The organism is Streptosporangium sp. NPDC020145 (assembly GCF_040631275.1).
Classification (GTDB): domain Bacteria; phylum Actinomycetota; class Actinomycetes; order Streptosporangiales; family Streptosporangiaceae; genus Streptosporangium.
In genome coordinates this window covers 227938-341891 of the sequence record NZ_JBEXZT010000001.1, presented here as the reverse complement: position 1 = coordinate 341891, position 113954 = coordinate 227938, and the positions used below count along the sequence as shown (strand labels likewise).

General features: G+C 71.1%; 102 protein-coding genes and 1 riboswitch (1 of these 103 running past the window's edge). Of the genes, 62 read left to right on the top strand and 40 right to left on the bottom strand.

The window, feature by feature from the left end:
- Positions 1-238, bottom strand: the 5' portion of a protein-coding gene (locus ABZ463_RS01475) for a hypothetical protein (protein ID WP_362771882.1). Its footprint begins 113 nt before the window's first position; 238 of the gene's 351 nt are visible here — the first part of the coding sequence; its start codon is at positions 236-238; the stop codon falls past the left edge of the window.
- A 697-nt stretch (positions 239-935) separates the two neighbouring features.
- On the opposite strand from ABZ463_RS01475, the gene ABZ463_RS01470 reads away from it, so the two are divergent.
- Both ABZ463_RS01470 and ABZ463_RS01465 read left to right on the top strand, forming a co-directional pair.
- The gene (locus tag ABZ463_RS01470) at positions 936-3392 is read left to right on the top strand and encodes a M14 family zinc carboxypeptidase (RefSeq protein WP_362771880.1); all 2457 of its coding nucleotides are present in this window, start codon (positions 936-938) and stop codon (positions 3390-3392) included.
- 145 nt (positions 3393-3537) lie between these two features.
- Complete coding sequence (locus ABZ463_RS01465; RefSeq protein WP_352009399.1) at positions 3538-4461, top strand: glycerophosphodiester phosphodiesterase family protein; 924 nt, start codon at positions 3538-3540, stop codon at positions 4459-4461.
- Here ABZ463_RS01465 and ABZ463_RS01460 read toward each other — a convergent pair.
- Positions 4371-5546 (bottom strand): methyltransferase, encoded by a 1176-nt coding sequence (locus ABZ463_RS01460; protein WP_362771877.1) that lies wholly within the window; start codon positions 5544-5546, stop codon positions 4371-4373. The two genes, ABZ463_RS01465 and ABZ463_RS01460, sit on opposite strands and share 91 nt — an antisense overlap.
- A 74-nt stretch (positions 5547-5620) precedes the next feature.
- Here ABZ463_RS01460 and ABZ463_RS01455 point away from each other — a divergent pair, with 74 nt between their 5' ends.
- The 3 genes from ABZ463_RS01455 to ABZ463_RS01445 all read left to right on the top strand — a co-directional run bounded on the left by ABZ463_RS01455 (position 5621) and on the right by ABZ463_RS01445 (position 7565).
- Positions 5621-6172 (top strand): hypothetical protein, encoded by a 552-nt coding sequence (locus ABZ463_RS01455; protein ID WP_362771875.1) that lies wholly within the window; start codon positions 5621-5623, stop codon positions 6170-6172.
- Between the two features lie 120 nt (positions 6173-6292).
- The gene (locus ABZ463_RS01450) at positions 6293-6874 is read left to right on the top strand and encodes a copper resistance CopC family protein (RefSeq protein WP_362771873.1); all 582 of its coding nucleotides are present in this window, start codon (positions 6293-6295) and stop codon (positions 6872-6874) included.
- A 43-nt stretch (positions 6875-6917) separates the two neighbouring features.
- Positions 6918-7565 (top strand): hypothetical protein, encoded by a 648-nt coding sequence (locus tag ABZ463_RS01445; RefSeq protein ID WP_362771871.1) that lies wholly within the window; start codon positions 6918-6920, stop codon positions 7563-7565.
- 22 nt (positions 7566-7587) lie between these two features.
- On the opposite strand, the gene ABZ463_RS01440 is transcribed toward ABZ463_RS01445, so the two are convergent.
- A complete protein-coding gene (locus ABZ463_RS01440; protein WP_352009394.1) occupies positions 7588-8538 on the bottom strand; it encodes a glucosyl-3-phosphoglycerate synthase in 951 nt (316 codons plus the stop codon).
- A gap of 130 nt (positions 8539-8668) precedes the next feature.
- Between ABZ463_RS01440 and ABZ463_RS01435 the strand changes: the two genes are divergently transcribed.
- Positions 8669-10321: a hypothetical protein gene (locus ABZ463_RS01435; RefSeq protein WP_362771869.1), complete on the top strand. Its 1653-nt coding sequence runs from the start codon at positions 8669-8671 to the stop codon at positions 10319-10321.
- On the opposite strand, the gene ABZ463_RS01430 is transcribed toward ABZ463_RS01435, so the two are convergent.
- A complete protein-coding gene (locus ABZ463_RS01430; protein ID WP_352009392.1) occupies positions 10306-11775 on the bottom strand; it encodes a helix-turn-helix domain-containing protein in 1470 nt (489 codons plus the stop codon). The two genes, ABZ463_RS01435 and ABZ463_RS01430, sit on opposite strands and share 16 nt — an antisense overlap.
- Before the next feature lie 226 nt (positions 11776-12001).
- Here ABZ463_RS01430 and aceA point away from each other — a divergent pair, with 226 nt between their 5' ends.
- A complete protein-coding gene (aceA, locus tag ABZ463_RS01425; protein ID WP_352009391.1) occupies positions 12002-13294 on the top strand; it encodes an isocitrate lyase in 1293 nt (430 codons plus the stop codon).
- Between the two features lie 152 nt (positions 13295-13446).
- Here aceA and mihF read toward each other — a convergent pair whose 3' ends face one another.
- Complete coding sequence (gene mihF / locus ABZ463_RS01420) at positions 13447-13767, bottom strand: integration host factor, actinobacterial type (RefSeq protein WP_352009390.1); 321 nt, start codon at positions 13765-13767, stop codon at positions 13447-13449.
- A 160-nt stretch (positions 13768-13927) separates the two neighbouring features.
- Between mihF and ABZ463_RS01415 the strand changes: the two genes are divergently transcribed.
- The gene (locus ABZ463_RS01415; RefSeq protein ID WP_352009389.1) at positions 13928-14101 is read left to right on the top strand and encodes a hypothetical protein; all 174 of its coding nucleotides are present in this window, start codon (positions 13928-13930) and stop codon (positions 14099-14101) included.
- Positions 14102-14414: 313 nt separating this feature from the next.
- Positions 14415-14702, top strand: coding sequence for an HU family DNA-binding protein (locus tag ABZ463_RS01410; protein ID WP_184714124.1), 288 nt, complete (start codon positions 14415-14417; stop codon positions 14700-14702).
- Between the two features lie 32 nt (positions 14703-14734).
- Here ABZ463_RS01410 and ABZ463_RS01405 read toward each other — a convergent pair whose 3' ends face one another.
- Entirely contained in the window at positions 14735-15550 is an 816-nt protein-coding gene (locus tag ABZ463_RS01405; RefSeq protein ID WP_352009388.1) for an ATP-binding cassette domain-containing protein, read from the bottom strand.
- Between the two features lie 57 nt (positions 15551-15607).
- A complete protein-coding gene (locus tag ABZ463_RS01400; protein WP_352009387.1) occupies positions 15608-17242 on the bottom strand; it encodes a protein kinase in 1635 nt (544 codons plus the stop codon).
- Positions 17243-17424: 182 nt separating this feature from the next.
- On the opposite strand from ABZ463_RS01400, the gene ABZ463_RS01395 reads away from it, so the two are divergent.
- From ABZ463_RS01395 to ABZ463_RS01385, 3 genes are read left to right on the top strand one after another with little or no spacing between them, the layout of a single operon-like run.
- A complete protein-coding gene (locus ABZ463_RS01395) occupies positions 17425-18300 on the top strand; it encodes an ABC-2 family transporter protein (protein WP_362771865.1) in 876 nt (291 codons plus the stop codon).
- A 1-nt stretch (position 18301) separates the two neighbouring features.
- On the top strand, positions 18302-19090 hold the full coding sequence (locus ABZ463_RS01390) for an ABC-2 family transporter protein (protein ID WP_362771863.1): 789 nt from the start codon (positions 18302-18304) through the stop codon (positions 19088-19090).
- Between the two features lie 6 nt (positions 19091-19096).
- Positions 19097-19876, top strand: a complete 780-nt coding sequence (locus ABZ463_RS01385; RefSeq protein ID WP_362771861.1) for an ATP-binding cassette domain-containing protein — start codon at positions 19097-19099, stop codon at positions 19874-19876.
- Between the two features lie 206 nt (positions 19877-20082).
- On the opposite strand, the gene ABZ463_RS01380 is transcribed toward ABZ463_RS01385, so the two are convergent.
- Together ABZ463_RS01380 and ABZ463_RS01375 are read right to left on the bottom strand one after the other, a co-directional pair.
- On the bottom strand, positions 20083-20427 hold the full coding sequence (locus ABZ463_RS01380; protein WP_352009383.1) for a DUF1036 domain-containing protein: 345 nt from the start codon (positions 20425-20427) through the stop codon (positions 20083-20085).
- Positions 20428-20430: 3 nt separating this feature from the next.
- Positions 20431-20640, bottom strand: a complete 210-nt coding sequence (locus ABZ463_RS01375) for a hypothetical protein (RefSeq protein ID WP_352009382.1) — start codon at positions 20638-20640, stop codon at positions 20431-20433.
- A gap of 218 nt (positions 20641-20858) precedes the next feature.
- Between ABZ463_RS01375 and ABZ463_RS01370 the strand changes: the two genes are divergently transcribed.
- Both ABZ463_RS01370 and ABZ463_RS01365 read left to right on the top strand, forming a co-directional pair.
- Entirely contained in the window at positions 20859-21419 is a 561-nt protein-coding gene (locus tag ABZ463_RS01370) for an MFS transporter (RefSeq protein WP_362771858.1), read from the top strand.
- A 71-nt stretch (positions 21420-21490) separates the two neighbouring features.
- Entirely contained in the window at positions 21491-22237 is a 747-nt protein-coding gene (locus ABZ463_RS01365; RefSeq protein WP_362771856.1) for a YcnI family protein, read from the top strand.
- Positions 22238-22370: 133 nt separating this feature from the next.
- Here ABZ463_RS01365 and ABZ463_RS01360 read toward each other — a convergent pair whose 3' ends face one another.
- The 3 genes from ABZ463_RS01360 to ABZ463_RS01350 all read right to left on the bottom strand — a co-directional run bounded on the left by ABZ463_RS01360 (position 22371) and on the right by ABZ463_RS01350 (position 25778).
- Complete coding sequence (locus ABZ463_RS01360) at positions 22371-23180, bottom strand: ABC transporter permease (protein WP_352009379.1); 810 nt, start codon at positions 23178-23180, stop codon at positions 22371-22373.
- A gap of 262 nt (positions 23181-23442) precedes the next feature.
- Positions 23443-24450, bottom strand: a complete 1008-nt coding sequence (locus ABZ463_RS01355; RefSeq protein ID WP_362771854.1) for an ABC transporter ATP-binding protein — start codon at positions 24448-24450, stop codon at positions 23443-23445.
- A 209-nt stretch (positions 24451-24659) separates the two neighbouring features.
- Positions 24660-25778 carry a DUF2092 domain-containing protein gene (locus ABZ463_RS01350; protein ID WP_352009377.1) on the bottom strand — a complete coding sequence of 373 codons (1119 nt, stop codon included), beginning with the start codon at positions 25776-25778 and terminating at the stop codon, positions 24660-24662.
- A gap of 183 nt (positions 25779-25961) precedes the next feature.
- Between ABZ463_RS01350 and ABZ463_RS01345 the strand changes: the two genes are divergently transcribed.
- Genes ABZ463_RS01345 through ABZ463_RS01335 form a run of 3 tightly spaced genes read left to right on the top strand, consistent with a single transcriptional unit; the run spans position 25962 to position 28727 of the window.
- On the top strand, positions 25962-26636 hold the full coding sequence (locus tag ABZ463_RS01345; RefSeq protein WP_352009376.1) for a response regulator transcription factor: 675 nt from the start codon (positions 25962-25964) through the stop codon (positions 26634-26636).
- Positions 26626-28026, top strand: a complete 1401-nt coding sequence (locus ABZ463_RS01340; protein WP_362771852.1) for an ATP-binding protein — start codon at positions 26626-26628, stop codon at positions 28024-28026. The genes ABZ463_RS01345 and ABZ463_RS01340 overlap by 11 nt, the downstream gene beginning before the upstream one ends.
- A gap of 59 nt (positions 28027-28085) precedes the next feature.
- On the top strand, positions 28086-28727 hold the full coding sequence (locus tag ABZ463_RS01335; RefSeq protein ID WP_362771850.1) for a TetR/AcrR family transcriptional regulator: 642 nt from the start codon (positions 28086-28088) through the stop codon (positions 28725-28727).
- 332 nt (positions 28728-29059) lie between these two features.
- On the opposite strand, the gene folP is transcribed toward ABZ463_RS01335, so the two are convergent.
- Entirely contained in the window at positions 29060-29902 is an 843-nt protein-coding gene (gene folP, locus ABZ463_RS01330) for a dihydropteroate synthase (protein ID WP_362771848.1), read from the bottom strand.
- Positions 29903-29994: 92 nt separating this feature from the next.
- Positions 29995-30864 (bottom strand): LysR family transcriptional regulator, encoded by an 870-nt coding sequence (locus ABZ463_RS01325; protein WP_352009372.1) that lies wholly within the window; start codon positions 30862-30864, stop codon positions 29995-29997.
- 358 nt (positions 30865-31222) lie between these two features.
- Here ABZ463_RS01325 and ABZ463_RS01320 point away from each other — a divergent pair, with 358 nt between their 5' ends.
- The 7 genes from ABZ463_RS01320 (at position 31223) to ABZ463_RS01290 (ending at position 38996) form a co-directional block, all read left to right on the top strand.
- The gene (locus ABZ463_RS01320; RefSeq protein ID WP_362771845.1) at positions 31223-32575 is read left to right on the top strand and encodes a neutral zinc metallopeptidase; all 1353 of its coding nucleotides are present in this window, start codon (positions 31223-31225) and stop codon (positions 32573-32575) included.
- A 145-nt stretch (positions 32576-32720) separates the two neighbouring features.
- The gene (locus ABZ463_RS01315; RefSeq protein ID WP_362772211.1) at positions 32721-34523 is read left to right on the top strand and encodes an LCP family protein; all 1803 of its coding nucleotides are present in this window, start codon (positions 32721-32723) and stop codon (positions 34521-34523) included.
- 258 nt (positions 34524-34781) lie between these two features.
- On the top strand, positions 34782-36140 hold the full coding sequence (locus ABZ463_RS01310; RefSeq protein WP_352009369.1) for a S8 family serine peptidase: 1359 nt from the start codon (positions 34782-34784) through the stop codon (positions 36138-36140).
- A complete protein-coding gene (locus ABZ463_RS01305) occupies positions 36130-36393 on the top strand; it encodes a hypothetical protein (protein WP_362771843.1) in 264 nt (87 codons plus the stop codon). The genes ABZ463_RS01310 and ABZ463_RS01305 overlap by 11 nt, the downstream gene beginning before the upstream one ends.
- 234 nt (positions 36394-36627) lie before the next feature.
- Positions 36628-37803 (top strand): right-handed parallel beta-helix repeat-containing protein, encoded by a 1176-nt coding sequence (locus ABZ463_RS01300; RefSeq protein WP_362771841.1) that lies wholly within the window; start codon positions 36628-36630, stop codon positions 37801-37803.
- Between the two features lie 108 nt (positions 37804-37911).
- Positions 37912-38085, top strand: coding sequence for a hypothetical protein (locus tag ABZ463_RS01295; RefSeq protein ID WP_362771839.1), 174 nt, complete (start codon positions 37912-37914; stop codon positions 38083-38085).
- A gap of 89 nt (positions 38086-38174) precedes the next feature.
- A complete protein-coding gene (locus ABZ463_RS01290) occupies positions 38175-38996 on the top strand; it encodes an ion transporter (protein WP_352009365.1) in 822 nt (273 codons plus the stop codon).
- A 28-nt stretch (positions 38997-39024) separates the two neighbouring features.
- Here ABZ463_RS01290 and rpsD read toward each other — a convergent pair whose 3' ends face one another.
- Entirely contained in the window at positions 39025-39639 is a 615-nt protein-coding gene (rpsD, locus tag ABZ463_RS01285) for a 30S ribosomal protein S4 (RefSeq protein WP_352009364.1), read from the bottom strand.
- Positions 39640-39725: 86 nt separating this feature from the next.
- On the opposite strand from rpsD, the gene ABZ463_RS01280 reads away from it, so the two are divergent.
- Positions 39726-40448: a DUF2470 domain-containing protein gene (locus ABZ463_RS01280; RefSeq protein ID WP_352009363.1), complete on the top strand. Its 723-nt coding sequence runs from the start codon at positions 39726-39728 to the stop codon at positions 40446-40448.
- Between the two features lie 74 nt (positions 40449-40522).
- Here ABZ463_RS01280 and ABZ463_RS01275 read toward each other — a convergent pair whose 3' ends face one another.
- Positions 40523-41101, bottom strand: a complete 579-nt coding sequence (locus ABZ463_RS01275; protein WP_352009362.1) for an ATP-dependent Clp protease proteolytic subunit — start codon at positions 41099-41101, stop codon at positions 40523-40525.
- A 263-nt stretch (positions 41102-41364) separates the two neighbouring features.
- Here ABZ463_RS01275 and ABZ463_RS01270 point away from each other — a divergent pair, with 263 nt between their 5' ends.
- The 4 genes from ABZ463_RS01270 to ABZ463_RS01255 all read left to right on the top strand — a co-directional run bounded on the left by ABZ463_RS01270 (position 41365) and on the right by ABZ463_RS01255 (position 42911).
- A complete protein-coding gene (locus tag ABZ463_RS01270) occupies positions 41365-41871 on the top strand; it encodes a GNAT family N-acetyltransferase (protein WP_362771836.1) in 507 nt (168 codons plus the stop codon).
- Positions 41872-41972: 101 nt separating this feature from the next.
- Positions 41973-42167, top strand: coding sequence for a CsbD family protein (locus tag ABZ463_RS01265; protein WP_352009360.1), 195 nt, complete (start codon positions 41973-41975; stop codon positions 42165-42167).
- Positions 42168-42235: 68 nt separating this feature from the next.
- Complete coding sequence (locus ABZ463_RS01260) at positions 42236-42601, top strand: hypothetical protein (RefSeq protein ID WP_352009359.1); 366 nt, start codon at positions 42236-42238, stop codon at positions 42599-42601.
- Positions 42602-42647: 46 nt separating this feature from the next.
- Positions 42648-42911, top strand: a complete 264-nt coding sequence (locus ABZ463_RS01255) for a hypothetical protein (RefSeq protein ID WP_352009358.1) — start codon at positions 42648-42650, stop codon at positions 42909-42911.
- An 83-nt stretch (positions 42912-42994) separates the two neighbouring features.
- Here the strand turns inward: ABZ463_RS01255 and ABZ463_RS01250 are convergent, their stop codons facing one another.
- Positions 42995-44164: an ROK family transcriptional regulator gene (locus ABZ463_RS01250; RefSeq protein WP_352009357.1), complete on the bottom strand. Its 1170-nt coding sequence runs from the start codon at positions 44162-44164 to the stop codon at positions 42995-42997.
- Between the two features lie 145 nt (positions 44165-44309).
- Between ABZ463_RS01250 and zwf the strand changes: the two genes are divergently transcribed.
- From zwf to ABZ463_RS01225, 5 genes are all read left to right on the top strand, one after another.
- On the top strand, positions 44310-45785 hold the full coding sequence (gene zwf / locus ABZ463_RS01245; RefSeq protein WP_352009356.1) for a glucose-6-phosphate dehydrogenase: 1476 nt from the start codon (positions 44310-44312) through the stop codon (positions 45783-45785).
- 38 nt (positions 45786-45823) lie between these two features.
- Entirely contained in the window at positions 45824-47692 is a 1869-nt protein-coding gene (gene edd, locus ABZ463_RS01240; RefSeq protein WP_352009355.1) for a phosphogluconate dehydratase, read from the top strand.
- 10 nt (positions 47693-47702) lie between these two features.
- Positions 47703-48671: a glucokinase gene (locus ABZ463_RS01235; protein ID WP_352009354.1), complete on the top strand. Its 969-nt coding sequence runs from the start codon at positions 47703-47705 to the stop codon at positions 48669-48671.
- Complete coding sequence (gene eda, locus ABZ463_RS01230) at positions 48668-49279, top strand: bifunctional 4-hydroxy-2-oxoglutarate aldolase/2-dehydro-3-deoxy-phosphogluconate aldolase (RefSeq protein WP_352009353.1); 612 nt, start codon at positions 48668-48670, stop codon at positions 49277-49279. Before ABZ463_RS01235 ends, eda begins: the two co-directional genes overlap by 4 nt.
- Positions 49280-49453: 174 nt before the next feature.
- Positions 49454-50140: an AAA family ATPase gene (locus ABZ463_RS01225; protein WP_352009352.1), complete on the top strand. Its 687-nt coding sequence runs from the start codon at positions 49454-49456 to the stop codon at positions 50138-50140.
- Here ABZ463_RS01225 and ABZ463_RS01220 read toward each other — a convergent pair.
- Entirely contained in the window at positions 50070-51035 is a 966-nt protein-coding gene (locus tag ABZ463_RS01220; protein ID WP_362771831.1) for an endonuclease/exonuclease/phosphatase family protein, read from the bottom strand. The genes ABZ463_RS01225 and ABZ463_RS01220 overlap by 71 nt on opposite strands.
- Positions 51036-51222: 187 nt before the next feature.
- Entirely contained in the window at positions 51223-51807 is a 585-nt protein-coding gene (locus tag ABZ463_RS01215; RefSeq protein WP_362771829.1) for a hypothetical protein, read from the bottom strand.
- A 176-nt stretch (positions 51808-51983) separates the two neighbouring features.
- On the opposite strand from ABZ463_RS01215, the gene ABZ463_RS01210 reads away from it, so the two are divergent.
- The 3 genes from ABZ463_RS01210 to ABZ463_RS01200 all read left to right on the top strand — a co-directional run bounded on the left by ABZ463_RS01210 (position 51984) and on the right by ABZ463_RS01200 (position 54718).
- Positions 51984-52808: a helix-turn-helix transcriptional regulator gene (locus ABZ463_RS01210; RefSeq protein WP_352009349.1), complete on the top strand. Its 825-nt coding sequence runs from the start codon at positions 51984-51986 to the stop codon at positions 52806-52808.
- Positions 52799-52993 carry a DUF397 domain-containing protein gene (locus ABZ463_RS01205; protein ID WP_352009348.1) on the top strand — a complete coding sequence of 65 codons (195 nt, stop codon included), beginning with the start codon at positions 52799-52801 and terminating at the stop codon, positions 52991-52993. The genes ABZ463_RS01210 and ABZ463_RS01205 overlap by 10 nt, the downstream gene beginning before the upstream one ends.
- 327 nt (positions 52994-53320) lie before the next feature.
- A complete protein-coding gene (locus tag ABZ463_RS01200; RefSeq protein ID WP_362771827.1) occupies positions 53321-54718 on the top strand; it encodes a tetratricopeptide repeat protein in 1398 nt (465 codons plus the stop codon).
- Here the strand turns inward: ABZ463_RS01200 and ABZ463_RS01195 are convergent.
- On the bottom strand, positions 54707-55159 hold the full coding sequence (locus tag ABZ463_RS01195; protein ID WP_352009346.1) for an Lrp/AsnC family transcriptional regulator: 453 nt from the start codon (positions 55157-55159) through the stop codon (positions 54707-54709). The two genes, ABZ463_RS01200 and ABZ463_RS01195, sit on opposite strands and share 12 nt — an antisense overlap.
- A 116-nt stretch (positions 55160-55275) precedes the next feature.
- On the opposite strand from ABZ463_RS01195, the gene ABZ463_RS01190 reads away from it, so the two are divergent.
- On the top strand, positions 55276-58797 hold the full coding sequence (locus tag ABZ463_RS01190; RefSeq protein WP_362771825.1) for an indolepyruvate ferredoxin oxidoreductase family protein: 3522 nt from the start codon (positions 55276-55278) through the stop codon (positions 58795-58797).
- A gap of 71 nt (positions 58798-58868) precedes the next feature.
- On the opposite strand, the gene ABZ463_RS01185 is transcribed toward ABZ463_RS01190, so the two are convergent.
- Complete coding sequence (locus ABZ463_RS01185) at positions 58869-59933, bottom strand: LacI family DNA-binding transcriptional regulator (protein ID WP_352009344.1); 1065 nt, start codon at positions 59931-59933, stop codon at positions 58869-58871.
- Positions 59934-60225: 292 nt separating this feature from the next.
- Between ABZ463_RS01185 and ABZ463_RS01180 the strand changes: the two genes are divergently transcribed.
- Positions 60226-61503 carry an ATP-binding cassette domain-containing protein gene (locus ABZ463_RS01180; RefSeq protein WP_352009343.1) on the top strand — a complete coding sequence of 426 codons (1278 nt, stop codon included), beginning with the start codon at positions 60226-60228 and terminating at the stop codon, positions 61501-61503.
- Positions 61504-61569: 66 nt separating this feature from the next.
- Here ABZ463_RS01180 and ABZ463_RS01175 read toward each other — a convergent pair whose 3' ends face one another.
- The 3 genes from ABZ463_RS01175 to ABZ463_RS01165 form a co-directional block, all read right to left on the bottom strand.
- On the bottom strand, positions 61570-62232 hold the full coding sequence (locus ABZ463_RS01175; RefSeq protein WP_352009342.1) for an amino acid-binding protein: 663 nt from the start codon (positions 62230-62232) through the stop codon (positions 61570-61572).
- Positions 62233-62335: 103 nt separating this feature from the next.
- Positions 62336-63625, bottom strand: coding sequence for a hypothetical protein (locus ABZ463_RS01170; RefSeq protein WP_362771822.1), 1290 nt, complete (start codon positions 63623-63625; stop codon positions 62336-62338).
- 132 nt (positions 63626-63757) lie between these two features.
- Positions 63758-65383, bottom strand: a complete 1626-nt coding sequence (locus ABZ463_RS01165) for a glycoside hydrolase family 13 protein (RefSeq protein WP_352009340.1) — start codon at positions 65381-65383, stop codon at positions 63758-63760.
- 361 nt (positions 65384-65744) lie between these two features.
- Between ABZ463_RS01165 and pulA the strand changes: the two genes are divergently transcribed.
- Positions 65745-68411: a pullulanase-type alpha-1,6-glucosidase gene (gene pulA / locus ABZ463_RS01160; RefSeq protein ID WP_362771819.1), complete on the top strand. Its 2667-nt coding sequence runs from the start codon at positions 65745-65747 to the stop codon at positions 68409-68411.
- A 6-nt stretch (positions 68412-68417) separates the two neighbouring features.
- Here pulA and ABZ463_RS01155 read toward each other — a convergent pair whose 3' ends face one another.
- Entirely contained in the window at positions 68418-69008 is a 591-nt protein-coding gene (locus ABZ463_RS01155) for a putative glycolipid-binding domain-containing protein (RefSeq protein WP_352009338.1), read from the bottom strand.
- Between the two features lie 138 nt (positions 69009-69146).
- On the opposite strand from ABZ463_RS01155, the gene ABZ463_RS01150 reads away from it, so the two are divergent.
- From ABZ463_RS01150 to ABZ463_RS01135, 4 genes are all read left to right on the top strand, one after another.
- Positions 69147-70127, top strand: a complete 981-nt coding sequence (locus tag ABZ463_RS01150) for an alpha/beta hydrolase family protein (RefSeq protein ID WP_352009337.1) — start codon at positions 69147-69149, stop codon at positions 70125-70127.
- 187 nt (positions 70128-70314) lie between these two features.
- Positions 70315-72372 carry an N-acetylneuraminate synthase family protein gene (locus ABZ463_RS01145; RefSeq protein WP_352009336.1) on the top strand — a complete coding sequence of 686 codons (2058 nt, stop codon included), beginning with the start codon at positions 70315-70317 and terminating at the stop codon, positions 72370-72372.
- Between the two features lie 270 nt (positions 72373-72642).
- A complete protein-coding gene (locus tag ABZ463_RS01140) occupies positions 72643-73572 on the top strand; it encodes a glycosyltransferase family 2 protein (RefSeq protein ID WP_352009335.1) in 930 nt (309 codons plus the stop codon).
- Positions 73569-74858, top strand: a complete 1290-nt coding sequence (locus ABZ463_RS01135) for a polysialyltransferase family glycosyltransferase (protein ID WP_362771816.1) — start codon at positions 73569-73571, stop codon at positions 74856-74858. Before ABZ463_RS01140 ends, ABZ463_RS01135 begins: the two co-directional genes overlap by 4 nt.
- 254 nt (positions 74859-75112) lie before the next feature.
- Here ABZ463_RS01135 and ABZ463_RS01130 read toward each other — a convergent pair whose 3' ends face one another.
- Entirely contained in the window at positions 75113-76294 is a 1182-nt protein-coding gene (locus ABZ463_RS01130; RefSeq protein WP_352009333.1) for a DUF6716 putative glycosyltransferase, read from the bottom strand.
- An 11-nt stretch (positions 76295-76305) separates the two neighbouring features.
- Positions 76306-77343 (bottom strand): hypothetical protein, encoded by a 1038-nt coding sequence (locus ABZ463_RS01125; protein WP_352009332.1) that lies wholly within the window; start codon positions 77341-77343, stop codon positions 76306-76308.
- A gap of 144 nt (positions 77344-77487) precedes the next feature.
- On the opposite strand from ABZ463_RS01125, the gene ABZ463_RS01120 reads away from it, so the two are divergent.
- From ABZ463_RS01120 to ABZ463_RS01075, 10 genes are all read left to right on the top strand, one after another.
- Entirely contained in the window at positions 77488-78360 is an 873-nt protein-coding gene (locus ABZ463_RS01120) for an oxidoreductase (protein ID WP_362771813.1), read from the top strand.
- A 384-nt stretch (positions 78361-78744) separates the two neighbouring features.
- Positions 78745-78882, top strand: a riboswitch (cyclic di-AMP (ydaO/yuaA leader).
- Between the two features lie 15 nt (positions 78883-78897).
- Positions 78898-79596 (top strand): CHAP domain-containing protein, encoded by a 699-nt coding sequence (locus ABZ463_RS01115; protein WP_352009330.1) that lies wholly within the window; start codon positions 78898-78900, stop codon positions 79594-79596.
- A 396-nt stretch (positions 79597-79992) separates the two neighbouring features.
- Positions 79993-81327 (top strand): ABC transporter substrate-binding protein, encoded by a 1335-nt coding sequence (locus ABZ463_RS01110; protein ID WP_362771811.1) that lies wholly within the window; start codon positions 79993-79995, stop codon positions 81325-81327.
- Between the two features lie 86 nt (positions 81328-81413).
- Positions 81414-82382 (top strand): sugar ABC transporter permease, encoded by a 969-nt coding sequence (locus ABZ463_RS01105; RefSeq protein WP_362771809.1) that lies wholly within the window; start codon positions 81414-81416, stop codon positions 82380-82382.
- Positions 82379-83212: a carbohydrate ABC transporter permease gene (locus ABZ463_RS01100; RefSeq protein WP_362771807.1), complete on the top strand. Its 834-nt coding sequence runs from the start codon at positions 82379-82381 to the stop codon at positions 83210-83212. The genes ABZ463_RS01105 and ABZ463_RS01100 overlap by 4 nt, the downstream gene beginning before the upstream one ends.
- Positions 83209-84642, top strand: a complete 1434-nt coding sequence (locus ABZ463_RS01095) for a GH1 family beta-glucosidase (protein WP_362771805.1) — start codon at positions 83209-83211, stop codon at positions 84640-84642. Before ABZ463_RS01100 ends, ABZ463_RS01095 begins: the two co-directional genes overlap by 4 nt.
- A 32-nt stretch (positions 84643-84674) precedes the next feature.
- A complete protein-coding gene (locus ABZ463_RS01090; protein WP_352009468.1) occupies positions 84675-85682 on the top strand; it encodes a LacI family DNA-binding transcriptional regulator in 1008 nt (335 codons plus the stop codon).
- A gap of 10 nt (positions 85683-85692) precedes the next feature.
- Complete coding sequence (locus tag ABZ463_RS01085; protein ID WP_352009325.1) at positions 85693-86574, top strand: aldose 1-epimerase family protein; 882 nt, start codon at positions 85693-85695, stop codon at positions 86572-86574.
- A gap of 101 nt (positions 86575-86675) precedes the next feature.
- Entirely contained in the window at positions 86676-87878 is a 1203-nt protein-coding gene (locus ABZ463_RS01080; RefSeq protein ID WP_362771802.1) for an FAD-dependent oxidoreductase, read from the top strand.
- A gap of 136 nt (positions 87879-88014) precedes the next feature.
- The gene (locus ABZ463_RS01075; RefSeq protein WP_352009323.1) at positions 88015-89346 is read left to right on the top strand and encodes a class II 3-deoxy-7-phosphoheptulonate synthase; all 1332 of its coding nucleotides are present in this window, start codon (positions 88015-88017) and stop codon (positions 89344-89346) included.
- A gap of 75 nt (positions 89347-89421) precedes the next feature.
- Here ABZ463_RS01075 and ABZ463_RS01070 read toward each other — a convergent pair whose 3' ends face one another.
- Both ABZ463_RS01070 and ABZ463_RS01065 read right to left on the bottom strand, forming a co-directional pair.
- Entirely contained in the window at positions 89422-89793 is a 372-nt protein-coding gene (locus ABZ463_RS01070; RefSeq protein WP_352009322.1) for a thioredoxin domain-containing protein, read from the bottom strand.
- Between the two features lie 377 nt (positions 89794-90170).
- Positions 90171-92537, bottom strand: a complete 2367-nt coding sequence (locus ABZ463_RS01065) for an ExeM/NucH family extracellular endonuclease (RefSeq protein WP_362771799.1) — start codon at positions 92535-92537, stop codon at positions 90171-90173.
- Positions 92538-92698: 161 nt separating this feature from the next.
- On the opposite strand from ABZ463_RS01065, the gene ABZ463_RS01060 reads away from it, so the two are divergent.
- Positions 92699-94123, top strand: a complete 1425-nt coding sequence (locus tag ABZ463_RS01060; RefSeq protein ID WP_362771797.1) for a pentapeptide repeat-containing protein — start codon at positions 92699-92701, stop codon at positions 94121-94123.
- Positions 94124-94285: 162 nt separating this feature from the next.
- Positions 94286-94990 (top strand): permease prefix domain 1-containing protein, encoded by a 705-nt coding sequence (locus ABZ463_RS01055; protein WP_352009319.1) that lies wholly within the window; start codon positions 94286-94288, stop codon positions 94988-94990.
- Here the strand turns inward: ABZ463_RS01055 and ABZ463_RS01050 are convergent.
- Complete coding sequence (locus ABZ463_RS01050) at positions 94987-95331, bottom strand: helix-turn-helix transcriptional regulator (protein WP_352009318.1); 345 nt, start codon at positions 95329-95331, stop codon at positions 94987-94989. The genes ABZ463_RS01055 and ABZ463_RS01050 overlap by 4 nt on opposite strands.
- Positions 95332-95465: 134 nt before the next feature.
- Here ABZ463_RS01050 and ABZ463_RS01045 point away from each other — a divergent pair, with 134 nt between their 5' ends.
- The 4 genes from ABZ463_RS01045 to cydC are packed head-to-tail and all read left to right on the top strand — an operon-like array spanning position 95466 to position 100803.
- Positions 95466-96644 carry a cytochrome ubiquinol oxidase subunit I gene (locus tag ABZ463_RS01045; RefSeq protein ID WP_352009317.1) on the top strand — a complete coding sequence of 393 codons (1179 nt, stop codon included), beginning with the start codon at positions 95466-95468 and terminating at the stop codon, positions 96642-96644.
- Positions 96645-96672: 28 nt separating this feature from the next.
- Complete coding sequence (locus tag ABZ463_RS01040) at positions 96673-97440, top strand: cytochrome d ubiquinol oxidase subunit II (protein ID WP_362771794.1); 768 nt, start codon at positions 96673-96675, stop codon at positions 97438-97440.
- Between the two features lie 7 nt (positions 97441-97447).
- Entirely contained in the window at positions 97448-99118 is a 1671-nt protein-coding gene (cydD, locus tag ABZ463_RS01035; RefSeq protein ID WP_362771792.1) for a thiol reductant ABC exporter subunit CydD, read from the top strand.
- Positions 99115-100803 carry a thiol reductant ABC exporter subunit CydC gene (gene cydC / locus ABZ463_RS01030; RefSeq protein WP_362771790.1) on the top strand — a complete coding sequence of 563 codons (1689 nt, stop codon included), beginning with the start codon at positions 99115-99117 and terminating at the stop codon, positions 100801-100803. The genes cydD and cydC overlap by 4 nt, the downstream gene beginning before the upstream one ends.
- A 173-nt stretch (positions 100804-100976) precedes the next feature.
- On the opposite strand, the gene ABZ463_RS01025 is transcribed toward cydC, so the two are convergent.
- The 10 genes from ABZ463_RS01025 to lon form a co-directional block, all read right to left on the bottom strand.
- Positions 100977-102299, bottom strand: coding sequence for a trypsin-like peptidase domain-containing protein (locus tag ABZ463_RS01025; RefSeq protein WP_352009313.1), 1323 nt, complete (start codon positions 102297-102299; stop codon positions 100977-100979).
- A gap of 456 nt (positions 102300-102755) precedes the next feature.
- Positions 102756-103523, bottom strand: a complete 768-nt coding sequence (locus ABZ463_RS01020; protein ID WP_362771788.1) for a DUF6585 family protein — start codon at positions 103521-103523, stop codon at positions 102756-102758.
- 515 nt (positions 103524-104038) lie between these two features.
- A complete protein-coding gene (locus tag ABZ463_RS01015) occupies positions 104039-104371 on the bottom strand; it encodes a hypothetical protein (protein WP_362771786.1) in 333 nt (110 codons plus the stop codon).
- Between the two features lie 346 nt (positions 104372-104717).
- Positions 104718-105494: a DUF732 domain-containing protein gene (locus ABZ463_RS01010; protein ID WP_362771784.1), complete on the bottom strand. Its 777-nt coding sequence runs from the start codon at positions 105492-105494 to the stop codon at positions 104718-104720.
- A gap of 93 nt (positions 105495-105587) precedes the next feature.
- Positions 105588-105755: a hypothetical protein gene (locus ABZ463_RS01005; RefSeq protein WP_352009247.1), complete on the bottom strand. Its 168-nt coding sequence runs from the start codon at positions 105753-105755 to the stop codon at positions 105588-105590.
- A gap of 158 nt (positions 105756-105913) precedes the next feature.
- Complete coding sequence (locus ABZ463_RS01000) at positions 105914-106132, bottom strand: hypothetical protein (RefSeq protein ID WP_352009246.1); 219 nt, start codon at positions 106130-106132, stop codon at positions 105914-105916.
- Positions 106133-106210: 78 nt separating this feature from the next.
- Entirely contained in the window at positions 106211-107062 is an 852-nt protein-coding gene (locus ABZ463_RS00995) for a MetQ/NlpA family ABC transporter substrate-binding protein (RefSeq protein WP_352009245.1), read from the bottom strand.
- 71 nt (positions 107063-107133) lie between these two features.
- Positions 107134-107790 carry a methionine ABC transporter permease gene (locus tag ABZ463_RS00990; RefSeq protein ID WP_352009244.1) on the bottom strand — a complete coding sequence of 219 codons (657 nt, stop codon included), beginning with the start codon at positions 107788-107790 and terminating at the stop codon, positions 107134-107136.
- A complete protein-coding gene (locus ABZ463_RS00985; protein ID WP_352009243.1) occupies positions 107787-108782 on the bottom strand; it encodes an ATP-binding cassette domain-containing protein in 996 nt (331 codons plus the stop codon). The genes ABZ463_RS00990 and ABZ463_RS00985 overlap by 4 nt, the downstream gene beginning before the upstream one ends.
- A 435-nt stretch (positions 108783-109217) precedes the next feature.
- Positions 109218-111587 (bottom strand): endopeptidase La, encoded by a 2370-nt coding sequence (gene lon, locus ABZ463_RS00980; protein WP_352009242.1) that lies wholly within the window; start codon positions 111585-111587, stop codon positions 109218-109220.
- Positions 111588-111868: 281 nt separating this feature from the next.
- Between lon and ABZ463_RS00975 the strand changes: the two genes are divergently transcribed.
- Positions 111869-113185, top strand: a complete 1317-nt coding sequence (locus tag ABZ463_RS00975; protein WP_362771780.1) for a histidine kinase — start codon at positions 111869-111871, stop codon at positions 113183-113185.
- Positions 113182-113835 carry a response regulator transcription factor gene (locus ABZ463_RS00970; RefSeq protein WP_352009240.1) on the top strand — a complete coding sequence of 218 codons (654 nt, stop codon included), beginning with the start codon at positions 113182-113184 and terminating at the stop codon, positions 113833-113835. Before ABZ463_RS00975 ends, ABZ463_RS00970 begins: the two co-directional genes overlap by 4 nt.
- The last annotated feature ends 119 nt before the right edge of the window (positions 113836-113954 follow it).

Here is a 113954-nt window from a genome sequence, read left to right as displayed (position 1 = left end):
CACCGCTGTCGTCGCCGATGAGGACGAAACCCGGTGCGCACCGCGTGACGTCGTAGGTGGCGTTGCGTTCACCGATGCACCCAGCCGGGTACACGGTCACACCGGCATCGGTCGCCAGGCCGTCCTTCACCTTCCACAGGGCCACCAGCGGAGCCGGAAGGCCCGGCCCGATTTCGGCCCGGGCGCGCGCCACATCGGCCGGCGTGGCCGCCGCCTGCCCGGGAACCGGCTCCGCCATGTCGACCTCGTCCCTCCGTCCTGCCGGGTTCGCGGCTCCGGGAATCCGAAGCGACCCCGGCGCCACGACAAGCATGGGAACGAACACTGTCACCAGGCCCGTCCGCGGGCAAACCACCGCCCTGCCCGATCACGCTCCACGGCTGGAGTACCGGACCTTCACCTCCACCCCGCTGAACATCCTGGAGAACGGACTCTGTGTCGACCGGCGACGGGTTCACCGGGCTTCCGGCCTGCCGCATGGCCGTCCGGATCGCCGCGATCTCACCAAGGAAATGACAGAGCACGTTTTCCCGGTGTTTCACACCCGGCGGCCATGAGGCGGCACGGCCTTTCTGGGCATCCGGAACACGCGTTCTCCGGCGAAGGAGCTCATCCGTAAAGCGAAGACCCATATCCCGGGAAATCCAGCGAAGACCGGCCACGCCCCGAGAGAAAACACCGGGCGGCCTGGCAACATCCCCGAGCACACACCTCGGGGGCCCACGACCACAGGCGTCCAGACCGTCCCGAATAACACAACCCAAACGACACATAGTGAAATTTCACTTCAATCGAATGGGAATCGTATAACCCTACGCCGCCCAAACCGGGGGACTTGACGAAGATGATCTTATCGATCAAGATTTCCCTCCGATTGTGTGCTCATTCCGTGACACCCCCTACTCGGCCGAGCGCACCAACTGGAGGAATCTCGCATGAGAAGTTCTCTCAACGGCAGAGGGAGCGGCCGCGTCGTGGCCGCGTTCGTCCTGCCCGTCGTCCTGGCGCTCGGCGCCACCCCGGTGCTCGCCAGCCCCCCTCCCCCGGCCCTGTCCGGCGGTGAAGTGGTCCCCGACCGGCAGCCGAGCACCACGCAGGACGGGGTCGCCCTGCTGCGGGTCGTCGTCCCCGACCAGGCGGCCGTCGACCGCCTCAACGCCCTGGGCGTCGACCTCGCGGAGTACCGCAAGGCCGTCGACGACGGGATCGAGGTGCACGCCGTACTCAGCCCCCAAGAGGCGCGGGAGCTGCGCGGGCAGGGCTTCGACGTCCGTGACGCCGTGCCCGGCCAGGCCGCTTTCGCGGCGAACCAGGCGGAACGGCGGACCGCGATGTCGGCCGCGGTCACCGCCGCGCAGCAGAACGACACCCTGACCCCGCTGCGCGCGGAGTGGTTCACCAGCACCGACGACCGGCGGTTCCTCTCGGTCGAGGTCAAGTCGAGCGCGACCGACGCCGAGACCGTGCTCACGGCCACCTGGGACTCGGGGCGGGGCACTCCCCCCGACTCGGGCGGAACGGCCACGCTGTCACGCCTCACCGACGCCGGACAGTACATGTACCACCGCTTCGACTACCCGCTGCCGGTGACGCAGGCCCCCTCGCGGGTGACGATCAAGAGCAGCCGCGGTGGCTCGGTCACGGTCCCGGTCACCAAGTGGCTCGGCGAACGGCGCACACCGCCCGGCGGGCACTACGTCTCCGACTTCGTCGACCACTACATGGACCCGACCGAGGTCACCGGCCGGATCACCGCCCTGGCCGCCGAGTTCCCCAGGATCACCCAGATCATCGACCTGCCGTACAAGACGAACGGCTACCGCAGGGCCGCGCAGGCGCAGTTCGGCACGGGCGCGGCGAGCACGCTCTACGTGACCTCGACCGCGTACGGCTCGCAGGGCGGCAACGACGTCAGCCTCGCCCTGACCCGCCCCGAGGCCGCCTCCTCCCCGCTGAGCGTCACGGTCACCGGCAAGGACGTCGTGGTCGGCCTGGCCACCGACGCCTCCGGCGCGATCTCCAGCACCGCCCGTCAGGTGGTCGACACGCTCAACGCGAACACCGCGGCCTCGGCGCTGCTGACCGCCGCCACCTACCGGGGCGACCAGGGCGGCGGTCTGGTCGCCGCGGCCCCCGCGACCCGGCTGACCGACGGCCTGAAGGCGCCGCAGAGCGTCTCACGTGAGCCGTTCCAGATGAAGGCGCTGCGCGTCGGCACCAAACGGGGCGGTCCGAAGGTCGGCGTCTTCCTCTACTGCCAGGAGCACGCCCGTGAGTGGGTGACCCCGCTGGTCTGCGTGGAGACGGCGGAACGGCTGCTGCGCAACTACGCGCACGACCCGCGGACCAGGAGGATCGTCGACGACCTCGACATCTTCATCCTGCCGACGTCCAACCCGGACGGCGGGCACTACAGCTTCTACGACTACAACATGCAGCGCAAGAACATGACCAACCACTGCCCGGCCAAGGCCGCCGATCCGGCCTCGCGCAACTCGTGGGGCGTCGACCTGAACCGCAACTTCTCCGTCGGCTCCATGTTCGACGGCTACCTCGGGGCCTCCTCCGACTGCACCAGCGGCGTGTTCGCGGGCCCGTCCGAGCTGTCGGAGCCCGAGGACCGCAACCAGGTCTGGCTCACCAGGAAGTACCCCAACATCAAGTTCGCGATGAACACCCACTCCTACGGCGGCTACTTCATGTGGCCCCCCGGCGCCTACAAGGAGGCCGGTCGCGAGACGCTGCCGCGGACCGATCTGGGCACGGAGAACTACTTCTGGGAGTCCTCCCGGCACATCCTGTCCGCGGTGCAGGAGAGGCGTGGCACCGCGATCTGGCCCGGCCGTACCGGGCCGGTGCCCGACGTGCTGTACTCGGCGGCGGGCAACAGCGCCGACGAGCACTGGTACAACCGCGGCATCATCGGCTGGGACTTCGAGGTCGGCGCCGACCTCTACGACCCGGCGACCAAGCGCTTCCAGCCGGTGGGCTTCCAGCCTCCGTTCGCCGAGGGGCACGAGGAGGCGATGGAGTTCTCCAGCGGCCAGATCGCCATCCTGGAGGTCGCCAGGGCCTACTCGGGCGACCGGCGGCGTCCCGGCTCCGAGCTGAAGGTGACCGGCAGGACCGGCGCCTCGGCCACGTTCACCTTCACCACCGACGAGCCCGCGAACGTCTACTACACGCTGGACGGCAGCAGGCCGACGCTGAACTCTCCCAAGCTCGTCGCCGCCGGGACGCGTGAGGGGGCGCAGCGGATCACGGTCGACCGTACGACCGAGGTGCACTGGTTCTCCGTGGACATCGCGGGCAACGTGGAGCGCGGCTACCGCCCGGGCGGGCCGGGCGCGAACTACCGCAGGCAGCGGGTCGAGGTACGCGGCGACCGATGACCGTTGACCCGGTACGGCCACCGGCCCAGGCCGGCGGCCGTACCGGGCATGACCGGCCCTTTGCGGATTGATGACACACAGTTACAGTCAATAACTGTGTGTACCATTCCCCGGCTTCCTGTTCCCCGGTCCGACATCCACCCTCGTGTCCTCCGGTAACCCGGCCGCCGTCAGGCTCGCGCGCGGGACGCTGGTGCTCGCCGCGCTGGCCGTCGTGACGCTCGGCCGGGGCGGTGAGCGGACCGCCTCCCTCCCCCCGGTGCCGGCCGGGTGCCCGGCGCCCGCCGTCGTCTCCCACCGCGGGTACGGCCCGCCGGGCACGGAGAACACCCTCAGGGCCTTCCGCGACGCCCTGGCGGCGGGGTCCGGACAGGTCGAGCTGGACGTCCACTTCACCAGGGACCACCAGCCGGTGCTGATGCACGACGCCACGGTCGACCGGACGACCACGGGCACGGGACGGGTCTCCGGCATGACCCTGTCCCGTTTCCGCGCGCTGCGCACCCTGGGCGGCGAGCGGCCCGCGACGCTGGACGAGGCGCTGCGGCTCCTGCGCGCGGCAGGCGGCCGGACGCTGCTCGACCTCAAGGAGGTCCCGGACGCGGCGGACCTGCGTTCCCTCTCCGGCGAGTACCACCGGCTGAACGCCTACCGGTGGGCGAGCCTGATGTCGTTCTCCCCGGACACGCTGCGGGCGGTGCGCTCCATCCACGCGCGCCGGGGCCTGCTGGCCAGGACGGCCCCTCCGGTCTCGCTGGCCAGGAGGTTCGCCTTCGTCGGAATCCGTCACGACAGGCTCACCGGAAAGCTGGCCCGCGCGTACGCGCGGGCCGGGGTCGCCGTCTACGCCTGGACCCCCAACGACCCCGCCGCGTGGCGGCGCCTGGCGGGCTACGGCGTCGAACACGTCGTCACCGACGAGACACCCGCCTACCTGGCGTGGGCCGTGCGGCGGTGCGGGACCGGCCCGGTACGGCGTCAGCGCTTGGCGGCCCGCAGGACGACGAACTTCGGGTCGCTCGCGACGACCTCGCAGTTGCCGAAGAGCCTGCGCAGCTTCACGTGGTAGCCGAGGTGCCGGTTTCCCACGACCCACAGCTCACCTCCGCGGCGCAGTGCGGCGCGGGCGCCGGTGAACATCCGCCAGGCGGTCTCGTCGGTCGTCGCCCGGTGGCTGTGGAAGGGCGGGTTGTTCAGCACCAGGTCGACCGATCCGGCGGGCGTCCCGGACAGGCAGTCGCCGACGAGGAACTCCGCCCTGTCCGGGGCGGAGACGTCGTTGGCCAGGAACGTGGCCCGCGCCGAGGCGACCGCCTGGTAGGACTCGTCGACGAAGGTCACCCGCGCCTCCTCGTCGGCCAGCGCCACGGCCAGGCCGACGACCCCGTTGCCGCAACCCAGGTCGACCACGTGCTCCGGCCCCTTGCGGCCGGGAAGGTTCCTCAGGAAGAACCTGGTGCCGATGTCGAGGCGGTCGGCGCAGAAGACGCCCGCGTGGTTGACGACGGTCAGGCCGGAGACCGCTCCGACGTCGCCGGGCAGCGTGTAGCTCAGCGGCCAGGGGTTGACGGCCGGGGCCGGGCGCGGCTCCGGCGTGCAGAAGATCAGCCGTGCCTTCCTGACCGCCAGCGACGTCCTGGTCGGCCCGAAGACGCGTTCGAACAGCCGCAGCGTCGAGGTGTGGATCTCGGTGACCATCCCGGCGCCGACGACGACGGTGCCCGGGTGCACGGCCGGGGCCAGACGGCACAGCTGGTCCTCCAGGAGTGCCAGGCTCTTGGGCACCCTGACCAGCAGCACGTCGATCCGCTCCGGGGGCGTGTCCCCGGTCGACAGGAGCCGGACGGCGTCCTGATCGATCCCGTTGCGGGCGAGGTTCGCCCGGGTCGCCTCCTGGGTGAGGAAGGAGTCGGTGATCTGCACGGGCGCGGGCCAGTGGGCGGCCGGCACAGTGGCCAGCACAGTGGCCAGGGCTCCCCACCGGTCACCGGACACGACCACCGTGCCGGACAGGGCGACCGGCTCGCCGTCCGCCCCTTCGAGGTGCCGCAGGAGATACTCGTCGGCGGCGTCCCAGGCGCGTAGCTCCTGCCGGGAGTGCTCGGGGAAACGGGCGAGTTCGAACTCGCCCCTTGAGGTCGTCAAACGGTTCATCGCGCCTCAGGCTAGCCCAGCGGCGACGTCCCCCGGTCTTCTCGGGGCCTGACCCGGCTGACAGGATGACGGTCATGGCCCCAGTGGCGTCAGCGCTCCGTCTGCCGCGGGCACTCGTCTTCGCGACGTTGTGCCTCGTGGTCTCCGGCGGTGGCCACGCCCTGGCCGGGGGCGGGGCGGTGCCGCCGTACACGGCCGTCCTCGGGGGGATCGTCGCCCTCTGCCTCGGCTACGCCCTCAACGGGCACGAGCGCGGCCCGCAGGTCGTGCTTCCCGCGAGCGTGGGCGTACAGGTCCTGCTGCACGAGCTGTTCAGCCGGGCCGCGCCCGTGCCGTACCCGGTGATCCCGCTGGCCCACGGGCACGCCCGGCCCGGCATGACGGCGGTCCACCTCGCGGCGGCGCTGCTGACCGGCTGGTGGCTGTGGCGCGGCGAGAGCGCCCTGTGGCTCATGATCCGCGTGTACGGCGCGCGGCTCCCGATCCTTCCGGTGCTCGCCGCCACCTGGACGCCCGCGGCCGTTCCCGTTCTCGTGCCGTTCGTCGAGGCCGTGCCCCTCCCGAGCGGGTGGGCCTGCCCGGTTCCGCGCAGGCGCGGGCCGCCCGCGCTTCCGCGCGCCGGCTGAGGGAGACCCTGGCGGGTCCGGTGGCCGGCGCGCCCCGTGATCGGGTGCCCCTGCCGGGGGTGCCTTCCGCCTTGCCCGGCCGCGCCGATCGCGCGTCCGGAAGTCTCCATGGAGTCCGTTATGGCATATCTGCCGCAGTTCATACGCAGAATGGTCCTGGCGGTCGCGGGCTGCGGGGTCCTCCTCGCCCTGACCGCGCCCGCGGCGCTCGCCCACGACCAGCTGCGCAGCAGTTCCCCGGCGAAGAACGCCGAGGTGTCCTCCCCCGAGCGGATCGAGCTGGTCTTCAGCTCCCGGGTCCACTTCCCCGCCGTCGTCCTGCGCCGGACGGACAACACACAGGCGCCCCTGGGCACGCCGCGCACCGAGGGACCGAAGGTGACCGCCGACGTGACACAGCCGCTGGCCCCGGGTGGATACGTGATCGCCTGGCGGGTCGTCTCCTCGGACGGCCACCCCATCGAGGGCGAGATCCCCTTCACCGTGACCGGTTCCGGAGAGCCGTCAGCACCGGGTGAATCCGTCGCGCCCACCGCCTCCGCTGTCCAGGTCTCGGCCTCACCGGCACCCGCCGCGGCGGATGAGGAGGCTCCGAGCGGCATCCCCTGGTGGATCTGGGCCGCTCTGGCGGCACTCGCGGCGATCGGCGCGGTCGTCTGGTACAGAACGCCCCGTCACGACCACCCCACGCCGGAGGAATGAGCCCGCGGGCGAACCGCCGGGCGCCGGGATACGTGATGAGGACATGATTAACAGGGTCGTCACCGTCCTCCTCCTGCTGGCCGCCGCCATCGTGGCCTTTCCCGGCACCGCGTGCGCCTGCAGTTGCGCCCCGCTCCAACCCACGGAACAGGTGGGGAACGCGAGTGTCGTCTTCACCGGGACGGTGCTCGCCTCCCGCCCGGCCAAGACCGACGCGTCCGTGCCGGCGCCGGTCGTCTACACCTTCAGGGCCGACCAGGTCTACAAGGGGCAGGCACTGACCGAGTACCAGGTGACGACCAACGCCGACAGCGCGGCCTGCGGCTACAACTTCGAGCAGGGGGCCCGGTACCTGGTGTTCGCGTCCTCCAGGGAGAGCGGGATGATCCCGACCGAGCCGGGGCTGCCGCTGCACACGGCGCTGTGCGACGGCGACCACCGGGTGCGCGCCGGGACGGGGGCGCTGGTCGCCGACGACGGGATCGAGGGGCAGCCGCTGCCCGCGGCCCTGTTGTCCGCGCTCGGCACGCCCACCCGTCCCACTGTCACCACCACCCCCGTGACCCCCGCCCCCGCCGCCTCCTCGGGCGGGGGCTCCTCGCCGTCTCCGTGGGTCTACGTGGCCGGGGCGCTGGTCCTGGCCGCACTGGCGCTGGCCGGGTGGCGGCTGGCCAACCGGCGCGGCGCGTAACCCCGCCGCCCGCGCGGGCCGGTCACTTCGCCGGGCGCCGTCCCTCGACGGTGGCCATCGGGGGCCGCTCGGCCACGGCCACGTCGCGCACGGTCACCTGGTGGCCGTGCGCCCCCCTGCGGAACTGGGCCAGCCGGGGCGAGGGCGTGTGCAGCGAGACCATCTTGTTGTGCCGTTCCAGGCGGGACCAGGCGGTCTGCAGGATCTGCGCGGCCATCCCCCCGAGCGCCTCGGTCGACTGGTGGGAGTGGACACGCCTGCCCAGATCGACCTGGGCGAGGGCGTCGAGGCCGACGAGTTCGAGCAGGTCGACCAGCAGCGCCAGCTCGACTCCGTAGCCGGTGACGAAGGGGACCCGCTCAAGCACGCAGCGCCGCCCGGCGTACTCACCCGCCAGGGGCTGCACGAATCCGGCCAGCAGCGGCCAGTGCAGGTTGAGCAGCGGCCTGGCGACCAGCTCGGTGACCCGCCCGCCCCCGCTCTGCACGTTCTGCAGCGGCCGGTCGTAGCAGCCCTTGACGTAGACCACACCGGGATCGTCGAGCAGCGGGCCGAGCAGCCCGGTCACGAACGACGTGCGGAACTCACGCAGGTCGGCGTCGACGAAGACCAGCAGGTCGCCCGAGGTCACCGCGAGGGACTTCCACAGGGCCTCCCCCTTGCCGTCCAGCGGTTTCAGGTCCGGCAGGATCTCGTCCTGGGCGACCACCCTGGCCCCGGCCTGCGCGGCGCGCGCCGCGGTCTCGTCCACGGAGCGTGAGTCGATGACCACGATCTCGTCGACGAGCGGGGTCCTCTCGACCAGGTCGCGCCGGATCGCCGTGACGATCTCACCGACCGTCTCGGCCTCGTCACGCGCGGGAAGCACGACACTGATCGTGCTGTTCCCCTTGGCCTTGAGCAACCAGGGCAGGGACCAGTCATCCGACGACGAGGTGCGCCTGCCCAGCCATGCCTCCACCTCAGGCAGCACAGCCCTTCCTTCCCAGCACCTCGAAATCCACGGGTATCACCCTATGCGGCTCCTATTCTCGGCGGGTACGGGCTCCCGTACCCGCCGCGCAGTGGGAAGATCGGCTCAGAGCGGAGCGAGGAGGGACGGTATGGACCCGGTGGCCGTGATGAGGGCGGCGCGCACCGTCCGTGACGAACTCGGCGGCATGCCGGGTGAGCCTCCGGCAGAGCTCGGCGCCCGGCTCGATCCGCTGCTCGCCGGGGGCGGGCAGCCGCCAGGACCGCTCGCCGAGGCCGTGGTCGCCCTCATCTCCCAGTACGGCCCCGCGTGGGAACGCTTCTGCCTGCTGCTCGGCCAGGACGCGCCCCCGCAGGAGGAGCCTCCGGCCGCGAGCACCGGCCCGCTCGGCCGCGTCCCGTCCGGCGCCTCCCCCGGGCCCGCGCGCTCGGTGATCGGCAGACTGACCGGCGCCTTCCGCCGTCGCCGCAGGCAGGGCGAGTCGTCCGCCGCCGGGCAGGCACCCCCGCTTCCCCTCATCGAGGCGCCCGCCGAGGTCGTCGCGGGCTGGGGAGCCGAGGTCGAGGTCGGCCTGGTGGCCGAGGAGGCACCCGATGGGCGGGCGGCGCCGTACGGCGGGCTCGGACCTGCCGATCTTGACATCCAGATCGTCGCGGAGGGGTTCGAGGCGCCCGGCGGCTGGCGGGTACGGCTGCGCGCAGACGAGGCCTCGCCGTACCCCAGGGCGAAGGTCGGCCTGGTCGCCGCGGCGCAGGAGCAGCCGGTCACCGCCAGGCAGATCCAGGTGGTGCACGCGGTGCGCGGCCAGGTGGTCGGTTTCGGTGTGCGGGCGCTGGCGGTCCTCGACTCCCCCGGCCTGCTCGGCAGGGACAACGCCCCGCATCCGGTGGCCGGGACCCGGGTTCGGCTCGCCGAGACCGGGCAGGCGCCGGACGTCACGGCGGTCGTCGTCCACGGTGACCGGCCGGGACGGCTGTGGTGGACCTACCAGTCGCCGCACTTCGTCACCCCCGACCAGGCGGAGGTCTGCGAGCTGGGCATGCGTGCCTCGGAGTTCGGGCGGGGCCTGGCCGAGCAGTCCCTGCCCCTGGAGGAGGTGGGGGCGCGGGTCGCGGCGCACGTCCCGCCGGGGTTCTGGGAGCTGCTCAACGCGGTGGCCGGGCGGGTGTCGCCCCGGCGGCCGAGTGTGCTCTTCCTGTCCCAGGAGCCACACGTCCCGTGGGATCTGGCCGTGCTCCAGCATCCGTTCGACCGGTCCCTGCCCGGTTTCCTGAACTGCCAGGCGGTGACGGGGCGCTGGCCGCTCGGCGGGAACCGCCCTGAGCTGCCGCCTCCGGCGCGGGCGGGCGGGCGGGGCATGGCGGTCGTGCACGGCGGGCCGCACCCGCACCCGCTGGTCTCCGCCTTCGGCGCCAGGCAGGTCGGCACCTCGCTGGGCGAGGTGCTCGCGCTGCTGGGCGACCCGCCGGACGTGGTGCACTTCGCCACGGGCGGCCCGGCCCCCGAGTCCCTCGGCCGGGGCATGGGCGGTGGCGCGTTCGTCTTCCTCGACGAACCAGGTGACTGCCAGCCGTTCCTGCTGGCGGGGGCGTGCGCCGCCGTCGCGCCGTTCAGGCCCGTCGGGGACGGCCTGGTCGAGGAGTTCCACCGGCGCGCCCTGGCCGGGGAGCCTCCGGCCGAGGTGCTGCGCTCGCTGCGCTGCGTCGCCCCGGCGACGGCGCCCGCCTACCAGTTCTTCGGCAACCCCTGGCTCGTGCTGGAGCGCGATCAGCCCGCGGCGTGACGTTCGAGGAAGGCGTAGACGTCGGCCTCGTCGACGCCGGGGAACGACCCCGGCGGCAGTGCGGCCAGGACGTGGGAGTTGCCGCGCGCCGAGGGCCAGGCGTAGCCGTCCCAGCGCTGGGCCAGCTCGACGGGCGGGCGGCGGCAGCAGTCACCGGTCGGGCAGTTCGACCTGGTGCGGTTGGTCGTCTCCCTGCCGCGGAACCAGCGTGACTCCCGGTACGGCACGCCCAGGGTGATCGCGAAGTCCCGCTCCCGCGAGGGGTCGACGTGGGCGATGCAGAAGTAGGTGCCGGTCGGCGAGTCGGAGTACTGGTAGAAGACCGAGAACCTGTCCGGGGAGCGGAAGACCTGGCGTCCCGACCACTGCAGGCACATCCGCTGACCCTCGATCGCTCCCTGCTCGTCGGCGGGGAAGACGATGCCGTCGTTCTCGTAGGCCTTGAAGATGATCCCGCCCGCGTCGTTGCGGACGAAGTGACAGGTCAGGTCGAGGAAGTGGGTGGCGAGGTTGGTGAAGCGGTGCGCGGCCATCTCGTAGGAGACGGCGAACACGTCCCTGAGGTCCTCGACGCTGAGCGCCCTGTCCTGTTTCGCCTCCCTGAGGAAGGGCACGGCGGTCGCCTCGGGCACCAGCACCGCGGCGGCGAAGTAGTTGGCCTCGGTCCGCTGGCGCAGGAAGTCGGCGAAGTCGCGGGGCCTGTGGTGGCCCAGGGCGAGGTGGCCGAGTGTCTGCAGCAGGATCGTGCGCGGGGTGTGCATGCCGAGTTGCTCGTGCTTGACGTAGATGCGCCGGTTGCGCAGGTCGGTGATGGAGCGCACCGTGCGGGGCAGGTCCTGGACGGTCTGCACGGTGTAGCCGAAGTGGGTGACCAGGGCCTGGACCGTGCCCTGCGACAGCGCCCCGGTACGGTAGCCGACCGCGGACAGCGCCTCGGCCGCGGCCTTCTCGATCTCCTCGAAGTGGTTTCCCCGTTCGCGCTGCATGCGCCGCAGTTCGGCGTTGGCGACCCGCGCCTCCTCCGGGGTCGCGGTGCCCCTGGCCTGACGTGAGCGCAGCTCGCCGTACAGGCCGAGGATGTGTTCGAGCACGTCGTTGGGGACGCGGGCGGAGACCTTCAGCCTGGCCAGGCCGAGTCCGGCGTACAGCGGGTCGCGCTGGGCCTCCTCAAGCTCCATCTCCAGCTGGGCCCTGCGGTTGGGCGCCTGGCGGCGCAGCAGTTCCTCGACGGGCACGCCGAGCGCGACGGAAAGGGACTTCAGCAGCGACAGCTTGGGTTCGCGCTTGCCGTTCTCCAGCAGCGACAGCTGACTCGGCGCGCGGCCGACGCGTTCACCGAGGTCGGAGAGGGTGAGGCCGCGCTGCTTGCGCAGGTGTCTCAGCCGCTGCCCGAACGCGATGAGGTCGAGCTCCTGCGTCAAGGACAGCGGTTCTTCTCCGACGAGCGATGCCATACCACGATGCTAAACGAAATTTCGAGAGATATTTCAAGCACCCACGCACCCAACCCGGGATTGGTCTAGTCCATATCGAAAACTATGAATTTCTTCTGCACCCAAGACGGCCAATCCTTGCCAGAACAGCAATAAAGTTGATTCTTTCGCGATCGGTGACCTGTTCGTCCCTTTCGATGGGGAACACACTCGGTGCAAGGCACCCAGGGGACGACAAGGAGTGACGATGAACGATCGCCTCAAGGGAGCCGCAGACGAGCTGCGGCGAGAGTGGCAGACCGACCCTCGTTGGGCGGGTACCGAGCGGACCTTCACGGCCGAGGACGTGGTTCGACTCCGGGGCTCCGTCCAGGAGGAGCACACTCTCGCCCGGCTCGGTTCCGAGCGGCTTTGGAAACTGCTCCACACCGAGGACTACGTGCACGCCCTCGGCGCGCTGACCGGCAACCAGGCCGTTCAGCAGGTCAAGGCCGGGCTGAAGGCCATATACCTGTCAGGCTGGCAGGTGGCCGCCGACGCCAACCTGGGCGGGCAGACCTACCCCGACCAGAGCCTCTACCCCGCCAACTCGGTTCCGGCCGTGGTGCGCCGCATCAACAACGCGCTGCTGCGCGCCGACCAGATCACCTGGTCGGAGGAGGAGCGCGACGCCCCCCACTGGCTGGCCCCGATCGTGGCCGACGCCGAGGCGGGTTTCGGCGGAGTGCTCAACGCCTTCGAGCTGATGAAGGGCATGATCGCCGCGGGTGCGGCGGGCGTGCACTGGGAGGACCAGCTCGCCTCGGAGAAGAAGTGCGGCCACCTGGGCGGAAAGGTGCTCATCCCCACCGGCCAGCACGTCAAGACGCTCAACGCGGCCCGTCTCGCGGCCGACGTCGCGGGCGTCCCCTCGGTGATCATCGCGCGGACCGACGCCCAGGCCGCGACGCTCCTGACCACCGACGTCGACCCCCGTGACCAGGCCTTCACCACCGGCGAGCGCACCGCGGAGGGGTTCTACCGCGTCCGCAACGGCGTCGCCGCCTGCATCGCACGGGGCCTGGCCTACGCCCCCTACGCCGACCTGCTGTGGATGGAGACCTCGACTCCGGACCTGGACGTCGCCCGCCGGTTCGCCGAGGCCGTCAAGACCGTCTACCCCGACCAGATGCTCGCCTACAACTGCTCGCCCTCGTTCAACTGGAAGAAGCACCTCGACGACTCCACGATCTCCAAGTTCCAGCGCGAGCTGGGGCACATGGGATACAAGTTCCAGTTCATCACGCTGGCGGGCTTCCACTCGCTCAACTACTCGATGTTCGACCTGGCCAGGAGGTACGCCGAGGAGGGCATGACCGCCTATGTCGGCCTCCAGGAGGCCGAGTTCGCCGCGGAGCGACGCGGCTACACCGCCACCCGCCACCAGCGCGAGGTCGGCACCGGATACTTCGACCTGGTCAGCACGGCCGTGGCGCCGGACTCCTCGACCACGGCCCTCAGGGGCTCGACCGAGGAGGAGCAGTTCGAGACGGCTCACTGACCCCTCGGACAAGGGCCCGCCCGGGCGCCTCCAGGGCATGGGATCGCTCCCCGGGCGGGCCCGGCCACCAGGTCGTCGCGTGAGGCCCCGCCGTACGGATCTCCCGAGTCCGTACGGCGGGGCCTTCGCCGTGTTCCGCCTCAGGGCGTCGTTCAGCTCGTCGTCCCGCTCACCAGGGCCCTGATCAGCCTGCGCCGCTGCTGCGCTCCCAGGCCGCCGAGACGGCGGGTCTCGTCGACCTCGGCCCGCTGCATGAGCTGGGCCGCCTTGATGCTGCCGATCCCCGGCAGGGCGCGCAGCGCCTGCGAGACCTTGATGCGCCTGGCGATCTCGTCGTTCCTGGAGAGCAGCTGCTCAAGACTGATCGATCCCGCCTTGACCTCGGCCAGAAGCCTGGCCCTGGCGACACGGGTCTCGGCGGCCTTGGCGAGGGCCGCCTGACGCTGTTCGGGGGTTAGCTTGGGCAGAACCATGTTGATTTCTCCCTGATTACTTGGATTAAGACCGTCTGTTACCCAGAGCACAACGGCTAATCACCGACGGAAGCGGTCAAACCACATGGCTTACGGGACCTATCACGATATGCCCGGTTGGTTACCCCGGCCTTACCTGACTGTTCGTAGCCTCGACTCCATGGGGATCTGGCGAGGGCCGGACGGCATCGAGGTCGAGGCGGTCGTGCTCAACGATCGACCGTGCCTGCGTGTCACCCGGCGGGTCGGCGAACGGCGGGTTCTGCTGGCGTACTGCCTGGACGTGCGCGAGGTCGGCGAGCACGTCGATCTCGCCGAGCTCGTCGCGACATAGGACGACACGGGAGTGGTGGAGGCCGCTCACACGCCCGGCGCGGTTTCACAGATCACGGTCACGTCCGATCCGGTACCCGTGTGAACTTTCACGGCCCGTGAGACGTCCGAGTAGTGGGAGGCCCGAATGGAAGTTCTGGACGGCCTCGTCGACGAAGACCTCCGCCTGGAGCTCATCCTCGTCGAGGCCTTGTACGGGGAAGCGGAACGGCTGGCCGCCCAGTCGGACCGCTGAAGGCCCCAGGTGCCTGCCGTCCCCCCATGGGACGGCAGGCACCTCCCCGACGATGAGGGGAATGGCGTTAACTGTCCCCATGAACAAGCGCGAGCTGATCGAGAAGGCCGCGGCCGAGGCGGGACTCACCAGGAGGCAGACCGCGGCGGCCCTCGAAGCGATCCTGGGAACCATCCAGACAGCCGTCGCGGCCGAGGAGAAGGTCGCGATCCCAGGCTTCGGTTCCTTCGAGATCGTCCACAAACCCGCACGGACCGGCCGTAACCCACAGACCGGGGAACCCCTGGAGATCGCCGAGACCTGGACCGCGAGGTTCAAGCCGAGCCCTGGGTTCATGGGCCTCATCCGCCAGCGCAAGAAGGACTGACCCCACCGGGCGCGAAACCGGCAGGTCCCGCGTCAGCTCCGTACGGCCACAGCCGACCAGCGTCCTTCGTGCCGGCCGACCCGCAGCGGCCTGCCGAAGCAGCCGGACAGGTTCTCCTCCGTCAGCACCCGCTCGACCGGACCCGCCGCGCAGATCCGCGACTCGCGCATCAGCAGAGCGTGGGTCGTGGTCGCGGGCACCTCCTCAAGGTGGTGGGTGACCGTGACCGTGGTCAGCGCGGGCCGGGTCATGGCGAGGCCCTCCACCGCGGTGATCAGGTCCTCCCGGGCCGGAAGGTCGAGCCCGGCGAACGGCTCGTCGAGCAGCAGGAGAACCGGATCGGCCATCAACGCCCTGGCGACGCGGATCCTGGCCCGTTCTCCCTGCGAGCAGACCCGGAAGAGCCGCTCAGCCAGCTCCCCGCAGCCCATCTCGCCCAGCATCCGGTGGGCGCGTTCGTGCTCCTCGGGCCGGTAACGGTCCCACAGCGGGGCGCTCGTGCCGGTGTGACCGGTCAGCACGACCGTGTGGGCGCTCGCGCCCTCCTCCTCAAGCAGTTCCTCGTCGACGAGCCGCTGGCTCGCGGCGACCAGGCCGATGTGGCGGCGCAGTTCCCGCAGGTCCATCCGGCCAAGCCGCTGGCCGAGCACGGTCACCGTGCCCTCCGTCGGATGCCGTACGGCCGCCGCCAGCGACAGCAGAGTCGTCTTGCCCGCGCCGTTCGGCCCGAGCACCACCCAGTGCTCGCCGTACCCGACCCGCCAGTCGACCCCGTCCAGCAACGTCCCACCGACCACCCGGACACCGACGCCGCTCAACTCGACCGCACCCGGCGCGAGTCCGCCCACAGGCCTCCCCCTCCGACTCGACACGCGCCGATCACCCTAACGGACGCCCCGGCGGGATCACTCCCCGGACTTGAGGGCGGGCGCCGCGCTCGACGAGGGGAGGGACGGCGGCACCGCCGTGGAGCCTCCCGTGACGGGGGCGACGCTCTCGCTCCCCCCCACCTGCGGGACCGGGGTGAGGAACGACTTGGACTCACCCGGGCTCGCCGGGCACTCCACGCCCTTGTCCAGGGTGCCCGCGCAGCCGACCGGCTCCTCCGCCTCGGCGGTTTCCCTGGTCCACCGCGGGAGCCGCGACCACCGCGGAAGCCTCGGATAACGCCTCGGATAGTGCTGTGGTCTGGCGAACCCCGGCTCCTCGAAGGCGGGCGGAAGAGCAGGGGGCTCCGTGACGCCGGCCGTGGGTGTGGCGACCGGAGCGGCCGGAACCGCCGAGACGACCGGGACCGCCGACGCCCCCGGGGCCACCGGGGTCGGCGGCGGCGGCCCCTTCGGCGTGGCGGGCCGCCCCGTCTCCCTCCGGGCACGCTCCGCCGGGCTCCCGTGGACCGGTGCGATCACCGCGGGAAGCTCCCCCACCTCGGGATCGGCGTACGGCCTGGCCCCTCCCCTGGCCGCCGCCAAGACCGTGACGGCCGCCATGACGAGGGTGGCCAGCGCCGCGAAACCCGCCTGTGTCCGGTGCGGCCGTCGCTGCGGCACCGTCTTCGCCACCCGGTGGGAGGCGGAACCCGCCCCGACCGAGGGGCGCTCCCCGCCCGCCCCGCTTTCCGCCCTCACCGGGAACGACCCCTGCCCCGCCCCGCCCCGGGGCCACGGCACCGGGGTCCAGATCCACCCGAGCACCTCGGCGACCGCCACGCGGAGATTCCCCGGGGCGCCGACCCCTCCCGCGGCGAGCAACGCGCCGAGCAGGTCGGCGGCGCCCGGCCGCCGCGCGGGATCCTTGGCGAGCGCGGCCTCGACCACCGGGCGCAGCCTCTCGGGAAGACCGGTCAGCTCCGGCGGATCGGCCAGCACGCGGCGGGCCAGCGCCTCGGCGTCCCCCGCGCCGAAGGGATGGGAGCCGGTGGCGGCGTAGGCGACCAGGCATCCCCAGGCGAAGACGTCGGAGGCGGGCAGCGCGGGCCCACCGGTGAGCCGCTCCGGCGCGACCCAGCCGGGACTGCCCATGACCTGCCCCGCCTCGGTGTGCGCGACGAGGGTGTCGACGCCCCTGGCGATGCCGAAGTCGATCAGCCTCGGCCCCTCCTCCGACAGCAGCACGTTGCCCGGCTTGAGATCGCGGTGGACCAGGCCCGCCTCGTGCACCGCGACCAGCGCGGCCGCCACCCCCAGGGCGACGCCGTAGGCGAGGTCGGCGGACAGCGGCCCCACCCGGGCCATCACCTCCGACAGCGCGGGACCGGGGATGTACTCGCAGACGAGGTACTGGCGGTCGCCGTCCACACCGTCCTCGTAGACCCGCGCGGTGCAGAAGGGCACCACCCGCCGGGAGTTGACGATCTCCTCGGCGAAACGCGCGCGCAGGGTGACGTCGCCGAGGTGGGCCGGGTGCGGGGTCTTGAGCGCGACCACGTCCCCGTTCGGACGCTCGGCCAGGTAGACCACGCCCATGCCCCCGGCCCCCAGCCGTCCGAGCAGCCGGTGGCCGCCGACCGCGATCGGATCTCCTGACGTGAGGGGCCGCACGCCGGGCGGCATGCCGTACCTGGGACCAGTTCCGCCACGTGCCATCCTGGTTGAACCTCTCGTGTACGCGATGCGGCACACACACTGTGACGAACCCGGGAGCCCGCCGCCCGCGCCCCAGACCTAAGGGATGCGAAAGGTAAGGGGAATCATCCCTAACGGTAATCAACCTGTGACGCCATGTGACCGAGGAGACGGAAAAACCCGTTGCCCCGATCAAGATCGGCGACAACGATAGGACGGTTGTCCCGACGCTTCCCGGGGAGGCCGCCTTCCTTCTCTACCTTCACATCGCCTGGTACGGCTTCCGCCGCCACTTCGCCTACCGGTCCGCCGCCCTCGCCGGGGCCTTCACCAACACCGTCTTCGGCATCCTGCGCGCCTACGTGCTGATCGCCCTGTGGACCGCCCGGCCCGGCCTGGCGGGCTACGACCTCGCCGACGCCGTGACCTTCTGCTTCCTCAGCCAGGCCTTCATCGGGCCGATGCAGGTCTTCGGCGGAGGTCTGCAGCTGGCCGAACGCGTACGCAACGGAGACGTGGCCGTCGACCTCGTCCGTCCGGCCTCGCTACAGCTGTGGAGCCTCTCCGACGACGTGGGCAGGGCCGCCCACCTGTTCCTGCTGCGCAGCCTGCCGCCGACGGTCGTCGGCGCGGTGCTCTTCGAACTGGTCCTGCCCCCCGGCCCCGCCGCCTGGCTCTCCTTCGCCGCGGGCTTCGCACTCGGGGTCGTCGTCAGTTTCGCCTGGCGCTATCTCATCGCGCTCTCCGCCTGCTGGCTCGTCGACGACAGGGGCGCGCAGTCGTTGTCACTGGTCCTGACGTTCTTCTTCAGCGGCATGGTTCTGCCGCTGAACCTGTTCCCCGGCTGGCTCGGCGACCTCGCCCGCGTGCTGCCCTGGTCGGCGATGGTCCAGGTCCCCGCCGACCTCTACCTCGGCAAGCGCGACATCCTCGACGCCCTGGGCTTCCAGGCCGCCTGGGCGGTCGCCCTGCTCACCCTCGGCGCCCTGGCGACCTCCGCCGCCCGCCGCAAGGTCGTGATCCAGGGTGGTTGACATGGTCAGGACCTATCTCCTGCTCGCCTGGACCTGGCTGCGAGCCTCCGCCCAGTATCCGGGGCCGCTGATCACGATGGCCGTGAGCTCGTTCGCCATCAACATGCTCGACGTCCTGGCGATCTGGGTGATCTTCGAACACACCCGCTCGCTCGCCGGATTCGGCCTGTCCGAGGTCATGTTCCTGTACGGCACGTCGAGCCTGGCCTTCGGGGTGAGCGACATGCTCTTCGGCAACCTGGACCGGCTCAGCCAGCACATCAGGACGGGCGGGTTCGACACCATGCTCATCCGTCCGGCGAGCGCCTTCGTCCAGATGGCCGTCGACCGCTTCAGTGTGCACCGCTTCGGCAGGGTCACCCAGGCCGCGGTCGTGCTCGCCATCGCCCTGCCGGGGCTCGACCTGCCCTGGGACAGGGCCTGGGCGATCCCGCCGATGATCCTGTGCGGAATCGTCATCTTCTCCTCTCTCTTCGCCCTGGCCGGCGCGGCGCAGTTCCTGCTGACCGACGCGCCCGAGGTGGCCAACGCCTTCACCTACGGCGGCAACGCGCTCACCCAGTACCCGCTGAACGTCTACAGCCGCGACCTCGTCAGAGGAGTCACCTTCGTCGTGCCACTGGCCTTCGTGAACTGGCAGCCCACACTGTTCGTGCTGGACCGGCCCGACCCGCTCGGCCTGCCGTACTGGCTGCGTTTCGCCTCCCCGCTCGCCGCGCTGACGCTGGCCGCCGTCGCCGCGTTCGCCTGGCGGGCGGGCGTCCGCCGCTACCGCTCGACAGGGAGCTGACACGACATGATCGAGGTTCAGGGAGTCGGCCGCTCGTTCACCGTCGGCCGCCGCAGCGCGCGTAAGACGGTGCACGCCGTACGGGACCTGTCGTTCACGGTCGGGGCCGGGGAGTTCGTCGGCTATCTCGGGCCGAACGGCGCGGGCAAGTCGACCACCATCAAGATGCTCACCGGCATTCTCGCGCCGACCGCGGGTCGCATCGAGGTGGCCGGGTTCGACCCGGCCCGGCGTCGTACGGCTCTCGCGCGCAGGATCGGCGTGGTCTTCGGCCAGCGGACCACCCTGTGGTGGGACCTGCCGCTGCGGGACAGCTTCGAACTGATCCGGCACCTTTACAAAGTAGATCGTGTTGTCTTCCGGGAGAGGCTTGAGGAGTTGTCCTGCCTGCTCGGCCTGGAGTCCTTCATGACCACCCCGGTCCGCCAGCTCAGCCTGGGGCAGCGCATGCGCGGTGACGTCACCGCGGCCCTGCTGCACGACCCCGCCGTGCTCGTGCTCGACGAGCCGACCATCGGCCTGGACGTGGTCAGCAAGGCCGCCATGCGGGATTTCCTGAGCCGCCGCAACGCCGAGCACGGCACCACCGTCCTGCTCACCACCCACGACCTGGGCGACATCGAGCGGCTCTGCCGCCGGGTGATGCTCATCGACCACGGCCGCCTGACGTTCGACGGCACCCTCGACGACCTGCGCGCGACCGTTCCCGAGGAGAAGTCCATCGAGGACGTGGTCGCCCGTCTCTACACCGGCGGAACCGCGCCGGCCGCGGAACCGTCCGGCTGAGCGTCGTCGCGGGGACGGTGACCGGCCCGCTCTGGGAACGGGCCGGTCACCGGCTCGCGGCTGGACGCCGCCGGGGAGCGGGACGCCGGGGCGCAGGCACCGGCGCGGAGCCGGGGACGTCCGTCACCGCGGGCGACGCCCGACGCGCGCGCCCCAGCGGTCAGGGGGATGGGAGCGCACGCCGGGCTGGAGGGGTGGGTCCGGGGTCAGGCCGTGAGATTGACGTAGTAGCTGGAGTAACCGTTCAGATCGACCAGGCGGGCGCCGACCCGCCGCGCGGCGGTGCTGCCGACGTTCAGGCAGGAGTCGAAGGCGTCCCGGTAGACGTAGAACGGGCCGTGGGAGCCGGTCCACACCGCGCCGTCGGCGGCCTCGGCGTAGAAGGCGGCATAGCGGTTGCCCGTGTTGAGGACGTAGGCCTCACCACCCGGGTCGACGGCCCACCAGCCCCGGGTGCCCCACTGCCCCTGGTCGCGGCAGTCGTCCGGGCTGTAGAACATGATCGCGATCCATGCCCTGGCGGTGTAGCGGTTGCGGAAGTGCAGCTCCATGACCTATCCCTCCGGCTCCGCGAAGCGCTGGGTCAGCGGCCTGCCGTCCGGCCGCTCCTCGGCCAGCGGGGGCAGGTGGCCACCGGCGCCCGTCGTGGCGGTGACGCCCTCGGCGGCGCCCGGGCGCGCGTCGGTCTCACCGACGCGCGATCCCGTCTCTCCGGCGAACGCCACCCGGGGGTCGGGGCGACGCTCGGTGCCGTTGTCGGGCATGCCTCACCTCTGTCTCGCGAGTACGTAGAGTGATCGGTAAACAACGTACAGTTACGCAACGGGTGTGTAAAGAGGAGTTCCGGCGCATCCGACGCCCACGGCGCCACATTCCGGGCAGAGTCCGGAAAGATCTTCTCCGGGCCGTCCGCGCCCCGGCTTTCGCGTCCGTGCCCGGCCGTGAGCCCGGAACGGCGGGGGAGGCCGGAGCGTGAGAGCATATGGGCGTCATGCATGCCCGCCTCCCGTTACGCCTCATGCGCACGGCCGCCTTCTCGGCCGTCTGCGTGACGCTCGCCGTGCTCGGCCACCTGGCCGCGGGCGGCTCGGGGCCCGAGTCGTGGGCGGTCGCGGCCGGTGGCGCCACGGTCATGGCGTTGGCGGCGGCGCTGGCCGGTCGTGAACGGTCGGCGACGACGATCGGCGTGACCCTGTCCGGCATGCAACTGTTCCTACACGAACTGTTCGCCTTCGACGACCCCTCGGGGATCTCGCTGGCCGTACACGGCCACGGCGGCAGGCTGGGCGAGGGCCTCGGCATGATCATCGCGCACCTCACCGCGACGCTGATCACCGGCTGGTGGCTGTCACGCGGCGAGGCCGCCCTGTGGGCGCTGCTGCGCGCCGCCGGACGGCGGCTCGGCGCGGCTCTGCGCCTGCTCCCGCTGCCCTCGATCCCCGCTCCTGCGCGCACGGTGCCCGCCACCGTCGCCCCCGTCCCCGCCAGGCGGCTGCTCCGCCATACCGTCAGCAGACGCGGTCCTCCACTTCCCGCCGTCTGAGATCACCTGACACCTGTGTCACCTGTCACCGCCGGAACAGAACACGAAGTATCGAAGTGGAGTCTCCAAGCATGTCCCTTTCCTCAGTGTGCCGCCGTGCCGCCGCCGTGACCGCCGGCGCCGTCGCGCTCACCATCGGCCTGGCGCTGCCCGCCCTCGCGCACGTGAGCATCAACCCGGGAACCGCGGAACAGGGCGGGTTCACCAAGGTCGCCTTCCGGGTGCCGAACGAGCGTGACAACGCCTCGACCGAGAAGGTCGAGGTGGAGTTCCCCACCGACCACCCGCTGCCGTTCGTCTCGGTCAAGCCGGTACCCGGCTGGGACGTCAAGGTGGTAACCGGCAAGCTTCCCAAGCCGGTGACGACCGAGTACGGCGAGATCACCGAGGCCGTCACGAAGGTCACCTGGTCGGGCGGGAAGATCGGCCCCAGCCAGTTCCAGGAGTTCGAGGTCTCCATGGGGATGCTCCCCAAGGACACCGACCAGCTCACCTTCCCCACCACCCAGACCTACACCGGTGGTGAGGTCGTCAAGTGGGCCGACCCGCCCAAGGCCGACGGCTCCGAGGCCGACCGCCCGGTCCCGACCCTGAGGCTCACCCCCTCGACCGGGGGTGACGAGCACGGCGCCGGAGCGGCCAGCCCGTCCGCCACGGCCACCGTGGCCGCCCACGAGTCCGAGGCCGCCAAGCCCGCCGCGCAGGCGTCCTCCTCGGACGGCACCGCACGGCTGCTGGGCGGGGTCGGCCTGCTGGCCGGAGTCGTGGGCGTCGTGGTCGGCGTGCTCGGCCTGCGCCGTGGAGGACGCGCCTCCTGACCCGCCGGTGAGGCGCTCCGGCGGGAGGCTCGTGGAGAGGCTTCCGCGGAGAGGCCTCGGCGGAGACGAGAACAGACGGCGGGGGCCCGCGGATCGATTCCGCGGGCCCCCGCCTCCGTCTCCCCAGACCGGGTCAGCCGCTGATGTCCTTGCCGCTGAACCTGGCCCACGCGATCGAACCGAAGATCACGATGTAGGCGCCGAACACCAGCAGCCCCTGTCCCATCTCCCCGGTGGCGACCGGGTCTCGCAACACCCCGTCGAAACCGCTCCACCAGCTCGACAGCAGGTACGGCCGCAGCCCGGACAACTGCGGGATGACCCCGAGCACCTGGGCGACGATGACCAGCACCACGGTCGCGGCGATGGCGCCGATGGCGATCTCCGTCAGCGTCGAGAACGCCAGCGAGATCGCCGCCAGCGCCGCCATTCCCGCCGCGACGTACAGCACGACGAGCCCGATCCTCAGCAGCCCTTCGGCCATGGGGATCGTCCCGCCGGACAGCAGGGTGATCGGCCCCGCCGGGAACAACAGCAGCCCGGTGAGCAGCGCCGACGACGCGACCGCCGCCACGGCCGCCAGGCAGAAGATCACCGCGTTGGCGTACTTGACCACCAGCAGCCTGGTGCGGCCCACCGGAACCGCCAGCAGGTAGCGCAGCGTGCCGATGCCCGCCTCCCCCGCGATCGAGTCCCCGGCGACCACCGCGACCGAGACCGGCAGCAGCAACTGCACCAGCAGGGAGAGCGCGGCGAAGGTGAGGAACAGCCCGTTGCCGGTGATCTGGGTGAAGACGCCGGGAGCGCCGTCACCGGGCTCGGGTCCGCCGAACGCCCTGAGCGCGACGCCGAGCAGCACCGGCACCAGGACGAGCACCCCCAGCATGGCGAGGTTCCTCGGCCTGCGGAAGGTCAGCCCGACCTCGGAGAAGAGGAAGCGCATGAGACCGCGCCTCTTTGCGACGCCTTCGGCGTCGCGGGCTTGGGCGCTTTCGGGTCGGCGCTTTCCCTCGTCGTTCGTCCGCTGCGCTCCCTCACTCCTCAGTCCAAGCGCCGACGCGCCCAAGCCGGAGTCCTCCGCGCTGTCTTCCTTGGTGCGGGTCAGGCCGGGGGTGGGGCCTTCTAAGGCGTCGGTTTCGGAGGGCGGGGTGTCCTTCTCTCGGGTGTTCTGGGGGGCGGTCATTGTCTGGTTCGGGGAACCCTTCTCAGCCGGCGACATCGAAACCCTCTCCGGTCAGGCCGACGAACACGTCCTCAAGACTTGGGCGGCGTACGGCCAGGCCGCGCACCGCGACACCGGCGGTGACCAGTTCGGCGCAGATCCGCTCGGCGGCCTTCTCGCCCAGTTCCGCGCTCACCTCGTCCTCACGGTCCTCGCCGAGCCGTACTCCCGCCAGGCCCAGATCCGCCAGCACGGCCGCCGCGGCCGCGACGTCCGGTGTCTCGACGCTGATCCTGACCGCCTCCGCGGCTCTGAGGGTGGCCAGAGGACCCTGGGCGGCCAGCCGTCCGGCCCGCATCACGGCCACGTGGGAACACATCTGCTCGATCTCGGCCAGCAGGTGGGAGGAGACGAACACGGTCGTGCCCTCCGCCGCGATCTCCTTGACCAGGCCGCGCACCTCCCTGGTGCCCTGCGGGTCGAGGCCGTTGGTCGGCTCGTCGAGGATCAGCAGTTCCCTGGGCCGCAGCAACGCGGCGGCGATCGCCAGGCGCTGACGCATGCCGAGGGAGTAGGCGCGGTAACGCTTGCGGGCGGCGGCCGTGAGCCCGACCCTTTCGAGGGCCTCACCGATCCTGGCCGAGGCGGTACGGGGATCGACCGTGAGGTCGGCCGCGTCGTAGCGGCGCAGATTGGCCTCACCGGACAGGTAGGGATAGAAGGACGGCCCCTCCACCAGCGCGCCCACCCTCGGCAGCGCCGTCCGCAGGCCGTCCGGCATGGCGGTGCCGAGCAGTTCCCAGCCGCCCTCCGAGGGGGCGACCAGGCCGAGGAGCATACGGATCGTCGTGGTCTTTCCCGAGCCGTTGGGGCCGAGGAACCCGAAGACGCTTCCCTTCGGCACGGCAAGGTCCAGGTGGTCGACGGCCACCTGGCCGCCCCTGAAGCGTTTGGTCAGTCCGCGGGTGACGATCGAGTAGTCCTCCGTGCGGGCCTCGGGAGGCACGGCGGAGGAAGCGGAGGAGGATCTGTCCTCCTGGACGGTCAGCATGGCTCTCCCATCGTCGCCTGTGTCGTCTCCGCCTTCGAGCGCGACGGCCCTCCGCTCGCGGCGTCGTTCCTGGGGCGTGGCCCGGCGGGCCGGAGGGCGGGTACGGCCCCGCTCCGCCCCGCCGGAGTCCCGGTCCCGGCCCCGGGAGACGTGGGCGCGTCCCCCGGGGCCGGCCGCCGGGAGTCATGACCCTCCCGGCGTCCCGTTCGTCAGCTCGCCGCCGCTTCCTGCAGCCTCTCCGGGGTGACCGCGCCGACCAGCAGGCGGCCGTCGTCGGTCAGCAGCGCCGAGAGCAGCTTGCTCTGGATGACCCTGCCGCTGCCCCACGGCCCGCTGACCTGCTTGGCCGACCTCAGCAGGGCGTCCGCGAGGGCGTTCGCGTTCCCCGCCGGGCCGTCCGCGTCCTGGGACCGGTTCGCGCCGAGGTCCTTGACGGAGAAGGGAAGCACCGCGACCGAGGTCCAGCCCTGCCCGACGACCTTGGCCCTGCCCTTCAGCGCCCGTTCCCGTTCCTGCCTGGCCCGGTCCTGCTCGCTGAACTCGTCGGCGGCCCGCTCGGTCACCTTCGCCCCCGCGGGCGGGGTGAAGGTGAAGTTCTCCGCGGCGGGCGGGGTGAACGTGACCGAGGTGAAACCGACCTCGAAGGCCGGCTCGGCGGCGCTCTTGGCGTAGACCTGCACCCGCAGGGGGACGAAGGTCTCCCCGTCGAGCGCCAGCTTGACCTCCTTGACCAGGGACGCGCCGTCCTTGGGAGCCAGGACGAGCTGGTAGGCGGGGCGGTCGGCGACCCGCTCGGTGTTGCTCACGCTCACCACGGTGTCCGTGGCCGCCCTGCTCAGCACCTGCTGCGCGGCCTGCTGCGGAGTGGTCGCGGAGGGAAGCGCGGTGGCGTGCTTGTCCTGCGCCTCGGGGTCCACCCCGTTGATCCGGGTGGCCTCGTTGTCCTCGCTGCGCCACAGCCAGACCTGGTCGCCGTTGACGATCAGGTCGGTCTCGCTCATCTTGCCCGGAAGAGCCAGCCTGAGCCGGTCCGCGCCGCCGTACCAGACCTTGAGCTCGTGTGAGCCCGCCAGCAGGGCGGCGGGTGAGGAGCCGCCCATGCCCGAGATCTCCGGCAGGCCGGGAAGTCCCAGGGAGGCTGTCTGAATGACGGTGCCCGACATGGGCTTCATGCCGGACCGGGAGGCCGTGGCGGCGTCGGCGAGCAGCTGCTGCGCCGTACGCGCGGGGAGTGTGGGCTCCCCCTGGACGGCTGCGATGACCGGGCCCGCTCCGATGGCCGCGGCTACCACCGCGATCGCAGCGACCGGCACACCCCATCTCGTCACGCGGCTTCGCCTTGTTCGTTCAGACATGTCACTCCTTTACGGTAGTGCGTCGATCGTTTCTGAAGGCAGCTTGCGTGACCGTTCCTGTGCCGGAGCTGAGACAGACTGAGAGGTCTCACAGGTTCTCAGCGGTCTCTCAGTGCCGCTGGCCGAAGATGGGGGCGAAGGCGGAGGTGGTGGGGGATGCGGGTTCTCGTCGTTGAGGACGAGCGGCGGATGGCCGCGGCGCTCCAGCGCGGGCTGCAGGCCGAGGGGTTCGCGGTCGACCTCGCGCATGACGGCGAGGAGGGACTGCACCTGGCCAGGGTCGGCGACTACGACGTGGTCGTGCTGGACATCATGCTGCCGAGGATCTCCGGCTACAACGTCTGCAAGCAGTTGCGGGCCGAGGAGAACTGGGTGCCGATCCTGATGCTGTCGGCGAAGGACGGCGAGTACGACATGGCCGACGGCCTCGATCTGGGCGCCGACGACTACCTGACCAAGCCGTTCTCCTACGTCGTGCTGGTCGCCAGGCTCAGGGCTCTGCTGCGCCGGGGCGCGAACCGGCGCCCCGCCGTGCTGCGGGCCGGTGACCTGACCCTGGACCCCGCGCGGCGCCGTGTTTCCAGGGGGCAGCAGCCGATCGAGCTGACGCCCAGGGAGTTCGCCCTCCTGGAGTACCTCATGCGCCACCACGACGAGGTGGTCTCCAAGTCCGAGATCCTGGAACACGTGTGGGACACCTTCGACACCGACCCCAACGTGGTCGAGGTCTACGTGGGCTACCTGCGCCGCAAGGTCGACGCGCCGTTCTCCAGGAACGCGCTGCAGACCGTCAGGGGGGCCGGGTACCGGCTCGCGGGCGATGGCGGCTGACCCGCGCACGCGGGGCGGGCGCCGTACGGCCGGTTGGTGGCGGCGCAAGAGCCTGCGTTTCCGGCTGACCGCGGTCGCCTCCGCCGTGCTCGCGCTCGCGCTGGTCGTCTCGGCGTACGTGATGGTCGGCGTGCTGGGCCAGGCGCTGATCACCACCATCGACGACGCGATCTACCAGCGGGCGCGAGACACGGTCTCGCTGGCCGACGCCGGGCGGCTGCCGGACGAGCTGACCACCTCGGACGGCACGCTGCTGCAGGTGATCGACGGCCGGGGGCGGATCACCCACGCGACCACCGGCACCGACCGGCTGGTGCCGCTGCTGAGCGCGTCCGAGCGGGCCGCCGCGATCACCAAGGGAAGGGCGCGGTTCGTCAACGGCGAGCCGTACGGCATCCCGCATCTGCTTCGGGTACGGGTGCTCAGCGCGGACCGGGGGCAGAGTGTGATCTCGGCGCGCTCGTTCCGTGAGGTGGAGACCAGCCTCAGTACGGCCGGTCACGTGCTGGTCGTCGGCACGCCGCTGCTGCTCGTGCTGCTCGCCGGCGCCAGCTGGGTGATCATCGGCAGGACGCTGCGTCCCATCGCCGCGCTGCGCAGGGGCGCGGACGAGATCACCGACACCGCGCGTTCCAGGCGGCTGCCGGTGCCCGAGGCCAGGGACGAGGTGCACAGCCTCGCCACCACCCTCAACGACATGCTGACCAGGCTCGAACAGGCCGACGCGCGGCAGCGGTCCCTGGTCTCCGACGCGGCGCACGAGCTGCGCAGCCCGCTGGCCAGCATCCGTCTCCAGCTTGAGGTCGCGCTCGGCCATCCCGAGGGGCAGGACTGGCGGGAGACGGCCGAGGGCGTGCTTGAGGACACCATGCGCCTGTCCAGGCTGGCCGAGGACCTGCTCGCCCTGGCCAGGCTCGACGAGCGGGGCGGCCCCGCCCGCAGGGAGCCCGTCGAACTGGAGCAGCTCATCCAGCAGACCGTCGAGCGCTACGGCGAGGCCGTCACCGTACGGCTGCCCGCCCCGGCGGGCGACTTCCCCACGAGGGCGGCCGTGGTGACGGGCGACGCTCTCGACCTGGGGCGCGTGCTGGTCAACCTCGTGGACAACGCGCTGCGGTACACCTCGGCCCCGGTGGTGGTCGAGTTGCGCGTCGAGGGCGCGGACGCGGTGCTGACCGTCACCGACGACGGCCCCGGCGTCCCCGAACCGGACAGGGAACGGGTCTTCGACCGTTTCACCCGGCTGGACAGCGCGCGCAGCCGTGACGAGGGCGGTTCCGGGCTCGGCCTGGCGATCGTCAGGGAGACGGTCAACGCCCACGGCGGCGCGGTGCACCTGGAGGATGCCTCGCCTGGTTTACGGGCAGTTGTACGACTTCCGCTATCTTGACCGACGCTTGTCCATCATGTGCTTGGCCGGGAAGGGCCCGGAGACCTAGCGTCACTTTCATGACTTCCGCTGACGGCGGCGAGCGGGAGCTGATCCTGCGGGTCGCGACGCGGCTCTTCGCCGCCCTTGGCTACGACGGAACCTCGACCAGCCAGATCACCGAGGCCGCCGGGGTCGACGTCGCCACGCTCAACGAGCACTTCGGCGGCAAGCGGGAGCTGTACCTCGCGGTCCTGGAACGCGCCCACCTGGCCGACCTCGACCAGACAGAGAGGGCAATCGCCGAGATCTCCGCCGCGCCTCCGGGAGACCCCTTACGGGAGCCCGCGAGGGCCGTGCACCGCCTTCTCGACAGCTACATCGACTTCTGCGTCGAGAACCCGGACCTCGGCGCGCTGTGGATGCACCGCTGGCTGTCCGACGCCAGCGACGTCACCGAGCCGGAGCGGCAGTACGTCCAGCCGATGGTCCGGCGCATCAGCGAGACCCTGCGGTCCCTGGCTCCGGGTTCGGCGGATGTGATGTTCACGGTCTGGACGGTGACGTGGTCGGCGCACGTCTTCTCCCGTGCCGGGGTGCTCGACGAGGAAGGCAACCACTGGAACCCCGGCGACCCGGAGATCCTGCGCCGTTTCCGCGCCTACATGCACGACGTGGTGCACCACGCCCTCGGCCTGCCGGGTGACCCGCCTCCGTCGTGAGCGAGGGCCGTGACCTTCGGTCCCCTCCGGCGGACGGTATGCGACGGACCAGATAACAAATCGATTTACCCCGGTCAGGATATTGCGGTAAACCCGTCGCGGGTTCACGATGGGGACGCTCACTTGTGCCTCTTCCGGGGCGCCGGGGCACCCCCGGCGGGCGAGACCGTCAGCACGAGCCAGGCATGTGTTCCCAGGCCTGCGGGACGGACCGTCCGCCGCCGTCGCGGGACCGCCCGCGGACAGGACCCATCGAAAGGCGAGGTGCGCCCCCGCCTCGCGATCGGGCCACCCGTTCCCCCCACGGGTGGCCCGATCCCATTCCGGTCCTCTCAGAGACCTGATCCGCGCAGTCCGGAGACGACGGCGAGGGCGTCACGGGCGGAGGCGGCGTCGTGGACCCGGAAGACCCGGGCGCCCTGCCAGGCGGAGACCGCGAGGGTGGCGATGGTCCCGGCGTGCCGCTCGTTGACAGGCAGCCCGCCGAGGGTCTCGCCGACGAAGTCCTTGTTGGAGACCGCGACGAGCACCGGCCAGCCGGTGCCGACCATCTCGCCGAGGCGACGGCTGATCTCCAGGGAGTGCCGGGTGTTCTTGCCGAAGTCGTGCGCCGGGTCGATGAGGATCGACTCTCTGGCGACCCCGGCGGCGGCCGCCCGCTCGGCGAGGCCGACGGTGTGCTCGACGACGTCGGCGACCACGTCGTCGTAGGCGATGCGGTGCGGGCGGGTGCGCGGGGTCACGCCTCCCGCGTGCGCGCACACCAGCCCGATGCCGTGTCTGGCCGCGACGTCGGCCAGGCCGGGATCGACTCCGCCCCAGGTGTCGTTGAGCAGGTCGGCGCCGGCCTCGGCGACGACCTCGCCGACCTCGGCGCGCCAGGTGTCGACGCTGACGACCAGATCGGGGTGACGGTCCCTGACCGCCGCGACCAGGCCGGCCACCCGGCGGATCTCCTCCGCGGGGTCCACCTCGTCGCCCGGTCCCGCCTTGACACCGCCGATGTCCACGATGTCCGCGCCGCCCTCGACGGCCCCGTCGACGGCCTTGAGCGCGGCCTCGAAGCCGTAGGTCCTGCCCCTGTCGTAGAAGGAGTCGGGGGTGCGGTTGACCACCGCCATGATCGCGAATTCGCCGGGCCGGAACTCACGGCCTCGCAGGCGCAAGATAGTCATCGATACCGAGCCTATCGGGCCGGTACCGGAGAGGCGGGCGCTCCCACCTGCGCCGCCTCCGGGGGTTGGGGAAACCGTGCCTCACCTGGAGGTCAGGCGGCCGACCCACCCTCGGCCACCGTGACGAAGTCCTGGGCGACGGAGGGCAGCCGCCGCCGCGCGTGGACGAGGGCGATCACCCTGCGGACCGAGGGGTCGAGGGAGCGGACCACCAGCCCGGCCCTGGCCGCCTGTTCGGCCATGCCCCGGTACCACAGCAGGGAGGCCGCTCCCGAGCGGACCGTGTTGAGCCAGTTGCCGCGCTCGTCGAGCTGTACGGCGGGCACGGGAGCGATGCCGTACTTGGTGAACAGGGCGTCGAACTCCCTGCGCCGGGCACTGCCGGGGACGGGCATGACCAGCCGCATGCCGTTGAGCCTGTTCATCGGGACCGGGTCGGGCAGGTCCAGGCCGGATGGGGAGATCAGCACGATCTCCTGGCGTTCCAGCGGATGGCTGACCAGGTCGGCCGGGACGGGCAGGTCCGTCAGGCCGAGATCGGCCCGCTGGTCCCTGATGGCGTTGACCACGCCGTCCCGGCCGTCGCAACGGACGATGTGCACGCGCACCCCTGGATGCTCGGCGGCGTAGGCGGGAAGGAGTCTCCCGGCCAGCCCCGGTTCGAGGCTGGGGGTCGAGGCGATGCGCAGTTCCGCGTCGGCCTGGTGGCCGTGGGCGGACAGTGCCTCGATCTCCCTGACTGCGTCGAGCGCCTCCCGGGCCAGCTTGACCACCCGGCGCCCCTGCGCCGTGACGACCACGCCGCGCCCGGAACGGGCGAACAACGTCATTCCCAACTCTCGCTCAAGGTCTCTGATCGCGCGGGAAAGCGCGGGCTGCGCGATGTACAGCGACCTGGCCGCATCTGTCATGGTGCGGTGCTCCGCCGTCGCGACCACGTAGCGGAGCTGCTGCAGATTCATGGCTTCGACGCTAGGACACGGGCCCGGGGTCGGTCCCGGACATTGCAGAGATCACCTTTGACGATTTCAGAATGTAACCGTATATAGCGACATCCGTGACGGATGATAAATCAGTATGCTTACGCCCCAAATTCGATAAAAGTCCGGTCATTCGTGGACGGCCGGACACTCGGGTTAACGGGGAGACAGCGTGACAGGCAACGGGCACAACCCTCCACAACCACCGTGGCCTCAAGGGCCCCATGGGCCCCAGGGCCCCCAGGGGCACCCCCGTCCCGCACCGCCGCCTCCCGCCTGGCCCGCCGCGCCGCCTCAGGGACCACCACAGGGGCCGCCTCCCGGTCCGCCGCCGCAGGGGGTGCCCGGACAGCCGTACCCGTCCGCGCCGCAGCCTCCTCCCGGGCAGGGTTTCCCTCCGGGTTACGGCTATCCGCCGCCCGGTCAGGCGGGCCCAAGACCCGGCCCCAACCAGGGATACGCTCACCCGCCCGCCCCGCCACCCGCCCCGCCGCAGGGTTATCCGCCTCAGAACCCGGGACCGCAGGGCTACCCGCCCGCGGGCCAGGGGTACCCGCCGCCGCCCGCGCAGGGCTACCCCCGGCCCGGGCCCCAGGGGCAGCCGCCCTACCCCGGGGCGCCCCAGGGGCAGCCGCCGTACGGCGCGCCGATCCCGCCACCGCCTCCCGTCCCGCCCGCTCCGTGGCAGCCGCCGCAGCGGCGCTCGGGAGGCGCCGGAGTGATCGTGGTGAGCGTCTTCGGTGTGATCGCGCTGCTCTTCATCGGGCTCGTGGTCGCCGGGTCGATCATCAAGAACCGTTACCGGGACTCGGCCCCGCACTTCGCCGTGCCCACCTACACGCCCTCCCCCCTGGAGACCTCGCGGCCGGCCACCGAGGACACGCCCACACCCACACCGACGGAGACGCCGCAGGAGACGAAGCCGACGGACGTGCCCAGCCCCTCGAAGGAGGTCGTCCGCAACACCACCCTGGAGGGCAACACCCTCTACCGGACCGGTGGCCTGCCCACGGTGAGCTGTTCCGCGGGCTCGCCGAGCATCTACAGCCACAGCCAGCTCAAGGGGCTGATCCTGAAGACCTCCAAGTGCCTGGACAAGGGGTGGTCGCGGATCCTCGGCGAGCAGGGCATCGACTGGAGCCCGCCTGGCTACGCCATCGTCTCGGGCCGGGGACGCGGGGCGTGCGGGGACTTCCCCCAGATCGGCAGCATCGTGCCGTACTACTGCCCGCGCAACCACACCATCTACGCCTCGACCGGCGCCATGGCCAAGGGATCGGGCAACAGCCTCGGATACGGCCAGATCGTCGGCTGGCACGGCGCGATCATCAGCATGATGGCCCATGAGTACGGCCACCACGTGCAGCAGCTGACCGGCCTGTCCGACAGCTGGTGGCAGAAGACGCAACGCTCGTCGAGCAGGAGCGGCAGGCTCGCGCTGAGCCGCAGGTTCGAGCTCCAGGCCACCTGCTTCGGCGGGATGTTCATGCGTTCGGTCGCGAGCACCTACCCGGTCACCCCGGCCAGGCGCAACACGCTCTACTACTTCTACTCGCGGGTCGGGGACTGGCCCGGTTACCCCCGTGACCACGGGACCCCGGCGAACAACAACCGCTGGTTCCGCCAGGGCTACGAGAAGAACAAGACCTTCCAGTGCAACACCTGGCTGGCCTCCTCCTCCTCGACGTCATAGCTTAAATACTCATTAACCGAAGTTTGGTTGTCTGTCTGCCATGTCCATGTATGGGGCTAGAATCCTGCCAATTCCATGTAATCGGGGGACCTCGGCTGTTTTGCCAGGTGGACCGGGGTAGGACGCAGTAGGAAGCGGTGTGATCATGCGCCATGGGCAGGGCCCGGGGGACTCTTCCGGCGATGACGGGAAACGGCACGCCCCTGAGCAGGACCCGGGGGTCACCCCCGGCGCCCCCGCCGCCGACGTTCCCGGCGCTCCGGGAACCCCCGACGCCCCCGGTGTTCTCGGCGCCCCCGGTCCTCCCTCCGCCGGGGCCGGCGAGGGGGCCGGGGAGACCGCCCGGCCCCCGGGAGAGGACGCCCGGATCCCACAGGGCCCGGGAGACCTCGCACAGGGCCCGCCTCCCGTGGCGCGACCGGCAGGGAAACGGCCCAGGTTCGCCAAGCCGCTGACGACCGCCTCGCTCGTCGGCTGGACCGGGCTCTCGGTGGTCCTGCCCGGCGCGGCCCACCTGCGCGCGGGACACCGCCGTACCGGCTACGCGCTGCTGGGCGTCTTCGCCGCGCTCCTGGTCGCCGCGGCGGTCGTCGCGTTCGTCGTCCTTCCCGGCAACGTGGGCTTCCTGACCAGGGACAGCACGCTGACGAGCGCGGTGGCCCTGGCCGGCGCCGGAGCCCTCGCCTGGTTCCTGATCGTGCTCTCCTCCTACATCTCCCTGCGTCCGAGAAGGCTCAGCGGCAGGGGACAGATCGTCTCCGGCGTCGCGATCGGCCTGCTGTGCGTCGGGGTGATGTCGCCGTTCGCCCTGGTGGCGAACACCGTGCTGACCGCCAAGAACACGGCCAACGCCATCTTCCAGAGCTCGACCGACAACCCGGCCGTGGTCCCCGTCAAGCACGAGGATCCGTGGAACGGACGCGACCGGGTGAACTTCCTGCTCGTCGGCGGCGACGGCGCGGGCAACAGGGACGGCATCAGGACCGACAGCATGACCGTGGCCAGCGTGCAGGTCTCGACCGGCAACACGGTCATGTTCAGCCTGCCCCGCAACCTGCAGCACGTCCGCTTCCCGCCGGACGGCACGCTCGGCAGGCAGTTCCCCAACGGCTTCATGCGCGAACTGCCCAACGGCGGCCTGCTCAACGAGGTGTGGCAGTACGGCGAGGAGCACCCCGAGGTCGTCCAGGGCAAGGACGGTCAGCGCGGGCCCAGGGCTCTCATGGAGGCGATCGGCTACACCCTCAACCTGAGGATCGACTACTACGCGCTGATCAACATGTTCGGCTTCGCCCACCTGGTCGACGCCATCGGCGGCCTGAAGATCCGGGTGGACAGGGACGTCCCGTGGGGCGGCCTCTACGGCACCGCCGGCACGATCAGGGCCGGCTACCGGACGCTGTCGGGTGAGGAGGCCCTCTGGTACGGCCGCTCCCGTGTCGGCAGCGACGACTTCTCCCGGATGAGCCGCCAGCGCTGCGTCATCGGCGCCTTCGCCCAGCAGGCGACCCCCTCGGTCGTGCTCACCAACTTCGTCAAGATCGCGAACGTCGCCAAGAAGATGGCCAAGACCGACATCCCCCGTGAGCTGCTCGACCCGCTGACCGAGCTGGCCCTCAAGGTCAAGAACGCCAGGATCACCAGCCTGCAGTTCGTGCCGCCGGAGTTCTACTCCGGCTCCCCCGACTGGCGGAAGATCCGTGCCGCGACCGTCAGGGCGCTGCGCCAGTCCGAGCGGCCCGCCCGCCGGGCCCAGGCCGCCGGGGTGACGGCCTCGCCGGGCGTGAGCGGGGCAACGGCCTCCCCCACGGGCGGCGACGGCACGCCCACGGCGACCCCCTCGACCACGCGGCCCACTCCGCACCGGACGGCGCCGCAGACACCGCGCGAGACGCCCACCCAGAACGGCGCCACCGCCAAGTCGCTGAGCGAGATCTGCGGCTTCTGACCCACTCGTCCTGGGCGGGCGGGCCCCGGTTCTGCGCCCGCCCAGGGGTCCGGTGGCAGGCCGGAGCGGTCCCCGGTGCCGCGATCATGTCCGCCGGGACAGTGATCGGCGACCTTCCGGAGAAGGAAATCAACCCTGGCGTTTTGCTGGGATTGGTGACATAAGGCCTGGTCAGAGGCATTTTTCACGGCTGGACGGGGCCGCCGGAAATGCAGGAACGTGGGGAGAGTTCGATCCCCTCGAATCCGGTGGTGCGCCATGCGAGTCCTGATCCAGCTCCGCCCAACCCCCGACATCGTCGCGGCCGTGGCCGACCCGGGTGTCGCCACGACCACGGCCGACGTGTCCGACGGCCTGCCCGGGGTCGTCCTCGACCACTCCTTCGTCCCGGTCGCGGTGCCCCGCCCGGTACCGGCGGCCGGGGGCGACCCGCTGTCCCTGAACCAGGCACTGACCTTCTCCTTCGCCGCCGAGCACGCCTCGGTCCTGGTCCGCGGCGAGATCTCCGACGACGAGCTCTCCACCAGGGTCACGCTGCTGCCCAACACCCGCTCCGACGTCATCGGGGTGCACGCCGACCCGGTGATCGGGTCGAGCATCGTCTGCGGCGGCGACGCCCCCGTCGGCGACTGGCACGACGTGGAGCGGCTGCTGCGCGTCGCCGAGCTCAGGTCGGAGGGGCTGGACGGCTCCGGCGTCCCCCTGGCCATCGTGGACACCGGCATCAACGCCGCACACGTCGCCCAGCGCATCGGGCACGCCCCGATCATCGACTCCGCCCACAGCTGGAACCCCTCCGGCGTCTCCGGGACCGCGGGCCGGTTCGAGGTCGACCACGGCACGATGTGCGCCTTCGACGCGCTGATCAGCGCCTCGAAGGCGTCGTTGATCGACATTCCCGTGCTGCTCTCCCGGCGTCCCGGCGGCTCGGAGATCGACGGCCTGCTCTCCGACGCCGTCGCCGCCTTCGCCCACCTGCGCACCGTGCTCGACTCCCTGCCCGCCGCGACCCGGTCGCTGGTCGTCAGCAACAGCTGGGGCTCCTTCTCCCCCGAGTGGGACTTCCCCGTCGGCCACCCCGGCAACTACTCCGACAACGCGGCCCACCCGTTCAACCTGATCGTCTCCAGCCTTGAGCAGGCGGGCGCCGACGTGCTGTTCGCCGCGGGCAACTGCGGGCGCGACTGCAGGGACCGCCGGTGCGCCTACCCCGACCGCCCGATCGGCGGCGCCAACTCGCACCCGAGCGTGCTGTCCGTCGCCGGTGCGGACACCGAGGGCGAGCGGGTCGGCTACTCCTCCCAGGGGCCCGGCCGTCTCGCCCAGCGCAAGCCCGACATCTGCTCCTACACCCACTTCTCCGGCTCCGGGGCCTTCGGCGAGGGCTCGCCCGACTCGGGCACCTCCGCGGCCTGCCCCGTCGCCGCCGGACTGGTCGCGGCCATCCGCACCCGCTGGCCCGCCGCCGCGCTGTCCCCCTCGCAGCTGCGCACCCTGCTGCACCGCACCGCGGACGACCGGGGCGGTGTCGGCTACGACTACGACTACGGCTACGGCCTGCTGGACGTCGCGGGGGTTCTCGCCGCACTGCGGCGCAGAGACCGGCGTGCGGCGTAGCGGCGGCACGGTCATGGTCCTCATCACCGTACTGCTGCCGCCGCAGGCCACGCTCGAACAGGCCACGCACCGCCTCGGCCTCAGGGACGAGGAGGTCGACCTGGGCTACGACCTGGTGCTCATCGATCCCCGCAGGGGCCTGTACGGCCTGCGCGTGACCGAGGCCGCCGCCGACCGGATCTCCCCGGTCGCCTTCGGAGGCACGGGCCCCCACTCCGACCCCCGCATCGAGCCGTACGGCCCGCCGCGCTAGGCCGAGCACCGGCGGGGAAACACGAAAAGGCCCGGCCGAAAAAAGAAGAACAACCGGAAAACCGTATCTCCTTTTCTGTCACGTAGCCTTCCGGAGGCATTTCCGGAACAGGTGGCGGCCGTTTTCCCGCCTTTTCCGCTCCCTGATCCTCGTGCACCCTTGGTCCGTGGAACCCGGCGTCGGCCCCCTTATCCCGGCGCCGGGGAAATCATTCACCGTGACCATGGAGGGGAAATGCCCGAGAGGAAGAGCGATTACGGCCCGGCACGATTACCGGGGGCGGTTCGCACGGCCGCCGTACTCGTCGGGGCCCTGTCCGCCGTCCTGGCCACGGCCGGACCCGGAGTGGCCCTGCCCGTCCCAGCCCCCGCTCCCGCTCCCGCCCCCGCCACGGCCGCGGCCGCGCAGTGCGGTGACGTGGTGACGGCGAACCTCGTCCTGACCGCCGACCTGGTGTGCCAGGGCACCGGGCTGACCATCGGCGCGGACAACGTCACCGTCGACCTCGCGGGCCACACCGTCAGCGGGGCGCCCGCCGTCCAGATCCCCGACCGCAGGGGCACGACGCTGGTCAACGGCACGCTCACCGGCTCCCAGTCACTCATCGCCGCCGGTTCCCAGCTGATCTCGCCGATCCCGCTGACGGTCTCGGGAGTCCGGCTCGGGGCGCAGACGAAGCTGACCAACGCCTCCGCCGTCCTCGGTCAGGGTTCCGGCGGCTGCACGGTCAACGGGATCAGGGCCCAGGACTCCTGGGTGACGCTCGACGGCTGCGAGGCGCGCGACCAGCTGTATCTGCGCCAGTCGACGGGCACCGTGCGCGCGAGCAAACTGACCTCCGGCTCCCTTCGGCTTGAGCAGTCCAGCAGGGGGCGCTACGAGAACAACGTCTTCGACGACTTCACCGTGCTCCTCTACGACATGTCCCGCGAGAACGTGTTCACCGGCAACGTCCTGAAGAACGCGGAAAGCGCCTTCTACACGGCCATGCCGCAGTCGCCGAACGTCACCAACACGATCCAGGACAACGACATCAGGAACAACGACATCGGCTTCGAGGCCGATGACGTCACCGGTTTCACCATCAAGGGCAACCGGTTCACCTCCAACCGCACCGCGGGCGTCCTCGTCGACAACGGCATCAGGCGCGCGAACTCGGAGTGGATCTCCGGCAACGTGTTCACCGGCAACGGCCTGCGGCCCAGCGGGGTCAAGGATCGTGACGGCAACCCGGTCGCGGGTGGCGTCCACGTCCGCACCGTCCCCGAGTCCCGGATCAACCTGTCCGGCAACGTCGGCAGGTTCAACGGCGGCTACCTCATCTGGGCTCCCGCGGGTCAGGTCGTCGACGGCGGCGGCAACAAGGGCCCCTGCGGGCCGGTGCCCAACCCCGACCTGACCTGCCTCTGACCACGCGTTCCCGCGTTCCGTTCCATCCGCCGTCCTCTCGGTCCGCCGACCTCCGTGCGCGCCGAGTCCACGCTGTCGGATTTATCACCAAATTTCAGGAAAAGCGGTGTGGGCAGGTTCGGTGGAACCCGATCGCCGAAGACGGCACGCGTGACCGTCGCCGCCGCGCCCGCGGCGACCGTGCTCGGGGCGGCCCGCGCCGCCCCGGCCTCGGCGCGCGTCCCGGATGCGGGAGCGGGCGAACGACCCCCCTGCGGCGGGGCGGGCCGGTCCCTGGCCTGAGGAGGCCGACTTCCGGGCGGGGCGGATGATCCCCGAGCGATATGATCTTCCCTCAGTTCACCCGGCCAACGACCCACGGGGAGTCATTCGTGCCGCTGCGCGAGCGTGCCCGCGCCGTCCTGGAGGCTCCGCGCTTCCAGCAGGCCGTCATCGCGATCATCCTGGTCAACGCCGCGACCCTGGGACTGGAGACCTCCGAGGTGGCGGTCGAGCGGTACGGCACGGCCCTGACCGTCATCGACCACGCCGCGCTCTACGTCTTCGTCGCCGAGTTGCTTGCCAAGGTCTACGTCTACCGGGGCCGGTTCTTCGCCGACCCGTGGAACCTGTTCGACACCTCGATCGTGACGATCTCCCTGTTGCCCGTCGCCAGTGGCCTCTCGGTGCTGCGGGCGTTGCGCATCCTGCGGGCGCTGCGCCTGATCTCGGTCGTGCCGAGTCTGCGCAGGGTGGTGACGGCGCTGCTCAACGCGGTGCCCGGGATGACGTCGATCGTGCTGTTGCTCGGCCTGGTGCTCTACGTGGCGGCGGTGATGGGCGCCAAGCTCTATCACGACACCGCGCCGGACTACTTCGGGGACCTGCCGACCTCGCTGTTCACCCTGTTCCAGATGATGACCGGGGACGGATGGTCGGACATCACCCGGGAGGTCATGGACGAGCACCCGGCAGCCTGGATCTTCTTCGTGGCCTTCATGCTGGTGTGCACCTTCGTGGTGCTGAACCTCTTCATCGCCGTCGTGGTCAGGGCCATGGAGGACGAGCACGCCGAGCAGTCGGCCGAGGCCGCGGCCCAGGAGGCCCTGACGGTCAGGGAGACGAACGAGGCGGTGCTCGCGGAGCTGACCGCGCTCAGGGCGGAGATCCGCGAGTTGCGGGACCGGGTCCCGGTGACGCCCGCCGGCCGCTGACCGGTGGGCGGGCGCCAGCGGTGAGCCCTCAGCGGGAGTAGAACTCCACGACGAGCTGCTCGTCGACCGGGATCACGATCTGCTCGCGCAGCGGGCGGCCGACGAGGGTGAACCTCAGGTCGGTGTGGCTGACGTCGAGGTAGGCGGCGATCCGGTCGTCGGCGTAGACGCCCTCCGCAGCCGCGACGAACGGCTGCATCGTCCTGGACCTCTGACGGACCGCGATGACCTGGCCGGGCTTGACCAGGTAGCTGGGGATGTCGACCTTGCGGCCGTCCACGGTGATGTGGCCGTGGGAGATGTACTGACGGGCCGCGTAGATCGACGGGGCGAGACCCGCCCGCAGGACCAGGGAGGCCAGACGGCTCTCCAGCAGCACGACCAGCTCGGCTCCCGAACGGCCGGTGCCACGCAGCGCCATGTCCCAGTAGCGGCGCATCTGCCGCTCGGAGACGTCGTAGTACCAGCGCAGCTTCTGCTTCTCCATCAGCCGCAGGCCGTAGTCACCGGTCTGCCGCCTGTTCGTCTTGCGCCCGTGCTCGCCCGGAGGGTACGGCCGCTCCTCGAAGTAGCGCACGGCCTTGCGGGTCAGCGGGACGCCCGCCCTGCGGGACAGCCGCACCTTGGGCCCGGTGTAGCGCACGGTCACTCCTCTGTGATTAGGTTTGCCTTAGTGAGGTAAGCCTTACCTTAGGTCAAGGATCCCCCGATCTCAAGGAGAGCCTGTTCATGCAGCCCGTCACCGCTCCCCCGATCCCCGAACGGGTCCGCACCCTCGCCGCCACGGCCGTCCCGACCCACGTGTCCCTGACCGGGACCCGCCTGCCCGCCTCGCCCGCCAGGGGAGGCGTCGACGACCGGGGCCGCCCGGTGCTGCTGGTCATGCCGGGAGATCCGCTCCACGACGCGCTCGACGAACCCGTGGTGACCGTCGACCTGACGGCCAGCCGCAGTCTCGGAGCCGTCCAGGCCTCGCGCGGCCTGCTCAAGGTGCAGGGGTGGGCGCAGGCCGTACCCGATGGGGAGGCGCGGCAGGCCGCGATCGCGATCGCCGAACGCTGCCCCGACGAGGCGCTGTTCGAGGCTCTTGAGGGCCGTGGCCCCCGGCTGCTGCGGATCGACGTCGGCCAGGTGATCTATCTCACCGGCCCGGAGTCGGGGGTGCTCGACGGTGAGGAGTATCTCGGCGCCCGCCCCGACCCCCTGATGGACGTCGCCGAACGCCTGCTCGGCCATGTCAACGGCACACACCGTGACCAGCTTGAGACGGCGCTGGCCTGCCTGCTCGACGGGCCCGTCCCCGACGTATGGCTCTGGGAGCTCGACAGGTTCGGCGCGACCGTCCGCTCAGGCGTCGACGAGCCGACGCTGATCCGTCTGCCCTGGCCCGTCCCCGTCTCCGACGCCGGGTCCCTTGAGCGCGCCCTGCGCTGCCTGCTCTGTCACCGCTGACACGCCCGGCCTGCTCCCGTTCTCCCCGGCCGCGCCCCTGTCCGTTCACGGGACGCGCGGGGAGAGGGGTTGTCTCAGCTCTCGGGGACGACCTCCCTGGTGGTACGGATGACCTCGTCGACGAGCCCGTAGTCCCTGGCCTCGGTCGCGGTGAACCAGCGGTCGCGGTCCCAGTCCTCCTCGATCTGTTCCAGCGTCTGGCCGGTGTGGAAGGCGATCCGCTCACGCATGAGCTGCTTTGTGTACAGCATCTGCTCGGCCTGAATGGCGATGTCGGTTGCGGTGCCGCCCAGGCCTCCCGAGGGCTGGTGCATGATGATCCTGGCGTGCGGCAGCACGTAGCGCTTGCCCGGCGCCCCCGCGCACAGCAGGAACTGCCCCATGGAGCCCGCGATGCCCATCGCGACCGTGGCGACGTCGTTGGGGATGTACTGCATGACGTCATAGATGGCCATGCCCGCCGAGACCGAGCCGCCCGGCGAGTTGATGTAGAGCCAGATGTCACGCCGGTCGTCGTCCGCGGACAGCAGGAGCAGCTCGGCGCAGATCCTGTTGGCCACCTCGTCGTTCACCTCCGTGCCGAGGACGACGATCCGTTTACGCAAAAGCCGCTGGTAGAGCTGATCCTCGGCGACGGGCCGCGAATTGGTCATCTCTTTCACCCACCCCGGAGCTGAATTTACGAATGACGATTCATCGCGACCATAACGCTCCCGGGCCGGCGTTCCCGCGCCGTTCGCTGTGAGCGCTTTCCGCTCACAGCGCACCTGGGAGCGGCTCCCATGGGTGACAGACAAACCTCCACCCCTGCCTCATCAAAGGATCAAGGCATCGTTCAAGATATGGGGATGCGACCGATCTCACCCGAACGCCGGGGCGGGCGAACCCACCCGGAGCGCGACCGTCGGAGCGTGTCATGAACTCCCCCATCCGTGTCCTGGACGCCCACACCACGAACCGCTGGGCGGACGTCGGAGCGTTGATCTTCGAGTACATGGGAGCGACCCAGGCGGAGCTCGGTCTCCCTGTCCCGGTCTCCCTCGACGAGCTGCCCGCCCGCATGCAGAACGAATGCCGCGACCCCGGGTCCGTCTACCGCGACCCCGGCGTGTTCCTCGTCGCCTGCCACGGCGACAGGCCGATCGGCGGCGTGGGTCTCAAGCCCCTCCCCGGGACGGACGCCGTCCAGGTGAGCCGTCTCTACGCGCGTCCCGGCCACCGTGGCGGGACGGGCAAACTGCTGATGGAGCACGCGCACAGACATGCCGAGCAGCGGGGTTTCGCCCGGCTGGTCCTCGACGTCATGCCCCAGCGCCACCAGGTCATCGGCCTCTACCGCCGTCTCGGCTACACCGAGGTCGAGCGCGAGGACCACCGCTCCTTCCGCATGCTCTCCATGGAACGGCTCATCACCCCCGCGTAGCCCCTTTCCCGCAGGCCCATGTTTATCTCCCTCGTCCTCGGACACTGGATATCCCTGTGCGGGGAAACTCCACATAGAGGATGTAAGGGGATGAATCACTCATGGGTGCGGAAGACAAGGTCTCCAACAAGGCCGAGGAGCTCGGGGGCAAGGTCAAGGAGGGCGCCGGGCGCCTCACCGACGACGAACGGCTTGAGGCCGAAGGTCGCGCCGACCAGAGCAAGAGCCACCTCAAGCAGGCGGGCGAGAAGCTGAAGGACGGCGCCGAGAAGGTCAAGGACGCCTTCAAGGACTGATTCCACCGGTCTCGCCGTGCCGTACGAGGCCCGGCGAGACCCGAGGTCCGCGAGGAAGGGGGACCGGCATGACGGTGACGCGGTTCCATGACCTGCCGCTGGCCGACTCCAGGCGACGCTGGAACAAGGAGGCCGCCGAGAGACGCGTACGCGCCTGGGCGGGGGCACAGCACAGGCCCAACGCCAAGTACCGCGAGGCCCACCTCTGGTACGACGGCGGCGAGCCCGACGAGTTCGGAAGCTACAAACTGCCCTTCGCCGACGTGGTCGACGGTGAGCTCAAGGCCGTCCCGCGCGCGCTGCACGCCGCCGCGGGCGTCGTCGAAGGGGCCAGAGGCGGGGTCGACGTCCCCGGTGGCGACGTCGGGCCGATCAAGTCCCATCTGGCCAGGTACTACTCCAAGATGCACGAGACACCGCCCTGGGAGGACTGAGCGCGGGGCCACACCCGCCGGAGAACCCCGCCCGAAGGAGGAGACGATGACACCCGAGGAACAGCCGGAGCGGATGTCCGCGGACGGCAAGCCCATGGTCGGCGCGACACCCCGCGACGTGGTCCACATCAGGCTCGGTTCGTTCGCGTTGATCGCGGCCGTCGGCATCGGTGTGCTCGGCTTCGTGGCGGGTCTGACCTGGCTGACCGTGGTGATGGCACTGGCGGTCGTCGTCGCGGTCGTCGACATCGCCCTGGCGGTCCGCCGCCAGTCGCACGCCAGGAAGGGCACGACGACCGAGGCGGGCTGAGGCGCCCTTCCTGGAGGACCGCCGCCCGCAGGCACGGCCCTCGGGAGTAAAGGCTCCCCGTGGGCGCGGCCGGGCACCGGCCCTCAGGAGGGGGCGTCCACGGCCTCGGGCGACAGGATGTGGTCCAGGACCATGTGCGCGCAGCCGACGATGCCCGCGCCGGGGCCGAGTCTGCTCCGCTCGATCCGCAGGTTACGGGTCGACAGGGCCGTCGAGCGCCGGTGGACGACCTCGCGCACCCCGGCGAGCAGCGGCTGGAAGGTCTCGGCCACGTCCCCGCCCAGCACGACCACGGCGGGGTTGAGCAGGTTGACGGCGGTGGCGACGACCTCGCCGAGCATCCTGGCCGCGTTGCGGACGACGGTCATGGTCTCGGCGTCGCCCGCCCGCACCAGGCTCACCACGTCCGCAAGGGTTCTCACCTCGTGGCCCCTGGCGCGCAGGTCACGCAGGATCGCGGTGCCGCTGGCGACGGAGTCGACGCAGTCGACGTTGCCGCACCGGCAGAGCACCCCGCCGCCGTCGCGGACCGGGATGTGCCCGATCTCCCCGGCCGCGCCGAGCGCGCCGCGCAGGATCTCGCCGCCCGCGATGATGCCGGAGCCGATCCGGGTCGAGACCTTGATGAACAGCAGGTCGTCGGCCTGCCCGGCGTAGACGGCCCGGTGCTCGCCGATCGCGATGACGTTGACGTCGTTGTCGAGGAAGACCGGGGCGGGGAAACGGTCCGCGATGATCGGCGGGATCGTGACACCGGTCCAGCTCGCCATGATGCGGGCGCTCTCGGTACGGCCCGCCGCGAACTCGACCGTCGCGGGCACCCCGAGGCCGACCCCGCGCACCTGGGAGACGGGCCGGTCGCCGAGCAGTTCGCCCCAGGTCCGCATGACCAGGGGGAGGACGACGTCCGGCCCCTCCTCGACGTCGATGGCGAGGTCGGCGCGGGCCAGCTCTCCGCCCGCGAGGTCGCACACGGCGATCTGTGTCTTGCTCGCCCCGAGGGAGCCGACCAGCACGACGCCGCCCGAGGCGTTGAAGACCAGGCGGGTCGGCGGGCGGCCTCCGGTGGAGGGACCGTCGCTGTCCTCGATGACGAGGCGGCGGTCCAGCAGCTCGGTGACCCGAAGCGAGACGGCGGGCCGGGACAGGCCGGTGACCCGGCCGATGTCCGCGCGCGTGATCGCCTCACCGGTGCGAATGAGGCGCAGAACCTCACCGCTGGTGGCGAGCGCGGCAGCGGGACGACGAGGCATCCGCTAAGTGAACCACACCCGCTTAGGAAATGAAAAGTTCAAACTTTCTCATCTAAGATGACAAAACTCCGCTTGTGCAGAGCGCAAGATCCGGATAGTGTCCGATCTATCCCTAATTCCGGTAGATCACCACGGAGTACTCCCCATGTCCGAGCTCCCGCAGTCCGCCGACCTGATCGTCTTCGGCGGTACAGGCGACCTCTCCATGCGGAAACTTCTCCCCGCGCTGTACCACTGCGACCGTGACGGCCGTCTCTCCCCCGAGACCCGCATCATCGCGATGTCCCGGGGCGGACTCGACGACGCCGACTTCCGCGGCAAGGTGGACGCCCAGGTCCGCGGCGCGGTACCGATCGACGACCTGAACGTCTGGGAACGCTTCCTCGGCAGGCTGCACCACGTCTCGGTCGACATCGGCGGCGAGGACACGGCCGGCTGGGAGCGGCTCGGCGCCATGCTCGCCGGGCACGAGCAGCGGACCCGGGTGTTCTACCTGGCCAGCCCGCCCATGACGTTCGGCCCCTTCTGCAGGCAGCTCGAACGTGTGGGGCTGGTCACCCCCGCCTCCCGGGTGGTGCTCGAAAAGCCGCTCGGCCGCGACCTGGCCAGCGCGCGGCGCATCAACGACGAGGTCGGCGCCATCTTCGACGAGCGCCAGATCCACCGCATCGACCACTACCTGGGCAAGGAGACCGTGCAGAACCTGCTCGTGCTCCGCTTCGCCAACGCCTTCCTTGAGCCGATCTGGAACTCCCTGTGGATCGACCACGTCCAGATCACCGCCTCGGAGACCGTCGGCACCCCCGGCAGGCGCGGCTACTACGACCACGCGGGCGCGCTGCGTGACATGGTACAGAACCATCTGCTCCAGCTCCTGTGCCTGGTCGCGATGGAGCCCCCCTCGCGCAACGACCGCGAGGCCATCCGCGACGAGAAGGTCAAGGTCCTGCAGGCGCTGCGGCCCATCGTCGGCGGCGAGGTCGACCGGTTCACCGTCCGCGGCCAGTACACCGCGGGCGAGTCCGGCGGCGAGCAGGTCCCCGGATACCTCGACGAGCCGGACGGCACCGCGCCGACCGAGACCTCGCGCCGGGTGGAGACCTTCGCCGCGATCCGCGCCGAGGTGAAGAACTGGCGCTGGGCGGGCGTCCCCTTCTACCTGCGCACGGGCAAGCGCATGCCCCACCGGTACTCGGAGATCGTGGTGCAGTTCAAGGACGTGCCCCACTCGATCTTCCCCGGCAGCGCGCCCAACCGGCTGGTGCTGCGGCTGCAGCCCAGCGAGGGCATCCAGCTGCACATCATGGCCAAGGAGCCGGGCGCCGGCGAGGTCGCCCTCAAGCCGGTTCCGCTCAGCCTGAGCTTCGCCGAGACCTTCACCACCCGGGTGCCCGAGGCCTACGAGCGGCTGCTCATGGACGTCCTGACCGGCAACCCCACCCTGTTCATGCGGCGTGACGAGGTCGAGGCCGCCTGGCGGTGGATCGACCCGATCCTCGGCGAGTGGGAGGCGCACGGCACCCTGCCCGAGCCGTACCCCGCGGGCACCTCGGGTCCCGCGGGGGCCCACGAGCTCCTCGGCCGCAGCGGCCGTACCTGGCACGAGGAGGCCTCGGAGTGAACGAGCCCGCAGACCACGACGACCGACGAGGAGGCCGGATGAACCCCGCCATCCAGGAGATCACCGACCGCCTGGCCGAGCGCAGCCGCGCCAGCCGTGGCGCCTACCTCGCCCGGCTCGACGCCGAGGCGAGGACGGCCCGCGAGCGCGGGCCCGCGCGCGGACACCTCGGCTGCGCCAACCTGGCCCACGGCTTCGCCGCCGCCGGCAGGGACAAGCCGGACCTGATGGCCAACGTCAAGCCCGGCGTCGCGATCGTGTCGAGCTACAACGACATGCTGTCGGCGCACCAGCCGTACGAGACCTATCCGCCGATCCTCAAGGCGGCCGTGCGCGCGGCGGGCGGCGTCGCGCAGTTCGCCGGCGGCGTGCCCGCCATGTGCGACGGCATCACCCAGGGCCGCGCGGGAATGGAGCTGTCGCTCTACAGCCGCGAGGTCATCGCGATGTCCACCGCGATCGCGCTCTCGCACGACATGTTCGACGCCGGTCTCATGCTGGGCGTCTGCGACAAGATCGTGCCGGGCCTGCTGATCGGCGCGCTGCACTTCGGCCACCTGCCCGCGGTGTTCGTGCCCGCGGGCCCGATGACCTCGGGCCTGCCCAACAAGGTCAAGGCACGCACCCGGCAGCTCTTCGCCGAGGGCAAGGTCGGCAGGGAGGAACTGCTCGACGCCGAGTCGCGCTCCTATCACTCGCCCGGCACCTGCACCTTCTACGGCACCGCCAACTCCAACCAGGTCATGATCGAGGTCATGGGCCTGCACCTGCCGGGCTCGACGTTCGTCAACCCGCGCACCGAGCTGCGTGAGGCCCTGACGAAGGCCGCGGGCAGGCGGGCGGTCGAGATCACCGTGCACGGCGAGGAGTACACCCCCGTGGGGCGGGTCGTCGACGAGAAGGCGATCGTCAACGCCTGTGTGGCACTGCTGGCCACCGGCGGCTCGACCAACCACACGATGCACCTGGTGGCCATCGCCGCCGCAGCGGGCATCGAGCTGCTCTGGGACGACCTGGCCGCGTTGTCGAAGGTGGTGCCGCTGCTGACCCGCATGTACCCCAACGGCCAGGCCGACGTGAACCACTTCCAGGCCGCGGGCGGCATGCAGGTGCTCATCGGCGACCTGCTCGACGCCGGGCTGCTCCACGCCGACGTGCTGACCGTCGCCGGACACGGCCTCGACCACTACCGCTCGGCCCCCGTCCTCAAGGACGGCGCGGACGGCGAGCTGCTGTGGGAGGAGCGCACCGAGGGCAGCACCGACCCCGACGTGCTGCGTCCCGTCTCCGAGGCCTTCTCCCCCGACGGCGGCATCCACATGCTCGACGGCAACCTGGGCCGCGCGGTCAGCAAGGTCTCCGCGGTCAAGCCGGAGCACCTGGTCGTCGAGGCCCCGGCGAAGGTCTTCGACGACCAGCTCGAACTGCTGCGCGCCTTCGAGGCGGGCGAGCTCGACGGCCAGGACTTCGTCGCCGTCATCCGCTACCAGGGACCCAGCGCCAACGGCATGCCCGAACTGCACAAGCTCACCCCGCCGCTGGCGGTGCTGCTCGACCGGGGGCAGCGGGTGGCCATCGTCACCGACGGCCGCATGTCCGGGGCCTCCGGCAAGGTTCCCGCGGCCATCCACCTGTCGCCCGAGGCCGCGCACGGCGGGCCGATCGCACTGGTCAGGGACGGCGACCCGATCCGTCTCGACTCGACGGCAGGCACCCTTGAGCTGCTCGTCCCCGCCGAGGAACTGGCGGCCCGCACCCCGCAGGGCGCCCCGCTCACCGACGCCCGGTGGGTCGGCACGGGACGTGAGCTGTTCGCCGCCTTCCGCCGTACGGCGGGCCCCGCCGAACGCGGCGCCGGGATCTTCGCCCTGAACGGCCACGCGGAGAGCCTTGAGGCCGGGGCATGAGGAACGCGCGATGGTGAGCCTGCCCTGGCTCCCCTGGCTTGTCGCCGACGTCGGGGGAACCAACGCCCGTTTCGGCCTGGTCACCGAGCCGGGCGGCGCCCCCGAGGCGGTGGCCGTGCTGGCCGGCGCCGATCACGAAGGGCTTCCCGAAGCCGTAGCCGCCTATCTCGCGGAACACGCGGGCGGAGTTCAGCCGGGAGCGGCCTGTATCGCGATCGCGGGTCCCGTCGAGGGAGACCGTTACCGGCTCACGAACGCGGGCTGGTCGGGCTCCGTGCACGCCCTCGGCATCCCCAACGCCGAACTGCTCAACGACTTCGAGGCCCTGGCCGCCTCCCTGCCCCACCTGGGCGGGGAGGATCTGGTCTCGCTCGGCGGCCCCGCGCCCTCGCACGGCATCAAGGCCGTGCTCGGGCCGGGAACGGGCCTCGGCGTCGGGGGTCTGGCGCCCGCGGCCGAGGGCTGGGTGCCGATCCCCAGCGAGGGCGGCCACGTCACCGTGCCGATCCTCGACGAGCGCGACCACGAGATCGTCCGCGCGCTGCGCTCCGAGGGGCTCGAACACGTGATCGCCGAGCACCTGCTGTCCGGCCCCGGCCTGACCCGGCTGCACCGTGCCCTGGCACTGGTGCGCGGGACCGACGCGCCGCGCCTGACCGCCGCCGACATCGTGGCCAGGATGGACGACTCGCTGTGCGCGGAGACCGTCGAGGTGTTCTGCTGCATGCTCGGCACCTTCGCCGGGAACGTGGCGCTCACCCTGGGCGCCAGGGGCGGCGTCTATCTCGGCGGCGGCGTGCTGCCCCGTATGGTGGGACGGGTTCTCTCCAGCGGCTTCCGCCGCCGGTTCGAGAGCACCCCCATGCTGAACGACTACCTTTCCGGCATCGCCACGAACCTGATCGTGGCGCCCCAGCCCGCGCTCGTCGGCGCGGCGGCGTGGCTGAGCCAGCGCCTGTCCAACATGGAGTATCGATGAGTCTGCTCGACATCGCCCCGGTGATCCCGGTCGTCGTGATCGACGACCCGGAGACCGCGGTCCCCATGGCCCGTGCCCTGGTCCGGGGCGGCCTGCCCGTGATCGAGGTCACCCTCCGCACCGAGGGCGCGCTGGAGGCCGTCGAGCGGATCGCCGCCGAGGTGCCCGAGGCCGTCATCGGCGCGGGGACCGTCCGTACCGGAGCGGACGTGGACGCCGCCGTCAAGGCCGGTGCCCGGTTCCTGGTCAGCCCCGGCTCCACGCCCTCGCTGCTGGACGCCATGCGGGACAGCGGCGTGCCGTTCCTGCCGGGTGTCGCGACCGCCTCCGAGGTTCTGGCGCTGGCCGAGCGCGGCCTGACCGAGATGAAGTTCTTCCCCGCCGAGGCCGCGGGCGGGCTGCCGTACCTGAAGGCGCTGGCCGGACCGCTGGCGGAGGTGCGGTTCTGCCCGACGGGCGGCATCAAGCCCGCGACGGCCGCGACCTACCTCGCGCTGCCCAACGTCGGGTGTGTCGGCGGCAGCTGGCTCACCCCGGCGGACGCGCTGGCCTCCGGTGACTACTCCCGCATCGAGCGACTGGCCGCGGAGGCCGCCGCTCTCCGCTGAGCGGCGTTCACGGGGTGGAGCCGGGAGCACCGTTCCTTTACCCTGTAGGGGCGAGGGGAGTACTTCCCAAGAGCCGACCCGGTCAGTACGGACGTCCCACGGCGTCCCCGGGCGGCCGCCCGCACGGCGCGGGTGAAGGAGACCTCGGATGACCGCGTCATTCGAGGAGTCGCCATGCCCACCCTCCCCTCCCCCACCGGCGACACGCCCTCCTTTCCTCTCGGGGGAGGGGCCGCGACGGTCCTGACCTATCCGCCGGGTTCCCTGGTCCTGCTCGCGGGTCTCCCCGGCGCGGGCAAGAGCACTCTGCTCGACCGGCTGTACGGCCTCAGCGGCGACGAACGGGAGCCGGTCGCCGCCGGTGGTACCCGGGTGATCGACTCACGGCAGTCACGCAACTGGTGGGCCCGCTATCTCGGGCCGGTCCCACATCGGGCCCGCACTCCGCTCGTGCATGCCACACATGTGTGGCGGATCGCACGGGCGGTGCTCGGCGGGCACGACGTGGTCGCGCACACCCGGGGCACCTGGCCGCACATTCTGCACGGCTTCGCCTGGCTGGCCCGCAGGGCAGGCGGCGAGGTCCACCTCGTCCTGCTCGACGTCGACCCGGAGACGGCGCGGGCCGGGCAGCGCGCCCGGGGGCGCACGGTCACCGCGACGACCTTCGCCAGGCACCGTCGCCGCTGGCGGGACCTGGTCGGCCGGGCCCGGCGCGGCCCCCTGCCGCCCGCCGCGGGTGTGACCCTGCTGGACAGGCCGGCGGCGGACCGGGTCGGCGCGATCCGCTTCACCGGCCCGCGCCGGCCTCCCTCCCGGAGGGGAAACGCAGGTCGGCCAGGATCGGCCGGTGGTCGCTGACCGACCTGGGCAGCACCCGGCTGTCGAGCACCTCCAACCCCCGGGTGAGCACGTGGTCGAGGCGCACCAGGGGCAGCATGGCCGGCCAGGTGAACTGCAGGCCGGAGCCCGCCCGCTCGGCCGCGGGTGAGAGCGTCTCGGTGAGCGCGCGCAGCTCCCGGTCGGTCGAGGCGGTGTTGAGGTCGCCGACGACGATGATCCGGGGGCTCGGATCGGCCCTGATCGCCGCGGCCAGCGCCTCGACCTGGGCGTTGCGCTCGGCGATGACCCACCGCTCCCCCGGGCGGAAGGACGCCAGGTGCACGGCGTAGAGGTTGACCCGGCCGTGCGGGGTACGGATGGTCGCCCACCGGGAGCGCGGCACCCCGGGCACCGACTTGGGCCTGCCCACGAAGGGATATCTGCTCCACACCGCGATGCCGGGGTTGTCGGGGAACCGGTAGGGCAGGCCGGGGTCGATCTCCGCGGCGAAGGCGGGATCGACCGTCCCGTTCATCAGGACCGGGTCGTCGTAGAGCTCGGCCGCCACCAGGATGTCGGGGCGCGCCGCGCGAAGGGCCCTCGCGGTCCCGGCGAGGTCGGGGTTGGCCATGTTGACGTTCTGGTGGACCACGCGCAGGTCCGGCTGCCCGGCCCGGACGACCGGCACGAACGCGGGCCCGAACATCACCCCCCACGTCACGGCCGGAACCAGCGCCCCCGCGGTGGCGAGCCGTGACCTCCTGGCAAGAGCGGCCACGGCCAGCAGCGGGACCACGAGACCGAACCACGGCAGGGCGCTGTCGAGCGTGTTGCCCCATCCCCGCCAGTTCGGCACCAGCCGGTGCCCGGCGAGGACGAGGGCGGTCAGTGTGCCCGCGGCCGCGACGAGCCCGCCCCGAAACCGCTGCGCCATGACGTTCCAGAGATCCCTTCGACGGCCGGGCCCGCGCGTACGGCCCCGCCGTGGGATCCGGGGCCGCGCGGAACGGTCCACGCCCCGGGTCCGCCGTACTCGGTGGCCGGGCGGACGACTCTACCGCCGTCCGCCCCTTTCCGCCCCGCCCGGCAGGACCAGGCGGAAAGGGGCGTCTCTTTCTGGCCTACCGGACGGGTACCGGGCGTGGACGGCTCCCGTCCGTCACGCCCGGCGCGACCCCGGCCGCGAGCATGACCCCGGACACGGCCGACGGCCGCGACAGGGCGGGGGAAGGCGGCTCCTCAGGACGGTCCCCCGTGACCGGCCCTCGCAACGCCCTGCCCGGCGGCGGCACCGTCCTGTCCGGCGGAGGCGCGAAGGAGGGGCGGCGTTCCCCCGGCCGCCCTGCCTGCCCGTCGCCGTGCTCGCCGCTGTGATCGCCTCCGCGCTCGCCTCCGTACCCGCCGTCCTGTCCGCCGTCCAGCTCGACGTAACGCAGCATCACCCCACGCGCGACGGTCGCGGGGTTGTCCACCCCGTAGACGGCGTAGAGCCGCCGTCCCGTCCGCCGCGACAGGTGTCCGGCCCACCAGCGGTAGACCGTTCCGTCCGTCCAGACCACCAGGTCTCCGTGCACGGAGACCAGCGCCAGACCGTAACCCCCGTGGACGTCACCCTTGACTCCCCGACTGGCCAGCTCGTCATTGAGCAGACCTGCGGCACGCACGGCGGGCGTCCAGGCGGATGTGCCGTGGACGATCGTCACCACCGTCCACCTCCTCTCGGTAATCGATGCAAGCGATTCTTCGTTTCCACTTCCCAGAGTGAACAGGAGTGATTACTTTCTGTAGATGTTCGACTACGAAGAGGTACATGCACCTCGGTTCGGGTCGGCTGTAGGTTCCACCCCGACCCCTGTAGGACCCAGAAAGACGGGAGCCCCCCATGCCCGCCCCCAAAGAGCTGGACCCCAGCACGAGCGTCAGCGCTTACTGGGGTTCCGAGCTGCGCAGGTTGCGCGAGGCGATGGGCTGGAGCCAGCAGGAGCTGGCCAGACGGACCTCGTACTCCACCTCACTGGTCGGCTTGATCGAGACCGCCGCACGTGCTCCCACCAGGAAGTTCGCACAGAGATGCGATGAGGTCCTGGAGACCGGCGGCACCCTCGTCAAGCTCTGGCCGCTGATCGGCAGGGAGTCCTCCCCCGCGTGGGTGCGCTCGCTGTTCGAGCTGGAGTGGGAGGCAAGGACGCTGCGTAACTATCAGCTGTCGGTGGTTCCCGGGTTGCTACAGACCGAGGACTACGCACGGGCGCTGACCCGGGCGGGAAGGCCGTTCGACACCGAGAAGGAGGTTGAGGAGATGATTACTGTGCGTATGCAACGCCAGCGACTGCTCGACCGGCCGGACCCGCCGATCCTCTTCGTCCTGCTGGACGAAGCCGTGCTGACCCGCCCCATCGGTGGCGGCGCGGTCATGCGCGCGCAGTTGCAACACCTTCTGGATGCCACGATGCGACCGCGGATCACCATCCAGGTGATCCCCTTCGACGTGGGCGCCTATGCCGGGCTCGCAGGGCCCATCTTGGTCCTGTCCTTCAAAGGCGCCCCCGACATCGTGTACATGGAGAACGCGGAAGCCGCACAGCTTCTGATCGATCCAGCGCGGGTCGACCCTCTATCGGCCCAGTTCGACGCCCTGCGCTCATATGCCCTACCCCAGGCCGCATCGGCGGCCTTCATCGAGAAAAGGATGCATTCATGGACCTGACCGGCGCACAGTGGCGCAAGAGCAGCCGTAGCAACGGAAACGGCGGCGAGTGCGTGGAGGTGGCCGACAACCTCCCCGGCGTCATCGCGGTTCGCGACAGCAAGAACCCCGATGGCCCGGCTCTGCTGTTCAGCCCCCAGGTTTGGGCCGACTTCCTGACGCGTGTCAAGACCGGCGTGGTCTGACACAGGTCCGTGAGGCCCCCGCTCCGGCGGGGGCCTCGTGCTTTTTCGCTCCCGTTTTTGGGGTTTCTTGACCGGCTGCTCCCCGAGGGGCTCGTGCCCGCGGTGCTAGCTTTCTCATGATCGAGAACCTGAACGGGGGCTTTTCGAAAAGGACGCCGAACGTGGGTTTCACGCAGTACTCGACCCGGTTTCGCCGCGTTTCCCGAGAGATCATTTCCGGAAAAATCCGGATAATGTGCCGTCGGCCGGTTCCCGTTCCCCACCGTTCCACGCGGAACGACGGGCCGCCGTGGCCCGGCCACCTCTGAGAGCGCGGAGGCGAGACGCGTGCGCAGATTCCTGCCGTTGCTCGGCTGCCTGACGGCGGGCGGCGTCCTGCTGGCCCTGTTCGGCCCCGGTGATCCGGCACCCGGTCCCGGAACACCGCCCGGAGCCTCGACCGGACCTGACGGGTCCTCCGCCGGAGGCTCACGGACCTCCCGGACGCGGACCGACCCCGTCGCGGACGCGCGCGCCCGCCTGCGTGAGCATCCCGCCGACGCGCGGGCCTGGACGGCGCTCGGCGACGCCCATCTCGACGCGGCGGGGCGCACCGGCGACCCGGCCCACTACGCCCTGGCGCGCTCGGCCTTCAGGTACTCGCTGAACCTGTCCCCCGAGGCCGACGCGATGATCGGCATGGGTGTGATCGCCAACGTCAGGCACGACCACGGCGCCGCCCGTGCTTGGGGAACACGGGCCCGCAGGACCGCGCCGCGCCGCTGGCCGCTGTACACGGTGCTGGCCGACGCCTACACCGGGCTCGGCCGGTACGACAGGGCGGACCTCGCCCTGAGGCGGATGCTCGGCGGCACCCCGGACGTGGCCTCGCTCACCCGGGCCGCCGACCTGCTGCGGCTGCGCGGTGAGAGCCAGCGGGCCAGGGCCGTGCTCCGCAGGGCCGGGTTCGCGGCCTCCTCCCCCGCGGAGCTGGCGTGCCAGGCCTACGGGCTCGGCGAGCTCGAATGGAGCCTGGGACGGCCGCGGCGGGCCGTACGCGCCTACGGGAGGGCGCTCGCCGCCGACCCCGAGCACGCCCCCTCGTACGCGGGACGGGCCAGGGCGGAGGCGGCGCTCGGCTGGACCGGCGCGGCGATCCGCGACTACGGCGCCGCGTCGGCCCGCGACCCCGGCTACACGGCCGACCTCGGCGAGCTGTACGAGTACCTCGGGCGGCCGGAGCGGGCCGCGCGGCAGTACGCCCTGTTCACCTCCCACGGCCTGGCGAGGGTGGACGCGCTGAGGGCGGGACGATTCGAGGCCGACCACGGCGACCCCGCCTCCGCCGTACGGCGCCTGCGGGCCGAGTGGAACGGGCACGGCGGCGCGGACGTCGCCGACGCCCTGGCGTGGGCGCTGCACCGGGCCGGCCACGACGCCGAGGCGGCCGGGTACGCCGCCCGTGCCGAACCCCCCGGCTCCCGGAACGCGCAGGCCGCCTACCACCGGGGCGAGATCGCGCGTGCCCTCGGCGACACGGCCGCCGCCCGCGCCCACCTGGCCAGGGCGTTGCGGATCAACCCCTACTTCTCCCTCGACGGCGCGCCCCGGGCCAGGCAGGCGCTGATCGACCTGCCCAGGACGCCGCCCCCTCCCCCGCCCGCGCCCTCTCCCAAGCCGTCGTCCAAGCCGTCGCCCTCCGGGGCTCCCGCCCCGTCCGCCGCGCCGCGGAGGTCACAGCGGTAGGACGCCACCGGGCTTGAGGGCCTTCATGGCGATCTGGGAGGTCAGCTTGTCGAGGCCGGGCAGTTTGCCGAGCCGTTCGAGGCACAGCTGGCTGTAGGCCTCCATGTCGGGCACCGCGATCCGCAGCACGTAGTCGGGGCGGCCGAACATGCGCAGGCACTCGACCACGTCCTCGATCTCCAGGACCGCGGCCTCGAAGGCGGTGACGGTCTCCGCGTCCTGGCCCTCAAGCTCCACATACGCCAGAACCTGGAAGCCGCGCCCGACGGCCGCCGGGTCGATGACGGCCCGGTAACCGCTGATCACCCCCGACTCCTCAAGGTTGCGGACCCGGCGCAGACAGGGCGAGGGAGTGAGCCTCACCCGCTCGGCGAGTTCGAGGTTGCTGAGCCTGCCCTCCACCTGGAGAAGGCCGATGATTGCGCGATCTGTGGCATCCATGGCATCGGATGCTATCCACTCAGCAGTGGACAATAAATATTGACATCATATTTCGGACAGCCTGACATAACCTTGCGGCAACCAAAGTGCACCACGGCAAGACGGGACCACCGATCATGACGATCTCCGCCGAAACCCGCGCAACGGCTCCCGACGACCGATACGCCCTCGAAGAGGGCCAGGTGTTCATGACCGGCACGCAGGCCCTGGTCCGCGTGATCCTCGACCAGATGCGCGCCGACCGCGCGGCCGGTCTCGAAACCGGCGCCATGGTCTCCGGCTACCCCGGTTCCCCCCTCGGGGGCTTCGACCTCGAACTCTCCCGCTCGCGGCGGCACGCCGAGCCCCTGGACGTCGTGCACCGTCCCGGCCAGAACGAGGAGCTCGGCGCCACGGCCGTCTGGGGCAGCCAGCTCGTCCCCGGCCTGCCCCGGCCGCGCAAGGCCGGCGTCCTCGGCGTCTGGTACGGCAAGGCCCCCGGTGTCGACCGCGCCGCCGACGCGCTGCGGCACGGCAACTTCGTCGGCGCCCACCCCGACGGCGGCCTGATCGCCCTGTGCGGGGACGACCCGATCTGCAAGTCCTCCACGCTCCCCTCGGCGACGGAGAGCACGCTGGCCTCCTTCGGCATGCCGATCGTCCATCCGGGAAGCGTCCAGGAGCTGCTCGACCTCGGCCGCCACGCCATCGCCGCCTCCCGGGCCAGCGGCCTGTGGGTTGCCGTCAAGACGGTGACCGACGTCGTCGACGCCAGCGGCACGGTCGAGGTGGGACCCGGCCGTGTGGTCCCGGTCACGCCCGTCGTCGAGTACCAGGGCAGGCCGTACCGGCACACGCCCGACGCGACCCTGCTCACGCCGTGGTCACTGGAGATGGAGCGGACCCTCACCGGCCCGCGCCTCGACCTGGCCCGTGCCTACGCCAGGGAGAACGGCCTCAACCGCGTCACCGTCGACCCCCGGGACGCCTGGCTCGGCGTCGTCGCCTCCGGCACCGCCTACTACGACGTGTGCGAGGCCTTCCGCAGGCTGGGCGTCGACCCGGCGGAGCTCGGCGTCCGCGTCCTCAAGATAGGCATGATCTGGCCGCTCGAACCGGAGATCGTCAGGACCTTCGCCAGGGGGCTCAAGGAGATCCTCGTCGTCGAGGAGAAGGACCCGCTGCTTGAGGGCCTGGTCAAGGACGTCCTGTACGGCACCGCCGACGCCCCCCGCGTGCTGGGCAAGCTCGACGAGAACGGCGCCCCGCTGATCCCGAGGAGCGGCGGCGTCGACGCCGACCTGGCGGCGAAGGCGCTGGCCTTCCGGCTGCGCAGGGCCGGACTCGACCCGGCGGCCGGCGACCGGGTCGACAGGGGGCTGGCGGTGATCTCCCGTCCGGCGCCGCTGAAGCTGCTCGGCCCTCAGCGCACCCCCTTCTTCTGTTCCGGCTGCCCGCACAACCGCTCGACCGCGGTGCCCGACGGCGCCCCCGTCGGCGCGGGGATCGGCTGCCACACGATGATCGTGATCAACCGCGAGGGCAAGGGCACGCTGACCGGCCTGACCCAGATGGGCGGCGAGGGGGCGCAGTGGATCGGGCAGGCGCCCTTCACCGACACCCCGCACATCTTCCAGAACCTGGGGGACGGCACCTTCCACCACTCGGGCTCGCTGGCCGTACGGGCGGCCGTCGGCGCGGGGGTCAACATCACCTACAAGCTGCTCTACAACAGCGCGGTCGCGATGACCGGCGGGCAGACGATCACCCCGTCGCTCGCGGTGGCCGACCTGACCCGCTGGCTGGAGACCGAGGGCGTGCGCAGGGTGATCGTCACGACCGACGAGCCCGAGCGTTACCGGGGGGTCAGACTCTCCCGGATCGCCGAGGTCCGCGACCGGAGCGCGCTCGAACAGGCGCAGCGGGAGCTGGCCTCGATCCCCGGCGTGACCGTGCTGGTCCACGACCAGCAGTGCGCGGCGGAGAAGCGGCGGCTGCGCAAACGGGGCGAGCTGCCCGACCCGGTCAGGCGGGTGGCCATCAACCAGCGGGTGTGCGAGGGCTGCGGCGACTGCGGGCAGAAGTCGGAGTGCCTGTCCGTGCTCCCGGTCGAGACGGAGTTCGGCCGCAAGACCGAGATCCACCAGTCCTCGTGCAACAAGGACTACTCGTGCGTCGAGGGCGACTGCCCGTCCTTCGTGACCGTCGTGCCCGGCAAGGACACCCGGCGGCGCCGGGCCGTACCCGTGCCGCCCGAGCTGCCCGCGCCCGAGCAGCGCGCCGGGGAGACGACGATCAGGCTGGTCGGCATCGGCGGGACCGGAGTGGTCTCCGTGGCGCAGATGCTCGGCACCGCGGCGATGCTGGACGGCAAGCGCTCACGCGGGCTCGACCAGACCGGCCTGGCCCAGAAGGGCGGCACCGTCGTCTCCGACGTCCGGATCTTCGAGGACGGCGAGGACCGCTCCGCGCGGGCGGGCACCGGCGCGGTCGACGCCTACCTGGCGCTCGACCTGCTCGGCGCAACCGACCCCAAGCACCTGAGCGCCGCCGACCCCGGGCGGACCGTCGCGGTGGTCTCGACCAGCCTGGTCCCCACCGGTTCCATGGTCGTCGACCCGTCCAGGCACGTCACCGAACTCGGCTCACCGATCGGCGCGCTCGAGTCACGCACCAGGAGCGAACTGAACGTCTACCTCGACGCCGAGGACCTGGCCCAGGCGCTGTTCGGCGACCACATGCCGGCCAACACGATCGTGGTCGGCGCGGCCTGGCAGCGCGGGCTCATCCCGCTGAGCCTGGAGTCGATCGAGCGGGCCGTACGGCAGAGCGGGGGCAAGACCGCCGACCTGACGATCGCCGCCTTCCACTGGGGCAGGGCCGTCGTCGCCGCCCCCGAGGCCGTCGCCGAGGCGGCCCGCCCGCCCGCGCCGCCCGCCTCCCGTCCCGACCCGGAGCTCGCCCGGCTCGTCGGCTCGATCGCCGAGCCCGGCACCGAACTGCACCGCCTTCTGACGGTCAGGGTGCCCGACTTGGCCGCCTACCAGAACCCGCGCTACGCGGCCGGTTACGCCGAGGCGGTGCGCGCGGTCAAGGCCGAGGAGGAGAAGGCCTCTGGGGGGACCTCCGGGGACTCGCTGCCGATCACCGAGGCCTACGCACGTCACCTGCACCGGCTCATGGCCTACAAGGACGAGTACGAGGTCGCCAGACTGCACCTCGACCCGGCCGAGCGGGCCAGGATCGCCGCCGAGTTCGGGCCGGGTGCGAAGATCTCCTACAACCTGCACCCGCCGGTGCTGCGTGCCATGGGCATGAACCGCAAGATCCGCCTCGGCACCTGGTTCGACCCCGCCTTCCGCCTGCTGTACGGCATGCGCGGGCTGCGCGGCACCCGGCTGGACCCGTTCGGCATGGCCGGGGTGCGCAGGACCGAGCGGGCGCTGGTCGTGGAGTACACCCGCGACGTGCGGCGGGCCCTGTCCCACCTGACCCCCGAGACCGCGGCGACGGTTCTGGAACTGGCCGAACTGCCGGACGTCGTGCGCGGTTACGAGCACGTCAAGATGCGCAACGTGGCCGCCTACCGGGCCTCCGCCGCCTCCCTTCTCGGCCGCCTTTCCGGCGGCCGCAGGCCCGGCTCCCCCGAACGGGGCTGAGCCGGGGCCGCGAGACCCTCCGCACCGGTCAACGGCGCCCGGTGCGGAGAGGCGGCCCGCATCCGGCGGGTCTAACGGTTCACCAGCGGGCCGGAGCCGGTCGAGCGGCGTACGACCAGCTCGGGCTGGAAGACCAGTTCGACGTTCCTGCCCCGGGTGCCGCTGATCTCCTCGATGAGGGCCGCGACGGCGGCCGCGGCCATCGCGGCGACGGGCTTGCGGACGGTGGTCAGCGGCGGGTCGGTGAAGGCGATCAGCGGCGAGTCGTCGAAGCCGACCACCGAGACGTCCTCGGGCACGGACAGCCCCCGTTCCCGGCAGGCCCTGATCACGCCGAGCGCCATCAGGTCGGAGGCGCAGACGATCCCGGTGCAACCCTGTTCGAGCAGCCGGACCGCGGCGGCCTGGCCGCCCTCGACGGAGAACAGCGAGTGCGAGATCAGCTCGTCGGTCTCGTCCGCGCCGAGCAGGTGCGCCATCGCCTGGCGGTAGCCCTCGATCTTGCGGATCACCGGCACGTACCGGCGCGGCCCGAGGGCCATGCCGATCCGCTCGTGCCCGAGGTCCACCAGGTGCTGCACGGCCAGCCACGCCGCCGCCCTGTCGTCGGGGGAGATGAAGGGGGCCTCGATCCGGTCGCTGTAGCCGTCCAGCAGCACGATCGGCAGGCCCCGGCCGACCAGTCGGGTGTAGCGCTCGACGTCGGCGGTGGTGTCGGCGTGCAGCCCGGAGACGAAGACGATGCCGCTGGCCCCCCGCTCCGTCAGCATCTCGGTGAACTCGTCCTCGGGGGCGCCGCCGGGAAGCTGGGTGCACAGCACCGGGGTGTAGCCGTGCTGGGTCAGCTCTCTTCCGAGAGCCTGGGCGAACGCGGGGAAGATCGGGTTGTCCAGCTCGGGGATCACCAGGCCGACCACCCCGTTGCTGCTCCCGCGCGGGCGCTGCGGGCGCTCGTAGCCGAGCACGTCCAGCGCGGCCAGCACCGCCTGCCTGGTCGTGACCGCCACGCCCGGCCTGCCGTTGAGCACCCGGCTGACCGTGGCCTCGCTCACTCCCGCCCGCGCCGCGATGTCGGCCAGTCTGACGCCCGCGCCGTCGAGGCGGGGCCGGGGGACCCGCGGGAGTTCGCCGTCCATCACAAGCACCCCACCATGCGGCCGAGCGGGGCGCAAGCCAGACGGCATCCGGCCCCCGTGAAAGGGTTCGCACAACTTTTCGCAAACTGTAACATTCAGCGACCGTCATCACGATCAGCACCTGAACCCTTGTCGTCGCGACGTCGGCCACCCGGAGCCGGGCTCCGGAAGTGGCCCGAAGGCAAGCGATTTCTAACCACATCTATGGACACACAGGTGAATGTCGCGATGTACTACCTCATCAATCACACGGCTGGATCCGGGCAGCGGAGTCCGGGAGGAACGAGCGCGCATGAGTACCGTCGTCCTCGACAATGTGACCAAGGTCTACCCCGGCGGGTACCTCGCGGTTGACCGCATCAACCTGCGCGCCGAGAACGGGGAGTTCCTTGTCCTGCTGGGGCCCTCGGGATGCGGTAAGTCCACGCTGCTACGGATGATCGCCGGGCTTGAGGAGGTCACCTCGGGCGACCTGTGGCTCGGCGGCACCCTCGCCAACGACCTGCCGCCGCGTGAGCGTGACGTCGCCATGGTCTTCCAGAACGGCGCGCTCTACCCGCACCGCACCGTGCGGGGCAACATGGCCTTCCCCCTGGAGATCGCCAAGGCCGACCCCGCCCTGGTGCGCGAGCGGGTGACCGAGCTGTCGAAGGCGCTGCACATCGACGAGACCCTCGACCGCCGTCCTGGAACGCTCTCCGGTGGCCAGCGCCAGCGTGTCGCGATGGGCAGGGCGATCGTCCGCCAGCCCTCGCTGTTCCTGATGGACGAGCCGCTGTCCAACCTCGACGCGGGCATGCGCACCGAGATGCGCATGGAGATCTCCTCGCTGGTCCGTTCCCTCGGCGTGACCACCATCTACGTCACCCACGACCAGGTCGAGGCCCTGACCCTGGCCGACCGCATCGCCATCATGAACCGCGGCGTGCTCCAGGACCTGGGCACCCCGGGACAGGTCTACAACGACCCGGCGACCGCCTTCACCGCGGCCTTCCTCAGCTCCCAGCAGCTCAACCTGCTGTCGGCCGTGGTCAAGACCCCGCAGAACCAGTTCATCATGCTGGACTTCGGGCCACACCAGATCACCATTCCTTGGACCGATCCCAGGGCGTACGTGATCTCCCAGCACGTCGGCCGTCAGATCATCGTCGGCCTGCGTCCCGACTGCCTCGCCCCGGTGCCGGAGACGTTCGAGGGCCCGGTCTTCTTCGGCCGGGTCAGGGCGCTTGAGTACCACGGCCACGAGTGGCTCGCCTACGTCGAGAGCGGCATCCAGTCCGTCGCCGTCCCCGAGCCGCCCGACCCGCGCCACAACGCCCACGCGATGGCCGCCTCCGGTGGCCGTGCGATGGCGGCCATCCGCAGGCTGCTGCCCGGCCGGTCCGCACAGGCCGAGACCGAGTACGGAAACGAGCAGGCGAGCGGGACCCATCGCAGGGCCGACCTCATCGTCCGGCTCGGCGCTCGTCCCGTCTGGCGGGCGGGGGAGCCCGCCAGGGTCGGCGTGGACGCCAGCCGGTTGATGCTCTTCACCGTGGACGGCTCGCGCATCGACCCGCCCCGTCGCTGAGCGGGACCGGACGCGCCCTGGGCGGACCCGGGGACCCGGATCACGGCAAGGCCCGGATGAACGGCCTCAGACGCCCTGAGGGGTCTGCGGCGCGGTGCTGCGGCCGATGATGGAGACGATCTCCACGACACGGACCGCGCGGTCCAGCTCGGCGCGGTGGAACGGAGGTCCCTCCGTACGTGCGAGGACCAGATGGAGTCCCGCGCCGGGGACGGGCACGCTCATGAAGCGGTGACGTCCCCCGGTGAGCGCGCAGGGGCGCAGGGCGGTGAGGTCGGCCGATCCGATCCCGGACAGGCCTCCCCGTTCGTCGAGGGACTCCGGCGCCTGCCAGCTTCGGTGGACGAGTTCGCCGCTCTCGGAGGAGACGACGACCGCCCACTCGGCGCTCACCAGGTCCGGGATGGCGTCGACCAGGGTGGCGAAGGCCCGCCCCGGCTCCGCGACGACGTGCCTGAGCAGGTCGTAGTCGGGGGACGTCCCGGGGATCTCCCTGGTCCGCCAGACGGCCTCGACACGGATGCCCGGCACGGCGGAGAGCCGGTCCCTGACACCCTCCGGGCCGAACGGTCCCGGCCAGGAGACGGTGAAGTCGTCGACGACCCGCCCCGCCTCACGTTCCAGCACCGTCACCTGGAGGATGTCGGCGCCCAGCGTGCCGAGCACCCGGGCCACCTGGCCCAGGGCCCCCGGCCTGTCGGGAAAGGACACCCGCAGTCGCAACATCATCGTCGATCCCCCCTCTCCGAACACAGGGTGTCCTAGACAGGTTTCACGGATGTTCCGGGGAGATGTCCAAGATAAGACCTTAAATCCGAAAAATTCGGAAAGCTTAGTGCTGGTAGGCGCCCGCGTCGGGAACCACCGAAGGGGCCTTCCCCGCCAGGTCACGGGCCTGGGAGGCGCCGCCGTACCAGGCAGGGTTGAGTTTGAGGCCCCGGCCGAGGGCCGGGGAGCCCGGCTTCAGGCGCAGGTCGTTCCCACCCCTGAAGCGCGGATCGGCGACGACGGACCGCGAGCCGAGCTTGAACCCGCGGGACCTGCCCCGGTAGACGCTGCCGCCCTCGTCGGCCCCCGCACCGTCCTCGTAGCCCATCTGGCCGCCGACCACGATGACGTTGTTGCGCAGTTTGAGGATGGCCGGGGAGCAGCCGTCGTGACACGACCAGCCGATGGTGTCGCGGGCGGGGAGGTACACCGAGTTCTGCACCGCCACCGTGCCGAGCACCGGCCCGACCACATGACCGGCGCCCCGGGTGATCAGGAAGGAGCCGCGTTTGCGTGAGGAGGTCACCACGTTGAAGGCGAACACGTTCCCGGTCGCGGTCCTGCCCTTGCGCGCGCCCAGCTCCGCGAAGGTCTCGTTGTCGCGGGCGATGTTCCTGACCACCCGGTTGCGGTCGCCGTTGAACACCTCGACCGCGGCGCCGTCGGTGCCGTAGTCCTGGCTGGCGGCGTAGCTGCCGGTGATGACGTTGTCGGAGACCAGGTTGTCGTCGCCGTTGAGCAGCACACCGAAGGCGCCGGAGTCGTTGTCACCGCCGTTGTCGTTGACGCTCATGCGGTCGTTGCGGGTCAGCACGCTGTTCCTCAGGACGTTGCGCGCTCCGACGAGGTTGACGCCGCTGGCGTTGCGGTCGGCCAGGACGCCGTCGAGCTCGTTGTCGTCTCCGGTCACCTCGAAGCCCGCCCACTGGCAGCCGCTCGCGCGCACCCCGGTCACCCGCAGGTGGGAGCCGCCGAGCACCACGCAGCTCTCCGTGCCCTCGCCGCCGACCTTCGGCGCCGAGCCCGTGCCGTACGGCTCGACCACGACGGGCCGCGCCGCGGTGCCCTTCGCGCGAAGCCGCAGCGGTCCCTGCCACACTCCGCCGCGACTGAGCCGCACCACGTCGCCGGGGCGCAACCTGGCGTCGTTGACCCTGCCCAGGGAACGCCACGCCTTCTCCGGCGAGGTGCCCGCGGCCGCGTCGTCGCCCTTCTCGGAGTCGACGTAGTAGACGCCGCCCGCCCGCGCCTGGGCGGGGCCGGGGACCGCGACGAGGAGACCGCTCACGGTGAACACCGCGAGAGCGGGAACGGTCCACCGCGGAATGATCGACTCCATGTAGGCACGTCCCATCGCTGAGTGACGGTCAGCGGAGATCCTGGCACAGGGAGCCCCCGCCGGACCATCGGGGGCGGCAGGCACCCAGCGAACCGTTACAACTCTTTCACCGGCGTTGAGGTGGGCATTGCCCGGCGAACGGCGCTCTCACGCGCCCTCGCGCTCCCACCAGACAGCGGAGTCGGGGGCGAGCCGCGCCAGGCCGCCCTCGATTACCGGCTCCTCGCTGGCCAGCAGGACACGTCCCGGCGCGGGCAGTTCGACCGGCTCACCGGTCAGGTTGACCGTGCAGGCGAACCCCTCGCCACGGGCGAAGGCCAGCGTCCCCTCCGGGGAGGGCAGCCACGCCAGAGCGTCCTCGCCGAAGGAGCCCCGGGCGCGCCTGACCTCCAGGGCCCGCCGGTACAGGTTGAGCGTGGAGGAGGGGTCGGCCAGCTGCGACTCGACGCTGAGCGGCCCCCACGAGGCGGGTATCGGCAGCCAGGGGTCCTCGCCGCCCGGCAGGCCGAAGCCGAGGTGCGGCTCGGCCTCGTTCCACGGCAGGGGCACCCGGCAGCCGTCCCTGCCCGCCTCCGGGTCGCGCAGCCGCTGCGGGTCGTGCAGGAACTCCTCCGGCAGGTCAAGGACCTCGGGCAGGCCGAGCTCCTCCCCCTGGTAGACGTAGGCCGATCCGGGCAGGCCGAGCGTCAGCAGCGCCGCGGCGCGGGCCCTGCGCAGGCCCGTCCCGCCGCCGCCGTAGCGGGTGACGTGCCGTTTGACGTCGTGGTTGGACAGCACCCAGGTGGTCGGGGCGCCAACCGACCCGGCGGTGTCCAGAGACTCCTGGATCACCGCGCGGAACGCCGCCGCCTCCCACGGGGTGCCCAGGAAGTGGAAGTTGAAGGCCTGGTGCAGCTCGTCGGGGCGGACGTAACGGGCCAGCCGTCCCGGGGAGGGCGCCCACGCCTCGGCGACGCCGATCCGCTCGCCGGGGTAGGAGTCCAGGAGCCTGCGCCAGGCCCGGTGGATGTCGTGGACGCCGTCCTGGTCGAAGAACGGCACCACGTCGGTGCCGATCATCCGGATCTGGTCGGGATGGCCGACGTCGGGCAGCCCCGGCGCCTTGACCATGCCGTGCGCCACGTCCACCCGGAAGCCGTCGACGCCCAGGTCGAGCCAGAAGCGCAGGACCGACTCGAACTCGGCGTGGACCTCGGGATTCTCCCAGTTCAGGTCGGGCTGCTCGGGGGCGAACAGGTGGAGGTACCACTCGCCGTCCGGCAGCCGGGTCCAGGCGCGCCCCCCGAAGATCGACTCCCAGTCGTTCGGCGGCAGCTCCCCGTTCTCGCCCCTGCCCTCGCGGAAGACGTAGCGCTCCCGCTCCGGGCTGCCCGGTCCCGCCTCAAGCGCCTCCCTGAACCAGGCGTGCCGGTCGGAGGTGTGGTTGGGCACGACGTCCACGATCACCCTCAGCCCGTACCGATGCGCCTCCTCGACGAGCGCGGCGGCGTCGGCCAGCGTCCCGAAGATCGGATCGACGTCCCGGTAGTCCGCCACGTCGTAGCCGAAGTCGGCCATCGGCGAGGTGTAGAACGGGGTCAGCCAGAGGGCGTCGACACCCAGGTCCGCGAGGTACGGCAGGCGCCCGCGCACCCCGAGCAGGTCACCGATCCCGTCCCCGTTGCCGTCGGCGAAACTGCGCACGTAGACCTGGTAGATCACCGCGTCGCGCCACCAGCGGGTGGCCGTCCCGTCTGCTCCGCCGGGGCGGTGGGATTGGGCGAGTTCGGTCATGGGGGTCCCCCGATCAGACGACTGTCAGACCGTGACGCCCGGCGGGCCCACGGTATGGCGGTCCCCGCCGCGGCCGGGGACGGACCACCGGGCCGGGCAGGATACGCCGGACGTTACGCGGCGGTACGCCGAAGCGAAAGAATTTGCCGCAACTTTCTGCAAACTTGTTACAGGAAGATGTCAAGACAGGGCCCGGAGCGCCCACCAGGAAAGTCACCATATATCCGTCTAGCTGCATGTTTCTCACTCCGGAGGCACCGAGGACTTCCGATGAAACCCCCGTAACCGCTTGCGTCACGGCCGCCTCGCGGGGAACGAGGAGGTCAGGAAAGCGTGCCCGTGAGGCGAGGAGACCGCGAACGTGAGCCAGGCAACGGAGCACGACGGCGCAGGGGGTGACATCGATCCCGGCCGGGCGTGGGCGCACTGGATCGACGGCGGGACGGTCGTCTGGGACCTGGACGGGGACCCGGCCGGGTTCGGCCACAGCCTGCTCCTGTCCGGCGAGGGCGGCATCGCCCGCACGGGCGGGGACCTGACCGGCGCCCTCGGGGTCATCCGCCTGTCCCCCGGCTCGCTCACCGCCGCGCAGCTGGCCGTACGGCCTCACCTGGCCGGGCGGACGGCCTTCACGGTCGATCCGCGTGACGCGGGCCTGGTCCCCTCGGCACTGCGCGGCCAGGTGGTCGCCGTGCGGCGGGACCCGGCGGGGGCGCCGCTGGCCGCGACCGGGGTGCAGATCGCCGGGGTGCTCGACGACCTCTACCGGGCGGCGGCCGACGCCGAGCTGGGCCCGGTCTGGGAGGACGGCGTCCCCAGGGTCTCGGTCTGGGCCCCGACCGCCGGGAGGGTACGGCTGGCGCTGTACGACACCCCCTCCGGGGCGGGCCGTACCGTGCGTCCGATGCGGCGCGACGACGGGACGGGCGTCTGGTCGGTCACCGGCGACCCGTCGTGGAGGGGGCGCTACTACACCTTCCTGGTCACGGTTTACGCCCCGGCCGCGGGAAAGGTCGTCGTCAACGAGGTCACCGACCCCTACGGCCTGTCGCTGTCGGCCGGCTCCACGCGCAGCCAGTTCGCCGACCTCGCCGACCCCGCCCTGGCCCCGGAGGGCTGGGCCGAACTGCGCAAGCCCCCCGTCACCCGGCACCGGCCGGTGATCCACGAACTGCACGTGCGCGACTTCTCCGCCGGCGACCCGTCGGTCCCCGAGGAGGAGCGGGGCACCTACGCCGCCTTCGCCCGGGACTCGGCGGGGACGGCGGAGCTGCGCTCCCTGGCCCGGGACGGCCTGACCCACGTGCACCTGCTGCCGGTCTTCGACTTCGCCACCGTCCCGGACCGCCGGTCCGAGCGGACCGAGCCGGACGGCGACCTGGCCTCGATGCCGCCGGACTCCGAGCTGCAGCAGGAACATGTGGCCCTGACCGCGGCGCGGGACTCCTACAACTGGGGCTACGACCCGCTGCACCACACGGTGCCCGAGGGTTCCTACGCCTCCGACCCCGACGGGACGGCGCGGATCGTGGAGTTGCGGCGGATGGTCGCCGAACTGAACCGGATGGGGCTGCGGGTGGTCATGGACGTGGTCTACAACCACGCCTACGCCTGCGGTCAGCACCCCTCGGCCGTGCTCGACCGGCTCGTGCCCGGCTACTACCACCGGCTGCTCGACGACGGCACGGTCGCCACCTCGACCTGCTGCGCGAACACCGCCCCCGAGCACCTCATGATGGGCAGACTCGTCGTCGACTCCGTCGTCACCTGGGCCCGCGAGTACAAGGTGGACGGCTTCAGGTTCGACCTGATGGGCCATCACCCGAAGGCGAACCTCCTGGCGGTTCGCGAGGCCCTCGACCGGCTCACCCCCGGCGCCGACGGCGTGGACGGCACCTCGGTCCTGCTGTACGGCGAGGGCTGGGACTTCGGCGAGGTCGCGGGCGGCGCCCGTTTCGAGCAGGCGACCCAGACCGCCATGGCGGGCACCGGGATCGCCACCTTCAGCGACCGGCTGCGGGACGCGGTGCGCGGCGGCGGCCCCTTCGACGCCGACCCGAGGGTGCGGGGCTTCGGTTCCGGCCTGGCGGGACCGCCCGACGACTCACCCGTGAACGGCACGCCCGAGCAGCGGCGGGGGCGGCTGCTGTACTACCAGGACCTGATCAAGGCGGGGCTCGCGGGCAACCTGCGCGACTACGCCTTCACCGCCTCGGACGGCAGGTGGACGCAGGCCTCGGAGATCGGCTACAACGGCTCCCCCGCCGGGTACACCGCCTCACCCGGCGAGGTCGTCACCTATGTGGACGCCCACGACAACGAGACGCTGTTCGACGCGCTGGCCTACAAGCTGCCCAGGTCGACGACGATGGCCGACCGGGTGCGGATGCAGACGCTCTCGCTGGCCACCGTACTGCTCGGGCAGGGCCTCGCGTTCGTGCACGCGGGCAGCGAACGGCTCCGCTCGAAGTCCTTCGACCGCAACTCCTACGACTCGGGCGACTGGTTCAACCGGCTGCTGTGGGACCCCGCGCTGGGCAACGGGTTCGGCGCGGGCCTCCCCCCGAGGGCGGGCAACGAGGCCAGATGGGAGTACGCCAGGCCACTGCTGGCCGACCCCGCCCTCAGACCGGGCCGCGCGGCGATCCGCTCGGCCAGGGCGAGGTACGGCGAGTTGCTGAGGATCCGCGCCTCGTCCCCCGCCTTCGCGCTCGGCTCCCTCGACGAGGTGCAGGCGCGCCTGTCCTTCCCCGCCGCCGGGCCGCGGGAGATCCCCGGCGTGGTGACCATGCATCTGGACTCCGACGGCCTCGACCCGCACCGGACGTCGCTGACGGTCGTCTTCAACGCGACACCGGGGACCGTGACGCAGGCCGTCGCGGCGCTGGCGGGCGCCCGGGTGGAACTGCACCCCGTCCAGGCAGGCGGCGGCGACCCCGTCGTCCGGAGGTCCGGCTTCGACCCCGCGACCGGCACGCTGAGCGTCCCCGCCCGCACGGTCGCCGTCTTCGTACGGCCCGCTCCCTGAGAGGCGTCACCAGGCCGGGGAGGCGTCCCCGCTCATCAGCCTGGCCAGCCCCGGGTAGTCGGCGACGACGCCGTCCCCGTCGAGGGTGAGGTCGGCGCCGAAGCCCTCTCCCTCGAAGCGCACCCGGCCCTGCGCCAGGTGGACGTAGCGCTGCGGGTGACGGGTCACGTGCAGGTGGGGCACCCCGACCCAGGCGGTGACGAGGTCGATCCGCCCGTCGTTGGCGTCGAGGCCGTGGCGCAGGATCGGCATGGTGTTGGTCAGCGGAGACAGCGCGAGATCGCAGTCGAGCGCGTCGCCCAGGGCGTTCACGTCGCCGCCCGGGGACGGCCCGCCCAGGTTCCCCTCCTCCTTGGTCTCGCAGGACCAGGCTCCGTGCACGGAGCGGCGCAGGTCGAGCGCCCGGTGCCAGCCCGCTCCGTGGACCCGCACCGACAGCAGTTCGGTGACGTATCCGGTCAGGGTGCGCAGGGTGTACTCAAGGCGGTAGGGCACGGGGTCGGTGCCGATCGCCACCCCGACCGCCGTCAGCTCCGCCCCGAGGTCCACCTCGGCGTACTCGGCGCCCCCGTCCTTCATCCACACCAGCCCGCGCATCCGCCGTCCCCTCTCCCCCGGATGTCCCCGACCCCTGCGGAACGGCCGTACCCCGGCAGGCCATGACGAACCATTACGCCACGGCGTGCCGCCGCCCGGCACTTCCGGTGATCGCGAAGTTTCGCCAGGATTGGTCCCGTGAACCGCACAGCCGCACGCCTCGGAGTCCTCCTGCTCGCCGGAGCGGCCGTGGCGGCCGTGCTCCTGGCGCTGCTGACCCCCTTCTCCTCCGGCGGGACACCGCGTGGCCCGGAGATGTCCCCGCTCGGCTCCGGGCCGGGAAGCGTCCACGTCAACCGGCTGAGCGAGCGCGACCACGAGCTCACGATCCGCTCGGCCGCGCTGGGACGCGAGGGCATGGTCCGGGTGCTGCTGCCCGGCGGGTGGCGCCCCGGATCGGGGCCGTGGCCGGTGCTGTACCTGCTCAACGGGTGCTGCCAGTCCGAGTACGACGCGTGGACGACCCAGGGGGAGGCGGCCAGGCTCACCTCGGCCTATCCGGTGATCGTGGTCATCCCCGAGGGGGGCCAGGTGGGCTTCTACTCGGACTGGCGGGAGGGACCCGCCTGGGAGACCTTCCACCTCACCGAGGTCCGCCGCGTCCTGGAGCGCGACTACGGCGCCGGGGACCGCAGGGCGGTGGCGGGGCTGTCCATGGGCGGGCTCGGCGCGATGTCCTACGCGGCCCGTCACCCGGGGATGTTCCGGGCGGCGGCCTCCTTCTCCGGTGTGCTGAACACCCTCGACGGCAACAACGGCGTCGACTGGCTGCTCAACGAGTACGGCGAGGACTCCGCCGACCTGTGGGGCGGCCACCGCGACCCCGCCTGGGCCGCGCACAACCCGGCCGACCTGACCGCCGGGCTGCGCGGAGTGCGGCTCTTCGTCTCCTGCGGGGACGGCACACCCGGGTCTCTCGACCCGCTGGGCACCGCCCCCGACCGCGGGGAGGCCACTCTGCTGCGTCAGGCGCAGACCTTCGTCAACCGGGCCCAGGCGAACGGCGCGCGGGTCGTGACCGACTTCTACGGCCCCGGAACCCACAGCTGGCCGTACTGGCGGCAGAGCCTGGAACGGGCGCTGCCCATGCTCATGGACTCCATCGGCGCGAGCGCCTGACCGCGCACGGCGACACATCCGGTATGCCCCACACTGCCCTCCGTGTTGGAGCCCCCGGCTCTCCGGAAAGTTAAGACGACCGACTCTGGGCGTTCAGCTCAGTCACCCCTGTCCGGTCACCCCCGTGACTAGCGTTCCTAAAACGCCCCAGCTCAGGGGCATTTGCCGCATGTCACGAGGAGCAACCTTGCGAGTCCTGGCCGTTGTCCCCGCCCGTGGAGGATCAGCGGGCGTCCCGCTGAAGAACCTGGCCGCGGTCGGCGGCACTCCCCTGGTCGCCCGCGCGGTCAAGGCCTGCCTGCGGGCCGAACTGATCGACGAGGTGGTGGTCAGCACCGACCACAGGGGGATCGCCGAGGCGGCCCGTGAGGCGGGGGCGACCGTGATCGAACGCCCCGAGGAGCTGAGCGGCGCGACCGCCTCAAGCGAGTCGGCCGTCCTGCACGTCCTCGACCACCTGTCCGACGTGCCGGACGTGGTCGTCCTGGTGCAGTGCACCAGCGCGTTCATCGACCCGGCCGACCTGGACGGCGCGATCGTCAAGGTCCTCGACGGCACCGCGGACGTGGTGTTCTCCGGGCTGGAGACGCACGAGTTCCTGTGGAGCTCGGCGGGCGCGGGCATCAACCACGACCCCGCGCACCGGCCGCGCCGCCAGGACCGCGAGCCCGACTACCGCGAGACCGGCGCCTTCTACGTGATGCGCACCGAAGGCCTGCGCGAGCACGGTCACCGCTTCTTCGGCGCCGTCTCCGTGCAGCCCGTCCCCGCCAGGCACGCCCTGGAGATCGACTCTCCCGAGGACCTGGAGATCGTCAGGGCCCTCGCGCCGTTCGTCGACCTGCCCGAGCCCATCGACGTGGACGCGGTGATCACCGACTTCGACGGCGTGCACACCGACGACCGCGCCTACGTGGACCAGGACGGCCACGAGACGGTCGCGGTCAGCCGCTCCGACGGCATGGGCATCTCCCTGCTGCGCAGGGCGGGCGTCAAGCTGATGATCATGTCGACCGAGCAGAACCCGGTGGTCACCGCTCGTGCCCGCAAGCTCGGCGTGCCCGTCCTGCAGGGGCTGACCGACAAGCGGACCGTGCTGCGCGACTGGCTGGCCATCGAGGGCATCGACCCCTCCCGCGTCGCCTACGTCGGCAACGACGTCAACGACCTCGGCCCGATGGGCGACGTCGGCTGGCCCGTCGCGGTCCCCGACGCCCACCCCAAGGTCCGCGCCGCGGCCAGGACCGTGCTGACCAGGCCCGGCGGGGCCGGAGCCGTACGGGAACTGTGCGACCGCGTCCTGGCCGCGCGCCCCGCGACGGAGACGGCCGTGACCCCCGCCCCCAGGACCGAGCTGCGGCTCTCCCCGGTCGCCAAGCCGGTCCAGATCGGCGACGCGCTGGTCGGCTCGGGCCAGCCGGTCTACGTGATCGGCGAGATCGGCATCAACCACAACGGCGACATCGACATCGCGCGCAGGCTCATCGACGTGGCCGCCGAGGCGGGCTGCCAGGCGGTCAAGTTCCAGAAGCGCACCCCGGAGATCTGCGTGCCGCTTGAGCAGCGCGACCAGATCCGGCAGACGCCGTGGGGCGAGATGACCTACATGGAGTACAAGGTCAGGACCGAGTTCGGTCTCGACGAGTACACCGAGATCGCCAGGTACTGCCAGGAGCGCGGCCTGCACTGGTTCGCCTCGCCGTGGGACGTGCCCTCGGTCGAGTTCCTTGAGGCCATGGACGTCGTCACGCACAAGGTCGCCTCGGCCAGCGTCACCGACGTGGAGCTGCTGCAGGCCCTGGCCGCGACCGGCAAGCCGATCATCCTCTCGACCGGCATGTCCACCCTTGAGGAGATCGACAGGGCGGTGGAGATCCTCGGCACCTCCAAGCTGGTGCTGATGCACGCGACCTCCACCTACCCCCTGCCGCCCGAGGAGGCCAACCTCCGCACGATCGTCACCCTCCAGGAGCGCTACGGCGTGCCCGTCGGCTACTCCGGCCACGAGCGCGGCCTGCAGATCTCCCTGGCCGCGGTGACGCTGGGCGCGGTGACCGTCGAGCGGCACATCACGCTGGACCGCACCATGTGGGGCTCCGACCACGCCGCCTCGCTCGAACCCTCGGGCCTGGAGCACCTGGTCCGTGACATCCGCATCATCGAGACCGCCCTCGGCGACGGCGTCAAGCGCGTCTTCCCCGGCGAGGAGGCCCCGAAGGCCCGGCTGCGGAGGGTGCGGGTCTGAACTGTGTCTCTTTGCGACGCCTTCGGCGTCGCGGGCTGTGTTCCTTTGCTCCGCCTGGCGGCGTCGCGGGCTTGGGCGCCCCGCGTCGGCGCTTTCCCTCGTCACTCCGTCGCTTCGCTCCTGCGTTCCTCAGTCCAAGCACCGACGCGCCCAAGCCGAAACTCCTCACGCTTGGGGCCGGTAAAGCACAAGATCAAAAACCTCACGTGTAGGGCTTAGGAAGCCTCCGCGTGGGGGTCGAATCACCAGAGAAAACAGAAAAGGGAAAACTTGATCACGTTGTCCGTCGTCGTCCCGGTCAAGGACGCCGAGCTCTACATCTCCGACGCGTTGACCTCCCTGGTCAGGAACGCGCGCAGGGACTTCGAGTTCATCGTGGTCGACGACGGATCGACGGACGCCACCGGGCAGATCATCGAGGACTTCCGCGACGAGCTGCCCGGCCTGGTCGTAGTGCACAACGACAGGCCGGTCGGGCTCGCCGACGCCCGCAACCTCGGGACCTCGCTGGCCTCCGGGCGCTACCTGACCTTCATGGACGGCGACGACTGGCTGGCGCCCGGCTACCTCGCCGAACTGACCGGGGCGATCGAACGGCTCGGATGTGACTTCGTCCGGGTGGACCACGTCCAGGCCGAGGGGCGCAAACGGGTGATCCACCGGGCGCCGCTCGCCGTACGGGAGACGGTGCTGAAGCCCCGCGACCACATCCTGCCCACCGGGGTGAAGACGATGGTCGACTACCCCTACGCGTGGGCCGGGATCTACCGTCGCGACCTGGGTGAGCTGCTGACCTTCCCCGGGCACCTGCACACCGCCGAGGACCGGCCGTGGATCTGGCGCCTGCACCGGCAGGCGGGCTCGTTCGCGGTGGTCTCGCTCGCGGGCCTGTTCTACCGCAGGATGGTCGCCGGCTCGCTGACCCAGGTGGGCGACGCCAGGCAGCTGCACTTCTTCGACGCCTTCGACCTGGTCCTCTCCGACCTGGAGGAGGAGTTCGCCCCGAAGGCGGTGCGGACCTTCTGCGCCCTCCTCGCCCACCATCTGGAGCTGGCCGACCGCTTCTCCCCCGACCTGCGCGCCCGCTTCGAAAAGCGCGGCGCCGACGCCCTCAGGCGGTTGCCCTCCGACCTGCTCGCCGCGGGCCGGCTGGAGCCGGAGCGCGACCAGATCCTGCAGACACTGCTGGAGACCCGATGACACAGCTGTTCTACGCCTCGACGCTGTTCGGCGCGATGACGCTCGGGGCGGCGATCGACGAGGGGCTCTTCGGCCCGCACCCGGGCCGCAGGATCCTGCTGGTCTCGAACAACGCGGCCATCCCGGAGATCACCCCCTCCCTCGACCAGGCCCCCGGCTTCGCCGCGCTGCGTCCCCGGTTCGACGAGGTGTGGTCGTGGAACGACATCGTGGCGCCGCTGCACCCCTCCGACTGGAAGGCCCGCATCATCGAGGTCCCGATGCTGGGCCGTCTCCTGCGTTCCTACCTCTCCCTTGAGGAGGGGCCCCGGGAACTGATCCTGGAGTCCATCGCGGTGCCGCCCGCCAGGACGATCGCCGGCCTGGTCAAGGACTGCCCGATCACGGTCTACTCCGACGGCCTGATGAGCTACGGCCCGACCCGTGACCCCCTGCCGCAGGAGATCTCGGGGCGGATCACCCGCCTGCTCCACCTGGACCTCGTTCCCGGCCTGTCGCCGCTGCTGCTCTCCGAGTACGGCGTGCCCGCGGTCGCCCTGCCCGACCGGGCCTTCCTCGACGTCCTCGCCCAGGCGGAACGGCTCACGCACGGCACGCGGGGCCTTCCCCGCGGTCAGGCGATGATCCTCGGCCAGTACCTGTCGGCGCTCGACATCGTCACCCAGGACGAGGAGGCCGGGCTGCACGCGGACATGCTGCGCGGTCTGGCCGCGAGGGGGTTTCGCTCGGTGCTGTTCAAGCCGCACCCGGCGGGCGGGCGGCGACACGCCCAGCGGCTCCGCGAGACGGCCGCGGAGCTGGGGGTTGAACTGACGGTCGTCGGGGAGAGCGTCCCCGCCGAGTCGTGTTTCGCCACGCTTGAACCCGAGCTGGTCGTCGGCTGCTTCTCCACCGCCCTGGTGACCGCGAGCAGGCAGTTCGGGCTGCCGGTCGCGACGCTCGGAGGCGACCTGGTGCTCGAACGGCTGGCGCCGTACGAGAACAGCAACCGCGTCCCGGTCACGATCACCGACGTCCTGCTCCCCCGCCTGTCCCCCGACGGGTCGCTGGAGGAGCCGCCCCCGGTCGATCTTCCCGCGCTGGTGGGCGCCGTCGGCTACTGCATGCAGAGCACCGTCCACCCCGGGCTGCGTGAACGGGCCGTCGCGTATCTGGAGGCCAACGGCCCCGCCCGCTACTTCAAGCGTCAGCGCCTGACAGCCCTGGACCTGCTCCCCACCACACCCGCCCCGGAGCCGGGCCCCCTGGGCAAAATCCGCCGCCGCCTCTCCAAGGCCCTCTCCTGACCCGCCGGCACCCCGCTTCTTGCACCCTCACGAGGGGGGCTCCCCGCCCCAAGCGTGAGGGTTTTGGTCTTGTGCCTTACCGGCGCCAAGCGTGAGGAGTGTCGGCTTGGGCGCGTCGGTGCTTGGACTGAGGAACGCAGGAGCGAAGCGACGGAGTGACGAGGGAAAGCACCGACTCGGGGCGACCAAGCCCCGCGACGCCGCCAGGCGGCGCAAAGAGACACAACCCGCGACGCCGCCAGGCGGAGCAAAAGTCACAGTTTCAGGTAGCGGCGCATGCGGCGTTTGGCGCGGTAGCCGACTCGGAGGACGTTGGGCGGCACCTCCACGCGCAGGCGGGCGCGCCTGCGGGCTGCGGCGTACTGCGGGCCGTCCAGCAGGGAGGTCGCGGGGACGAGGCGTCCCGAGCGGGACTGGCCGACGAGGGCGACCATCTGCGACACCCAGTCGCTCTCACCGTTCGGGTGGAAGTAGTTCGCCCTGCACCAGGCCTCGTCCGGGGTGTGGAAACGGCCCTGAGCCAGGTCGTCCATGGTGCCGAGCAGACCGCTTCCCTCGAAGACCAGGTTGATCATCTCGGCGCTGACGCCGAAGTCGGACAGCACCAGCAGCGGCACGTCCTGGGCGATGGCCTCCAGTGCGGCGGTCGAGCTGACGGTGACGAATCCGGCGGCGTGCGCCAGGTGCTCGTGCATGGCTCCGGCGGCGAACCGCACCGCGCCGGGGCGGACCCGCCCCTCGGTCTCCAGGGCCTGCCACAGACGCTGGTAGTTGTGGCGTTCGTTGTGCGTCTGGCGTTCGTTGTCCAGGGCGCGCAGTTTGACGACCACGTCCAGGTCGGGGCGCCGTCCGGCCAGGTCGGCCAGCGCGAGCAGGATCCGTTCCCTGTCCTCCCTGCGCTTGGGCACCTTGGCCTGGGTGGCGAACACGACGCGGTCGCGGGGCCCCGCCGCGGGGACCTGCCCGCTGTCGCGCAGGAACGGCAGCCGGGTGAGGCCGATCTGTCCTCCGCCGCCGAGTTCCTTGCCGATGGTGGAGAACTCCTCGACCTCCCGCCCGCTGTGCAGGACGAACAGGTCGCATCCGCTGCGGAAGATCCATGCCTTCTCGGTCGCCGGGATGGAGATGCCCGGCAGGCCGGAGACGAAGACGGGCCGGGGCGTGAGACCGGAGAGGACCTCGCTGACCAGCACGTCCACCACGGGCCCTGTGCAGGCGACCAGCACCACGTCGGGCCTGAACCGCTCGGCGGCCCTGCGCAGGGCTCTGGCGGACAGCACCGGCGGGTCACCGGCCGCGCCGGCCACGGCCGCGTGGATCTGGGCCGGTGAGGGCGTGATGGGGGTACGGACCACCGTCAGCTCCGCCGTACAGCCCGAGGGCAGGCCCTCAAGCAGGTAGGCGGCCCACTTCAGGTAGGAATCCGAGTCGGCCACGGCCAGGACCTTCAACCTGTGACTCCAGTGTCGTGATGGGCGAACATCGATAGGTGCGTTCTGAGGGAGGGCGCCGCCTGGGCGGTCCACCACTCGTCGGGGACGTCCACGGTCTCCACGACGACGCCGCGGGCCGACAGCAGGACGCGCAGGGAGGTGACCGCGGTCGAGGGCAGGCTCAGGACCCGCTGCTCGGCCTCCAGTCCGCGCAGCGTCATCTCCGCGGGGGCGCCGCCGTCGTAGACGGTGATCCCGGGCTGCCTGCCGACCCTGGCGAGGTCGCCGGGGTCCTCTCTGCGGTGCGGGAAGTAGGCGACGGGCCCGGTCGAGCCGAGTCCGGCCAGCCAGCCGAAGTAGTGGTCGCGGTGGATGAGGCCGTTGCGGACCAGGGAGGTGCCCAGGACGACGGTGCGTTCCCTCGGCCCCGGTCTGCGCATGGGCTGGGACCTGAGCCAGGCGAAGTCGTGGGTGACCAGTTCGGCCCCCCGTGCGCGTACGGCCCGCGCCAGGTCGTCGGGGACGGGCAGCGCCGTGAAGATCGACAGGCGGCCTGCCCGGGCGGCCGCCCGCAGCCGCATGCCCGCGGCCGAGCCGAGCACCTTCCTGAGCGGTCCCGGGGTGGCTCTGGCCCGGAGCAGGGGCGTCCAGAACCGCCCGGTGAGCAGTTCCAGGAGCCTGATCGTGGCGAGCCCGTCGTCGACGATCACCATCCGGCCGGGCAGGGCGGTGAGCCAGGCCGCCTGGACCTTGCCGGAGAAGGCGTCGCCGACCGCCCAGCTCGTCCCCCTGCGGGGCCTGGGCATCTCGGGCGAGGGCTCGTCGAGTTCGAGCCCGGCTGGTGGGCCGAGTTTGGCGATCTCACGGCGGGTGACGGCCAGCGGGCGCAGCCCGGCCCTGGGCACCACTCGTGCGTGGGCGCCGAGCAGCCCCGCGTGGTGGGCCTCCACGGCGCAGAGCATCTGCAGCGGGGACTCCACCCAGGCAACGGCCGAACCCTGCTCCCGCGCGTGGTCTCGACCGTCCTCCACGCCGGGCGATGACCCGTTCACGACCGCCTCACCGTAACCCGGACGTCTTACGGCGCCGGGAACTACGGGTGAACACACGAATATGCCCTCTTGCGGGTCGTACTCGTGACGATCTACCGTAGTGTACGAAACCGTTTCGTACAGCTGGCCCCGGAGACGCCGATCATGTGGACCGCTGATGACATTCCCGACCTGTCCGGCAGTACGGCACTGGTCACGGGTGCCAGCAGCGGGATAGGGCTGGCGACCGCCCTGCACCTCGCCCGGCGAGGCGCCGAGGTGATCATGACCGCGCGCGACCGGGCCAGGGGGCGGGTGGCGTTGGAGAGGGTCAGGGCGGCGGCCCCGGAGGGACGGGTCGAGCTCAGAGGCCTTGACCTGGCCGATCTCGCCTCGGTGCGGGCGTTCACGGACGACCTTGACCGGCCAATCGACCTCCTCGTCAACAACGCGGGCGTCGCCATGATTCCACGGCGGACGACGGCCGACGGCTTCGAGGCCCAGTTCGGCGTCAACCATCTCGGGCACTTCGCCCTGACCGGGTCGCTACTGCCCCGGCTGCTGGCCGGACAGGGGGCCAGGGTCGTCACGGTCTCCAGTGGCGCGCACGCGATGGGGCGGATCGACTTCGACGACCTGGGGCTGGAGAACGACTACCGCCGCTTCGGCGCCTACTGCAGGTCCAAGCTGGCCAACCTGCTGTTCGCCCTCGAACTACAGCGCCTGGCCGGAGGCAAACTGCTCAGCCTGGCCGTCCATCCCGGGCCGACGGCCACCTCGATCATGCGGCCGGGCGTGTTCACCCGGCCGGTCACCTCCTTCATGCGGCTGGCGCTCAAGGCTCCGGAGAAAGGGGCCCTCCCCTCCCTGTACGCCGCGACCCACCCCGGCGTGACCGGCGGCACGTACGTCGGCCCGGGCCCCAGGGCGCTGACGCCTTCGCCCAGGGCTCTCGACGAAGACCTGGCGCGGCGGCTGTGGATCGTCTCCGAGGAGCTCACGGGCGTACGGTTCGCCGCGCTCACGTCACGTCCCTGACCGGCCCCGGGGCCGGGGGCGACCCCGCCGGGACGGGTAAAGAGACCCCCTCTTGACCCGGTGGAGGAGGGGTCGGCCAAAAGATCTACGTTTACCTGGCACGCGAAGTCCTTGCCCTTGCCCTTCACCGTGCCCGTCGTGTCGCGATCCCCTCTCCCACCGGGGATCGCGTCACCGAAAGGGAGATCGTCTCGGGTCGACGAGGCCCCAGTCTTCCCCCTCGAACGGGGCCCATTCCCAAGCCAAGGCAATGTGTCGGACTTGTAATCGTCTGTCCGGTTCACGTACGTTCAACGAATTCGCGGCGAACGCCCAGACCTTCGCAGGTCAGCGCATTGCCACGACATTGCCCGACCGTGCTCCACCAGGTGGACATCCGCCTGATGGACACGGCCGCCGAATCCGCGAGTCTCGCGGAACCGGGGACCCAGGTCCTTTGGGGTGAATCAGCGCATACGCGCTGTAGGACACTTTCCAGTCCGAACCCGTCAGCTAACCCGGTAGGCGGCATGGAAGCGACGCAAGGAGCAGTACCCCATGGCCAAGCACCGCCTTACCTCCACCCCCAAGACGCACTACCTGGCCCGTGTCATCCTCGGCACCGCCATCGCCCTCAGCGGCGGAGTCGTCGCCGGTGGACCCGCCCTGGCGGACACCCCCGAGCAGACGTCCGCCACCGTCCGGAACGCGAGCGCGGACACCGCCAAGACCAGCCTCCAGACCACGGCCGAGCGCCTGCCCAAGGTGACCGCCCAGCAGGTTCTGAACATCGCCTCCCAGCAGATCGGCGTCAGCGAGAACGCCCAGGGCGGCGGCACCAAGTTCCACTCCTGGTACATGTCCAGTGAGCGCGCCAAGGAGACCACCGCCCGCGATGGCGGCCGCATCCAGGACTACGCCAACGCCCCCTGGTGCGCGATGTTCGTCTCCTGGGTCGGCGAGCAGGCCGGCATCCGCCCCACCATGGGCTGGGACGCCTACACCGTCACCCACGCCAAGTGGTTCAGGGAAAACGGCCACTGGGGCACCACTCCCAAGCCCGGCGCCGTCGTCTACTTCGACTGGAAGGGCGGCAAGGACCTCGACGGGATCGACCACGTCGGCTTCGTGAAGCAGGACAACGGCAACGGCACGATCACCACGATCGAGGGCAACACCGGCAACGGCAAGGTCGAGCAGCGCATCCGTCCGACCTCCCAGGTCGTCGGCTACGGCTACCCGGTCTACAGCGGCTGACCCCATCCCCTCCCTCCGTACGGCCCCCGCCGTACGAGACCCCCATCCGCGGCGGACTCCCCGCCCGCCGCGGCGGTGATCCCCCGAATCCGGAAAGGGCCGTGGCTCCCCGAGCCACGGCCCTTTCGGCGTCCCGTCCCTCCGTCGATATGGGAGCGCTCCCAAAAAGAAGCACATCCATTTTGCGGTCGTTTGAGCCCATAAGTCGCAATGGAAACGGAGGAGGGTAACGGTTGCGTCTCGTCGTATTGACGTCGGCCCACCCGTCGGCCACGCTTCGTGGGAGCGCTCCCAACACGTTGAGGAACCGCCTCGTCGCAGAGCCGCGTCTGTCGGGGACCGGCCCGTGACGACACCTCCCACCGATTCGGGCGAACGACCTGAGAGGGGTCCGGAATGTTGAACCACAGGCGGCGCGGCAGGCTCGCCGCGGTCACGACGGTCACGGCCGCGGCGCTGGCCTTGACCTCGTGCGGTTCCGGCGGGACGGACGGGCCCGCGTCCACGGCGGCCGAACCGGTCGTCGTCACCGTGCACACCTTCGGCGGCGGCGAGAACTTCGGCTACGACAAGGCCGCCCAGGCCTGGAACGCCGCCCACCCCGGCATCCAGATCAGATACCAGAACCTGACCGACCGCTTCGAGGACGTCTACCTGCCCCAGTTGCTCCAGCGGTTGCAGGCGGGCAGCGGCGCGGCCGACGTGGTCGCCCTGGACGAGGGCGCGATGGGCCTGATGAAGGCCCGCCCGCAGTTCTTCACCGACCTCGGGCAGTACGGCCTCGGAGGCCGCAAGGCCGACTTCCCCCCTGCCAAGTGGGACAACGGCGTCAACGCCGAGGGCAAGCTGTTCGCTCTCGGCACCGACATCGGCGGCATGACCATGTGTTACCGCACCGACCTGTTCGAGAAGGCGGGCCTGCCCACGGACCGCGAGGAGGTCGGCAGGCTCTGGCCCGACTGGAAGTCCTTCATGGACGTCGGCAGGAGGTTCCAGGCCGCCAATCCCGGAAAGGACGCGCCGCGCTTCCTGGACGGCCCGAACACCTTCTACAACGTGATCCTCGCCCAGGAGGCGCAGAGGAACGGCGACATCACCTACATCGACACGTCCAACAAGCTCGTCATCGACACCAACCCCGCCGTGAAGACCGCCTTCGACACGGTCAGGAGCTTCAGCGAGGCCGGGCTCACCGCCAAGCTGGCCTCCTTCACCCCGCCCTGGAACGCCGCCATCAAGAAGGGCGGCTTCGCCACGATGGGCTGCCCCGCCTGGATGCTCGGCGTGGTCTCCGGCGCCGCGGGCGAGCCCGGCAAGGGGAAGTGGGACGTCGCGACGGTGCCGGGAGGCGCGGGTAACTGGGGCGGCTCCTACCTGGCCGTGCCCAGGCAGAGCAAGCACCCGAAGGAGGCCGCCGAGGTGGTGAACTACCTCACCGGCAAGGACGGCCAGATCATGGCCTTCCAGGAGGCCGCCGCCTTCCCCAGCTCCCTGCCCGCCCAGCGGGACCCGGCGGTCGGCGACCTGAGGAACCCGTTCTTCAACGACGCGCCGACCGGCCGGATCTTCGGCGCGTCGGTCGAGAACCTGCAGCCGGTCTTCCTGGGTGAGAAGCACGCCCAGGTGAAGACCGCGGTCGAGAAGATCCTTGAGGGCATGGACCAGGGCTCGGTCCCCTACGACCAGGCCTGGCAGAGGTTCCTCGACGCCGGGGTCAAGGCGGCTGGCTGATCCGCTTCCCCCACCGGTCCCGTCGCCCCGGGACCGGTGGGGCCCACAGAGAAACCAGCCAGGAAAGCCCCCCGAAAGGCCGATCGATGACTCCGCACGCCGCAGCCCCGGCCCAGGCCGGGCCCGGTGAGCGCCCGCCCGCCGTACGGAGACGGGACGGCGCGCTGTTCGCCAGGTTCGACCTGTTGGTCACCCCCTATCTCTTTGTCTCGCCGTACTTCGTGTTGTTCGTCCTCTTCGGGGTCTTCCCGCTCGGCTACACCCTGTGGGTCTCGCTGCACGACTGGGAGCTCGCCGGGGACAGGATCTTCGTGGGGGCGGGCAACTACCTGTCCCTGGTCGCCGACGAGGCCTTCTGGAACGCGGTGGTCAACACGCTCGGGATGTTCGTCATCTCGACGGTCCCGCAGCTCGTGCTGGCGCTGCTGCTGGCCAACGCCCTCAACAAGCGCATCCGGGGCAGGCTCGCCCTCCGCATGGGCGTACTGCTGCCGCTGGTGACCTCCGTCGTCGCGGTCGCCATCGTCTTCACCCAGCTCTACGGGCGCGACTACGGCATGGTCAACTGGTTCCTCGGCCTCTTCGGAGTCGACGCGGTCAGCTGGCAGAACGAGAAGTGGTCCGCGTGGATCGCGATCTCCACGATGGTCGACTGGCGCTGGACCGGTTACAACGCGATCATCCTGCTGGCCGCCATGCAGACCATCCCCGGAGACCTGTACGAGGCGGCCTCCCTCGACGGCGCGAGCGCCAGACGGCAGTTCTGGCGGATCACCGTCCCGATGCTGCGCCCGACGATCGTCTTCACCGTGTTCGTCTCGACCATCGGCGGCCTGACGCTGTTCACCGAGCCCGTCATGTTCGACGGCAACCCGACGATGAGCGGCGGGGCGACCGGCCAGTACCAGACGGTGGCGATGTTCGTCGTCAAGGAGGCCTTCCGTGACTTCGACCTCGGGTACGCCTCCGCCGCCGCCTGGCTGCTGTTCGTGCTGATCCTGCTCGGCACGCTCGTCAACCACCTGCTCACCCGCCGCATCGGAGGCGCCGGATGAGCCGCCCAGGGGACGCTGGACCGCTGACGAGGGCCACGCTCGCCCTCGCCGTCGTGATCTCCGCCTTTCCCGTCTACTACATGTTCGTCATGGCCACCCGGACCAACGAGGAGGCGATCGACGTTCCCCCGCCGCTGCTGCCCGGCGGCCACCTGGGGGAGAACATCGCCCGGCTGCTCGCGGCCGAGGACGCCCACTTCCTCACCGGCCTGGTCAACTCGGCCGTCGTCTCGGTCACCGTGACCGTCTCGGTCGTGTTCATCTCCACGCTGGCCGGGTTCGCCTTCGCCAAGCTGCGTTTCCGGGGCGGGCGGGCGCTGCTCGGGCTGATCCTGGTGACGATGATGGTCCCGCTCCAGCAGATGGGCGTGGTCCCGCTGTACGAGCTCATGGTGACCCTCGGCTGGACCGGCCGGCTCAAGGCGGTGATCCTGCCCTTCCTCGTCAACGGGTTCGGGGTCTTCATGATGACCCAGTACGCCTCCCAGGCGGTGCCGGACGAACTGGTCGAGGCCGCCCGCGTCGACGGCGCCTCGACGGCGGGCGTCTACGCCCGGGTGATCCTGCCCGCGCTCAGGCCGGGCATGGCCGTACTGGCGCTGCTTGTCTTCATGCAGACCTGGAACGAGTTCATGTGGCCGTTGATCGTGCTGGACCCGGACAACCCCGTGGTGCAGACCTCGATCGCCGCGCTCAACCAGGCCCACGGCACCGACTACGTCATGTTGTTCACCGGCACGGCGGTCTCGGTCCTGCCTCTTTTCATTGTTTTCGTCGTGTTCGGCCGTCAGATCGTCGGCGGCCTCATGGAAGGTGCGGTCAAGGCGTGACGACGCAGCAGACACAGGATCAGGAGTTGAGGTTCCCGGAGGGCTTCGCCTGGGGGGCGGCGACCTCCGCCTACCAGATCGAGGGCGCGGTCTCCGAGGACGGGCGCGGCAGGTCCATCTGGGACACCTTCGCCCGCCTGCCGGGGCGGGTGGTGAACGGTGAGAACGCCGACGTCGCCGTCGACCACTACCACCGCTACCGCGACGACGTCCGGCTGATGGCCCGGCTCGGCCTGGGCGCCTACCGCTTCTCCGTCTCCTGGCCGCGCGTCCAGCCGGACGGCGTGGGGGCGGTCAACCAGCGGGGGCTCGACTTCTACCGCAGGCTGGTCGACGAACTGCTCGGCCAGGGGATCGACCCGTGGGTGACGCTCTACCACTGGGACCTGCCCCAGGCCCTTGAGGACGCGGGAGGCTGGCCCGCGCGGGACACCGCCCTGCGGTTCGCCGACTACGCGGCGGCCGTACACGACGCGCTCGGCGACCGGGTGCGCAACTGGAGCACGGTCAACGAGCCGTGGTGCGCGGCCTTCCTCGGCTACGCCTCCGGGGAGCACGCCCCAGGGCGGCGGGAACCCGCGCGGGCGGTCCTGGCCGCCCACCACCTGCTGCTCGGCCACGGGCTGGCCATGGCGGCCATGCGCGCCCAGCGGGCCGGCAGCCGGATCGGCGGCTGCGTGAACCTCTACGCCGTCTCTCCGCTGACACGCTCGGCGGCCGACCTGGACGCCGCCCGCCGCATCGACGGCCTGCAGAACCGTCTCTTCCTGGACGCGCTGCTCAGGGGGGAGTATCCGGCGGACGTCCTGGCGGACCTCGGGGAGGCCGCCGAGGGGCTCGCTGAGGGACTCGCCGAGACGGGGGACATGGGGGTCATCTCCGCCCCGATGGACATGCTGCTGATCAACTACTACAGCCGGTTCACCGTCTCCGGGGCCCCAGGGGGCGCGGTCTCGGCCGCGGCGGCGCCGACGGACACCGGCTCTCCCTGGGTGGGCAGCGAGCACGTCTCGTTCGCCGGGAGCGGGCGTCCGGTGACCGGCATGGGCTGGGAGATCGACCACGACGGGCTGCGGGAGGTCCTGCTGCGGGTCGCCGGGGACTACCCCCGGATCCCCCTGGTGGTCTCCGAGAACGGCGCGGCCTTCGACGACGTCGCCGACGCCGGCGGTTTCGTGCGGGACCCGGAGCGCAGGGACTACATCGAGGCCCATCTGCGCGCCTGCCACGCCGCGATCGGGCAGGGGGCGCCGCTCGTCGGCTACTTCGCCTGGTCGCTGCTGGACAACTTCGAGTGGGCCTGGGGGTACGGCAAGCGCTTCGGGCTGGTGCGCGTCGACTACCCGACGCAGCGCAGAGTTCCCAAGGAGAGCGCCCTTTGGTATGCCGAGACAATCAGGCGTGGAGGCCTGACCGGTCCTGCACAATGAAGTCCGGAGAATCTTTCATGGGGGCGAGAAACATGAACGGCGACCGTCGTCCGACCCTTGAGGCGGTCGCGGCCCTGGCCGGAGTCGGGCGCGGCACGGTCTCCCGGGTGATCAACGGTTCGCCGAAGGTGAGCGAGAGGGCTCGCGACGCGGTGCAGCAGGCGATCAGGGAGCTGGGCTACGTCCCGAACCGGGCCGCCCGCACCCTGGTCACCCGGCGCACGGACACCGTCGCGCTGGTCGTCTCCGAGTCGGAACTGCGGGTCTTCGACGAGCCCTACTTCGCCGGGACCATCCGCGGCATCGGCTCGGCGCTCTCGGAGACAGGCCTGCAGCTGATCCTGGCGATGGCCCAGTCCAGGCAGGACCACGACCGTCTTGAGCACTACCTGACGGGCCAGCACGTCGACGGGGTGCTGCTGATCTCGCTGCACGGGGCCGACCCGCTGCCCGGCAGGCTGGAGGAGATGGGCGTGCCGACCGTCATCGGCGGCAAGCCCGTCGGGCTCGACCCCTACTGTTACGTCGACGTGGACAACAGGGCCGGGGCCAGGCAGGCGGTGAAGTACCTCCTGGGCAGGGGCCGCAGGCGGATCGCCACCATCGCGGGCCCGCAGGACATGGGGGTCGGCGTCGACCGGCTCGCGGGCTACCGCGACGCGCTGATCGCCACTGGCGTGCCGGAGATCGTGGCCTACGGCGACTTCAGCGAGGACAGCGGCGCGCGGGCCATGTGCGGGCTCCTGGCCGAGCACCCGGACCTGGACGCGGTCTTCACCGCCTCCGACCCGATGGCGCTGGGCGCGCTGCGGGTGCTGCGGCACGAGGGCAGGGACGTCCCCGGCGACGTGGCGGTGATCGGGTTCGACGACTCCCCCGCCGGGGCCCACTCCTCTCCCCCGCTGACCAGCGTGCACCAGCCGACCGAGGCGATGGGCCGTCAGATGGCCCACCTCCTGGTCGCCCGCATCAACGGTGAGCACCTGGAGCAGCCGGTCGTGATCCTCGACACGCATCTGGTCGAGCGGGCCTCCGCCTGAAAGGACAGTCGTGCCCAGGCAGTTCATCCTTCGCGACGGCGACATGTACGCCGAGATCAGTCAGTTCGCGGCGGCCGTGCGCGTGCTCAGGCACGACGGGCGCGACCTGGTGGCGGACTGGCCGCCGGAGGGGCCCGTCCCCTTCTACAGCGGCACCCTGCTGGCCCCGTGGCCCAACCGGGTCGGCGGGGCGCGCTACACCTTCGGCGGCGTGACCCACCGCCTCACCGCGAACGAGGAGTCCCGGGGCAACGCCCTGCACGGGCTGGTCGCCGACGTCAGGTGGTCACCGGTCGAGATCGGCCCCGCCCACGTACGGCTGGCGCACACCGTGACCCCGGTGCCCGGTTACCCGTTCACCCTGGCCCTGCGGGTGCTCCACCATCTGACCTCCGGCGGCCTGACCACCACGCTGACCGCGGAGAACACCGGTGAGCACGCCGCGCCGTACGGCTGCGCGCCGCATCCCTGGCTGCTGGCGGGCGAGGACGCCGGGGAGTACGAGCTGCTGGTGCCCGCGGACAGGGTGCTGCTGCCCGACGAGCGGATGCTGCCCGCCTCCCTTGAGGACGTCTCCGGCACGCCGTACGACTTCAGGGAGCCCAGACGGCTCGGCGGCACGGTCGTCGACCACACCTTCACCGGTCTGAGGCCCGGGGCGGACGGCCTGACCAGGGTGCGGGTACGCGGCCCGGAGGGCGGGGTCGAGGTGAGCTGGCGGGCCTCGGTCCTGCCGTGGGCGCAGGTGTGCGGCGGCACCGGGTCCGGCTATCGGGGGCTGGCGGTCGAGCCGATGACCTGCCCGCCGGACGCCTTCAACTCGGGCACCGACCTGATCGTGCTCCAGCCGGGCGAGACGACCGAGACCTCCTGGACGATCTCCCCGCTCTGAGGCCTCTTCCCCACCCTTGATCTGACGCGTGCCGTACCGGACTCCGGGGGACGGTTTCCTTGGCGACCCCGTTGTGCGACAATTTCATTGGGTGATGAATTATGACTCGGAACACGTGTGTGATCGCGGGGGGCGGTCCCGCCGGGGCCGTACTCGCGCTGTTGCTGGCCAGAGCCGGCGTCCGGGTGACGCTGCTGGAGAAGCACTCCGACTTCCTGCGTGACTTCAGGGGCGACACCATCCACCCCTCGACTCTGCAGGTCCTGCACGAGATCGGCCTGGCCGAGGAGTTCCTGCGGCTGCCGCACCACAAGGCGTACGGCATGGCCGTGCACACCGACGAGGGGACGGTTCCGGTCGCCGACCTGTCCAAACTGGGAGGCGAGTATGGCTACATCGCCTTCGTCCCGCAGTGGGACTTCCTCAACCTGGTGACCACCGCCGCCGCGCGTTACCCCACCTTCCGTCTCCTCATGAACGCCGAGGTGCACGGCGTGATCCGGGAGGGGAACGCGGTGCGCGGGGTCCGCTACCGCGACCCCGACGGCGAGCACGAGCTTAGAGCCACACTGACCGTAGCCGCCGACGGACGCCACTCCGACGTACGGCGTGCCGCCGGGCTCGTCCCGATCGAACACGGCGCGCCGATGGACGTGGTGTGGTTCCGGCTGCCGCGCGAGGAGAGCGACCCGGACGAGACGTTCCTGCGCCTGTCCTCGGGCCGGATCATGGTGGTGATCGACCGGGGAACCTACTGGCAGCTGGCCTACGCCATCCCCAAGGGCGGCTTCGAGGAGTTGCGGGCGGCCGGGATCGAGACGCTGCGGGAACAGGTGACGAACCTGCTGCCGTTCCTGGCGGGCCGTACCGGGCTGCTGACCGGCTTCGACGACGTCAGCGTGCTCTCGGTCGCGCTCAACCGGCTGCGCCGCTGGCACCGGCCAGGCCTGCTCGTCATCGGGGACGCCGCGCACGCCATGTCGCCGGTCTTCGGCGTCGGCATCAACCTGGCCGTGCAGGACGCCGTCGCCACGGCCAACCTGCTGGCCGGGCCGCTGGCCTCCGGCGCGGAGATCCCCGAGTCGCTGCTGGCCAGGATCCAGCGCCGCCGTACGGTGCCGACCGTGGTGACCCAGTTCGCCCAGCGGGTGGTGCAGGACCGGCTGATCCGGCCGGCCCTGGACGGGCGGGACGCCCCGGAGCTGCTGCCACGCGACCTGTCCCACCTTCCGGTGGTCGGCGCCCTGACCCGCCGGTTCATCGGCCTCGGTGTCCTTCCCGAACACGTCAAGAGCCCCTCGTGAGCCCGCAACGGATCTCCGCCGAGCCCACGGCCCCCTACCGACAGGCACCGCGACGTCTTCCACAGTGACAAAGAGGTTCTCAATCTGTGGACGTTGAGGTGGGTTCGCCCACGAGGTTGCAATAGCCTGGTATGTCGTGAGCAACTACCTCGATTCCTGGCGGGAGCTTCCCGCGGCGCAGCAGCCCGAGTGGCCCGACCGCGGCGAGCTGGACAAGGTCGTCGCCGAACTCTCCGCACTTCCCCCGCTCGTCTTTGCGGGGGAATGCGACAACCTCAAGGCCGAACTCGCGGCGGTGACGCGAGGCGAGGCCTTCGTGCTGCAGGGCGGTGACTGCGCCGAGACCTTCGCCGGCGCCACCGCCGACACCGTCCGCAACAAGCTGAAGACGCTGCTGCAGATGGCGATCGTGCTCACCTACGCGGGGAGGGTCCCCGTGGTGAAGATCGGCCGGATAGCGGGGCAGTTCGCCAAGCCCCGTTCAAAGGGAACCGAGGTGCGCGGCGGCGTCGAGCTGCCCGCCTACCGGGGCGACATGGTCAACGGTCTCGACTTCACCCCTGAGTCGCGTCTGCCGGACCCGGGACGGCTGCTGCGCGCCTACCACTCCTCCGCGGTGACGCTGAACCTGATCCGCGCCTTCACCAAGGGCGGCTACGCCGACCTGCGGCAGGTGCACGCCTGGAACCAGGATTTCGTCAGCGAGTCCCCCGCGGGCAAGCGCTACGAGCGGCTGGCCGGGGAGATCGACCAGGCGCTGGCGTTCATGCACGCCTGCGGTGCCGACCCGGCGGAGTTCCACGGCGTGGAGTTCTACTCCTCGCACGAGGCACTCATCCTCGACTACGACAGGGCGCTGACCAGGATCGACTCCAGGACCGGCCAGCCGTACGACGTGTCGGCGCACATGGTCTGGATCGGCGAGCGCACCCGCCAGCTCGACAGCGCTCACGTGGAGTTCTTCTCCCGCATCCGCAACCCGATCGGCGTGAAGCTGGGCCCGACCACGACGGCCGAGGAGGCCCTGGCGCTGGTCGAGAAGCTGAACCCCGACAACGAGCCCGGCCGCCTGACCTTCATCACCAGGATGGGCGCCTCCAAGATCCGCGAGCACCTGCCCGCGCTGGTGGAGAAGGTCACCGCGAACGGCGCCCAGGTCGCCTGGATCTGTGACCCGATGCACGGCAACACCTTCGAGGCCCCCAGCGGTCACAAGACCCGGAGCCTGGACGACGTGCTGAACGAGGTCGCGGGTTTCTTCGAGGTGCACCGGGACCTCGGCACCCACCCGGGCGGCATCCACATCGAGTTCACCGGCGACGACGTCACCGAGTGCGTGGGCGGCGCCGACGAGGTCGCGGAGGGCGACCTGGCGCTGCGCTACGAGACGGCCTGCGACCCCCGCCTCAACCGGAGCCAGTCGCTCGACATGGCCTTCCGGGTCGCGGAGCTCTACCGCTCCTCCTGAGCCCTGAGCTGCGGTTCGCCGCGAGACACACGAGGGTCCCACGCCTGTGGTGCGGGACCCTTCGTCGTTTCGGGGTCAGTCCTTCTGCGCGCGGAGCTCGTTGGCCAGCTCGGCGCGGATCGCGTCCATGTCGAGCGCCCGGACCTGACCGATGAGGTCCTCAAGGGCGGGCGCGGGCAGCACCCCGGGCTGAGCGAAGACGACAATGCCGTCCCGGATGGCCATGACCGTGGGGATCGAGGTGATCTCGAAGCCCTGCGCGAGCCCCTGCTCGGCCTCGGTGTCGATCTTCCCGAACTTGATGTCGCCGTGCTTCTCCGAGGACTTCTCGAAAATCGGCCCGAACGTGCGGCACGGCGCGCACCAGGACGCCCAGAAGTCCAGCAGGACGATCCCCTCGTCGGCGATTTCGTTGAAGTTCTTCTCGGTTACCTCAATGGTCGCCACCTGTGGCTCCTCTTGTCGTCACGTCTTGTATGGCTCGCATAACCACTTCCCTCCCCCGGACATTCCATCCCGGCGACCACTCCGGCGACGCCCGGACCACCCCCGTTCAAGGGTGCCGATCCGAACGCCGCCGTACCGGATACGAGGGATCCCCCGCCTCAGGTGTGAAGGGTTTCGGGTTGTGCTTCACCGGTCCTCAGTGTGAGGAGTGTCCGGCTTGGGCGCGTCGGTGTCTGGACTGAGGAGTGAGGGAGCGGAGCGGACGAACGACGAGGGAAGACACCGACTCGGAGCGCCCAAGCCCCGCGACGCCGCCAGGCGGCGCAAGGAGACACAGCCAGGCGGCGCAAGGAGACACAGCCAGGCGGCGCAAAGAATCACAACATCAGCCCGACCACCAAAGGATCATGGTCCGAGGACCGGAACGCGTCAGGCCGGTAGAGCCGAGGCGGGTTGTACTCGGTGTTGTAGTCGAGGATGCGGCTCTCGTCGGCGTTGACGTGCCAGATGGTCGTGCCGGTCACCTTCCTGAGCAGGCCCCGGCCCGCCAGGGCGTGGTCGAGTTCTCCGCTGCGACCCTCGAAGAGGTAGCTGTAGCGCAGCGGCGCGGGGACGAACCGCTTGCTGAGGCTGGTCAGCCCGCCCGCCTCCAGCGTGTCGATCGGGTCCTCCTCGCCGTAGGCGTTGAGGTCGCCGAGCACCAGCGCGTTGGGCAGCCTGAGGCTCTCGACGAGGGCCAGTGTCGCCTTGGCCTGGCGGACGCGTTCGCCGTTGTAGCAGCCCTGGCCGTCGCCCAGGTCGGCGTCGGGACCGGTGGCGGCCGCGTCGCAGCCCTTCGACTTGAAGTGGTTGACGACCATCGTGAACGGCTGGCCGCCCCGGACCCGGCGGAAGGTCTGGATCAGCGGAGGCCGCCTGAAGACGGGGTCGGCCGAGGAGCGGGCCGGGCCGACGGGCTTGAGCGTGGCGGGCTTGTAGATCACCGCGACGTGGATCAGGTCGGTGCCCGGGTTGGGGTGGGTCAGCGCGGCGTAGGTGCCCGCGCCCACTTCGGCGTTGAGCGCGTCGACCAGTGCCTGGACGGCGGTCTGGCCGTTGTTCTGGACCTCCATGAGGCCGACCGCGTCGGCGTTCAGGCCCTTGAGCGTGGCGACCAGCTTGGTCAGCTGCCGCTGCTGTTCCTCGGTGGTGTCCGCACCGCGTGAACCCAGGGTGGTGAACCAGTTGAGGGTGTTGAGACTGGCCACCCTGACGTTGCCGAACACCGGCGGCGGCGCGGGCAGGCGGGGGTTGGTCCGCAGGAAGGTGACCGGTTTGGTCGGCTGGAGGCGGTAGACGCCGAAGCCGTACCCCAGGACGCCGGTGGCGCCGAGCGTGGTGTCGCCGAGGCGGACGACGCGCGGGTCGGTGTAGGGGATGGTCTGCGGGTTCTCCCTGGTCGAGCCGTCGTCGAGGAGCAGGCTGCGGCGCCGGTCGGCGGCCTCGTCCACGCCGGTCCTGTCGGTGGCCTGGAACAGGCGTCCTCCCGAGGAGAGGGTGAGTTCGCCGAAACGGCCCAGGTTGTAGTGGTCGGTGACGGTCAGCGGCCCGGTGACGGTGACGAGCATGCTCTCGACGGGTTCGAGGGTCGAGCCCTCGGCGCGCGGCAGGCTCAGCCTGGCCGGGGTGACGGTGCCGGTTCCGCAGACGTCGACGGCGGTGACCGGTGAGAGCTCGGTCCAGCCGTTGTACTCCACGACCTTGCCGGTGACCAGCACCCGGTCGCCGGCCTTGACGTCCTTGAACGTGTCACGGGCGTAGGCGAACAGGCCTTCCGAGGTGGCGGGGTCGGCGTCGGGGGTGGGGTCCTGCAGGAAGAACCCGCCGAGCTGGTCGGCCCGCTGGAAGTCGCCGGTCACCACGCCCTGGACGCGTACGGTCCGGCCCGCCAGCGGGCTGGTGTCCCCGCTGCCCTGTACCTGGGCGATCGGGTGGGTCGCGGGCGTCTGGCACGGCTCCCCGGTCGGCGTGACCGTGGGACTGGCTGTGGGACTGGCCGTGGGGGTGGGAGTCGGCGTGGGGGTGGGGGTGGGCTCCGGGGTGCCGCACGGCGCGGCGGCCGTGGTCCCGTTGCGCGGCGCGGGGGACGCGCTCACCAGGTCGGTGCCGTTGACGTCGGTGTCGGCGCAGCCGTGGCCGGCACGCAGGGCCGCGGTGGTCGTGGACAGGGCGGGGGCCGGAGCGCCCTCGGCGTAGTCGGCGGTGCCGTACCCGACGAGATCGGCGATGAGGGCGCTCTGCTCGGGTGAGCAGGGGGTCGAGCCGCCGTTGCAGGCCAGTCCCTGCGCGGAGCGGGCCAGGACGACCTTGCCCGAGGTCGCGCTCATGTTGGCCGTCCCGGTCGTGTCCGGGGCGGGCAGCGGGGCGCCCGCGCCTCCCCCGGCGAGCTTGACCAGGTGGTAGCGGCCGGGTTCCAGCGTGCCGGACAGCGGCACGACGGGGTTGGCGGCGAAGTTCCCCGTGCCGGTCGCGCTGCCGTACTGGACGGACCAGCCGTCCAGTGCGACCGGCGTGGAGCTCCGGTTGAACAGTTCGACGAAGTCGTTGGCGAGTGGTGCGCCGCTGTTGCCGCCCGCGCCGTAGACCTGGCTGATGACGACGGTTCCCGGTTCGGCCAGTGCGGGTGCCGGGGGGAGGGCGGTGACCGTGGCCGCGGCGGTGCCGAGGACGGCCAGAGCGGAGATGACTCGGGATAAGGCACGCATGAGGCGGAGCGTAGAACCGGTTTGATCTGCCGACACTTACTTAGAAATGGCCAGATGGTGAAATCAACGAATCTTGACACTAAGTGCTGACTAAAGGCATCAGTTATAGCTTGCTATGACGTAGATCTCACGTAAGGCTTCGTCTGGGGTATCACTGTTTTATGAGAACTCTGGACGTGGGTTGGATGACCTGCGCCGCCTCCCCTGAGTGCGCGGGATCGGCCCGGCAGCCGTACGGGCGCTGCCTGGCCCATCTGGAGCATCACGAGCTCGACGAGGTCCTCCGCGGCCTCTCCCCCGGCTCCGCGATCGATCTGCGGGGCACCGTCATCGGCAAGGACCTGCTGGAACGAGTCCTCGCCCCGACCCGTGGGCGTCTCGGCAGGGCCAGGTTCGACCTGGCCGTCTTCCCCGAGGACGTCAGGTTCTGCGACGTCGTCTTCAGCGGGGACGTCTCCTTCGACCAGGCTCGCTTCCATCGCCTGGCCTCGTTCGTCGGCGCAAGGTTCGCCGGAAACGTCTCTTTCAGGGAGGTCAAGTTCGTCAGGGAGGTCTCCCTGCACGGCGTCCACGTCGCCGGGCACGCCGCTTTCGACCGGGTGTCCGCGGGCCGGGACGCCCTGTTCGGCTCGGCGAGGTTCGCCTGGACCGTCTCCTTCGAGGGGGCCGAGTTCCACGACTTCGCCACCTTCGACGGCACCCTCTTCCAGGGGGATGTGACCTTCCGCGGCTGCCGGTTCGGCAGGGCGGTCTCCTTCAGAAGGACGGAGTTCGGCGGTCTGGCCGGGTTCGAGGCGACACGGTTCTGGGCGGGTGGCTACCTGGCCCCCGTCTCGGTCGGCCGCCGTCTCACCCTCGCCGGGGCGTGGGCGGGCAACGGCCTCGACCTGGCGGTCCGCGGCTGCCCGGTCGACCTGCGGCGTATCCGGGTGACGGGCCGTCTGAGCGTGCGGCTGGACGGCGCGGTCGCCGACCTCGAAGAGGCGACGCTGCGCGGCCAGGCCACGGTCAGCGGGAACGGCGCGGCCGCGGTGACCTCCGTGCGCGGGCTTGAGGCGGAGGCGCTCCAGCTGAGCGCCGTCGATCTCAGCACCTGCCGTTTCACCGGCATCCGCACCCCGGAACGGCTCAGGCTGACCGGTTGCGTGTTCGCCACGACCCCGCGCGGCGTGCGGATCACGCCGCACTGGCCGCCGCTGCGCTGGTGGACCCTCCGGCGGACGCTGGCCGACGAGCACGCCTGGCGCGGCTGGTCGGACGAGGAGCAGGACGTGCCCGCGCCGCACCGCCTCGCCGTCCTGTACTCACGGCTGCGCGCCGGGATCGACGACAAGGCGACCGCTGCCGACTTCGCCTTCGGCGCCATGGAGATGCGCCGTGCGACCAGCCGTTCCTCCGGCCGCTGGCTGCTGTCGCTGCACTGGATCATCAGCGGGTACGGCCTGCGGATGGGACGGGTCGTCGGCTGGTTCGCCCTGCTGGCGGCGATCACCGTGGGCAGCCTGCTGATGGGTTCGGCCTCGCACTCGGCCCGCCGGGCGAGCGCGCCGAGGACGCCGCATCCCTCCATCCAGTTGTCGCCGTAACGGCCTGTCCGTTTTCCCGGAATCGGCGATTTCCCGGGCTCGGAGAAGGCGTCCGCGGGGGCGCGAGACGGTGACTCCGGGTTGTGTCCGGGTTATCCCGGATGCGCCGAACCCACCTCCACCCCGACGATGTACGGTGATGACCGCACAGGGAGTACGGGGGTGGAGGTGGGCGTGGCCGGAGCCGGGGTGATCGACGACTACGTGGCCAGGCTCAGCCGTACGCTCAGCGGGCCGCGAGGACCGAAACTCGACATGGTCACCGAGGCCCGCGACAGCCTGCTCGACACCGCGGAGGCTCTGGAGCTCGACGGGCTCGGCAGGGCCGAGGCCGAGCGGGTCGCGGTCGAGGAGTTCGGCCCGGTCGAGGAGATCGCGCCGGGCTACCAGGAGGGGCTGTCGATCTCGGCGGGGCGCAGGCTCGCGGCGCTGCTGTTCATCAGCGTGCCGCTGACCATCATGGCCTGGAGCCTGGTGTGGCGCTTCTCCGCCCAGGACCCGATCGCCTACGAGCGATGGCCCGCGTGGTTCATGCCGGTCTCCCGCGGCCTGGACTATCTGCAGCTGGCGGTCGCCCTGCTCGGCGGGGCCGGGCTGTTCGCGCTCGGCCGGGGGCTGCGCAGGATCAGGCGGCCCAGGCTCGTCACCCGGTCGCTGGGAGTGCTGGTGCTGATCGTGCTGCCGCTCACGGGCGCCCTCGGGCTGCTGCTGACCTACGGCGCGCAGCGTGACGACTTCTTCGACCACCCGCTGAACCTCGGCGTCGAGACGCTGAGCCTCGGGCTGTCGCTGCTGCAGCTGTACGGCGCCACCCGCTGCCTGATGATCACCCGCAGGCGCCGCGTCCCGGCCCTCGGCCGGTCCTAGCGGCCCAGCCGCTCCCCGGAGCCACCGGGGTCGAGCACACCGCCGATCACACCGGTGAACTCCCGCCAGGCCGCGCGCTCCCCCGCCAGGGCCCGGTGGCCCGAGGAGGTCAGCCGGTAGGTGCGCCGCCTGCGCCCGCCGACCGTCGCCCACTCGCTGGCGAGGTATCCCGCCTGTTCGAGCCGTCGCAGCGCCGGATAGACCGTGCCGGTCGGCACGTTCAGTGAGCCGCCGCTGCGTGCCTGCAGGGCCTCGATGATCGCGTAACCGTGCAGAGGTTCCTCCTCAAGCACGGACAACAGCAGGGCGTCCATGTGCCCGCGAAGCGCGTCGGCGTTCACCTCGCGCCCTCCGCCCGCCCTACGGCGACTCGATCGTTCACGCCCTCACCCTACCCTTCCGCAGACAGGCTACATGTAGCCGTTCTACATGTAGAGTGTCTATAGGTAGACAGACACAACAACGGAGGTGAACCGTGGGCGTGCTCGACCTGGCGCGGACACAGTTCGCGGTGACGGGAAGCATCCACTTCCTGTTCGTCGTGCTGACGCTGGGCCTGGCCCCGATCATCGCGATCATGCACACCCGGCACGCCGTGACCGGCAGGCCCGAGCACGAGCGCGCCACCCGCTTCTGGGGTCAGATCTACGTCACCAACTACGCGCTCGGCATCTTCACCGGCCTGGTGATGGAGTTCCAGTTCGGGCTGAGCTGGAGTGGCCTGTCCGAGTACGCGGGAGACGTCTTCGGCGCCCCCCTGGCGATCGAGACGCTCGGCGCCTTCTTCATCGAGTCCACCTTCCTCGGCCTGTGGATCTTCGGCTGGAACAGGCTGAACCGGTGGGCGCACCTGGCGTGCATCTGGATGGTGACGCTGACCGCCTACGTCTCCGCTTTCTGGATCATGGCCGCGAACTCGTTCCTGCAGAACCCGGTGGGGGCCGTCGAGCGCGGCGGCCGTCTGGTGCTGACCGACTTCGGCGCGCTGCTGAGCAACCCGGCGCTGGTCAACTCGCTCCCCCACGTGGTCGGCGCCGGTCTGTGGGCCGCGGGCTCCGTGGTCATGGGGGCCTCCGCCTACCAGCTGTTCCGCCGGACCCCCGAGCGGGAGTTCTTCACCTCCGCCCTCCGCACGGGCCTGCTCGTCGCCTTCTGCGGGTCGCTGGTCACGGTCGCCTTCGGCTACGCCCAGTTCGGCTCGATCGGCCTCTACCAGCCGGACAAGTTCCGCGTCCCGCTGGCCGGGGTCGCCCTGGCGGCCATGATGGGGATCGGACAGCTGGTGCAGTTCCTCCTGCTCCTGCTGGCGCCCCTGACCTACTGGCTGCCGCGCTGGCGCTGGGCGCAGCCGCTGCTGGTGATCCTCACCCCGGCGCCGTTCCTGGCCGCGATCTGCGGCTGGCTGGCCCGGGAGGTCGGCCGCCAGCCGTGGCTGATCAACGGCAGGCTCACCGTCGCCGACGCCATGTCCCACGGCCTCACACCGGGCATGGTCACCGTCTCCCTCGTCGGGTTCACCGGGGTGCTCGGCCTGCTGGCCGTCACCGACTACCTCCTGATCGCCGGAACCGTACGGCGCGGCCCCGGCACCGTCGCCCTCGGCGCGGAGGACGAACCCACCCCCGCCGTTCTCGAACACGCGCTCAGCCACTAGACATCCCGCCACGGAAGGTGAGGAATCCATGGACGTCCTCTGGCTGGGCGTGCTCGCCCTGCTGCTGATCGGCTACTTCGCCCTGGAGGGGTTCGACATCGGCCTCGGCATGCTGCTGCCCGTGCTCGGCCGTACCCAGCGGGACCGTGACACGATCGTCTCGGCCATGGCCCCGTTCGTGCTGGCCAACGAGGTGTGGCTGGTCGCCGTCGCGGGCGTGCTCTTCGGCGCCTTCCCCGAGGTCGAGGGACGGGTGCTGTACGGCCTCTACCCGCTGGTCGTCACCCTGCTGATCTCGTGGATCCTGCGCGACGCGGGCCTGTGGTTCCGCCGCCGTCTCGACGGGGCGGGCTGGCGGGCCGCCTGGGACTGGGCCGTCTGCGCCGGATCGTACGGCCTGGCGCTGAGCTGGGGCATGATCCTGGCCTCGATCGCCCAGGGCCTGCCGGAGTCGCCCTCCCCGCTCGCCGGGATCGCCTGCGTCGCCGTCGTCGCCGGGGCGTTCGCCTTCCACGGCTGGACCTTCGCCTCCTGGGCGCTGCCGGGACGGGTCACCGGGAGGAGCCGCCGCGGCGGGGCACTGCTGGTCTCGGCGTGCGCCGCCGCCCTGCCCGCCGCGGTGCCGCTGGCCGCACTGGCGCCGTGGCTGCTCGAACACGCCGCGCCCGAGGGCACGCTGGGTGTGCTCAGTCTCATAATCGCGCCTTTGACGCCGGTCATGGCGGGTGCGCAAGTATGGACATGGCGCACGTTCGGTCCCAAGCGTGCGGCCGGTCGGTTGCCGTCGTTCTTCTAGGGTTCACATGCACAAGGATCTCCTTCGGCTGGTCCGCGGCGAGCGGGCGGTCCGCCGCCACCTGGCGGTCTGCCTGGCCGCCGCGGTCGTGGCCGGGCTGCTCGTGCTGGTCCAGGCGGAGGTGCTGTCCGGGGTGCTCTCCGGCCGCTTCGCCCCCGCCGCGCTGACCGTGCTCGCGCTCGTCGTCGGCGCCCGCGCCCTGCTCGGCCTGGTTCAGGGGGTGGCCGCGGGGCACACGAGCACCGGTGTGAAGACGGCGCTGCGCCACCGGCTGCTGTCGCGGCTGCGGGAGCTCGGCCCGGCCGGTCTCGCCTCACGCCGCTCGGGCGAGCTGGTCACGCTGGCCGGTCGCGGCCTGGACGCCCTCGACCCCTACCTGTCCGGTTACCTGCCCGCGGCCGCGGTCGCGGCCGTCGTGCCGGTCGCCGTGCTGGTACGGCTGTTCGCGGCCGACCTGACCAGCGCGGTGATCGTGCTCGTCACGCTGCCCCTCATCCCGCTGTTCGGCGCGCTGGTGGGGATGCGCACCAAGGAGGTCACCGAACGGCAGTGGCGGGCGCTGGCCCATCTCGGCGGGCACTTCCTCGACGTGGTCAGGGGCCTGCCCACGCTGCGCGCCTTCGGCAGGGCCCGCTACCAGGCCGAGGTGATCGGCCGGGTGGCCCAGGAGCACCGGGAGGCCACGATGCGCACCCTGCGGGTGGCCTTCCTGTCGTCGCTGGTGCTCGAACTGGCCGCGTCGCTCTCCCTGGCGCTGGTCGCCGTCCCGGTCGGGCTGCGGCTGCTGTCCGGGTCGATGGAACTGCCCACGGCGCTGCTGGTGCTGCTGCTCGCCCCGGAGGCGTACCTGCCGCTGCGCACCATGGGCAACAGGTTCCACGCCGCGATGGAGGGGGTCGCCGCCGCCGACGAGGCGTTCGCCGTCCTGGACGGCCGGGCGTCCGCCCCCGCCGTACGGGACGCCCCGGCCGGGGCGGCGGACCGGGCCGGGGGCCGCGCGCCGGAGATCCGCCTGGAGAACGTCACCGTGCGCTACCCGGGCCGGCAGGAGGCGGCGCTGGAGAACGTCTCGCTGACGATCGCACCGGGTGAGCGGGTCGCGCTGGTCGGTGAGAGCGGGGCGGGCAAGAGCACCCTGCTGCACCTGCTGCTCGGCTTCGTCGTCCCGGACAGCGGGCGCGTCCTGATCGACGGCGTGGCCCTCACCGCCGACGACGCCTGGCGGGAACGGCTGGCGTTCGTGCCGCAGCGCCCCCACCTGTTCGCCGTCTCGGTCGCCGACAACGTCCGCCTCGGCTTCCCCGGCGCCACGATCGAGGAGGTACGGCGGGCGGCCGGGGCCGCGCACGCCGACGAGTTCGTGGCGGCGCTGCCCGAGGGCTACGAGACGGTGCTCGGCGAACGCGGCGCGAACCTGTCCGCCGGGCAGCGGCAGCGGGTCGCGCTCGCCCGCGCCTTCTGCCGCCCCGGCACCGACCTGCTGCTCCTCGACGAACCGACCGCGCGGCTCGACGGCCGCAGCGAGGCGGCGATCGTGGCCGCGACCGGTGAGCTGGCCGAGGGACGAACCGCGGTGATCGTGGCGCACCGGCCCGCGATGATCGACCTGGCCGACCGGGTGATCCGGCTGGCCGAGGGGCGTGTGGTCTCCGCCGAACTGATCGGAGGGTCCCGATGACGGGCGTCAAGGACATGAAGGGCCGCACGGCCCTGGCGATCTCCTCGGGCGCGGCGGCCGAACTGGCCGGGCTCGGACTGATCGGGTCCGCGGCCTGGCTGATCACCAGGGCCGCCGAGCACCCCCCGCTGGCCGCGCTGAGCGTGGCGATCGTCGGCGTCAGGGCCTTCGCGACCACCAAGGGCGTCTTCAGGTACGGCGAGCGCCTGGCCGGGCACGACGTCGCGCTGCGGGCGCAGGCGGCGACCAGGCAGCGGCTCTACCGGGCGCTCATCCCGGCGGGGCCGCGTGACCGGCGGGGAGCCGACCTGCTCAGCCGGATGGTCGACGACACCGACGCGGCGCAGGACCTGCTGGTCCGCTGCCTGCTGCCTGCGGCGGCCGCTGTGGTGACCGGGGTCGCCGCGGTCGTGCTGGGGCTGTTCCTGCTGCCCGCCGCGGCGTCGGCGCTGCTGGCCGGTCTGCTGGTCGCCGGGGTGCTGATCCCGGCGGGTACGGCCGCCGCCGCCCGGCGCTGGTCGGCGCGGATCGCGCCCGCGCGGGCGGAGCTGGCGGCCCGGGTCGCCGACCTGGTCCACGGCGCGGCCGACCTGGCCGCCTACGGGGCGGGAGGGCGCGCGCTGGCCGCCTGCGCCGAGGCCGACGCCCGCCTGGGCGCGCTGGAACGCCGCCAGGCCAGGGCCAACGCGGTCGCCGCCGCCCTCGGCACACTCACGCAGGGCCTGACCGTGCTGGCGGTCGTCTGGATCGCCGGAGGCTCGCAGGCGGGCCGGGTCGCCACGACGGTTCTCGCGCTGGTCTCGCTGGTCGCCTTCGAGCCGGTGCTGCCGATGGCCGCGGCGGCGGAGCGGCTGACCGGGGTGCTCGCCGCCCTGCGCCGGTTGCGGGAGGTCCGCGCGACCCCGCCCGCCGTCGCCGAGCCGGTGAGCCCCGTCCCCGTGCCCGGGGAGCCGCCGACCGTGGAGATCCGCGACCTCGTGGTCCGGCACGGCCCCGGTCTGCCCGTGGCGCTCGACGGCGTCAGCCTGACCCTCACCCCGGGCAGGCGGGTCGCCCTGGTCGGCCCGAGCGGCGCGGGCAAGAGCACCCTGCTTTCGGCCCTGATGCGGCTGGTGGAACCCGAGTCCGGCACGATCCTGCTGAACGGGACCGACCTCGGGAAGATGACCTCCGACGACGCCAGGCGGGTCATGACGGGACTGACCCAGGACCCCTACGTGTTCCGGACGACGCTGCGGGACAACCTGCGCCTGGCCGGGCCGGAGGCGGACCAGGACGAGCTGGCCGAGGCCGTACGGCGGGCCAGGCTCGACCGGTGGGTCGAGCGGACCGGCTGGGACACCATGCTCGGGGAGGACGGGCGGACGGTCTCCGGCGGCCAGCTCCAGCGGCTGGCGCTTGCCAGGGCGCTGCTGAACGACCCTCCTGTGCTGCTGCTGGACGAGCCCGCCGAATCACTGGACGAGGCCACCGCGGACGCGCTCATGGCCGACCTGCTCGACGCCACGCGGGGCCGTACGACACTGCTGGTCACCCATCGGCTGCGCGGGCTCGAAGGGGTCGACGAGATCGTCGTGCTGGAGAACGGGGCGGTCGCGCAGCGGGGAACCCACGAGGAGCTGGTCGGGGAGCCCGGCTACTACCGTGACCTGTGGCGCTCCGAGGCGCTGACCGCCGGGCGCTGACCCGTGTTCCCCGGCCGGGCTCTCGTCCGGGGCACGAGGCCGCGGCCCGGATTTCCCGATCAGGAGCACAGGGGCTCCCGGGATGCCGGAAGCCGTCCGAGGCGGGCGGGCGGGAAACGGATGCGCCGCCGGGGTCCGCAGCGTCCCCGGCGGCGCATCGGCTCCGGGCGAGGCTACTGCCCGGTCTTCTCGACGAGGGTCGCGGTGGCGGTCTGGGGCTTGCCGTCGCGGAGGTAGGTGATGGTCACCTTGTCCCCCGGCTTGAGCCCCCTGATCGCGCCGACCACCGTCGCGCCGTCGTCGACCGGCGTCTCGTTGATCTTGGTGATCAGGTCGCCCTGCCTGATCCCCGCCTGGGCGGCCGGGCTGCCGTCGGTGACCTGGTTGACCAGGGCCCCGGCCACGTCGCCGGTCGCGTCGGCGAGGCTGACGCCCAGGAAGGCGTGGCTGACCTTGCCGGTGTCGATGAGCTGCTTGGCGACCTGCTTGGCGGTGTTGATCGGGATGGCGAAGCCGACACCGATGTTGCCCTCGCCGCCGTTGGTTGCGATGGCGCTGTTGATGCCGATCACCTCTCCGGCCGCGTTGACCAGGGCACCGCCCGAGTTGCCGGGGTTGATCGCCGCGTCGGTCTGGATGGCCCCGCCGATGGTCGTCGTTCCGCCGCCCTGCTGTTGCTGCTGCATGCCGCCCCAGCCCGGCGGGAGCTGCTGTCGCTGCTCGCCGCCGACGGTCACCGTACGGTTCAGGGCGCTGACGATGCCCGCGGTGACCGAGCCGGACAGGCCCAGCGGACTGCCGATGGCGAGCACCGAGTCGCCCACCCTGACCTTGTCGCTGTCACCGATCGTGGCCTTGGTCAGGTTGGAGACGTTCTCCGCCCGGATGACGGCGAGGTCGGTCGCCGGGTCGGTCCCGACGACCCTGGCGGAGGCGGTCTTGCCGTCGCTGAACTTGACGGTCATCGAGCCGTTCGTCCCCACCTGGCCGCCCAGCGTGACCACGTGGTTGTTGGTCAGGATGAGGCCGTCGGCCGAGAGCAGCACGCCCGATCCGTCGCCGCTGCCGTTGGCGCTCTTGACCTCGATGGAGACCACCGAGGGCTGGACCGCCTTGGCCACGTCGGCGACCGTGGCGAAGCTGCCGACCTGGCGCACCTCGGCCGAGGGGGAGACGGACGAGGCCGTGACCGTGCCGGCCCCGGCGATCGAGGTCGCGATGAAGGCCCCCGCGACTCCACCTCCCACGGCCATCGCGGCCAGCGCCAGACCGGCCCCCAGCTTCTGCCTGCCGGTGAGCGACCCCCGCTGGGCGGGGATCCGCAGGGACTCCGCCGCGTCCGGAACCGGGTGGATCAGCGTCGGCTGCGGCCCGGTGTCCCGGCCCTCCGAGTAACCTCCGACACGCGGCGGCACCTTGCCGAACTGGCTCCATCCTTCGTTCTCGTGGGTCGCCTCGGCCGGGGTGCTTTCCTGCTCATTCTTGTTCGGGTCCATGTCTTCCCCCACGTCCTGCATCCGCTCGTGGACTGTCGGAGCGGCGACCGGCGGTTCCGGTACACCAGAACGATGCCTGACAGGACGTAAGCGCAGCTTAAGAGGATGATCGGAGCCCCTTCCCTTCTCTCACGCCCCCTTTATCCGCCGTGCTCAGAGGCGGTCGGCCGGAGGAAGGATCATGGAAAAAACATCCGGACCGGGCCCGTGCAGGGGACCGGCCGAATGACAGGCCGCCCCAGGCTTGACCCCTTTTGTTGTCCTTCCGGCCACCAGGAAGGCTCCCGGCGGCCGGAACGTGATCGAGCCCGGCCCGGCCGCGCCCCGGACGAATCGCATCGGCCCGCCCCTGGTGAGGGCTCCGGGGCGAGCCGGAAACCGTCGGCGGGCTCCTGCGAACGCGCCCAGGAAGCCGGTACCCGCGCGAGGCGTCCGCCGTCCTGGGTGTCCGCCGTCCTAGACGTCCGCCGAAGGCTCCTGCCGGTGGAGTCGATGCCGTTCCACGCCCTCCGCCACGAGAGCCACCAGCACCGCCACATCGGGGATCGTCCTGACCTGACGGGAAATGGCCGGTCTGCCGAAGCCGGTCCAAATACGTAATCGCACTCGTGCACGTTCGAGGCCGGTGATCTCCGACCAGCGTACGAGCCGGTCGCCGTCACGCACGCCCTCGGCGGTGACAGTGATCGGACCGAAGGTGGAGCTGCCTGTTTCGGCGATTTCCATCACTCTGCGCGGATAGCTGATCTCCGACATGTAGTGCTCGATGGCCGCCGTGAGCTCCTCATCCCGGGCGTAGGGGGGTCTGGCCAGGTTCAGCTTCCCGCCGTTCTTCAGCATCAGGATGCACCGCTCGACGTCCTGGGAACCGCCGCGTTGGTAGACCCGGGTCGTCCACTTTCGTACGTAGGCCACGTCCTCCCAGGCGATCAGACGCTTCAGGACGGCGTCCCCCGTCGTGAGCAGCAGCCCGTTGGAGCACAGGTACAACCGCCTGCGGGCCTTCAGCCAGAGGGGCGGGACGCAGAGCAGGGCCAGCCCGAGGGCCACGGCACCCATCGCCCTGCCGACATCGTCACCGATCAGAATCCCCGGTGCTCCGAGGAGCGTGAGAACGACGACAATTCCCGCTTCCGCCAGGACCGACTGACGGAAACAGTCAACGATCTCACCCAGGCCGGTCTCATCGACGATCTCGATGATTTTCGGCGGGTAATCCGGCACCAGAATTCGCCTCCCGAAATCATGCCATCGACACTTCCCCTTCTATTTGGCCATGAATTCACCGGGTTCGCGTATTTGGGAGAAAGAAAACGACGCCGTCCCTGTGGCCTGGGCGCCCAGGTGTCGCTCGTGGCCCGCTCTGACGAGAACGAAAATCCAGGTGACCGAACAGGAGAAGTCCCAGGAACGACGAATCCGTGAACTCCGCGGACCCGGAGCCCTTTACGGACGCCCAACCGCATTGACGAAGACCGGCGGAAACGGCCGGCCCTTTCCCGCGCCCTCCTGTCGATGGCCCGGGAGACGCTCAATCACGTGGAAAATCGGCGGCGGCTCCAGCGGAGATCTCCCGAAGGCCCGCCGGCCTTGCCGGGACTCACCAACGCGCCACTTCGACCGCCCCGGCCATCAGCCGGAACGACGGTTCCCAAACAGGTAGCGCCGTGGGCGGGAGGAACGGATCCCTCCGGCGTCGCCGTGGCACGGCCGGGCGGGGACGCCGGAGGGAGGGCGGGTCAGACCGTGTACCTGCAGATCAGCGCCTGGCTGCCGCCCTGGGCGTAACCGGCGGAGACGTAGGTGGGGTGGAAGTGGGCGCACGCGGCGGAGGCGCTCCCGCTCCCCGTGTAGGTCGTGCCGCCGGTGTTGTTCCAGCGGTGGCAGCCAAGACCGCCGTTGTAGAAGCCGATGGTGGAGTAGGGGTTGACCTGGGCCGCGCAGTACTCCCCGAGCGAGAGCGGGCTGTAGACGACTTCGAGGACCGCCGCCTGGGCGGGGGTGGCGGAGACGGCGAGCGCACCGAAGCAGGCGAGCGCGGCGGTGGCGAGCGCGACGAAACGGCGGGACATGAGGACCTCCAGAGTCCGGGAAAGCCGGGCGGAACGGGGGAGGAGCCGACGAAGCATGGGGGAACACATCGCCGGACGAGGGAGGTTCCGCGCGACGGGGACACGCTGCGTTGATCACAGTATTGAATAGGAAACTTTCCTATGCAATGGGTGTCGATGCGCGATCCGGTCACGCCTTTCCCCTGCGAAAAGGCCGCCCGGAGAGGCCCTGGTCACGAAATGGCCCGGACGGGCCGCAAACGCGACGCCGGGCACCGCGATCGGTGCCCGGCGTCATGTCCGCACCGCCTCGCCGTTCGCCGTACCGGTCTCCGGACGGCCGAGGCGCTGGCGGACGGTCGTCGTGTTACTTCGGGAGTTTGGCCCGGTGCTCGGGGCACAGCAGGACGACGGCCGCGCCCGCGATGTAGCCGGACGTCTCGGCGCCGAACTCGTCGGTGACCGGGCTGCTCAGGGTGACCTGGATGAGGTTCTTGCCGGTGTCGAGCGCGCCGCAGACGTCCTTGCCGAGCTGCACCAGCCTGCTGGAGGCGACGCCGCTCAGCTCCTTGCGCTGCCGCACGGTCTTCAGGAACAGGTCCTCCTTCTCGTCCTGGGAGAAGGAGAAGGAGGAGGAGGCGGTCGGGGTCGGCTCGTCCTCGTCGGGGTCGTCGGAGGAGGACTCGTCCGTGGAGTCGGGGGACGGCTCGTCCGTGGACAGGGACGACTCGGTCGGCCGGGGGGTCTCGGGGGCCTTCGTGACCAGCGCGACCGAGGAGCCGCTGTTGCGGTTGAAGAGGTAGACCGCGCCACCGGCCGCGACGATCAGGACCGCCACCACGGCGACCACGGCGATCACGACCCCCTTGCCGCCGCCCCCCGAGGGCGGCGGGGGCGGGCCCGGCTGCCAGCCGGGAGGAGGCCCCATGGGAGGAGGTTGCTGCCAGCCCTGGGGCGGCCCCTGCTGGGGGTACGGCGTCGTCGGCTGCTGGCCGTACGGTGAGCCCTGCTGCGGCCCCTGCTGGTAGGGACCCTGCTGCGGCTGGTACGGCGGTTGGGGCGGCGCCGGCGGCCACTGCTGGGGCCCACCCTGCGGATACGGCTGGGGCCCGTCCTGTGGATACGGCTGCTGCGGAGGATGCACGTGCGCACCATACGGCGTACCCCTGACATTTCGCCGGAGAATGCCCCGGAATACCGGCGATAGATGCACAAAAGAGACAGCCGCCGGGGACGGTCAGAAGGTGAAGCCCTCGCCGGTCCTTCCCGGTCCGTGCGCCCTGTCCAGCTCGGCGCCCAGGCCGGGCACGAGACGTTCGAGGACCTCGTGCCACTCACGGTGGCGGCCCGGGTGTTCCACCAGCGCGCCGCATGTCCTGCAGGCAGGGGGCTGGGATTGCGTCATGTCGAGATCCCTCCGGGTAGACGTCCGGCACCTCGGACCCGTCACCTGCCCCGGCAGAGCGATCCGGAACCGTGTCCCGCCGATCGCCCGCGCCGTGCCGTACGGCGTCGCGACCGTGAGCTCACAGGGCCGCAGAGGTCACCGGGACTTCGAGGGCTTCAGAGGTCGACGTCCCGGGAGGCGAGCGCGCCGAGCGGCACCTCACCGGCCGGGGTCACCACGACCTTCCTGCCCGGCTCCTCGTACCCGTGCTCGGTCAGCCACATCAGGATGCCGATCCCCAGGTCGTCGAAGGTGACCGGGGAGTCCGGCGAGAAGATGTCCTCCCCCTTCTCCCCGGCGTCCCCCTCGACGATCGACAGGGTGTATGTGGTCATGGCGTCCCCCGCTGCAGTCTCGTCCCTACCGGGGTCCATACCCAGGCGGGAGCCCGTGGGCTCCCGCCGTCACCCGGGTCAGTTCGCGGGGATGACCGCCCCCTTGTAGGTCTGCTCGATGAACTGCTTCACCTCGGGACCGGCCAGCAGCTTGGCGAGCTTGACCACCTGCGGGTCGTGCTCGTGTCCCTCGGCGACCACCAGGCCGTTGACGTAGGGGTTGTCCTGGGCCTTCTCCAGCACCAGCGCGTTCTGCGCGGGGTTGAGGCCCGCCTCAAGGGCGTAGTTGCCGTTGATGACGGCGGCGTCCACGTCCTCAAGGGAGCGGGGCAGCTGCGCGGCCTCAAGCGGCTGGAACTTCAGGCTCTTGGGGTTGCCGGTGACGTCGCGCTCCGTCGCGGCGGTGCCCGCCCCCTCCTTGAGGGTGATCACGCCGTTGTCGGCGAGCAGCTTCAGCGCCCGGCCGAGGTTGGTCGCGTCGTTGGGCACGGCCACGGTCCCGTTCTGCGGCAGGTCACCGAGCTTGGTGATCTTCTTGGAGTAGAGGCCGAGCGGCTCCAGGTGGACCGGCTGCAGGAAGACCAGCTTGGTGCCCTTGGAGGCGTTGAAGTCGTCCAGGTAGGGCTTGTGCTGGAAGAAGTTGGCGCCGAGCCGCCCCTCGCTGAGCTGCACGTTCGGCTGGACGTAGTCGGTGAACTCGACGATCTCCAGGTTCAGGCCCTCCTTGGCGGCGAGCTTGTCCTTGACGAACTTCAGGATCTGCGCGTGCGGGACGGGGCTGGCGCCGACCTTGAGCACCTCGGCCGCGGGGCTGGACGGATCCTTGGCCCCGGCGGCTCCGGCGTCCGCGGCGGGCCCGGAGGAGCCGCAGGCCGCCAGCGAGACGACCAGGGCCGTGACGGCGGAGGCGATTCCTAGGAATTTACGCATTGTGCGCTCCTTTTGGGTGTGGAAAACCAGGGCTCCCGCTTGTGACGGGGTCCCGGGGGGAGTGGGAGGGATCAGCCGCGTTGCAGGCGGCGGGCGACGGTGTCGCCCAGGGTCTGCACGAGCTGGACGATGACGACCAGCACCACGACGGTGATCACCATGAGGGTGGTCTCGAAACGCTGGTAGCCGTAGCGGATCGCCAGGTCGCCGAGCCCGCCGCCGCCGATCGCCCCGGCCATCGCCGAGTAGGAGATCAATGCGACCACGGTCACCGTGAGCCCCGCGACCAGGCCCGGCATCGCCTCGGGAAGCAGGACCTTGCCGATGATCGTCGTACGGCTGGCGCCCATCGCGTGGGCCGCCTGCACCTTGTCGGAGCCCACCTCACGCAGCGAGGTCTCCACCAGCCTGGCGAAGAACGGCGCCGCGCCCAGGGTGAGGGGGACGACGGTCGCGGCGGTGCCGATGGTCGTGCCCACGATCATCCGGGTCAGCGGGATCACCGCGATCATCAGGATGATGAACGGCAGTGAGCGCCCGACGTTGACGACCAGCGCGAGCACCCGGTTCAGCGGCCAGGAGGGCAACAGCCCGCCTCGGTCGGTGACGACGAGGGCGACACCGAGCGGCAGGCCGAGCAGCGCGGTGAACAGGGTCGACCACAGGACCATCTGGACGGTCTGCCAGGTGTTCTCCCACAGCAGGGGGGCCATCTCGTCCCAGGTCATGCCTTCTCCTCCAGCGTTACGGGCGCGTTCACCGGGCTCTCCTCGACCAGCAGGCCGCGACCGGTCAGGTAGGCCAGGGCCTCGGCGCGCTGGGCGCCGCCCAGGCGCAGGCGCAGGCGCCCCGTGGACAGCCCGGCGACCTGCTCCAGCGCTCCGCCGAGGATGTTGACGTCCACGTCGAACGTGCGCGCCACCTGGGAGACCACGGGCTCGTCGGCCTGCCCGGTGAAGGTGATCGTGACGTCGCCCGGCTCCGCGGGGGGCAGGGGGAACAGTTCGGCGGCGAGCCGGGACCCCGGCGTGGCCAGCAGTTCGGGGATGGTCCCCGACTCCTCGATCCTGCCGTGGCGCATGATGGCGGCCGAGTCGCAGATCGTCTTGACGACGTTCATCTCGTGGGTGATCAGCAGGATCGTCAGGCCGAGTTCCCGGTTGAGGCTCTTGAGCAGGGCCAGGATCGACTGGGTCGTGCCCGGGTCGAGCGCGGAGGTCGCCTCGTCGGACAGCAGCACGGCGGGGTTGCCCGCCAGTGCCCTGGCGATCCCGACGCGCTGTTTCTGGCCGCCGGAGAGCTGGGCGGGATGGGCCTTCGCCTTGTCCGCGAGCCCGACCAGTTCGAGCAGTTCGGTCACCCGCCTGGCTCGTTCGGCCCTGCCGGTGCCCATGACCTCAAGCGGGAAGGCCACGTTGCCCGCGACCGTGCGGGAGGACAGCAGGGCGAAGTGCTGGTGGACCATGCCGATCCGCTGCCTGGCCCGGCGCAACCGGGCCTCCCCGAGCGCGGTCAGCTCCTGCCCCGCCACGGTCACGGTGCCCTCGGTCGGGCGTTCGAGGAGGTTGACGCAGCGCAGCAGGGTGCTCTTGCCCGCACCGCTCTGGCCGAGCACGCCGAAGATCTCGCCCTCGCGGACGTGGAGGTCGACGCGCTCCACGGCGGTCACCTCACGGCCCCGGTCGCGGTAGACCTTGCGCAGGCCTGACACATCAATCACAGCTGTTCCCCAACATGAACGGGTCCTCGAAAGGTTCTACGACGGGTTCCACGGCGGGGAGGGAGCTAGCGCGTGCCGGGGTCGAAGGGCAGGTGGCACAGGCGGCGCAGGACGAGATGGTCCGCGGGGCAGGTCATGGTCTCGGGCCTTCGTGAGGACGGGCGGGCGAAGCTAGTGCTTGAAGCGCATACAGCTCGGAACACACATGTGGGGCATCCCGCACATGTGCTCGCCGAGGGAGACGGCCCGGCCCTGCGGGGTCGCGTCTGCCTGGTTCGCCACGTTCACGTCTGCCTCAACACGGGGTCGGCCTACCCGGATTCCCGGTATTTCATGTGATCCCTATCACCCCCATAGGGGAATTCGCCGTCCGGACACGGCGAACGGCCCGCCCCTCCGGTGAGGAGGGACGGGCCGTGCGAGGGATCGCCCAGGTCAGGCCACGGCCTTCTCCGCGACCTTGGCCGGGGTGAGCGCGATCTCCAGCACCTCCCGCACGTCGCTGACCGTGTGGACGGTGAGCTCGTCGCGGACCGCCTGGGGGACGTCGTCCAGGTCGGGCTCGTTGCGGGCCGGGATCAGCACCGTGGTGATGCCCGCCCGGTGGGCGGCCAGCAGCTTCTGCTTGACCCCGCCGATCGGGAGCACCCTGCCGGTCAGGGAGATCTCACCGGTCATGGCCACGTCGTTCCTGACCGTACGGCCGGACAGCAGCGAGGCCAGCGCGGTGGTCAGGGTGACGCCGGCGGAGGGGCCGTCCTTGGGCACCGCCCCCGCGGGGAAGTGGATGTGCACCGAACGGTCCTTCAGCGCCGTCACCGGCAGTTCGAGCTCCGCGCCCCGCGAGCGCAGGTAGGACAGCGCGATCCTGGCCGACTCCTTCATGACGTCGCCGAGCTGGCCGGTCAGGGTCAGCCCGGTGTCACCGGTCTCCGGGTCGGCCAGTGACGCCTCGACGTACAGCACGTCCCCGCCCGCCCCGGTGACCGCCAGGCCGGTGGCCACGCCGGGCACCGCCGTACGCCGGCTGGACTCGGGAAGCGACGACTCCGGCACGTGGCGCGGGCGGCCGAGGTAGGGGACCAGGTCCTCCACCGTCACCGGCAGCTCGGCCTCGCCGAGGGCGACGTTCGCGGTCACCTTGCGCAGGACCCTGGCGATCGAGCGCTCCAGGGAGCGCACGCCCGCCTCGCGGGTGTACTCGCCCGCGAGGGCGCGCAGGGCGTCCTCGCCGAGGGTGACGTCCTCGGCGGTGAGGCCCGCCTTGTCGAGCTGGCGCGGCAGCAGGTGGTCACGGGCGATCGCGACCTTCTCGTCCTCGGTGTAGCCGTCGAGCGTCACGACCTCCATCCGGTCGAGCAGCGGCCCGGGGACGGCTTCGAGGACGTTGGCCGTGGCCAGGAAGAGCACGTCGCTCAGGTCGAGCTCGACCTCCAGGTAGTGGTCGCGGAAGGTGTGGTTCTGCGCCGGGTCGAGCACCTCGAGCAGGGCCGCGGTCGGGTCGCCCCGGTAGTCGGAGCCGACCTTGTCCACCTCGTCGAGCAGCACGACCGGGTTCATCGAGCCCGCCTCGCGGATCGCGCGCACGATCCGGCCCGACTGGGCGCCGACGTAGGTGCGCCGGTGGCCGCGGATCTCGGCCTCGTCGCGGACGCCGCCGAGGGCGACACGGACGAACTTGCGGCCCATCGCCCTGGCCACGGACTCGCCCAGGGAGGTCTTGCCGACTCCGGGAGGCCCGGCCAGCGCGAGCACCGCGCCGCTGCGGCGCCCGCCGACCACGCCCAGGCCCTTCTCGGCCCTGCGGCCGCGCACCGCGAGGTACTCGATGATGCGGTCCTTGACGTCGTCGAGGCCGGTGTGGTCGGCGTCGAGGACGGCGCGGGCCGCGGCGATGTCGTAGGAGTCCTCGGTCCGCTCGTTCCACGGAATGTCGAGGACGGTGTCCAGCCAGGTGCGGATCCAGCCGACCTCGGGAGACTGGTCGGAGGTCCGCTCCAGCTTGTCGACCTCCTTGAGCGCGGCCTCGCGCACCTTCTCCGGCAGGTCGGCCGCCTCGACGCGGGCCCGGTAGTCCTCCTCCTCGGTCTCCGGGGAGGAGCCGTTGAGCTCGGCCAGCTCCTTGCGGACCGCGGCCAGCTGCTGGCGGAGCAGGAACTCGCGCTGCTGCTTCTCCATGCCCTCCTGGACGTCCTTACGGATCGTCTCGGCCACGTCGAGCTCGGCGAGGTGCTCACGGGCCCACTCGACCAGCCGTTCGAGCCGGTCGGCGGGGTCGGCGGTCTGCAGGATCTCGACCTTGCGCTGGGTGGTCAGCCAGGGGGCGTAGCCGGAGTTGTCGGCCAGCAGCGACGGGTCGTCCATCTTGTTGACCGCGTCGACGACCTGCCAGGCGCCCCGCTTCTGCAGGATGGTCGTGGTCAGCGCCTTGTACTCCCTGGCCAGCTCCTCGGCGCGCTCCCCCGCCTCGGGGACGTCCATCACGCTCGCCTGCACCCACAGGGCCGCGCCAGGGCCCGTGGTGCCGGAGCCGACGCGGACCCGGCCGACACCGCGGACCACGGCGGCGGGCTCACCGCCGGGCAGTCTGCCGACCTGCTCGACGACGGCCCTGACGCCCACGGCACCGTACTTGCCGTCGATCCGGGGAACGAGCAGCACCTCGGGCTTGTTGTCAGCGAGTGCCCGAGCGGCGTCGATCGCCGCCCGGACCTCGCCCTCCGAAAGGTCAAGCGGGACGACCATGCCCGGCAGCACGACCTCGTCGTCGAGGGGCAGGACCGGGAGGATCAGGCTCTCACTCATCTGCGCTCCAAAGGTTGAGTTATACCGACTCAATTAATGGGAGCCCGTGATTGTTCCCGGAGTTGAGCGTGTTCGCTGTGAGCGATCGTAATCGTGTAATTCGCCGGGCCGTACCTCCTCCCCCCGCTGCTCCCCCTGCTGTGCCCCGCGCGCGCCCTGCCCGCCGGTCCCGCCGGCCCGGGGACGACGGCTCACCGGTACCGCCGTACCCCTGGGAGGTGACGGTGTGGATCACTCCCGAGGGTGACGCCGTGCGCGCCCCCGTTGTCTAGGCTGGCCGGGTGAATCTGCCCGCCGGTCTGGAACGGCTCCTGCGGCCGCCAGCCCTGGCGCTGGTCAGGGGACAGGCCGATCCGCCCTTTCCCCGCTCCCCCCGGCTGCGGTTCCGGCTGCCCGAGGCCCTGCGGCTGCTGCCGTTCCGCGCCGTCGACCTGGTGACGGTGGCCAACGTGGTGGCCTTCTGGATCGTCTACAGCGGCGTCCTGTCCCGGCTCGTCCACTCCAACGACATGACCGCGGGCACGGTGGGCTCCCCGGAAGACCGGGCCCTCCTGCGCCCCCTCTACCCCGAGTGGTGGCTCTACCTGGCCGCCATCACCTCCTGCGTCCCGGTGCTGCTGCGCGAGCGCTGGCCGCTGGCCGCCTGGCGGATCGCCCTGGCGAGCGTGATCGTCATGCCCTCCTTCGAGGACGGCGGCCGACCCGTGCAGGCCCCCGAGGCGATGCTCCACCTGCTCGTCGTCTACTCCGTCGCGGTCCGCTGCGAGCGCAGGACCACCCTGGGCGTGTGGGCCGTCTCGGTGCTCGTCCTGGTCGTCCACGGCCCCGGCGTCAACGATGCGCTGCCCGCCGCGGTCCTGCTGGCCGTCACCGCGCTCCTCGGCTACAACGTCCGGACCAGACGGCTGGCCTCCAGGCGCCTGGCCGAGGAGGAGCAGCGCAGCGAGCGAGCCCTGGCCGCGCAGGCCGCGCTGGAGGAACGGGCCAGGATCGCCAGGGAGCTGCACGACGTCGTCGCCCACCACATGTCGGTGATCGCCATCCAGGCCGAGGCCGTACCCCTCCAGGCGGCCGGGGACGTCGGGCGCCTTGAGGAGGGGCTGCAGGAGATCCGTGTGCTCTCGCTGTCCGCCATGACCGAGATGCGCCGGGTGATCGGGGTGCTCAGGGACGCCGAGGGACGGGTGGACACCGCCCCTCAGCCAGGACTCGGCCGCCTCGACGAGCTGGTCGGCAACGCGCGCTCGGCCGGTCTCACCGTGGCGCTCTCCCTCAGCGGCGACCTGACCGGGCTGCCCGAGGCGGTGAGCCTGTCGGCCTACCGGATCACCCAGGAGGCGCTGAGCAACGCCATGCGGCACGCGCCCGGCTCGGACGTCTCGGTGCGGATCTCCCGTTCCGGCGGCGCGCTGAACATCAACGTGACCAACGACGCAGGACGCCCCTCCCCCAGTACGGCGCAGCGCGCGGAGGGTCCCGGGCACGGCCTGGTCGGGATGCGGGAGCGGGCCGCCATGCTCGGCGGGAGGCTGTGGGCCGGACCGGTCGGGACAGGATTCGCGATCACCGCCATACTGCCGGTCGTGGAGGAGACATGACGATCCGGGTGCTCATCGCCGACGACCAGGGCATGGTCAGGACCGGTTTCACCGTGTTCCTCGGCTCACAGCCGGACATCGAGGTCGTCGGCGAGGCTGCCGACGGCCGTGAGGCCGTGACGGAGGCCACGCGGCTGCGTCCCGACGTGGTGCTGATGGACGTACGGATGCCGGTCATGGACGGCCTGGCCGCGACCAGGGAGATCATGGCCGCGGCGGACCCGCCGAAGGTGCTGATCCTGACCACCTTCGACCTCGACGACTACGTCTACGAGGCGCTGCGCGCCGGGGCCAGCGGGTTCCTGCTCAAGGACGCCTCCGCGCGGCAGCTGGCCGAGGCGGTCAGGGTGGTCGCCTCCGGTGAGGCGCTGCTGGCCCCCTCGGTGACCAGACGGCTGATCGCGGAGTTCGCCCGGGTCGGCCCGCGCCGTCCCCGGATCAGGCCGGACGGCATCACCGAACGCGAGACCGAGGTGCTCGTCCTCGTCGCCCAGGGCCGTTCCAACCAGGAGATCGCCGCCGAGCTCGTGCTGTCCGAGCAGACGGTCAAGACGCACCTGGGACGCATCCTGGCCAAGCTGGACCTGCGCGACCGGGCCCAGGCGATCGTGTACGCCTACGAGACGGGTCTGGTCAGGCCGGGCGAGTGAACCCCGTGAGGGGACCTCTCCAGGGCGATGTAAGCGACAAACCATGATTTTTAGCCTCTTGCCGGTTCCCAACCGGTCAGGAGGCCCGCATGCCACACCGCACGTCCGTTCTCGCCGTC

Coding starts and splice junctions, on each gene's coding strand:
- ABZ463_RS00990 (WP_352009244.1), bottom strand. CDS start 107,790: ATGACCTGGGACGAGATGGCCCCCCTGCTGTGGGAGAACACCTGGCAG.
- ABZ463_RS01135 (WP_362771816.1), top strand. CDS start 73,569: ATGACACAGCTGTTCTACGCCTCGACGCTGTTCGGCGCGATGACGCTC.
- ABZ463_RS01300 (WP_362771841.1), top strand. CDS start 36,628: ATGCCCGAGAGGAAGAGCGATTACGGCCCGGCACGATTACCGGGGGCG.
- ABZ463_RS01210 (WP_352009349.1), top strand. CDS start 51,984: ATGCCCGCCCCCAAAGAGCTGGACCCCAGCACGAGCGTCAGCGCTTAC.
- aceA (WP_352009391.1), top strand. CDS start 12,002: ATGAACGATCGCCTCAAGGGAGCCGCAGACGAGCTGCGGCGAGAGTGG.
- ABZ463_RS01235 (WP_352009354.1), top strand. CDS start 47,703: ATGGTGAGCCTGCCCTGGCTCCCCTGGCTTGTCGCCGACGTCGGGGGA.
- ABZ463_RS01185 (WP_352009344.1), bottom strand. CDS start 59,933: ATGGACGGCGAACTCCCGCGGGTCCCCCGGCCCCGCCTCGACGGCGCG.
- ABZ463_RS01460 (WP_362771877.1), bottom strand. CDS start 5,546: ATGAACCGTTTGACGACCTCAAGGGGCGAGTTCGAACTCGCCCGTTTC.
- ABZ463_RS01115 (WP_352009330.1), top strand. CDS start 78,898: ATGGCCAAGCACCGCCTTACCTCCACCCCCAAGACGCACTACCTGGCC.
- ABZ463_RS01195 (WP_352009346.1), bottom strand. CDS start 55,159: ATGGATGCCACAGATCGCGCAATCATCGGCCTTCTCCAGGTGGAGGGC.
- ABZ463_RS01410 (WP_184714124.1), top strand. CDS start 14,415: ATGAACAAGCGCGAGCTGATCGAGAAGGCCGCGGCCGAGGCGGGACTC.
- ABZ463_RS01310 (WP_352009369.1), top strand. CDS start 34,782: ATGCGAGTCCTGATCCAGCTCCGCCCAACCCCCGACATCGTCGCGGCC.
- mihF (WP_352009390.1), bottom strand. CDS start 13,767: ATGGTTCTGCCCAAGCTAACCCCCGAACAGCGTCAGGCGGCCCTCGCC.
- ABZ463_RS01360 (WP_352009379.1), bottom strand. CDS start 23,180: ATGCGCTTCCTCTTCTCCGAGGTCGGGCTGACCTTCCGCAGGCCGAGG.
- ABZ463_RS01110 (WP_362771811.1), top strand. CDS start 79,993: ATGTTGAACCACAGGCGGCGCGGCAGGCTCGCCGCGGTCACGACGGTC.
- ABZ463_RS01100 (WP_362771807.1), top strand. CDS start 82,379: ATGAGCCGCCCAGGGGACGCTGGACCGCTGACGAGGGCCACGCTCGCC.
- ABZ463_RS01155 (WP_352009338.1), bottom strand. CDS start 69,008: ATGCGCGGGCTGGTGTGGATGAAGGACGGGGGCGCCGAGTACGCCGAG.
- ABZ463_RS01025 (WP_352009313.1), bottom strand. CDS start 102,299: ATGGACCCGAACAAGAATGAGCAGGAAAGCACCCCGGCCGAGGCGACC.
- eda (WP_352009353.1), top strand. CDS start 48,668: ATGAGTCTGCTCGACATCGCCCCGGTGATCCCGGTCGTCGTGATCGAC.
- ABZ463_RS01375 (WP_352009382.1), bottom strand. CDS start 20,640: ATGCCCGACAACGGCACCGAGCGTCGCCCCGACCCCCGGGTGGCGTTC.
- ABZ463_RS01325 (WP_352009372.1), bottom strand. CDS start 30,864: ATGAATCTGCAGCAGCTCCGCTACGTGGTCGCGACGGCGGAGCACCGC.
- ABZ463_RS01370 (WP_362771858.1), top strand. CDS start 20,859: ATGGGCGTCATGCATGCCCGCCTCCCGTTACGCCTCATGCGCACGGCC.
- ABZ463_RS01345 (WP_352009376.1), top strand. CDS start 25,962: ATGCGGGTTCTCGTCGTTGAGGACGAGCGGCGGATGGCCGCGGCGCTC.
- ABZ463_RS01315 (WP_362772211.1), top strand. CDS start 32,721: ATGCGCCATGGGCAGGGCCCGGGGGACTCTTCCGGCGATGACGGGAAA.
- ABZ463_RS01455 (WP_362771875.1), top strand. CDS start 5,621: ATGGCCCCAGTGGCGTCAGCGCTCCGTCTGCCGCGGGCACTCGTCTTC.
- lon (WP_352009242.1), bottom strand. CDS start 111,587: ATGAGTGAGAGCCTGATCCTCCCGGTCCTGCCCCTCGACGACGAGGTC.
- ABZ463_RS01390 (WP_362771863.1), top strand. CDS start 18,302: ATGGTCAGGACCTATCTCCTGCTCGCCTGGACCTGGCTGCGAGCCTCC.
- ABZ463_RS01000 (WP_352009246.1), bottom strand. CDS start 106,132: ATGACCACATACACCCTGTCGATCGTCGAGGGGGACGCCGGGGAGAAG.
- ABZ463_RS01260 (WP_352009359.1), top strand. CDS start 42,236: ATGACGGTGACGCGGTTCCATGACCTGCCGCTGGCCGACTCCAGGCGA.
- ABZ463_RS01430 (WP_352009392.1), bottom strand. CDS start 11,775: ATGGCATCGCTCGTCGGAGAAGAACCGCTGTCCTTGACGCAGGAGCTC.
- ABZ463_RS00970 (WP_352009240.1), top strand. CDS start 113,182: ATGACGATCCGGGTGCTCATCGCCGACGACCAGGGCATGGTCAGGACC.
- ABZ463_RS01005 (WP_352009247.1), bottom strand. CDS start 105,755: ATGACGCAATCCCAGCCCCCTGCCTGCAGGACATGCGGCGCGCTGGTG.
- ABZ463_RS01105 (WP_362771809.1), top strand. CDS start 81,414: ATGACTCCGCACGCCGCAGCCCCGGCCCAGGCCGGGCCCGGTGAGCGC.
- ABZ463_RS01015 (WP_362771786.1), bottom strand. CDS start 104,371: ATGTCCCGCCGTTTCGTCGCGCTCGCCACCGCCGCGCTCGCCTGCTTC.
- ABZ463_RS01080 (WP_362771802.1), top strand. CDS start 86,676: ATGACTCGGAACACGTGTGTGATCGCGGGGGGCGGTCCCGCCGGGGCC.
- ABZ463_RS01205 (WP_352009348.1), top strand. CDS start 52,799: ATGGACCTGACCGGCGCACAGTGGCGCAAGAGCAGCCGTAGCAACGGA.
- ABZ463_RS01380 (WP_352009383.1), bottom strand. CDS start 20,427: ATGGAGCTGCACTTCCGCAACCGCTACACCGCCAGGGCATGGATCGCG.
- ABZ463_RS01065 (WP_362771799.1), bottom strand. CDS start 92,537: ATGCGTGCCTTATCCCGAGTCATCTCCGCTCTGGCCGTCCTCGGCACC.
- ABZ463_RS01365 (WP_362771856.1), top strand. CDS start 21,491: ATGTCCCTTTCCTCAGTGTGCCGCCGTGCCGCCGCCGTGACCGCCGGC.
- cydC (WP_362771790.1), top strand. CDS start 99,115: ATGACGGGCGTCAAGGACATGAAGGGCCGCACGGCCCTGGCGATCTCC.
- ABZ463_RS01120 (WP_362771813.1), top strand. CDS start 77,488: ATGTGGACCGCTGATGACATTCCCGACCTGTCCGGCAGTACGGCACTG.
- ABZ463_RS01385 (WP_362771861.1), top strand. CDS start 19,097: ATGATCGAGGTTCAGGGAGTCGGCCGCTCGTTCACCGTCGGCCGCCGC.
- ABZ463_RS01415 (WP_352009389.1), top strand. CDS start 13,928: ATGGGGATCTGGCGAGGGCCGGACGGCATCGAGGTCGAGGCGGTCGTG.
- ABZ463_RS01220 (WP_362771831.1), bottom strand. CDS start 51,035: ATGGCGCAGCGGTTTCGGGGCGGGCTCGTCGCGGCCGCGGGCACACTG.
- ABZ463_RS01225 (WP_352009352.1), top strand. CDS start 49,454: ATGCCCACCCTCCCCTCCCCCACCGGCGACACGCCCTCCTTTCCTCTC.
- ABZ463_RS01180 (WP_352009343.1), top strand. CDS start 60,226: ATGAGTACCGTCGTCCTCGACAATGTGACCAAGGTCTACCCCGGCGGG.
- edd (WP_352009355.1), top strand. CDS start 45,824: ATGAACCCCGCCATCCAGGAGATCACCGACCGCCTGGCCGAGCGCAGC.
- zwf (WP_352009356.1), top strand. CDS start 44,310: ATGTCCGAGCTCCCGCAGTCCGCCGACCTGATCGTCTTCGGCGGTACA.
- ABZ463_RS01445 (WP_362771871.1), top strand. CDS start 6,918: ATGATTAACAGGGTCGTCACCGTCCTCCTCCTGCTGGCCGCCGCCATC.
- ABZ463_RS01265 (WP_352009360.1), top strand. CDS start 41,973: ATGGGTGCGGAAGACAAGGTCTCCAACAAGGCCGAGGAGCTCGGGGGC.
- ABZ463_RS01270 (WP_362771836.1), top strand. CDS start 41,365: ATGAACTCCCCCATCCGTGTCCTGGACGCCCACACCACGAACCGCTGG.
- ABZ463_RS01165 (WP_352009340.1), bottom strand. CDS start 65,383: ATGACCGAACTCGCCCAATCCCACCGCCCCGGCGGAGCAGACGGGACG.
- cydD (WP_362771792.1), top strand. CDS start 97,448: ATGCACAAGGATCTCCTTCGGCTGGTCCGCGGCGAGCGGGCGGTCCGC.
- ABZ463_RS01355 (WP_362771854.1), bottom strand. CDS start 24,450: ATGCTGACCGTCCAGGAGGACAGATCCTCCTCCGCTTCCTCCGCCGTG.
- ABZ463_RS01340 (WP_362771852.1), top strand. CDS start 26,626: ATGGCGGCTGACCCGCGCACGCGGGGCGGGCGCCGTACGGCCGGTTGG.
- ABZ463_RS01040 (WP_362771794.1), top strand. CDS start 96,673: ATGGACGTCCTCTGGCTGGGCGTGCTCGCCCTGCTGCTGATCGGCTAC.
- ABZ463_RS01250 (WP_352009357.1), bottom strand. CDS start 44,164: ATGCCTCGTCGTCCCGCTGCCGCGCTCGCCACCAGCGGTGAGGTTCTG.
- ABZ463_RS01450 (WP_362771873.1), top strand. CDS start 6,293: ATGGCATATCTGCCGCAGTTCATACGCAGAATGGTCCTGGCGGTCGCG.
- ABZ463_RS01335 (WP_362771850.1), top strand. CDS start 28,086: ATGACTTCCGCTGACGGCGGCGAGCGGGAGCTGATCCTGCGGGTCGCG.
- ABZ463_RS01175 (WP_352009342.1), bottom strand. CDS start 62,232: ATGATGTTGCGACTGCGGGTGTCCTTTCCCGACAGGCCGGGGGCCCTG.
- ABZ463_RS01275 (WP_352009362.1), bottom strand. CDS start 41,101: ATGACCAATTCGCGGCCCGTCGCCGAGGATCAGCTCTACCAGCGGCTT.
- ABZ463_RS01280 (WP_352009363.1), top strand. CDS start 39,726: ATGCAGCCCGTCACCGCTCCCCCGATCCCCGAACGGGTCCGCACCCTC.
- ABZ463_RS01470 (WP_362771880.1), top strand. CDS start 936: ATGAGAAGTTCTCTCAACGGCAGAGGGAGCGGCCGCGTCGTGGCCGCG.
- ABZ463_RS01190 (WP_362771825.1), top strand. CDS start 55,276: ATGACGATCTCCGCCGAAACCCGCGCAACGGCTCCCGACGACCGATAC.
- ABZ463_RS01255 (WP_352009358.1), top strand. CDS start 42,648: ATGACACCCGAGGAACAGCCGGAGCGGATGTCCGCGGACGGCAAGCCC.
- folP (WP_362771848.1), bottom strand. CDS start 29,902: ATGACTATCTTGCGCCTGCGAGGCCGTGAGTTCCGGCCCGGCGAATTC.
- ABZ463_RS01060 (WP_362771797.1), top strand. CDS start 92,699: ATGAGAACTCTGGACGTGGGTTGGATGACCTGCGCCGCCTCCCCTGAG.
- ABZ463_RS00995 (WP_352009245.1), bottom strand. CDS start 107,062: ATGCGTAAATTCCTAGGAATCGCCTCCGCCGTCACGGCCCTGGTCGTC.
- ABZ463_RS01170 (WP_362771822.1), bottom strand. CDS start 63,625: ATGGGACGTGCCTACATGGAGTCGATCATTCCGCGGTGGACCGTTCCC.
- ABZ463_RS01090 (WP_352009468.1), top strand. CDS start 84,675: ATGAACGGCGACCGTCGTCCGACCCTTGAGGCGGTCGCGGCCCTGGCC.
- ABZ463_RS01435 (WP_362771869.1), top strand. CDS start 8,669: ATGGACCCGGTGGCCGTGATGAGGGCGGCGCGCACCGTCCGTGACGAA.